General features: G+C 38.2%; 109 protein-coding genes, 3 tRNA genes, 1 pseudogene and 1 riboswitch (2 of these 114 only partly in view). Of the genes and pseudogenes, 43 read left to right on the forward strand and 70 right to left on the reverse strand.

Annotation, left to right across the window (positions count from 1 at the left end; genetic code table 11):
* The 4 genes in view from icmH to AC1EU2_RS08255 are tightly spaced (at most 43 nt apart) and all read left to right on the forward strand, a layout consistent with a single transcriptional unit that may run on beyond the window.
* Positions 1 to 749: the 3' portion of a type IVB secretion system protein IcmH/DotU gene (gene icmH / locus AC1EU2_RS08240; RefSeq protein WP_480297718.1), read on the forward strand. The gene continues 385 nt to the left of window position 1, outside the view; only the last 749 of its 1134 coding nucleotides appear in the window; its start codon lies off the left edge, out of view; its stop codon occupies positions 747 to 749.
* A 3-nt stretch (positions 750 to 752) separates the two neighbouring features.
* Positions 753 to 4229, forward strand: coding sequence for a type VI secretion system membrane subunit TssM (gene tssM, locus AC1EU2_RS08245; RefSeq protein WP_480297719.1), 3477 nt, complete (start codon positions 753 to 755; stop codon positions 4227 to 4229).
* Positions 4230 to 4234: 5 nt separating this feature from the next.
* The gene (locus AC1EU2_RS08250) at positions 4235 to 4828 is read left to right on the forward strand and encodes a protein kinase domain-containing protein (RefSeq protein ID WP_480297721.1); all 594 of its coding nucleotides are present in this window, start codon (positions 4235 to 4237) and stop codon (positions 4826 to 4828) included.
* Between the two features lie 43 nt (positions 4829 to 4871).
* Entirely contained in the window at positions 4872 to 6098 is a 1227-nt protein-coding gene (locus AC1EU2_RS08255; RefSeq protein WP_480297722.1) for a nucleoside recognition domain-containing protein, read from the forward strand.
* 47 nt (positions 6099 to 6145) lie between these two features.
* Here the strand turns inward: AC1EU2_RS08255 and AC1EU2_RS08260 are convergent.
* The 9 genes and pseudogenes from AC1EU2_RS08260 to AC1EU2_RS08300 form a co-directional block, all read right to left on the reverse strand.
* A pseudogene (locus tag AC1EU2_RS08260) lies at positions 6146 to 6250 on the reverse strand (DUF2897 family protein); the annotation flags it as partial.
* A gap of 54 nt (positions 6251 to 6304) precedes the next feature.
* Complete coding sequence (gene kdsB, locus AC1EU2_RS08265; RefSeq protein WP_129947497.1) at positions 6305 to 7042, reverse strand: 3-deoxy-manno-octulosonate cytidylyltransferase; 738 nt, start codon at positions 7040 to 7042, stop codon at positions 6305 to 6307.
* 113 nt (positions 7043 to 7155) lie between these two features.
* Positions 7156 to 7767, reverse strand: coding sequence for a carbonate dehydratase (gene can / locus AC1EU2_RS08270; protein WP_480297724.1), 612 nt, complete (start codon positions 7765 to 7767; stop codon positions 7156 to 7158).
* Positions 7768 to 7803: 36 nt separating this feature from the next.
* Entirely contained in the window at positions 7804 to 8505 is a 702-nt protein-coding gene (locus tag AC1EU2_RS08275) for a M15 family metallopeptidase (RefSeq protein WP_480297725.1), read from the reverse strand.
* The gene (gene dapE / locus AC1EU2_RS08280) at positions 8487 to 9629 is read right to left on the reverse strand and encodes a succinyl-diaminopimelate desuccinylase (protein WP_480297727.1); all 1143 of its coding nucleotides are present in this window, start codon (positions 9627 to 9629) and stop codon (positions 8487 to 8489) included. The genes AC1EU2_RS08275 and dapE overlap by 19 nt, the downstream gene beginning before the upstream one ends.
* On the reverse strand, positions 9626 to 9979 hold the full coding sequence (locus tag AC1EU2_RS08285; RefSeq protein WP_480297729.1) for an arsenate reductase: 354 nt from the start codon (positions 9977 to 9979) through the stop codon (positions 9626 to 9628). The genes dapE and AC1EU2_RS08285 overlap by 4 nt, the downstream gene beginning before the upstream one ends.
* Before the next feature lie 80 nt (positions 9980 to 10059).
* On the reverse strand, positions 10060 to 10569 hold the full coding sequence (crr, locus tag AC1EU2_RS08290) for a PTS glucose transporter subunit IIA (RefSeq protein ID WP_480297731.1): 510 nt from the start codon (positions 10567 to 10569) through the stop codon (positions 10060 to 10062).
* Between the two features lie 36 nt (positions 10570 to 10605).
* Entirely contained in the window at positions 10606 to 12291 is a 1686-nt protein-coding gene (ptsP, locus tag AC1EU2_RS08295) for a phosphoenolpyruvate--protein phosphotransferase (RefSeq protein WP_480297732.1), read from the reverse strand.
* Between the two features lie 12 nt (positions 12292 to 12303).
* A complete protein-coding gene (locus AC1EU2_RS08300; RefSeq protein WP_129947504.1) occupies positions 12304 to 12561 on the reverse strand; it encodes an HPr family phosphocarrier protein in 258 nt (85 codons plus the stop codon).
* Between the two features lie 214 nt (positions 12562 to 12775).
* Here AC1EU2_RS08300 and AC1EU2_RS08305 point away from each other — a divergent pair, with 214 nt between their 5' ends.
* Positions 12776 to 13462 (forward strand): DUF3334 family protein, encoded by a 687-nt coding sequence (locus tag AC1EU2_RS08305; RefSeq protein WP_480297734.1) that lies wholly within the window; start codon positions 12776 to 12778, stop codon positions 13460 to 13462.
* 45 nt (positions 13463 to 13507) lie between these two features.
* On the opposite strand, the gene AC1EU2_RS08310 is transcribed toward AC1EU2_RS08305, so the two are convergent.
* The 3 genes from AC1EU2_RS08310 to AC1EU2_RS08320 all read right to left on the reverse strand — a co-directional run bounded on the left by AC1EU2_RS08310 (position 13508) and on the right by AC1EU2_RS08320 (position 16411).
* Positions 13508 to 14839, reverse strand: a complete 1332-nt coding sequence (locus tag AC1EU2_RS08310) for an anti-phage deoxyguanosine triphosphatase (RefSeq protein WP_480297735.1) — start codon at positions 14837 to 14839, stop codon at positions 13508 to 13510.
* Between the two features lie 63 nt (positions 14840 to 14902).
* A complete protein-coding gene (locus AC1EU2_RS08315; RefSeq protein WP_480297736.1) occupies positions 14903 to 15316 on the reverse strand; it encodes a CBS domain-containing protein in 414 nt (137 codons plus the stop codon).
* Positions 15317 to 15616: 300 nt separating this feature from the next.
* Entirely contained in the window at positions 15617 to 16411 is a 795-nt protein-coding gene (locus AC1EU2_RS08320; protein ID WP_480297737.1) for a S1/P1 nuclease, read from the reverse strand.
* 183 nt (positions 16412 to 16594) lie between these two features.
* On the opposite strand from AC1EU2_RS08320, the gene AC1EU2_RS08325 reads away from it, so the two are divergent.
* The 8 genes from AC1EU2_RS08325 to AC1EU2_RS08360 all read left to right on the forward strand — a co-directional run bounded on the left by AC1EU2_RS08325 (position 16595) and on the right by AC1EU2_RS08360 (position 24484).
* On the forward strand, positions 16595 to 19759 hold the full coding sequence (locus tag AC1EU2_RS08325; RefSeq protein WP_480297738.1) for a TonB-dependent receptor: 3165 nt from the start codon (positions 16595 to 16597) through the stop codon (positions 19757 to 19759).
* 117 nt (positions 19760 to 19876) lie between these two features.
* Positions 19877 to 20227: a 50S ribosome-binding protein YggL gene (locus tag AC1EU2_RS08330; protein ID WP_480297740.1), complete on the forward strand. Its 351-nt coding sequence runs from the start codon at positions 19877 to 19879 to the stop codon at positions 20225 to 20227.
* A gap of 111 nt (positions 20228 to 20338) precedes the next feature.
* Positions 20339 to 20755, forward strand: coding sequence for a GFA family protein (locus AC1EU2_RS08335; protein ID WP_480297741.1), 417 nt, complete (start codon positions 20339 to 20341; stop codon positions 20753 to 20755).
* Between the two features lie 25 nt (positions 20756 to 20780).
* Complete coding sequence (locus AC1EU2_RS08340) at positions 20781 to 21227, forward strand: DUF4442 domain-containing protein (RefSeq protein WP_480297742.1); 447 nt, start codon at positions 20781 to 20783, stop codon at positions 21225 to 21227.
* A gap of 25 nt (positions 21228 to 21252) precedes the next feature.
* Complete coding sequence (locus tag AC1EU2_RS08345) at positions 21253 to 22248, forward strand: threonine ammonia-lyase (protein ID WP_480297743.1); 996 nt, start codon at positions 21253 to 21255, stop codon at positions 22246 to 22248.
* A gap of 58 nt (positions 22249 to 22306) precedes the next feature.
* On the forward strand, positions 22307 to 22642 hold the full coding sequence (locus AC1EU2_RS08350) for an outer membrane protein assembly factor BamB family protein (RefSeq protein WP_480297745.1): 336 nt from the start codon (positions 22307 to 22309) through the stop codon (positions 22640 to 22642).
* A 177-nt stretch (positions 22643 to 22819) separates the two neighbouring features.
* Positions 22820 to 23224, forward strand: a complete 405-nt coding sequence (locus AC1EU2_RS08355) for a LexA family protein (protein ID WP_480297746.1) — start codon at positions 22820 to 22822, stop codon at positions 23222 to 23224.
* Between the two features lie 3 nt (positions 23225 to 23227).
* The gene (locus AC1EU2_RS08360) at positions 23228 to 24484 is read left to right on the forward strand and encodes a Y-family DNA polymerase (RefSeq protein WP_480297747.1); all 1257 of its coding nucleotides are present in this window, start codon (positions 23228 to 23230) and stop codon (positions 24482 to 24484) included.
* A 115-nt stretch (positions 24485 to 24599) separates the two neighbouring features.
* Here the strand turns inward: AC1EU2_RS08360 and AC1EU2_RS08365 are convergent, their stop codons facing one another.
* Both AC1EU2_RS08365 and AC1EU2_RS08370 read right to left on the reverse strand, forming a co-directional pair.
* Positions 24600 to 25892: a tyrosine-type recombinase/integrase gene (locus tag AC1EU2_RS08365; protein WP_480298122.1), complete on the reverse strand. Its 1293-nt coding sequence runs from the start codon at positions 25890 to 25892 to the stop codon at positions 24600 to 24602.
* Between the two features lie 211 nt (positions 25893 to 26103).
* Positions 26104 to 26556: a hypothetical protein gene (locus AC1EU2_RS08370; RefSeq protein WP_480297748.1), complete on the reverse strand. Its 453-nt coding sequence runs from the start codon at positions 26554 to 26556 to the stop codon at positions 26104 to 26106.
* Between the two features lie 262 nt (positions 26557 to 26818).
* Between AC1EU2_RS08370 and ccoN the strand changes: the two genes are divergently transcribed.
* The 11 genes from ccoN (at position 26819) to ttcA (ending at position 36912) form a co-directional block, all read left to right on the forward strand.
* Entirely contained in the window at positions 26819 to 28246 is a 1428-nt protein-coding gene (ccoN, locus tag AC1EU2_RS08375; protein ID WP_480297749.1) for a cytochrome-c oxidase, cbb3-type subunit I, read from the forward strand.
* 12 nt (positions 28247 to 28258) lie between these two features.
* Entirely contained in the window at positions 28259 to 28864 is a 606-nt protein-coding gene (ccoO, locus tag AC1EU2_RS08380; RefSeq protein WP_480297751.1) for a cytochrome-c oxidase, cbb3-type subunit II, read from the forward strand.
* An 11-nt stretch (positions 28865 to 28875) separates the two neighbouring features.
* Positions 28876 to 29043 (forward strand): cbb3-type cytochrome oxidase subunit 3, encoded by a 168-nt coding sequence (locus tag AC1EU2_RS08385; protein ID WP_204999797.1) that lies wholly within the window; start codon positions 28876 to 28878, stop codon positions 29041 to 29043.
* Between the two features lie 5 nt (positions 29044 to 29048).
* Positions 29049 to 30026: a cytochrome-c oxidase, cbb3-type subunit III gene (gene ccoP, locus AC1EU2_RS08390; protein ID WP_480298123.1), complete on the forward strand. Its 978-nt coding sequence runs from the start codon at positions 29049 to 29051 to the stop codon at positions 30024 to 30026.
* Positions 30027 to 30181: 155 nt separating this feature from the next.
* Positions 30182 to 30673, forward strand: coding sequence for a FixH family protein (locus tag AC1EU2_RS08395; RefSeq protein ID WP_480297753.1), 492 nt, complete (start codon positions 30182 to 30184; stop codon positions 30671 to 30673).
* A gap of 21 nt (positions 30674 to 30694) precedes the next feature.
* A complete protein-coding gene (locus AC1EU2_RS08400) occupies positions 30695 to 33085 on the forward strand; it encodes a heavy metal translocating P-type ATPase (RefSeq protein WP_480297755.1) in 2391 nt (796 codons plus the stop codon).
* Positions 33082 to 33273, forward strand: a complete 192-nt coding sequence (gene ccoS / locus AC1EU2_RS08405; protein ID WP_480297757.1) for a cbb3-type cytochrome oxidase assembly protein CcoS — start codon at positions 33082 to 33084, stop codon at positions 33271 to 33273. The genes AC1EU2_RS08400 and ccoS overlap by 4 nt, the downstream gene beginning before the upstream one ends.
* Entirely contained in the window at positions 33266 to 33958 is a 693-nt protein-coding gene (locus AC1EU2_RS08410; protein WP_480297759.1) for a sulfite exporter TauE/SafE family protein, read from the forward strand. Before ccoS ends, AC1EU2_RS08410 begins: the two co-directional genes overlap by 8 nt.
* A gap of 105 nt (positions 33959 to 34063) precedes the next feature.
* Entirely contained in the window at positions 34064 to 34813 is a 750-nt protein-coding gene (etrA, locus tag AC1EU2_RS08415; protein WP_480297760.1) for an electron transport transcriptional regulator EtrA, read from the forward strand.
* Positions 34814 to 34951: 138 nt separating this feature from the next.
* Positions 34952 to 35881, forward strand: coding sequence for a universal stress protein UspE (gene uspE / locus AC1EU2_RS08420; protein ID WP_480297762.1), 930 nt, complete (start codon positions 34952 to 34954; stop codon positions 35879 to 35881).
* Between the two features lie 77 nt (positions 35882 to 35958).
* A complete protein-coding gene (ttcA, locus tag AC1EU2_RS08425) occupies positions 35959 to 36912 on the forward strand; it encodes a tRNA 2-thiocytidine(32) synthetase TtcA (RefSeq protein WP_480297763.1) in 954 nt (317 codons plus the stop codon).
* A gap of 55 nt (positions 36913 to 36967) precedes the next feature.
* On the opposite strand, the gene pdxH is transcribed toward ttcA, so the two are convergent.
* From pdxH to speA, 4 genes are read right to left on the reverse strand one after another with little or no spacing between them, the layout of a single operon-like run.
* Positions 36968 to 37603 carry a pyridoxamine 5'-phosphate oxidase gene (gene pdxH, locus AC1EU2_RS08430; protein WP_480297765.1) on the reverse strand — a complete coding sequence of 212 codons (636 nt, stop codon included), beginning with the start codon at positions 37601 to 37603 and terminating at the stop codon, positions 36968 to 36970.
* Between the two features lie 5 nt (positions 37604 to 37608).
* Complete coding sequence (gene speB / locus AC1EU2_RS08435; RefSeq protein WP_480297766.1) at positions 37609 to 38541, reverse strand: agmatinase; 933 nt, start codon at positions 38539 to 38541, stop codon at positions 37609 to 37611.
* A 42-nt stretch (positions 38542 to 38583) separates the two neighbouring features.
* Positions 38584 to 39474 (reverse strand): adenosylmethionine decarboxylase, encoded by an 891-nt coding sequence (locus tag AC1EU2_RS08440; RefSeq protein WP_480297768.1) that lies wholly within the window; start codon positions 39472 to 39474, stop codon positions 38584 to 38586.
* A gap of 36 nt (positions 39475 to 39510) precedes the next feature.
* The gene (gene speA, locus AC1EU2_RS08445) at positions 39511 to 41424 is read right to left on the reverse strand and encodes a biosynthetic arginine decarboxylase (RefSeq protein ID WP_480297769.1); all 1914 of its coding nucleotides are present in this window, start codon (positions 41422 to 41424) and stop codon (positions 39511 to 39513) included.
* Between the two features lie 291 nt (positions 41425 to 41715).
* Here speA and AC1EU2_RS08450 point away from each other — a divergent pair, with 291 nt between their 5' ends.
* Entirely contained in the window at positions 41716 to 42546 is an 831-nt protein-coding gene (locus AC1EU2_RS08450) for a CvfB family protein (protein ID WP_480298124.1), read from the forward strand.
* Positions 42547 to 42595: 49 nt separating this feature from the next.
* Here the strand turns inward: AC1EU2_RS08450 and AC1EU2_RS08455 are convergent, their stop codons facing one another.
* From AC1EU2_RS08455 to hrpA, 4 genes are all read right to left on the reverse strand, one after another.
* Positions 42596 to 43117 carry a hypothetical protein gene (locus tag AC1EU2_RS08455; protein ID WP_480297770.1) on the reverse strand — a complete coding sequence of 174 codons (522 nt, stop codon included), beginning with the start codon at positions 43115 to 43117 and terminating at the stop codon, positions 42596 to 42598.
* Between the two features lie 53 nt (positions 43118 to 43170).
* Positions 43171 to 44319, reverse strand: coding sequence for a tyrosine-type recombinase/integrase (locus AC1EU2_RS08460; RefSeq protein ID WP_480297771.1), 1149 nt, complete (start codon positions 44317 to 44319; stop codon positions 43171 to 43173).
* Positions 44309 to 44827, reverse strand: a complete 519-nt coding sequence (locus AC1EU2_RS08465) for a hypothetical protein (RefSeq protein WP_480297773.1) — start codon at positions 44825 to 44827, stop codon at positions 44309 to 44311. The genes AC1EU2_RS08460 and AC1EU2_RS08465 overlap by 11 nt, the downstream gene beginning before the upstream one ends.
* A 207-nt stretch (positions 44828 to 45034) precedes the next feature.
* Positions 45035 to 48868, reverse strand: a complete 3834-nt coding sequence (gene hrpA / locus AC1EU2_RS08470) for an ATP-dependent RNA helicase HrpA (RefSeq protein WP_480298125.1) — start codon at positions 48866 to 48868, stop codon at positions 45035 to 45037.
* A gap of 202 nt (positions 48869 to 49070) precedes the next feature.
* Here hrpA and AC1EU2_RS08475 point away from each other — a divergent pair, with 202 nt between their 5' ends.
* The gene (locus tag AC1EU2_RS08475; RefSeq protein ID WP_480297774.1) at positions 49071 to 50906 is read left to right on the forward strand and encodes an autotransporter assembly complex protein TamA; all 1836 of its coding nucleotides are present in this window, start codon (positions 49071 to 49073) and stop codon (positions 50904 to 50906) included.
* A complete protein-coding gene (locus AC1EU2_RS08480; RefSeq protein ID WP_480297775.1) occupies positions 50903 to 54697 on the forward strand; it encodes a translocation/assembly module TamB domain-containing protein in 3795 nt (1264 codons plus the stop codon). The genes AC1EU2_RS08475 and AC1EU2_RS08480 overlap by 4 nt, the downstream gene beginning before the upstream one ends.
* A 380-nt stretch (positions 54698 to 55077) precedes the next feature.
* On the opposite strand, the gene rplY is transcribed toward AC1EU2_RS08480, so the two are convergent.
* The gene (gene rplY, locus AC1EU2_RS08485) at positions 55078 to 55365 is read right to left on the reverse strand and encodes a 50S ribosomal protein L25 (protein ID WP_480297776.1); all 288 of its coding nucleotides are present in this window, start codon (positions 55363 to 55365) and stop codon (positions 55078 to 55080) included.
* Positions 55366 to 55569: 204 nt separating this feature from the next.
* On the opposite strand from rplY, the gene AC1EU2_RS08490 reads away from it, so the two are divergent.
* Complete coding sequence (locus AC1EU2_RS08490; RefSeq protein ID WP_480297777.1) at positions 55570 to 56022, forward strand: hypothetical protein; 453 nt, start codon at positions 55570 to 55572, stop codon at positions 56020 to 56022.
* A 39-nt stretch (positions 56023 to 56061) separates the two neighbouring features.
* Here AC1EU2_RS08490 and AC1EU2_RS08495 read toward each other — a convergent pair whose 3' ends face one another.
* Both AC1EU2_RS08495 and AC1EU2_RS08500 read right to left on the reverse strand, forming a co-directional pair.
* On the reverse strand, positions 56062 to 58152 hold the full coding sequence (locus tag AC1EU2_RS08495) for a prolyl oligopeptidase family serine peptidase (protein WP_480297778.1): 2091 nt from the start codon (positions 58150 to 58152) through the stop codon (positions 56062 to 56064).
* 130 nt (positions 58153 to 58282) lie between these two features.
* Positions 58283 to 60067 carry a DUF885 domain-containing protein gene (locus AC1EU2_RS08500; protein WP_480297779.1) on the reverse strand — a complete coding sequence of 595 codons (1785 nt, stop codon included), beginning with the start codon at positions 60065 to 60067 and terminating at the stop codon, positions 58283 to 58285.
* A gap of 150 nt (positions 60068 to 60217) precedes the next feature.
* Between AC1EU2_RS08500 and AC1EU2_RS08505 the strand changes: the two genes are divergently transcribed.
* Together AC1EU2_RS08505 and AC1EU2_RS08510 are read left to right on the forward strand one after the other, a co-directional pair.
* A complete protein-coding gene (locus AC1EU2_RS08505) occupies positions 60218 to 60553 on the forward strand; it encodes an MGMT family protein (protein WP_480297781.1) in 336 nt (111 codons plus the stop codon).
* A gap of 15 nt (positions 60554 to 60568) precedes the next feature.
* Positions 60569 to 61321 carry a DUF3108 domain-containing protein gene (locus tag AC1EU2_RS08510; protein WP_480297782.1) on the forward strand — a complete coding sequence of 251 codons (753 nt, stop codon included), beginning with the start codon at positions 60569 to 60571 and terminating at the stop codon, positions 61319 to 61321.
* Here AC1EU2_RS08510 and AC1EU2_RS08515 read toward each other — a convergent pair.
* On the reverse strand, positions 61259 to 62065 hold the full coding sequence (locus AC1EU2_RS08515; RefSeq protein ID WP_480297783.1) for a class II glutamine amidotransferase: 807 nt from the start codon (positions 62063 to 62065) through the stop codon (positions 61259 to 61261). The genes AC1EU2_RS08510 and AC1EU2_RS08515 overlap by 63 nt on opposite strands.
* A gap of 276 nt (positions 62066 to 62341) precedes the next feature.
* On the opposite strand from AC1EU2_RS08515, the gene fadE reads away from it, so the two are divergent.
* Positions 62342 to 64789, forward strand: a complete 2448-nt coding sequence (fadE, locus tag AC1EU2_RS08520; protein WP_480297784.1) for an acyl-CoA dehydrogenase FadE — start codon at positions 62342 to 62344, stop codon at positions 64787 to 64789.
* Positions 64790 to 64857: 68 nt separating this feature from the next.
* Here fadE and AC1EU2_RS08525 read toward each other — a convergent pair whose 3' ends face one another.
* The 30 genes from AC1EU2_RS08525 to AC1EU2_RS08670 form a co-directional block, all read right to left on the reverse strand.
* The gene (locus tag AC1EU2_RS08525; protein WP_480298126.1) at positions 64858 to 66633 is read right to left on the reverse strand and encodes an amidohydrolase family protein; all 1776 of its coding nucleotides are present in this window, start codon (positions 66631 to 66633) and stop codon (positions 64858 to 64860) included.
* The gene (locus AC1EU2_RS08530; RefSeq protein ID WP_480297785.1) at positions 66634 to 66834 is read right to left on the reverse strand and encodes a hypothetical protein; all 201 of its coding nucleotides are present in this window, start codon (positions 66832 to 66834) and stop codon (positions 66634 to 66636) included.
* 128 nt (positions 66835 to 66962) lie between these two features.
* The gene (locus AC1EU2_RS08535; protein WP_480297787.1) at positions 66963 to 67409 is read right to left on the reverse strand and encodes a hypothetical protein; all 447 of its coding nucleotides are present in this window, start codon (positions 67407 to 67409) and stop codon (positions 66963 to 66965) included.
* 47 nt (positions 67410 to 67456) lie between these two features.
* Positions 67457 to 67816: a DUF1304 domain-containing protein gene (locus tag AC1EU2_RS08540; protein WP_480297789.1), complete on the reverse strand. Its 360-nt coding sequence runs from the start codon at positions 67814 to 67816 to the stop codon at positions 67457 to 67459.
* A 98-nt stretch (positions 67817 to 67914) separates the two neighbouring features.
* Positions 67915 to 68280 (reverse strand): cupin domain-containing protein, encoded by a 366-nt coding sequence (locus tag AC1EU2_RS08545; RefSeq protein ID WP_480297790.1) that lies wholly within the window; start codon positions 68278 to 68280, stop codon positions 67915 to 67917.
* Positions 68281 to 68327: 47 nt separating this feature from the next.
* A complete protein-coding gene (locus AC1EU2_RS08550) occupies positions 68328 to 68906 on the reverse strand; it encodes a hypothetical protein (RefSeq protein ID WP_480297792.1) in 579 nt (192 codons plus the stop codon).
* A gap of 116 nt (positions 68907 to 69022) precedes the next feature.
* Positions 69023 to 69469, reverse strand: a complete 447-nt coding sequence (locus AC1EU2_RS08555; protein WP_480297794.1) for a GNAT family N-acetyltransferase — start codon at positions 69467 to 69469, stop codon at positions 69023 to 69025.
* 791 nt (positions 69470 to 70260) lie between these two features.
* Positions 70261 to 71157 carry a hypothetical protein gene (locus AC1EU2_RS08560; RefSeq protein WP_480297795.1) on the reverse strand — a complete coding sequence of 299 codons (897 nt, stop codon included), beginning with the start codon at positions 71155 to 71157 and terminating at the stop codon, positions 70261 to 70263.
* A 497-nt stretch (positions 71158 to 71654) separates the two neighbouring features.
* Positions 71655 to 72944: a LuxR C-terminal-related transcriptional regulator gene (locus AC1EU2_RS08565; RefSeq protein WP_480297797.1), complete on the reverse strand. Its 1290-nt coding sequence runs from the start codon at positions 72942 to 72944 to the stop codon at positions 71655 to 71657.
* Between the two features lie 337 nt (positions 72945 to 73281).
* Entirely contained in the window at positions 73282 to 73614 is a 333-nt protein-coding gene (locus tag AC1EU2_RS08570; RefSeq protein WP_480297798.1) for a hypothetical protein, read from the reverse strand.
* A 47-nt stretch (positions 73615 to 73661) separates the two neighbouring features.
* Positions 73662 to 74129, reverse strand: coding sequence for a GNAT family N-acetyltransferase (locus AC1EU2_RS08575; protein WP_480297800.1), 468 nt, complete (start codon positions 74127 to 74129; stop codon positions 73662 to 73664).
* A gap of 159 nt (positions 74130 to 74288) precedes the next feature.
* On the reverse strand, positions 74289 to 74567 hold the full coding sequence (locus AC1EU2_RS08580) for a hypothetical protein (protein WP_480297802.1): 279 nt from the start codon (positions 74565 to 74567) through the stop codon (positions 74289 to 74291).
* Positions 74568 to 74624: 57 nt separating this feature from the next.
* A complete protein-coding gene (locus AC1EU2_RS08585; RefSeq protein ID WP_480297803.1) occupies positions 74625 to 75041 on the reverse strand; it encodes a hypothetical protein in 417 nt (138 codons plus the stop codon).
* A 101-nt stretch (positions 75042 to 75142) separates the two neighbouring features.
* Positions 75143 to 75400 carry a hypothetical protein gene (locus AC1EU2_RS08590; RefSeq protein ID WP_480297804.1) on the reverse strand — a complete coding sequence of 86 codons (258 nt, stop codon included), beginning with the start codon at positions 75398 to 75400 and terminating at the stop codon, positions 75143 to 75145.
* Between the two features lie 86 nt (positions 75401 to 75486).
* Positions 75487 to 75657, reverse strand: a complete 171-nt coding sequence (locus tag AC1EU2_RS08595; protein WP_480297805.1) for a hypothetical protein — start codon at positions 75655 to 75657, stop codon at positions 75487 to 75489.
* A gap of 185 nt (positions 75658 to 75842) precedes the next feature.
* On the reverse strand, positions 75843 to 76502 hold the full coding sequence (locus AC1EU2_RS08600) for a hypothetical protein (protein WP_480297806.1): 660 nt from the start codon (positions 76500 to 76502) through the stop codon (positions 75843 to 75845).
* A 192-nt stretch (positions 76503 to 76694) separates the two neighbouring features.
* Complete coding sequence (locus AC1EU2_RS08605; protein ID WP_480297807.1) at positions 76695 to 76907, reverse strand: hypothetical protein; 213 nt, start codon at positions 76905 to 76907, stop codon at positions 76695 to 76697.
* Between the two features lie 75 nt (positions 76908 to 76982).
* Entirely contained in the window at positions 76983 to 77759 is a 777-nt protein-coding gene (locus tag AC1EU2_RS08610; RefSeq protein ID WP_480297808.1) for a nucleotidyltransferase domain-containing protein, read from the reverse strand.
* A gap of 74 nt (positions 77760 to 77833) precedes the next feature.
* A complete protein-coding gene (locus AC1EU2_RS08615) occupies positions 77834 to 78202 on the reverse strand; it encodes a VOC family protein (RefSeq protein ID WP_480297809.1) in 369 nt (122 codons plus the stop codon).
* Positions 78203 to 78277: 75 nt separating this feature from the next.
* The gene (locus AC1EU2_RS08620) at positions 78278 to 79408 is read right to left on the reverse strand and encodes an acyltransferase family protein (protein ID WP_480297810.1); all 1131 of its coding nucleotides are present in this window, start codon (positions 79406 to 79408) and stop codon (positions 78278 to 78280) included.
* Between the two features lie 121 nt (positions 79409 to 79529).
* On the reverse strand, positions 79530 to 79799 hold the full coding sequence (locus AC1EU2_RS08625; protein ID WP_480297811.1) for a hypothetical protein: 270 nt from the start codon (positions 79797 to 79799) through the stop codon (positions 79530 to 79532).
* A 120-nt stretch (positions 79800 to 79919) separates the two neighbouring features.
* Positions 79920 to 80486, reverse strand: coding sequence for a hypothetical protein (locus tag AC1EU2_RS08630; protein ID WP_480297812.1), 567 nt, complete (start codon positions 80484 to 80486; stop codon positions 79920 to 79922).
* Positions 80487 to 80610: 124 nt separating this feature from the next.
* The gene (locus AC1EU2_RS08635) at positions 80611 to 81093 is read right to left on the reverse strand and encodes a hypothetical protein (protein WP_480297813.1); all 483 of its coding nucleotides are present in this window, start codon (positions 81091 to 81093) and stop codon (positions 80611 to 80613) included.
* A 301-nt stretch (positions 81094 to 81394) separates the two neighbouring features.
* On the reverse strand, positions 81395 to 82522 hold the full coding sequence (rnd, locus tag AC1EU2_RS08640) for a ribonuclease D (protein ID WP_480297814.1): 1128 nt from the start codon (positions 82520 to 82522) through the stop codon (positions 81395 to 81397).
* Positions 82523 to 82532: 10 nt separating this feature from the next.
* Positions 82533 to 84215 carry a long-chain-fatty-acid--CoA ligase FadD gene (fadD, locus tag AC1EU2_RS08645; protein ID WP_480297816.1) on the reverse strand — a complete coding sequence of 561 codons (1683 nt, stop codon included), beginning with the start codon at positions 84213 to 84215 and terminating at the stop codon, positions 82533 to 82535.
* Between the two features lie 175 nt (positions 84216 to 84390).
* Positions 84391 to 85251 (reverse strand): alpha/beta fold hydrolase, encoded by an 861-nt coding sequence (locus AC1EU2_RS08650; protein ID WP_480297817.1) that lies wholly within the window; start codon positions 85249 to 85251, stop codon positions 84391 to 84393.
* Between the two features lie 37 nt (positions 85252 to 85288).
* The gene (locus AC1EU2_RS08655) at positions 85289 to 85939 is read right to left on the reverse strand and encodes a M50 family metallopeptidase (RefSeq protein ID WP_480297818.1); all 651 of its coding nucleotides are present in this window, start codon (positions 85937 to 85939) and stop codon (positions 85289 to 85291) included.
* Between the two features lie 14 nt (positions 85940 to 85953).
* On the reverse strand, positions 85954 to 86271 hold the full coding sequence (locus tag AC1EU2_RS08660) for a hypothetical protein (RefSeq protein ID WP_480297820.1): 318 nt from the start codon (positions 86269 to 86271) through the stop codon (positions 85954 to 85956).
* A gap of 112 nt (positions 86272 to 86383) precedes the next feature.
* Positions 86384 to 87079 carry a tRNA (adenosine(37)-N6)-threonylcarbamoyltransferase complex dimerization subunit type 1 TsaB gene (gene tsaB, locus AC1EU2_RS08665; RefSeq protein WP_480297822.1) on the reverse strand — a complete coding sequence of 232 codons (696 nt, stop codon included), beginning with the start codon at positions 87077 to 87079 and terminating at the stop codon, positions 86384 to 86386.
* Positions 87080 to 87148: 69 nt separating this feature from the next.
* Entirely contained in the window at positions 87149 to 89074 is a 1926-nt protein-coding gene (locus AC1EU2_RS08670; RefSeq protein ID WP_480297824.1) for an ATP-dependent DNA helicase, read from the reverse strand.
* Between the two features lie 413 nt (positions 89075 to 89487).
* Here AC1EU2_RS08670 and hisG point away from each other — a divergent pair, with 413 nt between their 5' ends.
* The 9 genes from hisG to AC1EU2_RS08715 are packed head-to-tail and all read left to right on the forward strand — an operon-like array spanning position 89488 to position 97979.
* Positions 89488 to 90378 (forward strand): ATP phosphoribosyltransferase, encoded by an 891-nt coding sequence (gene hisG, locus AC1EU2_RS08675; RefSeq protein WP_480297826.1) that lies wholly within the window; start codon positions 89488 to 89490, stop codon positions 90376 to 90378.
* Between the two features lie 3 nt (positions 90379 to 90381).
* On the forward strand, positions 90382 to 91683 hold the full coding sequence (gene hisD, locus AC1EU2_RS08680; protein ID WP_480297827.1) for a histidinol dehydrogenase: 1302 nt from the start codon (positions 90382 to 90384) through the stop codon (positions 91681 to 91683).
* Entirely contained in the window at positions 91683 to 92759 is a 1077-nt protein-coding gene (hisC, locus tag AC1EU2_RS08685) for a histidinol-phosphate transaminase (RefSeq protein WP_480297828.1), read from the forward strand. The genes hisD and hisC overlap by 1 nt, the downstream gene beginning before the upstream one ends.
* Positions 92759 to 93847 carry a bifunctional histidinol-phosphatase/imidazoleglycerol-phosphate dehydratase HisB gene (gene hisB, locus AC1EU2_RS08690; protein ID WP_480297830.1) on the forward strand — a complete coding sequence of 363 codons (1089 nt, stop codon included), beginning with the start codon at positions 92759 to 92761 and terminating at the stop codon, positions 93845 to 93847. The genes hisC and hisB overlap by 1 nt, the downstream gene beginning before the upstream one ends.
* Positions 93848 to 93849: 2 nt before the next feature.
* Positions 93850 to 94467, forward strand: a complete 618-nt coding sequence (gene hisH / locus AC1EU2_RS08695) for an imidazole glycerol phosphate synthase subunit HisH (RefSeq protein ID WP_480297832.1) — start codon at positions 93850 to 93852, stop codon at positions 94465 to 94467.
* 3 nt (positions 94468 to 94470) lie between these two features.
* Positions 94471 to 95208, forward strand: coding sequence for a 1-(5-phosphoribosyl)-5-[(5-phosphoribosylamino)methylideneamino]imidazole-4-carboxamide isomerase (gene hisA, locus AC1EU2_RS08700; RefSeq protein ID WP_480297833.1), 738 nt, complete (start codon positions 94471 to 94473; stop codon positions 95206 to 95208).
* Positions 95190 to 95963 (forward strand): imidazole glycerol phosphate synthase subunit HisF, encoded by a 774-nt coding sequence (hisF, locus tag AC1EU2_RS08705; protein ID WP_480297835.1) that lies wholly within the window; start codon positions 95190 to 95192, stop codon positions 95961 to 95963. Before hisA ends, hisF begins: the two co-directional genes overlap by 19 nt.
* A 1-nt stretch (position 95964) precedes the next feature.
* Positions 95965 to 96579, forward strand: a complete 615-nt coding sequence (hisIE, locus tag AC1EU2_RS08710; protein WP_480297836.1) for a bifunctional phosphoribosyl-AMP cyclohydrolase/phosphoribosyl-ATP diphosphatase HisIE — start codon at positions 95965 to 95967, stop codon at positions 96577 to 96579.
* Positions 96580 to 96605: 26 nt separating this feature from the next.
* Positions 96606 to 97979: a cytochrome P450 gene (locus AC1EU2_RS08715; RefSeq protein ID WP_480297838.1), complete on the forward strand. Its 1374-nt coding sequence runs from the start codon at positions 96606 to 96608 to the stop codon at positions 97977 to 97979.
* A gap of 93 nt (positions 97980 to 98072) precedes the next feature.
* Here AC1EU2_RS08715 and thiH read toward each other — a convergent pair whose 3' ends face one another.
* The 9 genes from thiH to AC1EU2_RS08760 all read right to left on the reverse strand — a co-directional run bounded on the left by thiH (position 98073) and on the right by AC1EU2_RS08760 (position 108139).
* On the reverse strand, positions 98073 to 99188 hold the full coding sequence (gene thiH / locus AC1EU2_RS08720) for a 2-iminoacetate synthase ThiH (RefSeq protein ID WP_480297840.1): 1116 nt from the start codon (positions 99186 to 99188) through the stop codon (positions 98073 to 98075).
* A 5-nt stretch (positions 99189 to 99193) separates the two neighbouring features.
* The gene (locus AC1EU2_RS08725; protein WP_480297841.1) at positions 99194 to 99967 is read right to left on the reverse strand and encodes a thiazole synthase; all 774 of its coding nucleotides are present in this window, start codon (positions 99965 to 99967) and stop codon (positions 99194 to 99196) included.
* A 1-nt stretch (position 99968) separates the two neighbouring features.
* Positions 99969 to 100181, reverse strand: coding sequence for a sulfur carrier protein ThiS (gene thiS, locus AC1EU2_RS08730; protein ID WP_480297843.1), 213 nt, complete (start codon positions 100179 to 100181; stop codon positions 99969 to 99971).
* Positions 100178 to 100948, reverse strand: a complete 771-nt coding sequence (locus AC1EU2_RS08735; RefSeq protein WP_480297844.1) for a HesA/MoeB/ThiF family protein — start codon at positions 100946 to 100948, stop codon at positions 100178 to 100180. The genes thiS and AC1EU2_RS08735 overlap by 4 nt, the downstream gene beginning before the upstream one ends.
* A complete protein-coding gene (locus tag AC1EU2_RS08740) occupies positions 100945 to 102546 on the reverse strand; it encodes a bifunctional hydroxymethylpyrimidine kinase/phosphomethylpyrimidine kinase (protein WP_480297845.1) in 1602 nt (533 codons plus the stop codon). Before AC1EU2_RS08740 ends, AC1EU2_RS08735 begins: the two co-directional genes overlap by 4 nt.
* Complete coding sequence (gene thiC, locus AC1EU2_RS08745) at positions 102521 to 104539, reverse strand: phosphomethylpyrimidine synthase ThiC (RefSeq protein ID WP_480297847.1); 2019 nt, start codon at positions 104537 to 104539, stop codon at positions 102521 to 102523. Before thiC ends, AC1EU2_RS08740 begins: the two co-directional genes overlap by 26 nt.
* Positions 104540 to 104676: 137 nt before the next feature.
* A riboswitch (TPP riboswitch) is annotated at positions 104677 to 104774 on the reverse strand.
* A gap of 120 nt (positions 104775 to 104894) precedes the next feature.
* Positions 104895 to 106139 (reverse strand): hypothetical protein, encoded by a 1245-nt coding sequence (locus tag AC1EU2_RS08750; protein ID WP_480297848.1) that lies wholly within the window; start codon positions 106137 to 106139, stop codon positions 104895 to 104897.
* A gap of 100 nt (positions 106140 to 106239) precedes the next feature.
* Positions 106240 to 107082: a helix-turn-helix domain-containing protein gene (locus AC1EU2_RS08755; RefSeq protein ID WP_480297849.1), complete on the reverse strand. Its 843-nt coding sequence runs from the start codon at positions 107080 to 107082 to the stop codon at positions 106240 to 106242.
* Between the two features lie 142 nt (positions 107083 to 107224).
* Positions 107225 to 108139: a GGDEF domain-containing protein gene (locus AC1EU2_RS08760; protein WP_480297850.1), complete on the reverse strand. Its 915-nt coding sequence runs from the start codon at positions 108137 to 108139 to the stop codon at positions 107225 to 107227.
* A gap of 311 nt (positions 108140 to 108450) precedes the next feature.
* Between AC1EU2_RS08760 and AC1EU2_RS08765 the strand changes: the two genes are divergently transcribed.
* Positions 108451 to 111213 carry a TonB-dependent receptor gene (locus AC1EU2_RS08765; RefSeq protein ID WP_480297851.1) on the forward strand — a complete coding sequence of 921 codons (2763 nt, stop codon included), beginning with the start codon at positions 108451 to 108453 and terminating at the stop codon, positions 111211 to 111213.
* A gap of 11 nt (positions 111214 to 111224) precedes the next feature.
* Positions 111225 to 113108: a phytase gene (locus AC1EU2_RS08770; protein WP_480297852.1), complete on the forward strand. Its 1884-nt coding sequence runs from the start codon at positions 111225 to 111227 to the stop codon at positions 113106 to 113108.
* A gap of 50 nt (positions 113109 to 113158) precedes the next feature.
* Here the strand turns inward: AC1EU2_RS08770 and AC1EU2_RS08775 are convergent, their stop codons facing one another.
* The 4 genes from AC1EU2_RS08775 to AC1EU2_RS08790 form a co-directional block, all read right to left on the reverse strand.
* The gene (locus AC1EU2_RS08775) at positions 113159 to 113641 is read right to left on the reverse strand and encodes an HvfA family oxazolone/thioamide-modified RiPP metallophore (RefSeq protein ID WP_480297854.1); all 483 of its coding nucleotides are present in this window, start codon (positions 113639 to 113641) and stop codon (positions 113159 to 113161) included.
* Positions 113642 to 113755: 114 nt separating this feature from the next.
* Positions 113756 to 113841 (reverse strand) — tRNA-Leu (locus tag AC1EU2_RS08780).
* Positions 113842 to 113887: 46 nt separating this feature from the next.
* Positions 113888 to 113961, reverse strand: a tRNA-Cys gene (locus tag AC1EU2_RS08785).
* A 9-nt stretch (positions 113962 to 113970) separates the two neighbouring features.
* Positions 113971 to 114046, reverse strand: a tRNA-Gly gene (locus AC1EU2_RS08790).
* A 257-nt stretch (positions 114047 to 114303) separates the two neighbouring features.
* Here AC1EU2_RS08790 and AC1EU2_RS08795 point away from each other — a divergent pair.
* Positions 114304 to 115158, forward strand: a complete 855-nt coding sequence (locus AC1EU2_RS08795) for an early set domain-containing protein (RefSeq protein ID WP_480297856.1) — start codon at positions 114304 to 114306, stop codon at positions 115156 to 115158.
* Positions 115159 to 115209: 51 nt separating this feature from the next.
* Here the strand turns inward: AC1EU2_RS08795 and AC1EU2_RS08800 are convergent, their stop codons facing one another.
* On the reverse strand, positions 115210 to 115343 hold the final stretch of the coding sequence (locus AC1EU2_RS08800; RefSeq protein WP_480298127.1) for an AsmA family protein. 1714 nt of this gene lie beyond the right edge of the window; 134 of the gene's 1848 nt are visible here — the last part of the coding sequence; the start codon falls outside the window, past its right edge — the gene reads right to left on this strand; the stop codon is at positions 115210 to 115212.

Here is a 115343-nt window from a genome sequence, read left to right on the forward strand (position 1 = left end):
AGAATCACTCTTTATTGAGCAAGTTGTTCTCTGAACGTAACGGTGGTGAAGTATTTTTTAAAATCCTTGATAAGGCTTGTCAGCAGCCCAATAAACTGGTGGATTTTATTGAACTTCAATATCTTATGTTAGTGCTTGGCTTCCAAGGTCGATATCGAGACCATGATGAAAGTCTACTGCATGAAATAAAATCGGATGTTTACAACATCGTCAGTGATTATCGTTTTGAAAGTAATTTACCTATCCCTAAAACCCCTGATTTACCAGAAAGCAAAACACCAATGCAAATGATCAGCTTGAAGAAGCTCGCAATTTTTATGGTGTTGTTCGTCGTGCTCGGCTACACAGCATCAGAATATATGTATTTTGATCGTAGCAGACAAGTTATCGATGAAGTACATGCTATAGAAATGTCAGGTATGAAAGTGGCTAATGGTGAGAATGCACGTTCAAATTCAAGTACTGATGTTATATCTGACGATTCAGCATTCTCGTTGGGTAAAGACACTGAAAATTTGATGAGAAATGTACACTGGGAAATTTTACTAGGCATATTTTCTAATTACTCAGATGCTTCCAGGCTAGTTAATTTATTAAAAAATGCAGGCTATAAAATTCACACTCGAGAAACAGAGAACGGTATTGAGATTGTCAGTAAGTCAGACCCTGACTTGTCTGAAGTAAGAAAACTAAAAAACGAAATCAATATTCAATACGGTTTAAATGCTACTGTGAGAAAGGCTAAGTAATCCATGTTAAAAAAACTGATCGTTGTCTTTATTGCCATCATTCTTGTTTCGATGTGTGCTGTGTCATGGCTATTCATCGAAAAAGAAAGCAGCATATATTGGCTGAATTACGTGACAACCTTGCTAGCTATTATTTGGCTTATTGCTACTTGCTACTGGTTTTATCGTTTAAATTCCACGAAAGCTGATTTAAAGAAAAAAGAAGAGGATTTACTGCACAAGCAAGATGTTAAAGCGATTAATCATGTTTTCCAACTTGCTGTGAAACAAATCAAAGGTAAAGGCACAACCAAAATTAAAAGCCTTTATGAAATGCCTTGGTACATCGTACTTGGTGGAGATAAAGATGCAAAAAGCTCATTATTGCAACAAAATGGCCTAGAGCCACTTTCTGATAAGGCTTATCAGGATGAGTATGGTAATCAGTTCTTGCGCTTTTGGTCGAACGATCACCTTGTTGCTATTGAAGTTTCTAGTCGAGTATTCGATAACGAACAGTTAGACAGTATTCTCTGGGACGCCATTGCACAGCAGGTTCTCAAGTACCGCCCACGACAAGGTATTAATGGTGTTCTTTCGATCATTGGTTGTGATCGCCTATTGACGAGCGATAGAAAACTTAGGCAAAAAATGAGCAGCACGATTCAAGAGGCTGTACTCAACTTAGGGCATACATTACGTCTTTCTATTCCTGTATACAGTGTATTTTCTAAAGCTGATACGATCGCTGATTTTGTTGAATTTTTTAATTATTACTCCGTAACTGATGTTGATAACCCTTTTGGTGTCACTTTTGATTGTGAGCAATCAAAGAGATTTGACTTGTATCAATTTGATATACAGGTTGATGTGATTTTAAGAGCACTCGCAGAGCAGCAACATCAATTACTCCGCAATATCAGTAAAGAACAAGCTGAGTCTGTTGTTGCCTTACCTTATCAATTAAGAATTTTCTTTAAATTTGCCAGTGAGTTATTAAGTGATATCGGGCGTGAGAACCGAGTAAGAGAGGCCGTTTGGATAAGAGGTTTTTACTTGTTGTCTTGTGGCCAAAAAGGACAAGAGTTTGACCTGCTTTCTCAAGCAGTTTCAGAGCGAATGGAATTTACAACCAATCATACGCTTGAAAAATTACCCGGGCGTAGAAACTTCTTCTGCTCAAAAATATTCAGTAGTGTGATACTGCCAGAAAAAGACATACTTGGTGTAAATGAATTAAGAAACAGTCTTTATATATTTGGAAGGGTTGCGCTATTCACCACGCTCGGCCTTGCTTTTATATCCTCAGCTGTTGGCTTGAAGAATAATTGGTCCAAAGATGAATCATGGCGTTCAGCTGCAATTTCAGAGCTTAGATTGTATGATCATGACATTCGCTCATACAAAAAATCTCCAGAGGACTTATCTTCTTTAATCGAAATAATCAATGAAATAAGAATGATTGCTGAGCAGGGGGTTTCTCCAGAACCTTGGTATAAAAAGGTGAGCTCAATGCAGGATTACACTGCAGATAAAATATACCTGTCGTATCAAGAGCAGTTAAAGAAATACTTGATGCCAATTTTAGAAAGGTTGGTGAGAAAAGATCTTGCGGCACAAGTGAACTTAGAAAAGCCAACTAAGACATTTGAAATTCTTCGCTACTATCAGATGTTATTTGATAAGACGAAATTGAATATCGATGAATTGCAGCCATTTTTATTGGATGAAATTCGTCAAGGTAAAGAATTATCCTCCCATGATATAGATGTATTATCAGTACTTATCGAAGATTTGTTTGCTAGCGAGTATGAAAGTTCTCTCGATGCTGATCATCAGTTAATTGCTAATGCAAGTAGTAGCTTAGAAGGGCTATCCCCTGAACGACTGATATACGATCAAATTAAAAATGAGCCAGGTAATACTAGCAACGTTGATATCAGACGACAGTTGGGTGAAAACTTTAATTCTTTCTTCAAGTTTTCTGACGATTTCCATGGTTATTTGATTCCAGAGATGTTTACAAAGCAAGGGTATGGGCAAATAGATATTTCGGCTAAATCTAAAATGCTGAGACGCCAATTGTCACAATTCGAATTAATTTTAAATGATCATAGCGGTGTATCGCTGGCTGAATTAAGTGATTTAAGTAAAAAAGTTCAAAAACTGTACTTTGCTGATTACATCGGTTATTGGAAAAACTTGCTTCAAAATATCCATGTAAAGCAATTAAACAGTACAGAAAAGCTCACTTTAGCATTGCACACCGCTCGTGAGCCTGTAACTAGCCCAATACTCGATGTTTTAAGTGCAGTGGTCGTGAACACAACATTGGCTGTAGAAGAACAACCAAACACAAAAGAAAACAAACGTATTGCGAGTCAACTTGGTCTGACAAAAGCGGCTAAGGTGCTTCGAAAAGCAGATCGAATTAATCGTGCTGTTGGAAGCAAATTATTAGATATTCAACCATCATTCGTGGTCAATAAAGCGTTTAAGGAATATGCAGATTTCATGGACTCGTCTGTAAATTCAAGGCAAGGCATGGCAGCTGCTGACGTTATCTCTGGCATTGATGCTTTGAATACTTATTTGGATGTTGCATTTTCTGGTCCTAGCCCTTCACAAAAAATGCACGAGTATTCACTTGCTCATGCTAATGGTAGCCAAGACCCAATATCTGATTTGGAACAGACGGCTTCTAAAGCGCCAAACCAAGTCAATATATGGATTAAGAGTTTAGCGCATCAAGCATGGAAACAGGTTCTGACTCATAGTGCGACTTATATTGACCAAAAATGGAATGATCAAGTCTTTCAACAATACAGCCAACGAATCAACAACCGCTTCCCATTTAACTTAAGCGGTCGTGCAGAAGTTTCTTTGGATGACTTTACTGAATTCTTCAAACCGGAAGGCATTGTTGATCAATTTGAGGATGAATATTTAAAACCATTCATCTATTGGGATAATAATAAGGTCAAATTAAAACAAATTGATGGGATTACGATACCAATTAATCGTTCTGCATTTATCGCAATGCAGAAAACAAGAGCGTTAAGCCGTTTGTTCTTCGGTGTGTCAGGTCAAGAGGCTTCTTTGAAGTTTAGTTTAAAAGCTAATTCTATGAGTACTGATGTGACTCGATTCCAGATCAGAGCAGATAATAATGTATTCAGTTATGAGCATGGTCCAAGGGTATTCACCGAGATTGATTGGCCGCAGGTGAATTTAAATGGTTACTTAAGTACCGATTTTTATCGTGGTAAAAATCAAGTTGAAACTAAATCTTACCAAGGTCAGTGGGCATTTTTCCGAGCACTATTTAAAGATAAGTCATTGGCGACATCAGCGAGAACTGTTCGCAAAGTGGTGTATAAGCTTAATGATCAATACATCACGCTTGACTATACATTGAGAAATTCTAATTCAACAATATCGAGCGATGTGTTTACCAACTTCTCTATGCCAAAACACATCTATAACTTACAAACTCGATGACAAATATGAGCTATGAGGTTAAGCGGCATCAATTGATAATTGATGCCTCTTCTAATGTTTGCGTTAAATACTTTGATGATAAAGTTTATCTAGAAACCGAGTTTGAGGCGCTAAGGGCGTGCAGGTGTGATTGGGTTCAAGAAGTCCTTGCATTTAACGTTGAACAAAAGTGGCTTCAACTTTCTTTTTATGAAAATTCAATTCCATTGAATAAATTTGATGCAGAGAAGCAAGCTATTTTTGTTCAGGTGTTGCCTCATTTAATCAGCGTTGTGCAACATTGCCATGACTGTGGTTGGATACATGGAGATCTAAAACCTTCTAATATCCTTTACCTCCCAATGCAGAAATCAATTAAACTGATCGACTTCGGCGCAAGTCAACGAATTGGTGTTTCCCGTAAGTCCCTCGATGAGTGGCAATGTACGCCACTTTTTGCTTCTGATGAAGTCTTAAATGGGATTGGGGTATGCAAGCCAAATGATGACTGGTATGCCATTGTTCGATTGATCAATCAGTTTTTAGACAGTAAACCTAAGTTTATTCTCGCTTTTAAAGCTAAGATGTATAAGTATCTGATTAAACGAAAAATGGTATAAAATTGCATTCTTTTCATTTTCTATCTAAGACGGGCCTTCAAAAATGCTAAATCGCGTCTGGTGGTATCTTTTTATTGTTTCATTCTTATCAATCATATACCGAATGTACTCAGGTGATGCTCATGTATTAACTGAATCAGTGAGGTACCTTTTCGATAATGCTAAATTAGCTGCGACAATTTCTATCGGATTAGTAGGTGTGTTAACCCTATGGATGGGGGTGATTCGAGTAGGGGAAAAAGCAGGCTTAATTCGTTTGATTGCAAAAATCACTGAACCATTGTTATCCCGTTTAATGCCGGAAATTCCAAAGGGACATCCAGCCTTTGGTAGTGTCACCATGAATTTAACCGCAAATGTACTTGGATTAGATAATGCAGCTACACCGCTCGGTTTAAAAGCAATGCAAGATCTACAGTCTATTAATCCAAATAAGACTGTTGCGAGTAATGCTCAGATTTTATTTTTGGTGCTCAATACTTCTTCAGTAACGTTAATCCCTGTTACTGTCTTTTTATACCGAGCCCAACAAGGTGCAGCGGAACCTGCGGACGTCTTCTTACCATTGTTACTTGCGACCAGTGCCTCGACGATAGGCGGATTAATTTGTGTTGCGATTGTTCAACGAATTTCATTATTCAATACAGTCTTACTGGGTTACAGCGCACTACTCATTGGTGGTTTAATTGCGCTGATTGCTTACCTGATGACATTAACTGCTGGCGAAGTCGGAACAGTATCAACGCTATTAGGCAATGGCATATTATTGAGTTTGATATTCAGTTTTGTGCTTGTTGCTGGCTATAGAGGTGTTGCGGTTTATGATGAGTTCGTAGAAGGTGCAAAAGACGGATTCAATCAAGCTGTCAGGCTTATTCCTTACCTCAGTGCAATGTTGATTGCCATTGGTTTGTTAAGAGGCTCTGGTGCAATGGATGTCTTGCTTAATTCTATCGAGTCAGCGGTTAAATACTTTGGCTTTGATACTCGTTTTGTTGACGCATTACCTACGGCAATAATGAAACCCTTCAGTGGATCTGGTGCGAGAGCACTTATGTTAGAAACCATGGAGCATGATGGCGTCGATTCATTTGCAGGTCGTCTTTCGGCGATCATCAATGGCAGTACAGAAACGACATTTTATGTCTTAGCCGTATATTTTGGCAGTGTAGGTATTAAGAATGGCCGTCATGCACTGAGCTGCGGCCTGTTTGCTGATTTTTGTGGAATCATTGCTGCAATTGGAATTTGCTATTGGTTCTATGGTTGATCGTCTTCTTCGGGTTTATCTAATTTTGATTTCGTAGTAGGTGGCTTAAATTGAGGTAATTTAAACTTTGCACTGTACTTTAATACTGCCAAGTTGCTTAAAATAACCCCGATCACCAAAATGATGATTAGCCATATTTCTAAAGTAGACATAAGCTTTCCTAGCAAGGGTTTAATCTTAGATTAAACCCTACATGAAACAATTTATTAATCAACAGATAAACGCTGTTCGCATTTCTTCACATCTTCTGGAGTATCGACTTCTTGAGAGTTAAATGCACTTATTGCAATTTTAATCTTATGACCATGCTCAAGTGCACGTAATTGCTCAAGACACTCTAGCTGCTCAAGTGTGCCATGAGGAAGTTTGGCAAACTCTTGAATAAATCTACTGGTATATGCGTACATACCGATATGTTTATACGCTGGGTAATCTTTTGTATCACGACCAAAAGGAATGCGTGCGCGTGAGAAATAAAGTGCATGATGGTCATTATCAAATACCACTTTTACTTGCATAGGGTCGTCAATATCACTGGCTTTAGTGATTTGGTAAGCAAGCGTAGCCATTTCAAATTCATTAGGGTGCTTCTCAAAGAGATTAATGAGTTGCTCAATTGATATTGGGTCGACTAATGGTTGATCACCTTGAAGGTTGATGATCACTTCATTGTCAGGTAATCCTAACGCTGAAATAGCTTCATTGATTCTGTCTGTGCCTGTTGCAGCATCAGGAGATGTCATCACAACGTTGCCACCAAAAGATTCGACAACGGATTTGATGCGTTGATCATCAGTTGCAACAAATATATTGCTAACACCTTTTGCAAGTGATGCTCGTTCGTATACATGCTGGATCATTGGCTTACCTGCTATTTGTGCTAGAGGTTTGCCTGGAAAACGTGTTGAGCCGTAACGTGCAGGGATAATCAATGTGTAACTCATCAAAAAACCTTAGAAAAAGAAATACAAGAAGTTCTATGAAGTGAATGATAACAGCTCCAAAGGAAGGAATTAAATGGAGCCGTTAAAATAATTGGAAATTTTGAATGGTTAGACTATTTTTTCCACATTGTTCGATCGACGGTTACATCGAGATCGTTCAATAAACCATTATCAATACCGTAAATCCAACCATGAATTGCGACATCTTGGCCACGCTTCCATGCTTGTTGAACAATAGTTGATGTTGCCACATTGCCGACTTGTTCAATAACGTTCAGTTCGCACAAACGATTAAACTTGTCTGCTTCGCTTAATTTCTCAAGTTCAGCGGAATGTTTGTTGTATGTAATTCGAATATGATCAAGCCAATGATCAATCAAACCAAATCGTTCACTGTCTGACATTGAAGCTTTTACACCACCACAGCCATAATGGCCCACAACCATAATGTGTTTTACTTTTAGTACTTCAACGGCATATTGAATCACTGAAAGACAGTTAATGTCTGTTTGAACGACTTGGTTAGCAATGTTTCTATGAACAAAAACTTCACCCGGCATAACATCAATGATTTGATTTGATGGAACACGGCTATCAGAGCAACCAATCCATAAATATTCAGGTGTTTGTTGTTTAGCGAGCTGCTCGAAGAAATCTGGTGTTTCTTCTGTAATACGCTTTGCCCACTCTCGGTTATTGTCAAAAAGAGGTTTTAGTAGTTTCATAGATTAGGGTACTTGCTTAACGTTATAGAAATTATATCAACTTCTCAAAGAGATGTGGTCTGCGGAGGCAACTCTATAAAAATACTCCGTCACAATGTCTTCTAGTTGGAGATCAACTTCATTAAAAAGTTCTATTTGTTGTTTAGTAATGATTCTACGTAATTCTTGTGTATCGAACAACGCCATATATTGTAAGGATTTAGGGGCAAAGCTTATGTGCCAGGGCTCAGGGCTCACGCCACTTTTGCCTTGCTGATACGGACGATAAAAACCGTATTTATTTGCAGTTTTGTCTAACCAGAGTGATAGCGCTTCACACGGTCCACCAACTTGGTACTCCTGCGGGATAAGCTGAATATCTTTTTTCGCTATAAAGCGTGGATCAAATACGTCAATATCAGTTCCCCAATGGTGACGAGATGTTCCCGGTAAAGCTGACCATGTTAAGATTGTACGAACAAGTTCTGCAGCAGATAAGGTCAATATATCAATGGGTTCTGAGGCCTTGTTAAGCACTTTTCGTTTGCCGCTTGCTTTGTTATTCCAAATTGCAGCTTGTGCTTCAAAACTTCGATAACTTGAACAGACAGCAATGGCTATACCGTCTTGTTCAGCATGTTTAACTAACCTACTAAAAGCTTTAGCTGTTTCAGGTTCAAACAAAAATCCATCAAGATCAGTTAAGTGACTTGAATCTAGACCATAAATGAAATGGTTGCTTACTGCTTGTGAGTGCATAGTAAGTTTTCCAATATTTGCTCATAGCAATGAGTAAGTATTACGAGATCATCCACGTTTACACATTCATTCACTTTATGAATCGTGGCGTTGACTGGGCCAAGTTCAATTACTTCTGCTCCAGTGGGTGCGATAAATCGACCATCTGAAGTACCACCGGAAGTTAACAGTTGCGTTTCGTAACCAGTAACATCAATTATCGCTTTTTTCGTGGCTTCAACTAAATCACCATGGTCAGTTAAAAATGGTAAACCATTAAATATCCAACTGATTTCATATTGTAATTCATGAGAATCGAGTATTTTCAGAACTCGCTCTATTAGCTGCTCAGCAGTGACTTCTGTTGAATATCGGAAGTTAAACATAATGTCTACACTTCCAGGAACCACGTTTGATGCACCAGTCCCGCCATTAATATTGGCAATTTGAAAGCTTGTTGGTGGAAAAAAATCGTTGCCGTTATCCCATTGCGCCTGTGAAAGCTCAGTAAGAGCTGGCGTAGCTTTATGAATAGGGTTTACTGCAAGGTGAGGGTAAGCAACGTGCCCTTGAATGCCTTTGACCGTGAGATTGCCAGTTAAGCTGCCACGGCGCCCATTTTTAACTACGTCACCCAATTTCGTTGTAGAAGACGGCTCGCCAACAAGTGCCCATGTGATCTTTTCATTACGAGCTTCGAGTGTATCGATAACGCGAGTCGTCCCATTAATGAAAGGGCCTTCCTCGTCACTGGTGATTAAGAACGCAATGGAGCCTTGATGGTCCGGGTGCTTTTCAATAAAGGCTTCTACTGCAATAAGCATTGCAGCCAAAGAGCCTTTCATGTCTGCTGCGCCTCGTCCATAAAGCATGTTGTCAATCATTGTTGGCTTAAATGGTGGTGTATCCCAATTTGAAACATCACCTGTTGGAACAACATCTGTATGGCCTGCAAAACAAAATACAGGCCCTTCTGTACCACGACGAGCCCACATGTTGGTTGTGTCTTCAAACACCATCGATTCGATGGTGAACCCAAGTTTTTCGAGACGAGTTGCCATCAGTTGCTGGCACCCCTCATCAAGCGGCGTTACTGACGGTCTTGAGATAAGTTCTTTGGTTAAGTTAACTACTTCATGTGTCATGAGTTAAATATCTCTTGGTATTGTTCTATCTTATAACCAACATGCACTTGATCGTTTAATACAAGAATAGGGCGCTTGATTAAAGTAGGGTATTCAAGCATTAAATTTATTGCTTTTGCTTCATCAATATCTGTTTTTTCAGCATCTGATAAATTTCTAAAGCTGGTACTGCGCTTGTTAAAAATGGTTTCCCACTTTTGTTTGCTTACCCAAAACAATAATTGTTCTTTTTCTAAAGGGGTTTCACGAAAATCGGAAAATTCAAAATTAACTTCATTTTGTTCTAACCATTTTTTTGCTTTGCGCACAGTATCGCAGTTTTTAATACCAAATAGGGTTGTATCAGACATTTCTATTATTCTTTTATGGAAGCAGAGATAAGCGATAATAGCATGATGAAATTAATTATTTCACCATGCTTGAGAGGACTTTATAACGTTACGTTGAATATAACGTCAGATTGAGCGATTACAGTGCCATCAAACTTTTTGATGATCTTAATGTCTTCCATGTTGGCGAGCACGACAGGTGTTAGAATACTGTCGACTTGGGTTTGAATAAAATTCAAATCAAAAGAGACGATTGGATCTCCTGCTTTAACTTTTTCGCCTTCCTCAGCAATGCGTTTAAAGCCATTACCTTGGAGTTCAACGGTACCAATTCCAAAATGGACAAAGAGTTCTAAACCATCTTCAGATTCAATACTGAATGCGTGGTTAGTTTCAAATATTTTCCCAATTACACCATCAACTGGTGCATAAAGTGTATCGCCGTTAGGTAAGATTGCGATACCGTCGCCAACAATTTTTTCTGCAAACACTACATCAGGCACCTGCTCAATGTCGACAATTTGACCAGAAACAGGTGCGTAAATATTGATACCTGGATCGGTAGTTTTTTGCTTTTTGAATAGCCCTGAGATTTTTTTGAGTAATCCCATAATGACCTCTACTTTTATAATTATTGTTATTTAGTCTTAAGAACTGAGTTCTGAAATACGTTTTGCTTGTAAGGCCTTTTGTGCAATGAGCTTAAACTCTGCAAGCTGACCATTACAAATAAGTGATTTAACTTCCAGTACATTTGAGATATTAACACTCAGCTCTTTTAATCCCAAGCCTAAGAGAATTGGAACCGCATTCAGATCACTTGCTAACTCTCCGCATAATGATACCTTTACGTCATGAAGCTTAGCTTGATCGATCGCAATTTTAATCAACTTTAACACCGAGGGGGAGAGTGAGGGATAAGTGCAAGTCAGTTCTAAATTACCTCTATCTGCCGCCATGATATATTGAGTTAAATCATTGGTTCCAATACTAACGAAATCTACTAAGGGCAGAAGTGAATCAATATTCAATATCGACGCAGGGGTCTCCAACATAATTCCTATTTTAGGCTGTTTATATTCAATACCTTGCTCTGAAAGCTCATTTTTACATGACTCTATGATGACTAAAATGTCCTCTAACTCTTCGACTTGGTTTACCATTGGAAACATTAATCGAACAGAACCGTGATTTGCAGATCTTAATGCGGCTTTCAATTGTGGCTTGAAATATTGCTGATGTTTTAAAGAAAATCGACAGCCACGAATGCCAAGCGCAGGGTTTTCTTCAGCGGCTTGACGATAAAATGCAACGTCTTTGTCAGCTCCGATATCGAGAGTTCTAATTGTGAGTGGAAGTCCTGATAATTGGTGCAACGCATCACAGTAATGTTGGAACTGAGTATTTTCACATGGATACTCTGTAGAATTGAGCAGCATGAACTCTGTTCGCAATAATCCAATGCCATCAGAGCCTAGATCTGACATTCGAGTAATTTCACTCAATGAACCAGCATTCGCATAAATGGTGATATCTTCGCCATCGACGGTTACAGCTTTTCTCTTTTTATAAGTTGCGAGTCGCTCTTGCTGTTTATGTTCTTCATCTGCAACCAGCTTGATCTCGTTTAAATCATCCCTTGACGGTGATTTATAAAGGAGACCGTTAATGGCATCAACAGCAATTTGTTGCCCATTATCAATACGTAACCCAGTGTAATCGCAATTCAAAAGTGCTGGAATTCCAGCGGCTCTTGCAAGAATTGCGGTGTGACTCGTTACCCCGCCAGTCTGTAATACAATTGCTTTGACATGTTCAAAAGGTAACATGGCAAATTCGGCTGGCGTGATGTCGTGGGCAAGAATAATACTTGGCTCGAAAATAAAACTCATATCCCAAGCTAGAGTGCCATTGATTGTGGCGATAAGCCGTTTAGACAAAGCCCTTATATCATTAGCTCTGCTCGAAATGCTTGGATCTGGAATCAATTCAACTTCAGTAGCTTGCTGCTCGAAAACGCGGCTTACAGCCATTGAAGCCGTGTATCTTCGATCTTTTACTTCATTAATGAGTGCTTCACTAAGTTCATCATCATTTAGTAATAGAATATCTGCTTCGATGAGGTGATAGTTTTCACTGTCTTCAGGTAACTTTATTTGTCCACCAACAAGTAGCTCTGTCAATTCTGAAATTGCAGCGCTAATTTTCTCTTGTTGCTCTTTAATATCTGCTAGATTGATGGTTCTAAAATCAACCGATGCGTCTTGCTCAATAACATGTACAGCCTGTCCAATGGCAATCCCGGTTGAAACTACTACACCTGAAACAGTCATCTAATTTCCCAATTAACTTAGTGTTGCTAATAGTTTTGATACACTTTCGACAGCTTCTTCAGCTCGTTCTCCAGTGGCAATAACCTTCACTTGAACGCCTTTGTATAAGCCTAGTGTTTGAAGTTTAAATAAACTTTTTGCACTAGCTTGCTTGCCATTGCATTCAACGATGACATCGCAGTCGTAGGTTTTAGCTGTCTTTACCAATAATGCAGCTGGTCGGGTATGAATTCCATGTTCAGCTGTAATGGTGATTTGTTTTTCGTACATTTTTTTCACTGAGGTACTTTCTGTTGTTATTATTATCCCACCAAAGGCGCTTATATTCCAAAATTATTAATTTATATCATTTTGGCAACTAACTGCTTAAAATCCAATCTAAAAATAGATTTTATACTTTGCTTTTTGTTAATTTTAAGCACACTATTAAGTAACTCCTTTGTAACTTAAATATAAAGGCCGTAATTACTTAAGAGTATATTTTATGGTTAGTAATAAAATAATTAAGTCTGATGATATTCTTCTAAAGCTCTGTAAATCTGTCTCTGGTGTGCTTTCTTCGGCAACAAATAGTCATATAACTCACTCTGACATGATACAAAGCATTACTAAAACCCGCTTGAAGCCTGATCTTGGTTGTTTCTCTATCTTTGATGGTGGATTCTCTGGGTTAGTCATTATTAATTTTTCTGCTGAGTCTGCGATGGATATATATCGTAGATACATGATCAGCATGGGTATTGATGAGTCTGAATTAGCCGTTCTTCATACCTCCGATGAAGTTGGAAATGTGATGGGCGAGCTAATGAATCAAATGCTTGGTGACTTTATTAATAAAGTGTCCAAGGAACTTCAGACATCGATAAAACAAAGCCAACCTAAAATGCTTAATGTTAATCGTGACCTAACCATTTCTATTGATGCTAACTTAGATGCACCTCAAGCTAGACGAGTTTCGTTCAAGACTGAAGAAAATCATGTGTTTTATCTTGAATTCGCTATGGATAAGACGACCTTCATACAGCTTGATGAGTTTGAAATGGATGAAGATATTGATCCTGAAAAGTTGATTGAAATTCATGGTATTGATTTGCCGCGTCAGCATCAGAAAAAGCCCGATGCTACGACAACATCTTCACACGACGATTTGTTAGACGAATTAGGTTTATAAGTAACCAACAAAGGCGAGAGTTTATTCCTCGCCTTTTCAATGAGCTTAGTGAGGACCGATTTCAATAATTGCACCAGATTTTGGGCTGAATAACTGTTGATATAAGCGTCCCGCAAAATCGTCCGTCATTCCTGAAATATAGTCAGATATTACTCGCATTCCACAACCATGCTTTTCTATGCAGGCTTTCCATTTTTCTTGTGTACTGTACGGTAACAGTCGCTCGGGATCAGAAGCAATTGCCTCAAATAATTCCATTACTATTTGTTGCCCCTTAAATTCGAGCATTTGAATTTCAGGACGTCTGATCACCCATTTATACACAAGCTGTTTTAAAGCGTTCAACATCTGATAGTAATCAGGCTGCATCACAGCATTGTGTTTCAGTAGTGGTTCACAGAAGTTATCGTCAATTTCGATATCAATACTTGTTACCAGACTATTAACCAAAGTACCTATCGCATTTTTTCTAACATGATGTTCAGTTGCAAAGAGTTTCTCTGACAAATTAAGAATCTCTGATTGTATCCATTGATTGTCTAGGTTCGATATGGTTTGTTTTACGCTTTCATTCCAATGCTCTGGTTTGACGATGCCCATAACGATAGCATCTTCTAAGTCATGTACGGCGTAAGCGATATCATCGGCCAGCTCCATTACGGAACAATCTAAAGATTTATACTGTGTTCTTCGGTGATGCTGCCCCTCAATTACTATTGGCGTTAGGAATCGTTCTCTATCTTCATGTGATAAAGGAGATAAAACCCAATCGAGCGTTGCTCTGTCGTGATGATAGATCCCTTTTACAACCGGCCAATCAATGGGTTTTAATTGACGGTAATTTATAACTTCTTCAAGGTGATATTGTTGGAATAAAGTATGATATGCGGCTGGGTATTTCAACACGCCTAGCAATGTACGCCTTGTAAGGTTCATTCCATAATCAGGTGTATAAGGCTCTAAACATGTGAGAATTCTAAATGTTTGCCCGTTTCCCTCAAATCCGCCGTAGTTACGCATCATGTAATTTAATGCGGTTTCACCACCATGACCGAATGGAGGGTGACCGATATCATGGGATAGACATAAAGCTTCCATTAAACTATCTGAGCAAAGCAAGTTACCTAAATCTGGGTATTTATCTTTTAATTGTGAAATGATACCTGTACCGATTTGTGAAACTTCAAGGGAGTGCGTAAGTCTTGTTCGGTAAAAGTCATTCATTCCAATCCCAAGTACTTGTGTTTTCGCTTGGAGTCTTCTGAATGCGGCAGAATGCAATATTCTTGCTCGATCCCTTTGGTAAGGTGTTCTGTGGTCTTTTCTACGTTTATTCTCTTCGGTGAAGCGCCGATGTTCCCAATAGTTCTGCGTCATAAATGTCCTTAAAGAGAAATTGCTCCTTAATGTTTCGTTACTAATAAGGAGCGATTAACAAAATCATACTTGCTGACAGTCATTATATGCTGTCATCAAAGCTGTTAAAACATGACTACGGGTAATGATACCAATCACCTGGCCATCTTCATTGATTACAGGGTAGTTCTTAGGTTTTGCACCCAGCATCATTTCGGCAAGATTTAATAGTGAAGTATTTGCATTAACAGTTAGTGTGTCATGTCTCATTACATCAGATACTCTAAGATTAGAATCGCAATGGTAGCTGGCATGTAATAATGGCTTTAATAATTCATGCTCTGACAGATAACCCACTGGTTTCTTATTTTCATCAAGTACTGGTGCGCTGATGAGGCTATAGTCTTTTAGTTTTAATATGGCTTCTGTGATTTCAGTTTCCGCATGAATCGTAGGGAAGGTTGGTTGCATGTAGTCTTGGACAATAAGTTCTTTCATTATTCTTCTCCTTTATTTTCTTTCCACAGTTTTAGTATGGTAGAAAACGAGAAACTTGAACAACGGTAAAAAGCGATTACTCAAATCGATTTTTACCATATAGAGAAATCGATATAAAATCACACACTCAATTTAGTTAAAACCTAGACTCAATTTTTGATAAAAGTAATGGCAGAGATTTAGTTAAATCATTCTCCTTAGGATTTCCGAGCCGTTTTTGATATCAACTTTCACTGCCACGGAATCCTTTGAAGATTTCATTTTATATTGATTAAACTATAATTCAATTGTCCGTTTACTCTATTCAGCTTCGAATATCTTATTTAATTTATCTGCGAGCCTAACCCCTGCTTGCTTCATTCTTAGCTCAACTTCATCTCTGTGTTTATAGATGTATCCATAACCTAACTGAGCGACATTGTTTTCGTCAATTTTATAATCGTAAATAGTGTCTCTTAGCTTGATGGATTCGTCTGCCCAATCAGAATAGGTGCCTCTAGCCCATTGCTGTTTTTCATGAACGGATATTGGCATGAATTCTACATATTCTTTGTAACTTAGCTGCTGATGCTCGATGATTAACGTATCCCAAACATGATGAAAGTTATACTTTTTCTCACCAAACCAGCTCACTTTGATAGTACCGCCGCCACGGTCGTGCTTATGGCTCACATGGAGTGGTTGATGTAAATCACCGACAAGATGAGTGATAAATGCCAATGCTTGCCAGCGTTTTTCATCGGACAAGGATTTATCTGCTAATTGCTTTTCAAATCGCTCTAGAGCTTCAAGGATATCGCCTTTTGGGTTTCTAGATATATTGTCCCACTGTCCTGGTTTTTCGGCATTTATGTAATGCCATGGATTTGCATGTCGCCAGTTCTCATCCGACTTTATTTCATCAGACCAAGTCGATAAACGGGCGAGTGGCACTCCTTTTGTGAGCTGTAACAACTGTGCCTTTGCCTGTGGGCTTAAATTCAGTTGCGCTATGTGCGCAACGATCCGATGTCCATTTCTCCCAAAAGCTTCAGCTTTATTCGTCATTGAACAAACGGTTGCGGTACAAATAAGTGCAAGAACAACTTTTTTCATTTTTATCATCCATTTATCACGTTATCCCTATCTTGATGGATGATGGTTACATAAATGTTACTTGTTTGACAAATTGTCACAAATTTGAAACTTTATGTTGGTTTAATTCTGGCGGTTTTATAAAGAATGATTTTAAGCATGGAAGTTTTTTAACGTCTTTAATCACAACTAAAGGAAAAAATGATGATTAATCATCGTCTATCACTACTATCTAGTGCATTGGTGATTGCATTAGGATTAAGCGCTCCAACTTTTGCTGATGACACGTCTTCAGCAGTAAAAGGCGAGATAGTTGGCCCTAAAGGAAATCCTGCAGCAGGGACAACGGTAACTCTCATTCACGAACCATCTGGTACAACAAAAACTGTAGCTGTAAATAATGCAGGTTTCTTTTCAGCGAAAGGTCTTCGCGTTGGAGGCCCATACACTATCAAAGTCAATTCCAGTAAATTTCAAAATCGCTTAATTAAAGACGTTTACTTGAAACTTGGTGAGCCTCTAGATCTTAATTTCAGTTTATCTAGTGACAACATTGAAACGATGCAAGTCACAGGTTCTCGTTTAACGGCTCAAGAGTTCGGGTATGTTAGCCCTGGTTCTAACTTTAATATTGCAGATATTGATACTGCTGCATCTGCTGATCGCGATATTAAAGATGTTATTCGAGTTGATCCACGCATTAATATTGAAGAAGCGAATGGTGAAGAAGCCATAATTTGTGCAGGTAGTAACCCAAGATACAGTAGTTTGACTGTAGATGGGGTCAGAATGAACGATAGCTTTGGTCTGAATAGTAACGGCTATCCTACCGTTAGAATGCCATTTTCATTTAGTTCTTTAGACCAAATTCAAGTAGAAATTGCGCCATTTAATGTTCAAGCCGGCGGCTTTACAGGTTGTAATATTAATGCCGTAACAAAATCTGGAACCAATGAAATTCACGGAAGTGTGTTCTTTGACTATTCAAGCGATTCACTTCGTGGCGATAAGTTAAAGGGTGAACATGAAGATACAGGCGACTACTCAGAGAAACGTTATGGCTTTGATATTGGCTTGCCAATCATTGAAGACAAATTATTTTTATTTGCAGATTATGAAAAGTTGGAAGGCGCACAAATACTCCAGTATGACGCTCTTGGCAATCAAATATCACAAGCTGAGCTAGATCGCGCTATTCAAATTGCGCAAAATGTTTATGGTTATGACGCTGGTGGTACACCAGGTTCTATGCCAGTTGACGATGAAAAAATTCTTGTCAAACTTGACTGGAATATTAACGAAAATCATCGTGCATCATTAATTTATAATTACAATGATGGTTTTAAAATCTCACAATCTGACAATCGCAATAATACTGTTACGTTATCGAATCACTTCTACGAAGTTGGGGCAAAACTCAATTCGATTGTAGGGTCTCTGTATTCAGATTGGAGTGATAATTTTTCGACTGAGCTTCGTCTTGGTCAAATAAAGTTAGATAACCGTCAACGTTCACTGGATGCTGCTAGTGGTTTTGGTGAAATCCAAATTGAGCGAGTCAATGGTGCAAGCATCTATATCGGTCCAGATGATTCTAGACAGTCGAATGACTTAAACTGGGAAAGCCAAACACTTAAGCTAACAGGTACCTACACCTTAGATAATCATACAATCACAGGTGGATATGAATATGAAAACTTGAGTGTTTTCAATTTATTCATGCAACATACTATTGGTGAATATCGCTTTAATGGACTAGATGACTTTGAAGCTGGGCTTGCGGACGATATCTATTACAATAACTCAGCGGGAACTAATAACCCGAATGATGCTGCAGCAAACTTTGAATATGCAACTCATGCTGCCTACATTCAGGATGAATACACCTTTGATGATGTCGACTTAACCTTATTATTTGGTTTACGTTATGATTGGTATACCAGCTCTGATAAGCCGCGTTACAACAAAGTGTTCCATGATAGTTATGGTTTCCGTAATGACGAAACTTTAGATGGTAAAGACTTATTGCAACCTCGTTTAGGGTTTAACTGGCGCATTCAAGATAACTTAGAGCTTCGCGGTGGTGTAGGCCTATATTCTGGCGGTAATCCAAATGTATGGATTTCTAATTCATATTCGAATGATGGTATTACCAATATTGATACATACCGTAGAGATTTTCAGCTGTTAAACCCTGATGGAACACCTATCGCTGATTTGTTTAGTGGAGAAGGTCGTCCAATTTATGATCCTTTGCAAGATCAAGTAGACGAAGTAGCAAGAAATAACCCGAGTTTGGGTAATGAGCCGTCAGTAAACGCTATAGCTTCTGATTTTGAAATTCCATCAGAATGGAAGTATAACCTAGGCTTTACCTATACCACTGAGAATGAGTATATCATTCAAGGTGATGTCTTATATTCTCAGAAACAGGACAGCGCAATTATTCATGCTGCGTCATGGGATTCTGCTAGTCGAGCAGAATTATTTGATGGACGTGCCGTTTATGATTATGCAACCGTTGGTCAAGACGCTGGTGGAGACGTTAAGCGTAACTTCCGTAAGAGTGACTTTGTGTTAACTAATGCAAAAGAAGATGGCAAATCAACGACCATTTCTTTTGCTGTTAAGAAAGAGTATGACTTTGGTTTAGACGCATCGTTTGGCTACGCCTTCAATAGATCTGAAGATGTATCACCAATGACGAGTGCTGTGTCGTATTCCAACTTTAATAACTTCGCAACTATTGATGCACAAGATCCAGGTTTAGCGACATCAAATTATGAAACGCCACATCGTTTTACGTTGAACTTACGCTATTCAGTAGAATTTGTTGATGGTTATGAAACAGGCTTTACGCTGTTTGGTTCTCGTACTAAAGGACGTCCACTATCTTATACATTTGATGGGTTAAGTGTTGGAGCGACTGAGTATAGAAGTCGTAGACACCTGCTTTATATCCCGACGGTGGATGATCCGAATGTCATTTACGGAGCAGACTTTAATCAAGACGCATTTAATGAGTTTGTTGAAGATAATGACCTTACTCGAGGAAAAATCGTAGATCGTAACTCTGATAATTCATCTTGGCACACTCGCTTTGACTTCAGGATTGATCAGGAGCTACCTGGATTCCATGAAGATCATCAAACAAATGCTTATCTTGTGATTAAAAACCTAGGTAATTTAATTAATGATGATTGGGGAGTGAAGAGAATTGGTAACTTTACAGCTCAAAATGTGGTTTCTGCATCGATTGAAGATGGTAAATATGTTTTTGATAAGTTTATACCAGATAATGTTTCGCAATCTAATCACTTAGCTCAATCACTATGGGAAATTCGTGTTGGTGTTAACTATAAGTTCTAATTACTTGTAGATTAATCAAAAAATAAAGGTCTTGAGTTAGTTCAAGACCTTTTTTCATTCCATATCAAGTCAAACTTTTGTATAGTACCGAACTAAATAATACTGCTAGGAAATAGTATGAAAGCGATTAAAGAGAATGCTAAGCGTAATCGTCGTCAGCGTAAAAAACTTTATCTTGATGAATTTACAGTTAATGGTATTTATGCCCAGCTAACTGTAAATGCTGATGTCGAAGTTCAAGAGCAATTCGTTGAAGAGTTAACAGATTTTGTTGATAACAATGATATGTATGGGACTGGAACGTATGGTGTTGGAAGTAATGCTGAGTTCTGGATTTTCCATAATGAACGTTATCAATCACCTTCTGAAGAGCAACAACAAGCGTTGAATGCTTTTTTAGAAAAACACAACACAGTAGAAGCCATTGATAACTATAAAAGTATTAATGTGAACTACCCAGAGTTGTAATTCTTTGATGTACAAGGACGTATATCTTCTTTCATTTATTCCCATCTTCATTGCTTTACTCTACTAATTGTTTTATTAATAGATAATCATTAGCATTAATTAGGTCATAAGATGGAGTTTCCTGTATCTGGAACCTGCCAATGTGGACAGGTCAAAATTACACTACTAAATTCACCTAAAAAAGTTATTGCCTGCCACTGCAAAGAATGCCAAAAATTATCTTCAAGCCCATATAGCGTAACTGCTCTCTTCGATAAATCTGACTTGAAAATTGAAGGTCAACTTTCAACTTGGAATAGAGTTGCAGATAGCGGTAGCGATAATACGGCAAAATTTTGTCCCAGTTGCGGCAATAGAGTCTATCACTTCAATCCCCGTCAACCTGAATCTATTAAATTGAAACTCAAACCTGTCGGAATTGAAAACACTTCAATATTTAAGCCACAAGCTCATGTTTGGACTAAGGAAAAGCAAGCTTGGTTTGTTTTACCTGATGACGTGCCATCTTATAGTGAAATGCCAGCCTAATTAATTCAAAGCAGGGGAGCGTGATATGAATTATTCTTCAAAGACGGCTAAGTTGTTACTGAATCTTTACCCACCGTATTTGGGCGCAGGTGTACGCATTGATTATATTTGTGCGGACTGGACCGAAATGGAAGTTTCAATGAAGCTGCGTTGGTTTAATAAAAATGCAGTTGGAACTCACTTTGGTGGCAATCTCTACTCGATGATTGATCCTCACTATATGCTGCTATTGATGAAGTTACTTGGCGAAGACTATTACGTTTGGGACCAATCTTCATCAATACGTTTTGTTAAGGCTACTAAAAAACGAGTTAAGGCACATATTCATGTTTCTCCTGATCGGTTGCTGGAAATTCAACACCATACGGCTACTGGAGAGAAGTACTTAGCGGAGTTTAGGCTAGATATTCTTGATGACGATAATGAGCAAATTGCCGAAGTTGAAAAAGTTATTTATATAAAGAAAAAATAACAGCACTATAAATGATAGGGCGCTTATGGAAGAGTTAAAACAACGAGAAATTTCGATTAAAGCAGTAATGCAAGCAAGACTAATAACGTCGAATTATTTAACACCAACAAGACTCGAACACCATCATGAATTAACTAATGTCCTCGGGTTCGATGTGTTTCTAAAATATGAAAATCACAATTTAACCAACAGTTTTAAAATTCGTGGCGGGATTAATATTCTGCATCATGTGAAAAAAGCTGGATACCGAGGTGTTGTAACGTTTTCAACGGGCAACCACGGTCTTTCCGTTGCCACTTCTGCTCGCTTTTTTGGTCTTAAAGCTAAGATTGTGGTTCCTTTTGGTAGTAACCAATCCAAAATTTCAAAAATAAAAGCAACTGGAGCAGAATTGATTGAATTTGGCTCCAATTTTGATGAAGCCGCTTCTCTTGTTAATGATATTGCAGAAACGGAACATTTTTACTTTGTTCATCCAGCCAATGAACCAGAGTTGATTAATGGTGTCGCAACTGAGTTTCTAGAAGTTATTGAGCAACAACCCGATATCGATACTGTGATCTTACCAATAGGTGGAGGCAGTGAACTTGCTGCTGCAGTTACCGTTCTTAAGTCCATAAATCCAAAAATTGAGATTATCGCCGTTCAAGCTGAAGCTTCCTCTGCAGCCTATCAATCCTGGAAGTGTGGTCGAATCCTTTCAAATAAAAACCAAACCTTTGCTGGTGGATTTGCTACTGGCACAGCATATACGACTACGTTTGATATCTATAAAAATGCATTAACTGATTTTGTATTATTAACTGAAGACGAGCTATGGCGCAGTATAGGCTTAGTTCACCACTACACATCTAATCTAGTTGAAGGTGCAGGCGCATCATGTTTAATGGCAGCTTACAAAATAAAAGAACAGCTGCGACATAAGAAGGTTATGATTCAAATTAGCGGTGCAAATGCCTGTAGCAATGAATTAAAAAAGAGTCTTCATTACAGTACATTGGAAACAGGTTGTTTTGAATAATCAGATAATTTTCTTTTTATCACATAGTCAATCGATTGAGTTTAACTAGGAATAGAACATGGACAAGTTATTTTTAGGAATTAATAATCATGTGCTTTGCTTGAATAAGGCTAATGGCGAGGTTATTTGGAAAACTAAACTCAAAGGCTCAGGTATAACCAATGTTCATTATGAAGAAAAGCGTATTTATGCCTATTCAGGTGGACATTTGTTTTGCTTAGAAGCAATTGATGGAAAAATGGTGTGGACAAATTCATTGAAAGGAATGGGTTATAGTGCTTGTATTATTGCAACCGAGAACCAAAGCTCATCGAACGTAGCAAGCCAGATTGAAACTCAGCAAGCCATTGCTGCGAGTGTTGCAGCAGCTGGTGCAGTTGCTGCTTCTATCTAACTATCTTCTAAGTAGTACTTAAAACTCGTCACTTCTACAAAAAAAACAGAGCTGTTTCGCCTTTTTATCATTCAGAATAGCTCTGCTCGTTCAATAAATGCACATTTTCCGAGTGTATTTACTAATTTTGTTTCATTTTGCTATTATACTGTATAAATAAACAGTATGACGGGGTTTATGAAAATTATTCCTATAGCAGCACAGGCTGGGATCACGGGTTTTGAATCGCCAGCAGCTGAATATACGCAGCTACCACTCAGCCTTGATGAGCTTTTGATTGAGCACCCTAATGCGACATTTATTGGCAGAGCGTCAGGTAATAGCATGCGCGATGTGGGCATTTTTGATAACGATATTTTAATTGTGGACAGGCATGTGCAGTCGCAACATTTAGATGTCATTGTTGCGAATTTGAATGGTGAATTTATTTGTAAAGTTTTCGACAAACAGAACCAAAAATTACTTTCAGCTAACGGGTGTTATCAAGCCGTTACCATTACACATTTCGATGATTTTTCATTTGAAGGTGTTGTAGTGAAATCGATTCGTTGTTTTCGTCCAGCGGCACTATTACAGAGTTAACTTATGTATGCGTTATGTGATATCAATAGTTTCTACGCCAGTGCGCACGCGGTGTTTAGGCCTGACATTAGAAAAGACGGAATCATTGTTCTCAGCAATAATGATGGCTGTATTGTTGCCGCTAACCGTAAAGCAAAAGAGCTTGGTATAAAGAAGTTTGGACCTTATTTTCAAGTAAAGAAACAGTGTGAGCAATTAGGTTTACACGTTTTTTCGTCTAATTATGAACTGTACAGTGACTTGTCATCTAAGTTCATGCAAACAGTAGGGCGGTTCGCTCCGATTCAACATATTTACTCTATCGATGAGACCTTTTTAGATCTTCACCATTGCTTCCCAGCAATTCGTGATATTTCAGCTTATGGAGATTTAATCCGGAAAACAGTATGGAAAGAATGTCGTTTGCCAATTTGTGTTGGCATAGGTACAACGCTAACACTGGCAAAGCTAGCGAATCACACGGCAAAGTGTCATCGCCATTATAAAGGTGTGTGTGTGATCGATAATGAAACAGATAGACTAAACATACTTAAAGCGACTGCAGTCAATGACGTCTGGGGTATTGGAAAAAAAATAGGCCGTCGCCTTGAATCGATGAATATTAAAACGGCTTATCAATTAGCAAAAATGCCTCCGAGGTGTGCAAGAAAAAATTTTAACATCGAAATAGAAAGAACCGTTAGAGAGCTAAATGGACACATTTGCAAAACTTGGGATCAAGTTCAGGCAGATAAAAAGCAAATATTTAGTACCCGAAGTTTAGGTCGCAGAATTACTTGTCGTGATGAGTTACAACAAGCTTTAGCTAAACACGCAAATATTGCAGCACGTAAAGCTCGAAGCCAGAATAGTGGCTGCCAAAGCTTACTCGTATTCGCAGGAAGTTCACCGCACGACGATAGACCGCAACAATTTAAAACAATAATGAAGTTTGCGAGACCGACGAATTGTTCAACTGAACTAACTAAAGCAACAACTCGAGCTATCGACAAGTTATTCTGCACAGGCGTTCGCTATTACAAAATTGGAGTGGGTATGTTGGATTTATCTGATTTGAGTCATGAGCAATATGATTTATTTAATCAGAGTCAGAACAATTCAGAGTTAATGAAAGTATACGATGATCTCAATGACCGTTTTGGACCAGATACTATTTATTTAACCGCACAAGGCCAGAATCAACGATGGGCAATGCGCAGAGAAATGTTATCGCCACAGTACACGACAAATTGGAAGCACATTCCAATTATAAGGTGTTGATATGAGACACTCTGTAGTTGCGTACAATGTATATTATGTTAAATAGGGTTTAAAGCTAAACTGTGTGGTATTGTTATTTCTCAAACATCACGCCCAATACCACACTTTTAAGGGCTTAGAGTTTGGAGTTAATACTGAGATGATCGAGAGGTTTATTTTGTGCTGATTGGTATCTTTCAACGTCCGTTGTATGCAGATATAAGGATGTTGTATCAATACTTTCATGACCCGCATCTTTTTGCACATGGGATAATGGTCGCATATGTATATTAATGTCATGGCTAATGCCGGTGTGACGAATATTATGTGCGGTGAGTTTAGATATGTCATTTGCATCAGATTCAAAACCATCTTTTTTCATTTCTTCAGCTGCGTGTAGAATAATGAATTGAACGTCATCACGAATCTGACGAATACCCAAGTTTGCATTTAAAACTCCGACATCTCGTCCACGTCCAGCAGCTTTATGTCTTATGAATAGTGGATCTAATTCATCAGAACTGGGTAATGGTGATAACCCTAAATGACCACGGTATTCTTTAAAAGCTTGTAAAAGATTTTTAGATACCGTGACGGTTCTTGATTTACCACCTTTACTGTTTGGTATATGAAACAGCCAAATGCCAGTTTGACGATTCTGCTTAAACTGACTCATTACTGGTGAATATCCAGGTCTAGCTGATACATCTGAAATTCGTAAATAGCAGGAATAAATTAAATTAATGAGAAATTTATGGCGTGCGTACGCCGCTGAATCTTTTTTAGCAAGGCTGTTTACCGTAGAATTTACGTAGGACCACTGTAATTCAGTGAATATTGGCAGAATTTCATTCGCAGTATCGTTACGGAATGTTTGTTTATTAGCAAAACGACTGTGCTTCAGCCAAACTTGCGCAGTATTACGTTCACAAAACTCTTCACTAAGCAAATAAGTATAAAAAGAAGACAAAATAGCAATCTTTGTTTTTAATGCATTCTCGCTGAGCTTATAGGCTTGTTGTGTTCCATTGACCAATTTAGCGATAAACGGTCTCCAGTTTGCGTTAGGTGTTCGGTCTATCTCTGAACCTTTGAACTGAGCAACATTGTAATTTCCAATTAATTTTACAGGTGGCTGTTTGCAATACTCGACATAACGGGACATATCTTTGCGTTTCAAATCTGCTGGAGACATGGCTGCTACATCAAAACACCAATGTAAAAACGTAGTAAGCTCACTTCGATAAGCTTTATAGTTATTTTCTTGATCTTTATGTTCATATAACCAATCTGAGGCATGCTCTAGCACTAATCCAGCATCCGTAACTCTATCTAGGCTAATTTGCGTAATGTACTGGTTGTTGTAACTATTACCTTCTAATAAAAATTCAGGTTTATCAAACAGCGGTAAAACAGGAGGAAGTTGCAAAGTATTCATTTGAGAAAGCCAATTTAATGCAGATGCCGATAATGGTATTTATCGGCATTAATCTAAGAAAAATAAAATCTATACTTGTAAGATATATTGAACAATCATTCATTGTTATCAATGAATGTCATTTACACAAATTATGTGATCAATTACACAATTATTTTAACTGATGTAAAATTGACCATTTACACTAAGATAATTGTATTATTTAGCCATTATCGGCAAGAAAATCATAAAACACTGTAGATGTCTGACCATTTAACTCATAAGTAACAAATAATCGCCAAACCATATAGCCACTAGCACAGCTTCCTAGAATGGTATTTGCTGAAAAAGTATTACTATTCAGTATATTGACCGTTACTGGGATAATACCCATAAACATGTCCCTACCCTCAACTCGAGCTGATTTTATTGTAATATTTTTGTTTGATTTAAGACTTATGGTTAAATCTTGCTCGCTTGGAACTGTTTTTGGGCTGATCAATAGTACTATTTCTGCCCCATTAGCTTCTTTTAAGCATGAACTGACCAAAAAGTTACATAAAGACCTATCAATTTGGTCAGGATTAGCATTTTTTTGTTTTTGGTCACCACAAGAACAGACTAATAACACTGTGATAAGTATAGCTATTTTTCGTAAAGTAGATGCGTAACACACAGTAACTTACCTTTTTTTAATAATGGGTCACATTCTGCGCTCAAATATGATCCAGATCAATTTAACTCTGCCCTACCTAGTATCTTTTTAATAGTGTCTAAAGTAAAATATTACTCGTTTGCTGATGTATTAAATGTTGTGCAAGCTTCTCAGCGGCACTTACTGGTTAATTTTTAACAAAAAGTAATCATTAGTGTCATTTAACAGGTAAAGCATGGCTTTACTAAAACTATAAGTAAAAGTAATAAGCAGTGGAAGCATTATGATGAACCATTCCCAGCCTCAAGGCGCTGATTACAATTACACCGTAGTCCGCCAATTTGCCCTTACAACCGTGTTGTGGGGAATAGTTGGTATGGCAGTAGGTGTTTTAATTGCGGCTCAGTTAATCTGGCCGGCACTAAACTTCGAAACTCCTTGGTTAACGTTTAGCCGTTTACGGCCTTTACATACCAATGCAGTTATTTTTGCGTTTGGTGCTTCAGCTCTATTTGCTACATCGTATTATGTAGTTCAACGTACCTGTCAAACTCGTTTGTTCGCACCTAAATTGGCTGCGTTTACATTCTGGGGTTGGCAAGCAATCATTCTTTCTGCGGCAATTACCCTGCCCCTAGGTTTTACTAGTGGTAAAGAGTATGCAGAATTAGAATGGCCAATTGATATCGCAATCGCCGTAGTGTGGGTGTCTTATGCGATAGTGTTTTTTGGTACCATTGTAAAACGAACCACCTCTCACATTTATGTAGCGAACTGGTTCTTTGGTGCTTTCATTATTGCCGTTGCCGTTTTGCACATTGTGAACTCTATGGCTGTACCAGTAAGTATGTTTAAATCATACTCGTTATACGGCGGTGCTGTAGACGCAATGGTTCAGTGGTGGTATGGACATAACGCTGTAGGTTTCCTATTAACAGCAGGTTTCCTAGGTATGATGTACTACTTCGTACCTAAACAAGCCGGTCGTCCTGTCTATTCATATCGTTTATCGATTGTTCACTTCTGGGCATTGATCGCTCTTTATATTTGGGCTGGTCCTCATCACCTTCATTACACAGCGTTACCTGACTGGACTCAGTCTTTAGGTATGGTGATGTCATTGATCTTATTTGCTCCATCTTGGGGTGGTATGATCAACGGTATTATGACGTTGTCAGGTGCATGGCATAAATTACGTACTGACCCAATTCTGCGATTCCTAATTGTTTCATTGTCTTTCTATGGTATGTCTACCTTCGAAGGCCCAATGATGGCAATTAAGACTGTTAATGCTCTATCTCATTATACCGATTGGACGGTTGGTCACGTTCACTCAGGTGCACTTGGATGGGTTGCTATGGTTTCTATTGGTGCTCTGTACCACATGATTCCTAAGCTATTTAATCAAGGTCGCATGTACAGCGTTAAATTAATCAATACTCACTTCTGGTTGGCAACAATTGGTACTGTTCTTTATATCGTATCAATGTGGATTTCAGGTGTGATGCAAGGTCTAATGTGGCGTGCAGTTAACTCTGACGGAACGTTAACATACAGTTTCGTTGAGAGTATTGAAGCATCGTACCCATTCTACTTTGTTCGTTTCTTAGGTGGTGTATTCTTCTTAGTTGGTATGTTCTTAATGGCATACAACGTGATTAAGACTGTTAAAGCCCCTGAAGGCTCTTTGCCTAAACCAGCTGAAGCATAAGGAGTAGAAACGATGAAATTTAATCACGAATTTATTGAAAAGAACGTCGGCCTACTCGCTATCTTTATTGTAATTGCAATTAGTTTTGGTGGTTTAGTACAAATCACCCCACTAATTTTTCAAAAAGATACAACTGAGCCCGTAGAAGGATTAAAGCCTTTTACAGCACTCCAGCTTGAAGGTCGCGATATTTATATCCGTGAAGGTTGTCATAACTGCCACAGCCAGATGATTCGTCCTTTACGTGCAGAAACTGAGCGTTATGGTCACTACTCTGTTGCTGGTGAATCTGTATGGAACCACCCTTTCCAGTGGGGTTCAAAGCGTACAGGTCCTGATCTAGCTCGTGTAGGTGGTCGTTACAGTGACAAATGGCATGAAGTTCATTTGTTAGACCCTCGCGCAGTGGTACCACAATCAAATATGCCAGCATTCCCTTGGCTTGCTGAGAATAAGATTGACGGTGATTTAACGGCTGACAAGATGGAAATTTTCCGTAATTTCGGTGTTCCATATACAGACGCTGAAATTGCCGGTGCAAAAGCTGCTGTTGAAGGTAAAACTGAAATGCAGGCACTGATCGCTTATCTACAGTCGTTGGGGCACGCCCTCAAATAAGGAGGCAATATATGGATTACGGCACATTACAGGGAATACTTACAATCATTGTGATGCTCGTCTTTGTCGGTATATTTGCTTGGGCTTATAGCTCTCGTCAAAAAGATAATTTTGATGAAGCAGCTAACCTTGTTTTTTCTGATGAAGAAAAAGATAAGGACTCAGGAGAGCAAAAATAATGTTAATGAGTAGCTTCTGGAGTATATGGATTACAGTAATTTCATTATTTGTAATCGCAGGATGTTTTGTCCTATTACGTTGGTGCTCCAAAAACACAACGGGTGTTGAAGAAGGTGAGTCTATGGGCCACTCTTTCGACGGCATCGAAGAGATGAATAACCCACTACCAAAATGGTGGAGTTATATGTTTTACATCACCATCGTATTTGGTTTAGCGTATTTGGCGCTTTATCCAGGACTTGGTAACTTCAAAGGTCAATTAGGTTGGAGCAGTTCTAACCAAAGCATTGGCCATGTGAAAGGTGTTAGCGCAAAAGAAGATTCAAAAGCCGCAGTAAAAGCAGCTGAAGAACAAGGCCTTTATGTGCAGTATGACCAGGAAGTAAAAAAGGCTAACGAAAAATATGGCCCTATCTTCGCTGCTTACTTAAACACTCCACTTGAAGAGTTAGTAAAAGATAAAGATGCTCTAAATGTTGGTAAGCGTTTGTTCATTCAAAACTGTGCTCAATGCCATGGCTCTGATGCACGTGGTAGTAAAGGCTTCCCTAACCTAGCAGATAATTCTTGGCTGTATGGTGGTGACTTAGCGACTATCAAAACGTCAATCATGAATGGACGTAATGGTATGATGCCTCCTAAAGGTGGTTTACCAATTGCGGACAGCGAATTACCAGGCTTAGCTGAATATTTGTTTGAATTATCTGGCCGTAAGTTTGACGCTAAACTTGCTGCTGAAGGTAAAGCATCATTTATGAAAGGTTGCTTCGCATGTCACGGCATGGACGGCACAGGTAATAAATTTATGGGTGCACCAAACTTAGCAGATAAAGCTTGGTTATATGGTGGTTCACGTAAATCTATTATCGACAGTATTAAACACGGTCGTAGTGGTGCTATGCCAGCATGGAAAGATGTTCTTGGTGAAGAAAAAGTTCACGTAATTACTGCTTACGTTTACAGCTTATCTCATCAAAAATAATCAAGACTGATTAAAAAAAGGCCTCGGTGGTAATCGAGGCCTTTTTTTTAATGATTCAGGTTATCAAAGATTGTAGAATCGATATCGAACTTTTTACTGAATTTTGAAAGACAGAGTTCATTAAAGAGTTTGTTGTAATTAATTAGGAAGTTCTCATGCAAAAAACGATGGAAAAGGTTCAGCCTTGGTATAAGCAATTTTGGCCATGGTTCCTTATTATTCTCCCTCTAATTGTCGTTGCTGCCAGTATTGCAACATTAATCATCGCAATAAAATATTCCGATAACCTCGTTGCTGATGACTATTACAAAAAAGGCAAAGGCATTAATCTGGACAAGCACCGCGAGCAAAAAGCACGAGCTATGGGACTCCAGTTTTCAATAACCGTTGAAGGTAATCAAGTGCTAATCAAACAGCATGGTGGTGAGCCTTACAAAGCAGCATTAAATGTTGAGTTTTATCATCCAACCATTCAAGAACGTGATTATAAAGAACTTGCTGTTGCAGACGGTAATTCAAATTATCGCATCACCTTCCCAAAACAAGTTAGAGGTGATTGGCAAATTCGCCTAGAAAGCTTTGATCATACCTGGAGATTGCAAAAGCGTTTCACATTAGACGATGGCGTAGAACGTTGGTTAAATTAATCTAGTTTCGGAAAAGCGTCTATGAACAAAGAGCGTTGTTTTCATTGTAGTGAGCCTGTTCCATCAGGCTCACAGTTTATTACCATCATCAATGATGAGCCTCAAAAAATGTGTTGCCCTGGTTGCCAAGCGGTTTCACAAGCTATCATGGATGCAGGTCTAAAAAATTATTATAAATTTAGAACCGAGCCAGGTGCCAAGCAATCTGATATCGTTCCAGAACAATTAAACACTTTTAGTGCTTATGATCTTGAGGAAGTACAGCAGGACTTTGTTTACAAGGATTCTGACGTATCAAATGTGTCACTATCCATAGACGGCATTACTTGTGCAGCTTGTGCTTGGTTGATAGAGCACAAGTTAAAACAGGCACAAGGCATTATTTCTATCAATGTTAACTCCACAACTCAGCGCGCCCTACTTGCTTGGGACGATAATCAAATCAAGCTAAGCCAAATTTTGGCAGTCATTGCCTCAATTGGCTATGTTGCAGCGCCTTATCAAGCCGACGAGGAAGAAGCTAAAGCTAAACGGAATAGTGGTCAATTTTTATTACGCTTAGGTCTTGCAGGCTTTTCTACAATGCAAGTGATGATGTTTGCATTGGCGCTTTACACCGGTTACTTCACCGATTTAGACAGCGAATTTAGAGATTACTTTCGCTGGGTGAGTATGATTTTTGCCGCACCTGTGGCTCTATATTCAGCACAGCCATTTTATTTCAGTGCGATACGCGCCCTTCTCTCGAAAAACATTAATATGGATGTGCCAGTATCAATTGCGATTGGAGGTGCGTTCATATCTAGCTGTGTGGCCACGTATAACGGAACTGGGGAAGTTTATTTTGAATCGGTTTCCATGTTTACCTTCTTCTTGTTACTTGGTCGGTACTTTGAACAGAAAGCAAAACAAAAGGCCTCTGTTAACTCAAGTAACTTGCACAAGCTTGTACCGTTAACAGCACATTTAATTGATGGTGAAAACATACAAGAAGTCGCTGCCAAACAATTAAAATTAGGCGATATAATATTAGTGAAACCAGGTGATCTTGTTTCTGCTGATGGTATTGTTCTTGATGGTATATCGAGTATTAATGAGTCCATGCTTACTGGTGAAAACTTACCGGTAAATAAAACAGCAGGCGAGAAAGTATTTGCTGGAACCATTAATGTTGATCAACCACTTAAAATTGAAGTGACAGCAGTAGGCAAAGATCAATTTGTTGCTGAAATCATTAGGCTTCAAGAGGCAGCTTCTAACAACCGCCCTGCAATTTCTTACTTAGTTGATAAATTATCAAGATATTTCTCGACCGCAGTACTGACATTAAGCTTACTCACTTATTTAGCTTGGCATTTCTTTATTTCACCAGAAGATGCATTTTGGGTGACATTATCTGTACTCGTAGCTACCTGCCCTTGTGCATTAGCATTAGCTACGCCGACTGCAGTAACTTGTGCGATCTCGACATTTACTAAGATGGGTATCATTACCCGAAAATCAGGGGTTTTTGAATTATTACCACAGCTAAATACGGTCATATTTGATAAAACAGGCACTCTTACTTACGGCGAATTAAAGATAGCTAATGTCAAAACTTTTGGTAATGAAACTGAAAATGAAGTTTTAGCCATTAGTGCTGCGCTTGAAAAAGAATCATTGCATCCTATCGCTCAAGTATTTTCACCTTATAAAGTGGAGTCTACAGTTGCTGAATCAATCGAGCATGTGGTTGGACAAGGCATTCGCGGAATAATAAATGGCAACAATTACTGCATCGGCAATGAGGTGCTGACAAATTCTCAAGTTAAATCTGATTACAATCAATATATCTGGTTAACTAAGAACGAGATAATAATTGCAGAAATAACTCTACAAGATAAGTTACGCTCAGACGCTGAAAGTACAGTAAGAGAGTCGAATGTTTTAGGTCTTAGAACCTGTATCGCAAGTGGTGATAATTCTGGTCAAGTAAGAAAAGTTGCAGAAGATGTTTCAGTGGATGAATCACACGCAGGCTTATCTCCACAGCAAAAACTTCAACTCGTACAAGCCTTTCAGAATAAAGGTAATAAGGTTGCTATGTTCGGTGATGGAATAAATGATGCGCCGGTTCTTGCTGGTGCTGATTTGAGTATTGCAATGGGCAGTGGTACCGCTATTGCTAAAAACAGTGCAGATCTCATCCTATTGGGTGATAAATTACACCGCTTTATTCAAGCTATTTCGATTGCGAAAAAAACGACAAGAATTATTAAGCAAAACCTGATGTGGGCGTTAGGTTATAACGTTATTGTTCTGCCCTTGGCTATGTCTGGTAATATTGCACCCTACGTCGCAGCGATTGGTATGTCTGCAAGTTCATTAATCGTGGTTTCAAACAGCTTAAGATTATTAAAGGACCCTTCATGAGCATAATCTATGTTTTAATTCCTATTGCTATGCTCTTTGTAGCTATTGCCGTTGTTGTTTTTTTCTGGGCAGTAAAGTCCGAGCAGTTTGATGATTTGAATCGTCAGGGGTCATCTATTTTATTTGAAGATGATATTGATGAGACTCCATCACAGCCGCAACAGCAAAAAGAAAAAGTTGATGACTGATTACGGCTTCTTAGGTGCGTTTATTGTTGGCCTAATGGGCGCAGGGCATTGTGTTGGTATGTGTGGTGGTTTAGTCGCATCATTTGCTTCACAACAATCAGCGATCAAAATTGGTGAAAACCTACTCCTAAAACAGCTTAAATTGCAGTTTTCCTACAATTTTGGGCGTATTGTCAGTTATTCAATTGCAGGTGCCTTATTAGGCGGTTCAGCTGCAACGCTTTCTCACCTTTTCAATGTTGATGATTATTTAGTCTGGTTACGCGTGTTCGCTGGTGTCATGATGATCGTTACTGGATTATATATTGCACAGTTATGGTTTGGTTTAACGAAAATAGAATTTATTGGAAAATACTTGTGGTCGAAAATAAGCCCTACCGCATCAAAGTTTTTACCGATACAAACACCTAAAAAAGCCATTATTGCAGGCATGATATGGGGCTGGTTACCTTGTGGGTTAGTTTATTCAACGCTTACATGGTCGGTTGCATCAGGATCTGCTGTATCAGGTGCTTTAATCATGTTTTGCTTTGGATTAGGAACATTCCCTGCGATGTTATCTACGGGACTGGCAGCAAAAACACTAGCAACTTGGATACAAAAAAAATCAGTTAGGTTAATGAGTGGTATCTTCATCATTTTGTTTGGAATTCAGACATTATTTGTTGCATATAATCAAATATAAGCGTTAGTTAATTGTTATAAACACTTGATGATTTCGACACTTGCAGGCATCATATGCTCATTTTGACACTGTACCTAAAATTAGCTTTCAGATTGTGAGAATGAAATGCCACTTGATATAAAAAAACCTAAAAAAAGCAGTTCTGGCTGTACGATTCATTGTCATGATTGCAGCATGAGTACATTATGTATACCTGTTGCTTTAAACAGTAATGAGCTTGACCAATTAGACGATATCATTGAACGAAAAAAGCCGATTCAAAAAGGCGAATTGATATTTAAGTCTGGCGATGAACTAAAATCTTTATTTGCGATTCGATCAGGTACGATTAAAAGTTATACCATTACAGAACAGGGTGAAGAACAAATCACGGGCTTTCACCTTGCTGGTGATGTCGTTGGCTTTGATGGGATCAGTTCAAGCTCTCACCAAAGTTTTGCTCAAGCCCTCGAAACTTCTATGGTTTGTGAGATCCCATTTACAACTCTTGATGACCTTTCCGCTACAATGCCAAAGCTACGTCAGCAGATCATGCGCTTGATGAGCAGTGAAATCATGAATGATCAAGATATGATTCTATTGTTGAGTAAGAAAAGCGCTGAAGAGCGTTTAGCTGCGTTTATCAGTAATCTTGCGACTCGCTTTGGTAATCGTGGTTTCTCACCAAAAGAGTTCCGTCTGACTATGACACGTACTGATATAGGCAATTATCTTGGATTGACCGTTGAAACTATTAGTCGTATTTTAGGTCGTTTTCAAAAGTCTGAACTTATTGAAGTTAATGGTAAATATATTACTATCAAAAGCTTCGATGAGCTCAAAGAACTAGCTGGAACGGCTAGAATTGGCCGATAAAATAACCTTATCTTTGATTTAAGACAAGAACACTTCTTTTTAATTCCTTTTCGTTACTCTCATAATGATTAGTTTGTTTGAAGGCAAGCTAATCTATGTTATTTTTTAAGTATCTTAAATTATTAATGAGGGTATCTTATGAAGGAATATAAGAAGTTATTAGTTGTTTTAGATCCTACTGCGGAACATCAAGTTTCACTAAAAAGATCAATTGAGCTCGCACATAAACACTCATCAAAAATTACTGTTTTTCTCTCTATTTTTGACTTCTCTTATGAAATGACTTCGATACTTTCTTCTGAAGAACGTGAAGCCATGCGTCAAGGCGTTATCGATCAAAGAAAAGCGTGGATAAACGATCTCATTGAGCCATATAAATCCGAAGGTTTAGATATTTCTTCATGTGTGGTGTGGCACAATCGCCCTTTTGAAAGCATCATCGAACATGCTATCGAAAATGACTGCGATCTCATTATCAAAGGTACTCACGAACACGACAAATTGAAATCTGTCATTTTCACACCTACGGATTGGCATTTAATAAGAAAAGCTCCTCAGCCCGTTCTTTTGGTCAAAGAACACGAATGGCCTGTAAGCGGAAAGCTTTTATGTGCGGTAAATACAGGTGATGAAGACGAAGCTCACCAATCTCTGAACAATGAAATTATTTTATATGGTCAGTATTTAGCATCTAAATTCAATGCTGAATTACATCTTGTAAATGCTTATCCAGGGACACCAGTAAATATTTCAATAGAACTGCCCGACTTTGATGCATTTAGCTATAACGAGTCAATGCGAACACAACATGAAAAGCAGCTGTCAGAAATCGCATCAAGTCACAATATTTCGAGCGAATTTTGTCATGCGCGAGAAGGATTACCTGAAGATGTAATTCCTGAATTAGCTCAAGAATTAGATGCTGAATTAGTGATACTAGGAACTGTGGGGAGAACGGGAATATCAGCCGCTCTTATTGGAAATACTGCGGAACATGTCATTGATAACATCAATTGTGACCTCTTAACATTAAAACCTGAAGGATATAAATCACCTTTAGAAAGTTAAAGCCTGTTTTCCTCTTTACCCGCTGTAGCTTTATTGGAATAATACGCGCCTAAAGTTAGCTGAAGGCGCGTTTTTTTATGTTGGTAGACATACAAGAAGTAACAAAAGAAGCAAAAAAACAACAAACTCGAATGAATAAGTTACAGAAACGACTTCGTCGTGAAGTCGGTAGTGCGATTGCTGACTACAACATGATTGAAGATGGTGATCGAGTGATGTGTTGCCTATCTGGTGGTAAAGACAGTTATGCCATGTTAGACATTCTTTTAAACCTTCAGCAAAGAGCTCCGATTAGCTTTGAAATACTCGCCGTAAATTTAGATCAGAAACAACCAGGCTTTCCTGAAGATGTATTACCAAATTACCTAGATTCTTTGGGCATTGCTTACCATATACTTGAAAAAGACACTTACTCAATTGTGAGAGAGAAAATTCCAGAAGGTCAAAAGACTTGTTCGTTATGCTCTCGTTTGCGTAGAGGAACCCTATATGGTTTTGCTCAACATATCGGTGCAACTAAAATTGCACTGGGCCATCATAGAGATGACATAATTGAAACCATGTTTCTGAATATGTTTTATGGCGGAAAAATGAAAGCCATGCCACCTAAGCTTTTATCAGATGATGGTGCAAACGTTGTAATTCGCCCATTAGCATATTGCCGTGAAAAAGATATTGCTGAGTATGCAACATTAAAGCAATTTCCGATTATCCCTTGTAACCTATGTGGTTCACAAGAAAACCTGAAACGTCAAGAAGTTAAAGATATGCTAACGCTGTGGGATAAACAGCAACCAGGTCGAATCGAAACCATATTTACAGCGATGCAAAACACTGCGCCATCACAAGGTGTCGACCGCAATCAATTCGACTTTTTATCGTTAAAGCAGAACCCTGATGCAAATACAAAAAGTGGTTTTGTTGCTGATGCCGATTTACCAGCTTTTGATTTTGTTGATGTGAGTAATAACGGACACATTAATTTAGATGAAACACAGAGAATTGATGTTGTTAATACATTCACACCATGAGTGATGCTTAAAAAGAAAAGTCCTTTTTAACAAAGGACTTTTTTGTAAAGGATTCTTAAGGTGCTAGCCTATCAATGCTCCAATCATCATGATCTTTTGTGTATAAAAATCTGTCATGCAATCGATGCTCTCCACCTTGCCAGAATTCGATTGATTCAGGTTTTACAATATATCCACCCCAAAATTTTGGTAACGGTACATCTCCATCAGCGAACTTTTGCTTCATTTCCTTGAACTTTATTTCTAAAGCCTGTCGTGCTGTTAGCTTATGCGACTGCTTAGAAACCCATGCTGCAATCTGACTTTCTTTAGGACGAGTAACAAAATACTTCAGTACATCAGCAGTGGAAAGTTTCGTTGCTTGGCCGGTTATCGCAACTTGTCGTTCGATATTATGCCAAGGAAATAGCAAATTGACCTTGTTATTGCCTTCTAAATGTTGTGCTTTACGGCTTTCTAAGTTGGTAAAAAATACAAACCCGTTTTTGTCAAAACGTTTGAGCAAAACAATGCGTTGATAAGGTTGACCATTTTCATCTACTGTTGCTACAACCATTGCAGTAGGATCAAGCAATTGTAGTTCTTTAGCTTGGGTCATCCACTTTTCAAATAAAGCAAAAGGCTCATTTGGCAGATCTGAACTGCGCAACCCGCCTTTTAGATACTCACGACGAACCTCAGATAAATCCATACAGCTTATTCCTTAATTAAATCTTTACCTAATGCCCATACATGAAGCATGTCTAAACCAAGTGTAGCACCTGCTAATGCTGTAATTTCTGATGAGTCATATGCTGGAGCTACTTCAACTACGTCCATACCGACAATATTGAGCCCTTTTAAGCCTCTCACGATTTTTAGTGCTTTATCACTGCTTAAACCGCCACATACAGGTGTACCTGTACCTGGTGCGAAAGCTGGATCAATACAATCTATATCAAACGTAAGATATACAGGAAGATCACCCACTCGAGCTTTTATTTGGCTTACGATATCGTCAACACTTAAGTCGTTAGCTGTGCCAGCATCAATGACTTTGAATTTATGGTTTTTGTAATTGTATTCGGTCCGAATGCCAACTTGAACTGAGTGTGCAGGGTCAATAATGCCTTCATTTGGTGCATGATAAAACATCGTTCCATGATCATACTTACTGCCTTGATCATAGGTATCAGTATGCGCATCAAAGTGTATGAGAGCCATTTTTCCATGCTTCTTAAAATGGGCTCTTAAAAGCGGTAACGTAACGAAATGATCACCACCAAAGCTTAATAGCGCTTTATCAGACTCGACGATTTGTGTAGCAAAATCTTCAACTCTTTGTGTAAAGTCTTGAGCATCGCCACAATCAAAAACAAGATCTCCGGCATCAACGATGGATATATGGCGACTTAAATTAAATTGCCACGGCCAACGTTTTGCTTCCCAAGCTAAATTAGTTGATGCATTACGTATTGCGCCTGGCCCCATTCTTCCGCCTGACCGCCCTGTCGTAGCCATATCGAATGGTAAGCCTAACACTACAACATCTGCATCACTTTCTAGTGGTCTGAAATTAAGTGGTTGACGCAAATAACCGAATGCATTTGAGTACAACGAGTAATCTGGTTTATCTGCTAAGGTTGTCATTGTTGCTCCTAAATCTCTTTAATTGCGTAAATAAAAGAAATTCTATTTTTCTGTTGCTTGATAATGAAGATATTTTACATCAATTCCATTCTCAGAAGTTATTTCCGTAATGGAATGTTTACCAAGATTAAAATTAGTGTGAGGTAAAAAGGAATTGAAAAATATACAATCCCAGAATTTGGGATGTAGATTGACTAATAGTTTCTGAACGATCTGCTGATATCTCTCAGTATCAGACAAATTTGTTTCAAGGGTTATGAATGAATTCGGTACTTGAGGTGTGACATGAATAGTAAAATACTCATCCCCTTTTATCCCATTTGCAGAGTAACCGAAGGGGGAAAATAAATAGTCATCAATTAGGTAGTCATGAAACAACACGTCAATTTCAAGTAGCTCTCTGATGTATTTTTTATCGACGTTAGTCTCTGTTAAATTACAAATAGTCTTTGTATCAATGTCATACATTAATAACTCAAAACATTTGAATTGTTTGTTAGGGTTATGAACGAATAAATGGTGACAATGAGAATCTACTGTCTGAATACGATAAGAAGATCCACCTAACTGTTGTTGTAATACTTTAATATCTTGCTGAAATGTCGTTTTTTGAAGCTCGGGGCTAATTTCATTCTTCCTTTGATAAATCAAAGAATCAAACGCATCTTCACCGAGTTCATCAACAAGCGCTTGAATAGAATTAATTAAGACAGTACGGCCACATGTAATCATCAATGCTTCTTTATCCCAAACGAACAAACTAGATTCACTTAAGATATATGCGTCACATTGATCATTACTTATCACAGATATGATTTCTGCGTTAGCTCGATTAACAACAAGCTGCCAAAAATCAAACCCCAGCGTTCTTAAAGAAACGCTAGGCTCAGATACAGTAAGTTTTAATTTTTTTTCTGTTCCTTCAAAAAACATGTAGCTCTGAGCCTTTTCAAAAAGGAGTCTCCTCCTTTATCTAAAATCTTCCAAATATGTGTAACCTTGAAGACCTGCTTCTAGTTCTCCTAGAATACTTTCTCGTTCACTTTCTGATATGTGCTTGGTAACCAGATCTTCATAGGTCTGCATAAAACCTAATGCGTCAAGATTAACGTACCTGAGGACATCAGCTACAGTGTCGCCAGGTAAAACTGACTCAATGAAGCTATTACCATCATCATCAACGCGAACAACCGCTGAATGGCTATCACCGAATAGATTATGAATATCCCCGAGAATTTCTTGATAAGCTCCAACTAAGAAGAAACCAATCAAGTAAGGACTATCAGCATTCCAAGCAGGAACAGGCAGTGTCGTTTCAATGCCTTGTCCATCTACATATTGGTCAACGATACCATCAGAGTCACAAGTAATATCAAGCATTACTGCACGACGTTTCGCTGGTTTATCGAGACCAGAAAGTGGTAATACGGGGAATACTTGATCAATACCCCAAGCATCAGGCAAAGACTGAAACAATGAGAAGTTCACAAAGAATTTATCAGCAAGCTTTTCATTCAGCTCATCAATAATTGGACGGTGATAGCGATTTTTACTGTTTAACAGCCCTTGAATATCGTGGCAGATGCGTAAATTAGTCTGTTCTGCCCATGCTCTTTCTGTTAATGATAATTGCCCTAATGCAAATAATGAATGGGCTTCTGCAAGATCGCTTTGCGTGTCATGATAGATTTCAATCATCGCACGCTGATTAGCACGGCCTTTCAATTCTTCCCAAGATTGCCACATGTTCTGCAGCAGTACTGGTGCATTTTCTTCTGGAGGTTGTATATTTTCAGCTTGATAAGCCTCTGTACCAATAACATCTGTAATTAAAACGGCATGATGCGCAGTAAGATGACGGCCAGACTCAGAGATGATTCTCGGCATTGGTTGGTCATATTCATGACAAATATCCATCAGTACATGCACAATATTATTGGCGTATTCGGTGAGACCATAGTTCATCGAATTGTTACTCTGGCTTCTTGTACCATCGTAATCTACTGCTAGGCCACCGCCAACATCAAAACAGTCAATATTTGCTCCGAGTTTACGAAGCTCACAATAAAATCGAGCAGCTTCACTAACTCCTTGACGAATATCACGAATATTGGCTATCTGAGAACCAAGATGAAAATGCAAAAGCTGTAAGCAGTCAAGCATATCTGCTTGCTTAAGCTGCTCAATAACTGTAAGTACTTGAGCAGCAGACAAACCGAATTTTGATTTTTCACCACCACTGGCTTGCCATTTACCTTTTCCTTGAAACGCAAGTCGAGCTCGTAAGCCTAATCTTGGTGTTACACCTAAATCTTTAGCTTCTTTTAACACCATCTCAAGTTCAGACATTTTTTCTAAAACGATATAAACTTTATGTCCGAGTTTTTCACCAATTAATGCTAAACGGATGTATTCGTTATCTTTATATCCATTACATACAATAACAGAGCTGGCCTTTTGCGCCATGGCAAGCACAGCCATTAGTTCTGGTTTACTACCGGCTTCTAAGCCGAGCTGTGGTACTTCTTTTTGTTGCTGGCTCGCAAGGATTTCTTCAACAACCGTTTTCTGTTGATTAACTTTAATTGGATAAACCAATAAGTAATCGTTTTCATACTCGTATTTAGTGATCGCATTATTAAATGCGCTACACAGGCTGTGAACACGATGATGTAAAATCTGTGGGAAACGAATTAGTACAGGCAACGAAATGCCAGCAGCAACCATATCTTGGGCCAGTTTATTAAGTCCAATTGTATCATCAGGTCGTGTCGGATCAGGTGCGACATTTACTTCACCTTTATCATCAACACCATAGAAACCCTGACTCCAATGCGCAACATTGTAGCCATCTCTTGCATCATCAATAGACCAATTGTTCATATTGTATGAGTCCAACTATTTATTACTTACAACCGCTTGAAATACAAACAGCACCATGAATTTCAGCCACACTACCTAAATAGAATGATAAAAATGCGCAATTAGACACCGAAGATCAAAGGTTTGCAACTAAAGAATAATGATTACAAACATTAATGAAAAAATGCATGACTGGTGATTGAATAACGCTCAATAAAGCATGTAAATATGCTTAAACAAAGCGATTATAAAATGAATTTATATCAAAAAACACTTATAATCCTGCAGTTCGAATATAGAATTGAGAAAATGATGATAGAGCTTGGTAAATATTCCACATTGGAAGTCGTTAAACTGGTCGATTTCGGTGCTTACTTAAACGCTGGCGATTTTGGTCAAGTTTTGCTGCCGAAAAAATATGTTCCTGAAGACATTGATGTTGGAGACGAGCTAAAAGTTTTCTTATATCTTGATTCAAAAGATTTGTTGATAGCAACAACTCAAAGACCCCGCTCACAAGTTGGTCAATTTTCTTATCTAAAAGCAATTGCAACAAATAAGATTGGTGCATTTTTAGATTGGGGCTTAGACAAAGATTTATTACTGCCATTTGCAGAGCAAAATAAACGTGTTGAGGAAGGACGATCTTACGTTGTTTATACTTATATTAATCACATTGATGAGCGAATTGTTGCATCAATGAAGATAGATAAGTTCTTGGATCAAACTCAGCCAAACTATGGAGAAGGACAAGAAGTTAAGTTGCTTATCGCAGGCAAATCGGACCTAGGTTACAAAGCCATTATAGAAGATCAGCATTGGGGCCTCGTTTTCTACAATGATATCTTCCAAGATATCAAAATAGGGAAAAAGGTTACTGGCTATGTTAAGCGTGTTCGAGAGGACGGTAAAATTGATTTAACCCTCCAAAAAGCGGACAGCCAAAGTTTTGATAAACACACGAACTCTGTGCTTATCAAAATCAAACAAGCAGGTGGTTTTTTACCATTAGGTGATAAAAGCGATCCTGAGCTCATCTACAAAGAGTTTGGGTTTAGCAAAAAAATCTATAAGAAAGCCATAGGCAGTTTGTTCAAAGCGAAGATCATAACGATCGAAAAAGATGGAATTCATTTAATTTAAATATTTAAATGCTAACAAATAGCCTGTGAATACAGGCTATTACAGAATACTAAGCTTTAATACATTGAAGCAAAGCTATGTAAGGCGGCATGTTATTGTGAGGGGCGTTATTTCCTTCTGCTTCTGTCCGTCGTTTTTGGTTGAAGCGGATACCAACATCATCACCTTGGCCTGTAGCAAACTCAGGATCTTTGCCTCTATCTTCATAATACCAATCACTATAAACGTGAGTATGTCTTGGTAATTCTTGTTTTGTTAATTTATGCTTTTCTTCGCCGCCAATATTACCTAATTCATAAGCAGATAAACCTGCACGTTGGTCATTAAGCGAAATGGTGAAACGCCCTTTTCCTGGTTCAAATACATCCCAACCATTTGGGCAATTTTGTAAATTAAAGAAAGCAACGGTATTTGTAGGGATAATTTTTCCACTTGAATTTAACTTATCTTCAAGTGAGTTGAGTTGCTGTTTTAGGGTTAAATTAATTTCAGACTGTTGTAAATGCTTTTGATAACTGAATATACCAACCGCAACGGTTAACAGAAAAATGACACCAGAAATGTACTTCATATAACATCCATTTATTATTTTGATAAACAAACCATAACAGATTTGCTAAGTGTTTATCTATCCCAACGTGATTTAATCATTGCACCATCTTCAGCTAAAATATCGCGACCGTATCGATAAACCATTTCTATGCTGCTCCATCGACCAGATTGTTGAGCGGCAATATGAGAATGACCTTTTGCTAATAAATCTTGGCAAGCACCAACACGTGCAGAATGCCCTGACCAGCGTTCAATATTATGAACAATAAATGGATCGGATTGCTTAATATCAACTAACGCCTTTTGAAATATTTTATCTATTGAATAACCAGAAAGCGGTTTTTGTTGGTCATACTCATTTAAATTGTTATGCCATTTTACTTTATTTGATTTTAAAATAGGACGGAAAATGACACCTGACATTGGGCTATTTAATTTATTTATATAATTTTTCAATATGTTAATACATTCTCTGCTTAACATGACTTTATCAGCTAGGCCGCTATGATTTGTTTTTGTAAATGGAATCGTTAGAATTGCACGTCCATCATTACTGAAACTCAAATCTGAAAATTTAATTCGAGCTAATTCAGACTCCCTGAGTAATGTTTCATATGAAAAACAAAGCAATGCTAAATTTCTTAAATCAGCCAATTTTTCACTCCCAGACCAGAGCTCTATAACTTTGTCTAAATGGGCTTCTTTAAATGCTGCGACTTGTGAAATTACTTCCCCTGTACGTGATTTTTGCTTTTTAATTCCTTTTAACAATTGGCGAATACGAAAACTTTTAGTAGGTGACGGTAGCCCTGCCGCTTCGTGGACTGAATTTACTGACCAAATAAAAATTTGTAACGAATTTGCCTTTAATGTTTTACTTTTATTAATCAAAAATTTTTCAAAGGTGATGACAGAAGATGGTAAAAATCGTTCTGAATTGACTGAACACCATTCGACAAATTTATTCCAATTGAACTGAATGCTCTTTTTAGAGTTCTCAGAATAAAAATATTCATTCTCAAGTGACGAGGTAAATTCACTGAGCAACAGAGTAACAATAGTTTGAATTTTTTCATTATTTTCTTGAGTAGGAGAATCACTTAGGATGGAATGTAATTCTGCCTTTAACCCATCGCTTGGATGTTGAAGTTGATTATAATACGATAAATTATCAGAATTGGTTGGTAAGAGTGTATTTTCATTTAACGATTCAATTTTCATCGCTACAACCTAAATATGATTTATGATCATGAAATGTATCAACTAAAAATTCAATTGTTGCGCTAGAACTTTCGAGTTTCTCGCTATTTTTAATTTCTTCAAGTTGCTCATATATGTATTTTGGTATTTCAATACGGACTTGTTTATTTCTTTTTTTTATCTGCCTTAGTTCGAAACGCACCGATCTCCAACCTACTTCTGTGAATATACGATTTAAATTTTCATTTATCTGATTAAGTGTTTCGATATCTGTTTCACCAAATGAAGATTTAGATTCCAGAGATTTTAAAAGTAAGCTGGTTTCTGAGATATAGCTGTTTGCAATTTTATCACTAAGGTTCGCATTGTAATTTTCACTTTTTAAGACAACATTGTTTCTACGTACTTTTTTTAGAAGGTATGAAGTAATAATCGGAAGTTCATCTGGTGAAAGTAATAGCAATGGACGACCACGCTTTTTATTTCCATCAACATATTCCCAATGAGGTGTTTTATAATTCAAATTCATTACAGCCAAACTTCCAATTTAATATTAAGTAGCACCACTACCATAAAGGCATCTTTAATTATTGATATTTATTAAAAATGAGCTTTATAGATATAGGTTGATATAATTAGCATTATATCAATTTATATTTGGGTGATTCCAACACAAATTGAATTATTTCGGCTATGTTTTAGGCAAAAAAAGGCTCCATTTAGGAGCCTTATTGAGTTACTTGGTTAAACCAAGTTTAACTAAAATTCGTTTTTCTGATATTGGGTATTTTGTACCTAAAATCTGCGCAAAACAAGAAACTCGATATTCTTCAATCATCCATTTTGCTTCTTGTAATTCCTCAGGAATTAAAGCAAGTTTTGGCACTTTAGCAAGTTGGGCTTCAAGCGCTTGTTCTACTTTGTTGATTGAATGCATCTGCAAGCGATCTCGAGTAGGATCAACCGGCAATTTATCTAGACGATTTTCAATGGCTTTTAAATAGCGATTCAGATCAGGTAATCGCTGCCAGCCACTTGCTTCAACAAAGCCTTTGAAAATTAAACGATCAAGGTGAGCTTGAATATCACTCATTGCGAAGGCGATATCTAAACTGATTTTTCCTCTGATTCGTTTTTTAATTTTTTGATGAAGCGTTAAGATTTGTTCTGCTTGCAATGCGATTTTTTCAGCCGTTGTATTTAGCTCTGCCCTTACCCAATCTCGAGCAGAATTAAAGTCGTCTTCATTCCTTACATTGAGTTGTTTTTCATCTAACAACTGCTGAACTGCTGCATTGATGATATCTTCAATCAGAATATTCACTTGACCAAACGGATTAAAGTACATCGAAAGTTTGGCTTTATTTGGCAACTTCTGCTGTAAGTGCTTAACTGGAGATGGAATATTTAATAGTAGTAACCTACGTAAACCAACTCGATTCGCCTGATTTGCTTGGTTTTCATTATCAAATAATTTTATTGCCACAGAATCTTTATTATCAACTAACGCCGGAAATGCTTTTACTTCAAAGTTTCCACGCTTTTGCTGAAATTGTTTTGGTAAATCACCAAAATCCCAAGATTCTATATTTTCTTTTTCAATACCTGAATCAGCCACTTTTCGAATGGCTTGTTTCACCTTCCCTTGGAGTTTATTCTGTAATGAAATCAAATCTCGACTTTGCTCAATTAGCTTACCGTTATGATCTTCAATTTTAAAATTTGCGATTAAATGGGGCGTTAGCTGACTGGTTTCAAAATCGTCTGCAAAAACTTTTACGCCACTCATTCTAAGTAATTGCTTACAGAGGGAAGAAAGTATATCCGTTTCAAAAGGCTTCATTGCTTGAACACATGCTTGGGCATAGTCTGGCGCTGGAACAAAATTTCGGCGCAGTGTTTTTGGCAATGACTTAATGAGTGCAATACACTTTTCCATTCTTAAACCTGGAACTAACCAATCAAAATCACGATCTTCAATTTGATTAAGCAATGCGACAGGGATATGGATTGAAACACCATCATCTTCATTCCCAGGTTCAAATTGATAACTGATTGGTAAGGTCAAATTATCTTGAATCCAGTTATCTGGAAAATCTAAGGTTGATACATGATCCGCATCGCGCTTATATAGCATTTCTGGGTCAAAGTGTAAAAGTTTTGGGCTCTTAGATTTTTCAATATTCCACCATTTATATAACGTGGCTGAACTATAAATATTGTTCGGAATTAATGGCTCATAAAAATCTACAAGTACTTGTTCATCAACAAGAATATCTCGTCTTCTTGATTTGTGCTCCAACTGTTCAATTTGTTCCAGTTGTTGTTGATTGTGAACAAAGAAAGGCTCTTTCGTTCTCAGTTCACCATCAGCCAAAGCACTTCGAATAAAGATTTCTCTTGCTTCAACAGGTTTTATCTTTCCAAACTGAATTTTGCGTTTGTGTACGGTAGTTAAACCATAAAGTACCTGATTTTCAAAAGCGACAACGCTACCCTGCTTCGCTTCGAAATGTGGCTCGTTATAATTCCGTTTAATCAAATGACCAGCTAAAGATTCAATCCAGTCTGGATTTATCTTTGCGCAAGTTCTTGCAAATAAACGTGACGTTTCAGTTAACTCAGCGGCCATGATCCATTTCGGCCCTTTTTTAGCTAAAGGAGAACCTGGAAAAACAAAGAATTTACGATTTCTTGCACCAAGATATTCATTATTTTCAGACTTAAAACCAACATGACTCAACAGTCCAGAAAGTATCGATTGGTGAAGTGAATCATAATCTGCTTCTGTTTTACCTTCGTTTAGCTTCCACTTTAAATCATGAACCGCTTGGCGGAGTTGAGCATAAAGGTCTTGCCATTCGCGTATGCGTAAATATGCAAGATATTCTGATTTACACTTTTTTCTAAACTGGCTGGATGAGTATTCTTTTTGGAGTTCTTGTATATGAGTCCAAAGGTTCAGCCAAGCAACAAAATCAGACTCTTTATCAATATATTTACTATGAGCTTCATCGGCAGCTTGTTGTTTTTCAAGTGGCCTTTCTCTCGGATCTTGAATTGACAGCCCAGCTGCGATCACCATAACTTGCTGTAGGCAGCCAACTTTTTTGGCTTCGATCACCATTCTCGCCAAACGAGGATCGACAGGTAATTGTGCTAATTCACGACCAAGTTGTGTGAGTTTCAATTGCCCTTTGTTTTTTGAAACAGCAGTGAGTTCTTCTAGCAGTAAAAAGCCATCTTTAATATGGCGTTCATCAGGTGGCTGAATAAACGGAAATCCACCAATATCACCCAATCCAATTGATAGCATCTTCAAGATTACAGATGCTAAATTTGTGCGTAATATTTCAGGATCAGTAAATTCAGGCCGATTTAAAAAGTCTTGTTCATCATATAAGCGAATACAGATACCAGGGCCTACACGACCACAACGGCCTTGTCTTTGATTAGCACTGGCTTGAGAGATTGGCTCAATTGGTAACCGTTGTACTTTTGTACGATAACTATAGCGACTGATACGAGCAGTACCCGGGTCGATGACATATCGAATACCCGGTACAGTCAAAGAAGTTTCTGCAACGTTGGTAGCTAAAACAATTCGTCTACCAACATGACTTTTAAATACTTTGGATTGTTCACCGTAAGAAAGCCTTGCATACAAAGGCAAAATTTCAGTATCCCGATACTTTTGCTTATTCAGTTGTTCAGCAGTGTCACGAATTTCTCGCTCACCATTCATGAAGATTAAAATATCCCCCAGTCCTTCAGACATAAGCTCTTCAACAGCTGCAAAAATACCTTCAGTTAAATCTAAATCTTGTCCACTCTCACGGACTAAAGGGTTATAGCGGGTTTCAACTGGAAAGGTTCTGCCTGAAACTTCTATAACTGGTGCATTACTAAAATGCTTTGAAAAACGCTCTACATCGATGGTTGCCGAAGTTATGATGACTTTTAAGTCTCTGCGTTTTTTAAGGATTTCTTTGAGATAGCCTAATATAAAATCAATGTTTAAGCTTCGCTCATGTGCCTCATCAATGATTAACGTATCATATTGGTTTAGGAATTTATCTGACGATAATTCCGCAAGTAAAATACCATCGGTCATCAATTTAACGTAACTGGTGTCTTTTATTGAATCTGAAAAGCGAACTTTAAATCCGACAGCCTCACCTAACGGTGTATTTATTTCTTCAGCAATTCGGGTCGCAACAGAGCGCGCAGCTAGACGTCTTGGCTGAGTGTGACCAATTAATCCTCTGCTACCGAGCCCCAAATCGAGACAAATTTTAGGTAACTGTGTCGTTTTACCTGAACCGGTTTCACCAGCGATAATGACAACTTGATTGTTGGCAATAGCTTCAGCTATATCGTCACGCTTTTGAGATACGGGTAATGCATCCGGATAAGAGATTTGTGGGCGCTTCTCACGTCGTTCATCGGCTTTTTCTTTCGCTAATTGTGCGGCCTCAGCAAGTTGATTAAGTTCCTGCTGTTTTTTATCAGAGTCAGGTTGCTTCTTTATACGAAACAAACGGCGTCTGATTTTTGCCGTATCAAGCATAAAACCTTGGTTAAGATACTGATGAGAAAGAAAGTCTGTTGCCGAACTCAAAATGAAAACCTAACTGCAAAAATAAAGTAGCTGATATTATCAATATTTCAGCAAAATATCAGGCAAAAATGGTTCTTTTGCTTGCAGGGTGAACGATTCCTTACCACAATGTGTCTTATGTAGGGTAAAGGCTATAAAAGTAAGACAGAGATTGAAGAAAATTCTTTATTTATCATTATTTTTTTTGCTTTTTACGCCATCGTTTTGGGCGCATGCAATTTCTAATGATTTAATTCATGTAAAAATATCAGGTGTCGACACTAAACTTCGACAAAATATTATTGCTCATCTAGGACAATTACCTAAGTCTAAATCTCAGCGACGAGCGTTTATTTTTAACGCAAAAACAAACATAAATGATGCTTTAGAAAGTGTTGGTTATTATCAATCATCATTGGGTGTCAACTTAACCCGCACGAGTCATTCAGCTTGGGTTTATGAAATCAGTATCGTATTGAACGATCCTATCATAGTTAAAGATGTTGATATAAAGGTCGATGGTTCACTTGCAACAGAAGCGGCTTATGCAAAATGGTTTTCGACGATACCAATACAACTTGGGGATCGATTAAATCATGGTCTTTATGAAACCACAAAGTCTCAGCTTATTGGTTTGGCTTTAGAAAATGGATATTTTAATGCTTCGTATGATCAGTCGCAAATTCAAATAAATCGCATTACAAAGTCAGCATCAATAGTTCTACATTTCAAATCGGGGGATCGTTTTAAGTTTGGTCAAGTAGACTTTGTAGGAAGTGATTTAGATAAAACCTTGCTACATGAATTAGTGCCATTTGAACATGAGAGCTATTATTCAACTGATAAGATTTCAGAATTCAGTTCCATACTAAGCCAAACAGGGTATTTTCGCTCTATCAAAGTCTTACCTAAGCTCAATGAAAGTAAGAATGAGGTTGTACCGATAAAAGTAGAAACTCAAAATCGTGCTCCCCACTCCATTGAAGTTGGTTTGGGCGCAGACTTTGGCAGCTCGAGTGAGCGTGAACTTGATCCAAGAGTACGTATCACATGGCATACCCCTCAGATAAATAGGCATGGTCACTCACAACAAACTTCGCTGGAATGGTCCCGTGAAAGGCCAAAATTACGCACGACGTATACGATCCCTTTAACTCACCCAATAAATGACCAATTAAAAATTCAGGTTGGGCTTATTAGAGATAAGTATGGCGTTACACAAGAATTTGATGCCAAAGATGGCGATTTTAGAACATCAGGAAAGCTTGAGTCAGAGCAATTTTTATATGGTGCGGCAAGGCAACAAATTTTTAAAAACAAGTGGATTATGAGTTATTCGGTTAAATCGTTAAAAGAAGTATATACCCAAGAAGATATTGAATACTCACCATTATATTATTTATTAGGGCTATCATTTTCGAGAACAATAAGAAGTGATGATTCGCTTGACCCAAAATCGGGTTTTCGTCAAGACTACAATTTTGAGTATGCCGATAAATACCTTGGTTCAGTAATAAGATTAGCCAAGCTTGAGGCTAGTTATAAATGGATTGTTACACCAATGGAGCGACATAGATTCGTATCGAGACTCGACTTAGGTGTTAACATTGCTAAAAGTGATCAGCTTGCTTTAATCCCACCTTCCTTGAGATATTTTGCAGGCGGTGATCAAAGTATTCGTGGGTATGGTTTTCAAGAGCTTGGCCCTTATCGTGATTACACTATTGACGGGCAGAAATACCGACAAGTGATAGGTGGCCGATATTTAGCGGTAGCAAGTATTGAATATCAATATTATCTTACACCAAAATGGCGTGTTGCGACATTTGTTGATGCTGGTAATGCTTATGACTTAAGTCAGTTTAAACCGTTAGTATCAACAGGACTGGGTTTACATTGGATTTCACCTGTTGGGCCTATCAGGCTCGATTTCGGTGTTGGCGTGAATAACGATGAAACCTCTACTACTCCATGGCGAATTCACTTAACTATGGGGTCAGAACTATGACACTGACACTCAAAAGTGCATTAAGATTTTTAATTTATTTCCCTGTCGTTATTTTGGTGATGCTGGCTTTAGCTGTTGGAACACCAGTAGGCAGTAGATTCACGATATTCATAGTGCAGGCACTTATCCCAAGTGTTTCTATTGATTATGACAGTGGCACGTTAAATAAGAGCATTAAACTGAAGCGTTTTGCTTTAGATACCGACACGGTTAAAGTCGTTGCAAAACAAGTAAATTTAGATTGGAATCCAATTTGTTACTTGAATAATCAACTCTGTATTAATGACTTAAAAGCAGAAATGGTCCATGTTGACGTAAAAGTATTGAATACTGATGAACCGTCAGAAGAAGCCAATATCGCTTCGTCTAATGATGGTTTCCCTTTACCTTTTACTCTATCTAACCGCAACTCACACCTGAAGAATGTGGCTATCAGCGTGGGAAAACAACTTTACAAAGCTGATAAGTTACAATTTCAAGGCAATTGGGATAGGCAAGGTTTAAATATTGCCGAGCTTACAACTGTTGGCTTTACAATGTCTGGCGTATGGCAAAAAGAACTGCGGACCAAGTCGAGTAAAAGTCGTACACCTAAGCAACGTCAAAATTTGCCTACGGTGAATTTACCTTTTCCAATTTTTATTAAAAAAGCTGCTTTAGTTGATAGCAACCTTGAATTAGATAGCATGCCTTTTGCCTTTAAACGGATCGACTTAAAGAGAGGTAATTGGATAGGTACAAAACTCGAACTTCAAAGCTTTAATTTGATTCATGCCGGTATTCGCAGTCAAATCTCTGGTTCACTTGATTTTAAGAAGCACTACCCTACTGATTTACAGGGATCATTAAGTGTTTTAGAACCATTAAAGACACTTCAATCACCACTGAGTTCATTGCACTCTTTATCTCAAGTTAAACAACAAGGTGTGAACTTCTCGGTCAAAGACGACTTTGCAAACCTTTTAATACTTGGTGAGGCAAAAGGCCAAATTAATACGCATTTTACAGCAAAGCTGAATCTCATTGATTTAGGTACACCCAGCAAAGTGGCTATCAAAGATTTGACGGGAAAATGGTTAATACCTCAAGGAAAAATATCAGCAAATAATTTTTCGATGAAGATTGACGGAACAACTGAGTCAGCAAAATTCGAAGTTAATGGCCTTATCGACTCTCCTTACATTCCTCAGTTAATGATAAAAGGCAATGCCAGTATTGATAATAGCGGGGTTTCTGACGTTAATCTTAAAGCTAACTCTCCATCGGGGAATGTAGTGCTCATTGGAGATCTGAAGTGGAATGATGGAATTGAATGGAATTTGAATAGCGAGTTTAAATCACTAAAAGTTAAACAATTTGGCGACAAATATACACAAGAATTACCTTCGATCGTGCTCAACGGCACATTAGCGACTAATGCTGCGTTCAAACAAAAAGCATGGCACCTTAACATTAATCATTCTGACTTAACGGGTAAATTGAAGGGGCTGCCTTTAAAAGTTAATGGCAAAATCAACGTCGATTCAAATTATAGAGTTGATGCCGACAATTTCATAGCGAAAGCACTCGGCTCTGAAATGTACTTAACTAAAAATCAACAGACAAATAAGCTTAGCGGCAGATTATTGTCTGAAAACCTTGGCACATTCATACCAAAACTACGTGGGACATTAAGCTCTGTATTCACAGTTAATAATACCAATGCATCTCCAGTTTTATGGCACAAAAGCGAAATAAAAAACCTCAATTATGGTAATGATGTAAAGAGCATCGATGTTCAAATAAGTGGTCGTGTTAATCCGAAAGCAATGGCTTTAGCTGGTACAACAGTAAAGGCGAAGTCGTTAAGCGTATATGGTGTGTCAATTCGAAATTTATTCCTTGGCCTTGATGGAGATTTGAATTCGTTAAAAGCGGTACTTAAAACTAAGGGTAAAGCAAACGTCAATACAGAGTTCTATACAAAACTGAATAAAGAAAACTTGCATATCACTATTCCATCGCTGGCAATTAACAATAAGTCATCAACTTGGGAGCTTAATAAAACGATTGATTTCAACTTTAACATCGAGAGCAAACTAGGGCTTCTTACTGAATTTTGCTTAAATAATAATAATGACTATTTCTGTTCCAAAGGTAATGCACAACTTGGCAAGAATGGATTATTAAGTCTTCAATATAAAGGTTCTGCAGATGAAGTATTTCATGCATTTCTACCAAAACATCTGTCTATAAGTGGAATACTTAACGCACAGGCAAATGTTCAATGGACCAATTTCACTAAACCTATTGCAAAGCTCGATGTATCACTTCCTGCAGGGCAAGTGGTACTATATCCACATAGAAAAGTACCAAGAGTATTTCCATATCAAAGTGTTAGCTTTAACGCAAAACTTGATACTCAATGGCTAACAATAAAAAGCAAACTACAGGCAGACAGTTATGCGCACTGGCTTGCTAACTTTGCAGTTTCAGTTAAGCCAGAACGTACCTTAAAAGGTTACGTTAATTTGTCGAGTATTCAATTAACGCCTCTCGCAGAGTTCTTCCCTATATTTTCTACATTGGAGGGACAGGTCAACTCAAACATAGAGCTTAGTGGCAACCTGCATAAACCAATAATAAATGGTGCTATTAAGTTAACTAAAGGCGAAATTGCGTTTATTAAAAATCCCACGAATTTTCATGACATTTTAATCAATTTAACGCTGAAAAATGACAGAGCTATGATTGATGCAAATTGGAGTATGAACAAAGGTAAAGCTAGCCTTTCTGGTAATTTGGAGTGGCCTAACGGGGTCTTATTGGGCGACCTCAATATTGCAGGTAAAAATCTTACAGCAATAGAGCCACCACTTGCTATTCTGACCGTATCTCCAAAAATAAACATAAAATTAAAAGACAAAAGTATAAAAGTAGCTGGAGATATTGACGTTACAGGCGGTGATATAACAATAACCCCATTACCAAAACAAGGCGTTCCATTGTCACAAGATGTAGTCTTTACTGACAACAAGAGCATAGAAAAAACACAATCTCCAATTAGTCTTTCAAGTAACCTGAATATAAACGTCAGTAATAGTCTAAAGATTAGTGGTTCAGGATTAACTGGTAATCTCGGAGGCCAATTATCACTTCGCCAAGAGACAGGCTCTCAGCCACTCATGTTTGGTAATATTAAAGTACAAAATGGTAATTATCGTTTCTTGGGGCAAACACTGAACATTCAAAAAGGTGGCTTAGAATTTGTTGGCCCATTGAATAACCCTTCATTGGATATTGAAGCAGTTAAAGATATATCTGATCAGGATGTTACCGTCGGCGTTAAGGTTACTGGAACAGTAAACAGCCCTAAAATCACATTGTTCTCAAACCCTACTCTAGAACAAGCTGAAATTGTGTCTTATTTACTTCAAGGGCGAGGTTTTGATAGTGCAAACGGTGAGGAGCAACAAAACAATAATAATGCGTTATTGTTAAGCGCTGCTTTGACTTTGGGTGCACAGGCAGGTGATAACAACCCATTGGCTGCTGTTGGGGATACAGCAGAAAGCTTGGCTCAAAAGCTAGGTGTTTCTAATGTTCAATTGAACGCAAATGACGATGGAAAGATAGCAATCAGTGGCTATATAGGTGATCGATTGCTTTTAAAATATGGTTATGGTGTCTTCGACCCAGGTTATGAGCTTACTGTAAGATATTATTTATTATCAAAGCTCTACTTAGAAACAGTCTCTAGTGCACTTGGCCAGTCGCTGGATATTTATTATCGGTTTGATATAGGAAATTAATTTCTTTCGAATTCTGTTAATTTAATTAGATATTAAGAATATCGAAACATTTTATTCTCGTTAAATGCGTATTGCATGAAGCAAAAATTAAGACAAAAGTATAAGAAAAAATCAATCAATGGTAAAAGGCTAGAGGCCGTTCCCAATTAACGATTTCGATTTGCTGTTGTAGATTTTTTGTTTATTCAAGACGACGAATGTGAGGTGTAATTGTTCTACATAAGCATTCGGCAACTACAGAAGAAACGAAAAATATACACAGCCCTACTGGTTACGCCTAAAGTTGGCAGTAACAAATCGAAATGACTAATTGGGAACGGCCTCTAACAACAAATACAAAAAAAGCGCCAAAAGGCGCTTTTACAAATTAGCTATATTAATTAAGCAAATTTGAAGTCAACGTGTTCAATTTGTGGCTTGAACGAGTGACGTTGCATAGCTTGAACACGAACTTTAACGTCTTTACCATCTAAATTTATAGTTAGGTCGCTAGAGTAGAAATCATCGTTCTCTTGGATATTGATGATATCTTTATGTGCGAAAACGATTGAAACTGCATCATGGCCTTTGCCATAGATAACTGCAGGAACTTTACCTTCGTGACGTAGGCGGCGGCTCGAACCTTTCCCTAAATCAGAACGGGTTTGTGCAACTAGTGTGTAAGACATATTTTTCTCACTTTTATCTTCAAATTAAAATTAAGAGCAGTACCTCGACCAGTCCTGCTCCATGAAAGCTGGCGGATTATAGCATAGACCTATGACTAATCAATCAACATAATTCAACTGCTTATATAGTTAACATAATTTAACTATAAAAATTAGCACTACGTTATATGATTGATGAAGTTTTAAATAAATCTAGGGGGCTTAATGAGTAGTTTAAAAATACCAGAACGACAGCTAGAAGCTCAAAATTCTCTTGTAAATCATTTAAGGTTTGGTGAAAACTTAACTGATGGAACAATAATATCATTTTGTAATAGAGATTTTAAAATTAGTTACACAGATGGAAATAAAACTAAAGGTGATGTAGCTGTCTGGGCTGCGAAAAAAAAGAGTTATGGTCTTTTTGATCGGTTTAAAAGTTTGATGATGTCAGCATTCGGGTTTGATAGAAAAGAAGACTATGTAAATAATATGTTTGAGTGTGAGGCAGTAAATCTTATCCTTTATCAATATAATTGGCATCAAACAAATGGTAATGCAGAGGATGCAAAACTCTTGGCTAATAACTTAAAAGAGTTTTTTGAAGGCGCTTATTGGCATAAAATTGCAACTCGCTCCGCAGAAATGGATAGGCAATTAATGGAGAGATTATCGTAATAGAAGAAAATAAATTCCTTCTATTACGATTTCAATGGCTTATTTTAACTGCTGCATCAAATAAGCGTAAGTCAAAGCACGCAGCTTAGCAGCTTGAGTATTATCCGCAGCCCCAGCATGACCACCCTCGATATTCTCATAATAAAGAACATCAATACCCATACCTTCCATCTTAGCTACCATTTTACGTGCATGACCAGGATGAACTCGGTCATCTCGCGTAGAAGTAGTAAAAAAGACTTTAGGGTAATGAGCACCTTTTGTCAGGTTATGATAAGGAGAATAAGTCTTGATGTAATCCCACTCATCTGCATTATCAGGGTTACCGTACTCACCCATCCAACTCGCACCTGCTAAAAGCTTATTAAAGCGCTTCATATCTAATAGCGGAACTTGGCACACAACGGCATTATAAAGATCAGGGCGACGTGTAAATGCAGCACCCATTAATAAGCCACCATTACTGCCACCTTGAATACCAAGATGCTTGCTTGAGGTGATTTTACGAGCAATCAAATCTTCAGCAATTGCTTCAAAGTCTTCGTATGCTTTGTGGCGGTTTTTCTTTAGCGCCGCTTGATGCCACGCAGGGCCATACTCACCACCACCACGAATGTTAGAAAGTACATAGACACCGCCCTGCTCCAACCAGTTTTTACCAATCATCGCAGAGTAAGATGGACGTAATGAAACTTCAAAGCCACCATACCCATAAAGTAACGTTGGGTTTTTACTGTTTAATTTAGTGTCTTTTGCCATAACAACAAAGTATGGAACCTTAGTGCCATCTTTTGAAGTCGCAAAATACTGCTTAGTTGTAAATTTATCAGCTGCAAATTGCTGAGGCATCGCTTTTACTTTCTTAATTGAAAGTGTTTTGCCGTTTACACGATATAATGACGAAGGTTCAAGAAAACTCGTATAAGTTACGAAGAAATCATTCTCATCTTGTTTTACATCAAATATGCTAATTGCACCGTTTTCTTTAAATGGAACAGTATCTTTGCTCCACTTACCTGATTTTTGTGTGTAGCGAACTAATTTACTCTTAACGTTATCTAACCAATTAACGAAAATTGCACTTTTAGTAAAGCTTACTGAAGAGATTGAAGCTGTTTTAGTCGGCGCTACAAACAACTCATACTTAGGTTTTTGCCCAATTAAAGCATTAACGGGTGTAGATACGACAGAACCTTGAGTAAATGATTTTCCATTTAGGGTTAAATCACTTTTCAGCTCAATGAATACCTTGCCGTTAAAATACCCTTTAATTTCTGCGTCTTCTGGTAGAGGGATATTGGATAACTTACCATTTTGGTAAACTTGGTATTGAGATGTGTAAAATGTCTTAAATTCACCCACTAATCTTAAAGGTGTTTTATCGTCATACATTGAGTATGCGGCAACAGCTACTGATTTTTTATCACCGGCAAAGATCTCTTTCGCCTCTGACAACGGTTCGCCACGTTTCCAAATTTTCACAACACGTGGATAACCTGAATCGGTCATACTTTTACCGTCACCGAAATCAGTACCGACAAAAACAGTATCTTTGTCTATCCAACTTAAATCAGATTTAGCTTCTGGTAGAAAGAAAGGCTTTTCAGATTTAGGTACAAAGTCTTTAGTTGATAAATCAAACTCACGAATTTCAACTGCGTCAGCACCACCACGTGATAAAGATACAAAACAGCGAACATTTTCTGGGTACTGACAATTCATGCCTTTATATACCCACTTAACGTCCTCTTTTTTACCTAAGGCATCAATATCTAAAACTGTTTCCCATTTTGGGTTAGTTTTTAGATATTCTTCCATGGTTGTACGTCGATAAATACCACGAACATGATTCTCATCTTTCCAAAAGTTATAGAGGTAATCACCTCTTCGGCTTGCGTATGGTATTCGTTCTTTCGAGTTATAAATGTCTAATCCGTTTTCAACAAGTTTATCGAACTTAGGATAAGCTTCTATTTCCTTTAAAGACGCTTTATTGTGCTCTTTAACCCATTTCATGGCTTTAGCACCTTCAACATTCTCAAGCCACATATACTTATCGTGGTCAGTATGTGCAAATGTAGAAGTAGCTAACACTGATAGCGCCATAAATGGAAAAACCTTTTTATTCATTATGATTTCCCTTTTCTAATTATCTTGGACATTGTAACGAATGAAAAAACATTGAGAAATAAATCAATTAACAAAATTAATTACCAAATGTAACAAAAGCGCCCTAAGGCGCCTTTACAATATTTACCGCTTATTTTTTCAAATCATTCAACATCAATTGACGAATGTATTTAACGGGTGCGCTCCCATAACTCAAGAACTTTTCATGGAAAGCTTTTAAGTCGAAATCTTTACCTAAGCGTTTTTTATATTCTTCTCTAAAATCATAAATTTCACGATAACCTGAATAATAACTCGTTAACTGAACCTGACTTAATGTAGCACGACGCCATTTACCTTCAGCTTCAGTTTTTTGTTGGAATGCTTCATTCATCATGAGATCAAGTGCTTGCGCCTTAGTCATGCCATTAACTTGAATACTGTAATCAAGGATTGTGTTACAAATAACACGTAAGTTCCATTTGTAATACATTAGCCACATTTCAGGTTCGAAGTTGGCATAGCCTTCTTCTAACATCATACGCTCTGTGTAAACAGCCCACCCTTCTACCATTGCTCCATTACCAAACAAACTCTTTACTAAGCTTGGTGATTCATTTGAGTAGACCAATTGAGTGTAATGACCTGGAATCGCTTCATGAATGTTTAAAATTTGAAGAATCCAGTGGTTATATTCACGAAGATAACTTTCAGCTTGAGCATCAGTCATGCCATCTAATGGCGTGACATTATAATAAGTATTGCCTTGTTTATCATAAGGCCCAGGTGCACTGATTGATGCGCCTGCAAAACCACGCATATAGGCAGGGGTTTCACGAACAACGAGTGGTTTGCTAGGATCAAGCGTGACCAATTGTTTATCATTAACAAACTTCACAAGCTCAGGAATTTGCGCTTTAACTTCTTCAACAAAGTTCTCACGCTTTACGTGCTTAGACGATAGTTTGTCAATTAACTGTTTGATTGCTATTTTTTCATTTGCAGGCTTAGCTGTTTTAAAATATTTTGGCCAAAGTTTATCGGTGATTTTAGCCATTTCAGCTTGAACACGATCTTTGTCCGCAACCGCTTTTTGATATAATTGCTTTGCAGTCATTCCAGACTGAATATCTAAAGCGAATTTTTCTTCATATAATTTTTCGCCGATACGAAAGCTCTTAGCACCATTCTTTTTAAGCTTAACTTCAAGCTTTTCAAGCCAAGAAATATAACCGTTTATGGCCTGCTTAGATGCATTGAAGCGTTCAATAAATAATGCTTTTTCATCAGTCGACAAACCAGAATCTTTGGCTTTAGCTAATAAATCGTCAGAAAATACTGAAAATGCACCTTTATTCTGTTGGATCGCCAGCTGTGTGTGTTCAAGGGTTGGATTGTTAATATTTGCTTCTGCTGCTTTGTAAAAAGCAGGAACATTTGCCATACGGCCTAACACTGATTTTAATCGCTCATCAAGTGGAGCAAAGTTTTCATTGGTTAATTGAGCGAACCCGCCTGCTACATTATATTGAGACGGGTTCCATTGCCATGATTTACCACGGTTGATGTCCCACTCAATACTGTTTAATAAATTTTCGATTAAGCGATAGTCGATTAATTGATTAGCTTGTAAAGATTCAGTGTTAAATGAGCTAAGTTTAAGACGCTGTGCTTTTACGAATGCTAAGCTTTTTACTCTTGAAGCTGCATCCGGAACGGTAAGCTCTGAATCATATTTGTGAAAACCACTGTAAAGAGCCCATGTTGGATACTGCTGCCAAAGGCTGTTAATAAACTCACTCGAAAAGTCAGCAAACTTATGCATTGAATCTTGTTTAACGACATTGACAGTTTTCGGAGTATTTGAAGGATTACTACATGCAGATAAACCACCTATTGCAACAACAATAAGCGTAGATAAAATGGTCTTTTTCATCATTATTCCCAATTTATAATTATTTATTTCTTTTGCACAATCATACTTCAGATATACCGCATTAAGTAAGTAGAGTTGATACAAAATATTTCTTTGTTCTTTAATAAAGATTAGGCATAGTGTCCTTTACATAACGTATGGCTACAAAATATGACATCAAATGAAAAAATACTCTTTGTGGTAAATTTGATCCCAGAAGGTAATGTATTTACTTATGGGAAGGTTGCTGACTTAGCAGGGTTACCTGGTCGTTCAAGAATGGTTTCAAAGGCACTTAAACAAGCTCCAAGGTCTATGCTTATTCCATGGCACAGAGTTATAAATAGCCAAGGTAAAATTTCTATCCCAAAAGACACCAAAGGTTACCGAGAACAAATTGAACTATTGAGGGTAGAAGGAATCGAAATCAATAACGGTAAAATTAAGCTCGCAGACTACGAGTGGCGCCCCGACTTGGCCACATTAGTCATGGATATTCCATTTTAAAGGACTGATATCAAAATGATAAAACAAACATTAAAAACGATACTTATCACGTCTTTTTTAACATTCCCTTTATTTACTCGTGCAGAAACTGCTGAAACATTTTCTCCACTTACGCCGCAGCGTGCAGAATATAAAGTGTATTATGGTGATATTGAATTAGGAAAAGCACGCTACAACCTTCAGCCAACGGGGAAGAATGAATACCGATATACATTTGAAAGTGCGCTAGCATTGCTCGTTTTATCCGACAACAGAGAAGTATCGAGTGAGTTTTCTGTTGAGAATAATACGATTAAGCCTCTTCGTTATTTTCATGATAGAAAAGGCACAGGAAGTGACTATCAGGAGCAGTTAGTTTTTCTCGATCAACAAAAGAAAATATATAGCCGCTATAAAGGTGATAAAAAAGAATTTGAGTATCACCCAGAACTGTATGATTCGTTATCTATCCAGCTTCAATTACGTTTAGATGTTGCTAATCATAAAAAATCTTATAAATACGAGCTAATCAAGAGTAATAAAAAAGATGATTACACCTTTAAAATAGATGGCGAGGAAGTCATTGAAATAAATGGAATCAAATACGATACCGTAAAGCTCGAAGTTGTGAGAAAAAAGAAAAAGCGCCAAACATATATATGGATGGCGCCAAAACTTGCTTATCTGCCAGTTAAACTTTCACATTTGAAGAAAGGAAAGAAACAATTAGAGATTTACATTAACAGCTACAGTTTCTCCGGTAGCGACAAGTTCCCCGAGCTTAAATAACTTCCAGTCCCCAGGCTTTAAAATGTGCCACTCCTCATTGGTAGTTAATGGACGAGTGGCAATAACGGTAACAATATCGTTTGGTGTTGTTTCTTTTTGAAAATCGATCGTTACGTCAGTATCTTTAAGTGTTGCTTTACCAAAAGGCGCTCTTCGAGTGATATAGCAAAGGTTATTGCCACAAAACGACATCAAATGCAGTCCATCACTGATGATCATATTAAAGACCCCCAGTTTTCTTACTTCATCAGCCAATGTGGCGATATATTTATATACAGCTAAGTAATCCTCAGGCTCTTTTTCACCAAATTTATTAACCACTTGTTCAAGTATCCAGCAAAACGCTAATTCGCTGTCGGTTTCTCCGACAGGAAATGTACGCTTAACATCAAGGACATCATGGTAATCACTTAATTGACCATTATGGGCATAGCACCAATTTCTGCCCCACAACACACGGTTAAATGGATGTGTATTCTCTAAGGAGTTTTCGCCACGATTAGCTTGACGAATATGACTGATCACAGCTTCGCTTTTAATTGGGTAGGTTTTTATGACCTGTGCAATATGAGATTCACTACTTGGGCTTACGTCTTTGAATATTCGATTACCTTTACCCTCATAAAAAGCAATTCCCCAACCATCAACATGAGGGCCAGTATTCCCACCTCGTTCGATAAGGCCTGTAAAACTAAATACAATATCTGTTGGTACATTGGCACTCATGGCCAAGAGTTCGCACATTTAAACAACTCAAATTGAAATATGAAATTAGGTTAATTTTAGCTTTTGTTTGACGCATATTCTAGATTAACCATTTCATTACACATTCTTTTTTGAACTAAAGCTGAAATTAAAACGCATTTTTTAAACAGATGTTTGAAAAAGCTTGTATTAATTTTAGGTTAAGTATAACGTTAAAATGAGACAGAGGTCTGACCACGAGCTATACTTTGATCTAAGTCGCAACCATGATTTTGCGATATGTGATCTAGCTTGTATCAAATAAGGAGAATTACGGTGACGACTCTACTTTGGATATGTGCATTATTAGTAGTAATTGCTGCGGGTGCATATTTACGATTTTCACTTTTAACCACGACCATAGCTGCTGCGGTGATTTGTGCTGCGGCTTCGTACTTTCATGTTGGAAGCCCATTGCCTTTCGCAATTTTCGTAATCATAGCATTACCTTTCAACGTAAAATCATTCAGAAGACAGTTCATTTCAAAACCATTTTTGAAGCTTTACAAAAGCATCATGCCTGAAATGTCTTCAACTGAAAGAGAAGCAATTGAAGCAGGAACAACTTGGTGGGAAGCTGATTTATTCTCAGGTGCGCCTTCGTGGAAAAAGCTTCATAACATTCCGGTTGCACGACTTACAAATGAAGAGCAAGCATTTTTAGACGGCCCTGTTGAAGAAGTATGTGGCATGCTCAATGAACATCAAGTCTCACATGAGTTAGCCGACTTACCTCAAGAAATCTGGCAATATTTAAAAGATAATGGCTTCTTTGCCATGATCATCAAGAAAAAATTTGGTGGTCTAGAATACTCTGCTTACGCCCAATCTAGAGTGTTACAAAAATTAGCTGGTGTGAGTAGTGAACTTGCATCAACTGTTGGTGTACCAAACTCATTAGGTCCTGGTGAACTTCTCCAGCATTATGGTACACCTGAGCAACAAGATCATTATTTACCGCGTTTGGCCAAAGGCCTTGAAGTGCCATGTTTTGCTTTAACAAGCCCTGAAGCTGGTAGTGACGCAGGCTCGATTCCTGACTACGGTGTTGTCTGTAAAGGTCAATGGCAAGGTGAAGAAGTATTAGGTATGAAGTTAACGTGGAACAAGCGTTACATCACACTCGCACCAGTTGCCACCGTATTAGGCTTAGCATTTAAACTCAGAGATCCTGAACATTTACTGGGTAACCAAGAAGAACTCGGTATCACCTGTGCCCTCATTCCTACAGATGTAGAAGGTGTAATTACTGGTCGTCGTCATTTCCCACTTAACTGTATGTTCCAAAATGGACCAACTCAAGGTGACGAAGTCTTTGTTCCTATTGATTTCATCATTGGTGGCAAAGAAATGGCAGGTCAAGGTTGGCGCATGCTTGTAGAGTGCCTTTCTGTTGGTCGCGGTATTACATTGCCTTCAAACGCTGCAGGCGGTATCAAAACAGCTGCCGTTGCTACTGGTGCTTATGCACGAATTCGTCGTCAATTCAAATTACCCATTGGTAAACTTGAAGGAATCGAAGAACCAATGGCACGTATTGGTGGTAATGCTTACTTAATGGATGGTGTTAATTCGCTAACCACTACAGGCATTGACTTAGGTGAAAAGCCTTCTGTAATTTCTGCAATAGTTAAATATCACCTTACTGACCGTATGCAGAGGTGTGTCATTGACGCAATGGATATACATGGCGGTAAAGGCATTTGCTTAGGCCCAAACAACTATTTAGGCCGCGGATATCAAGCTGCTCCAATTGCGATTACCGTTGAAGGTGCGAACATCTTAACGAGATCTATGATCATTTATGGTCAAGGTGCGATACGTTGCCATCCTTATGTATTACCAGAAATGGAAGCAGCATTTAATCCGAATCCCAAAGAGTCATTACGTAAGTTTGATAATGCTGTATTTGGTCATATTGGTTTTGCAATTAGTAACTTCGTGCGAAGTTTTTGGTTAGGTCTAACCGGTTCACGATTTTCTAATACCCCGTATTCAGATAAAACTAAAAAGTACTATCAACAAATGAATCGTTTTAGTGCAAACTTAGCCCTACTCTCTGATTTAGCTATGGGTACTTTAGGCGGTGAACTTAAAAGAAAAGAGCGAGTTTCTGCTCGACTGGGTGACCTATTAAGCCAAATGTATCTCGTGTCTGGTGTGTTAAAGCGTTATAACGATGAAGGACGATTAACCGAAGATTTACCATTAGTCCAGTGGGCTTGTGAAGATGCACTTCATAAATTGCAAACTTCACTTGACGAGTTACTCGATAACTTCCCAATGGGTCTAGGGCCTGTTCTTAGGCTCGTCATTTTCCCATTTGGTCGCCCAGTGACAAAACCGAGTGATGTGTTAGATCACAAAGTAGCAAAAATCATGCAAACACCTTGTGCATCAAGAGATCGCCTTGCAAAAGGTCAGTATTTAACACCAACTCAATATAATATTGCAGGCATACAAGAGCAAACATTCGTTGACCTTATTGCCTGTGAGCCAATTCATAAGCGAATTTGTGAAATGGCAGGTGAGAAAATTCCTTTCATGTGGCTAGATAAAGTTGCTGAAAAAGGTGTTGAACTTGACTGTATTACTGCAGAAGAGGTTGAGCTTATGAAGCGTGCTGAACTTGGACGTTTAAAATCAATCAATGTAGATGATTTTGATCCAGAAGAGTTAACAGCAATGGTTAAGTCAGCTAATCAAGCTAATTACGCAGCGTAATTAAACTATTATCTCGCCCATACACCTGTGTACGGGCGAGATAATCTAATGCGTAAAGTACTAAACATTTAATACTCGTTTTTATCTATAAGATTAATATAAATTTGCTCATCAACACCCTTCCTTTCCCCAATAGTTTTATCATCTAAATTAATTGTGTAATCATAACTCCCAGTGTTTTTAATGATTGTGAGCTTACTTCCTTTCGAAATCTTGATGGTTTTTGTCCACCACGCTTCGGGGTTAGATAATGGAAATCGATTCAAGGTTTTGCGTGACAACATAGAGGCCGAAGCCCCACCAAACGGTTGACCTGAAAAAGCCAACTCAATAACTCTACTCTCTTCTGTATCATTGATAATGACTAAGCTGACCTCATCAAGCTTTCTCAATGAGTCATAAACTTGGTTCAAATGCTGGGGTACAGAGACTAAGAACTGTCGTTTCCATGTTTTCCCAAAACGTTCTAATTTGATTAACTTTTGTGTTGTATTTGTGAGTTTTTGAGATAATTCAGCAGAAGTATCGCCAACAAGGTTTCCTTGTTTCACGACCCACTTCCCATTTGACATTACATGGTAAACATTCCGTTTATTCGAACCATAAATGAGTAATGGAACTGCATTTTCATTTGTAATCCAGGGAGACAAGCCAAGTTCATTTTTGGTTAGAAGAACAATGTCAGCTTCTTTCCCTTTCGTTAATGAACCTGTTTTATTTTCTATTCCAAGTGTTTTAGCCCCGCCAAGTGTTGCTGCATACAAAATTCTCCAATGGTTTAAATTAGCGTGAATATAATCGGCTTTTAAATAATGAAGTTTTTGAATGTTCCAAGTAGCACGCATAGCTTCAAAAAAATTTATGCCATCATTGCTCGCAGCTCCATCGGTTCCTAAACCCACTTCGATGTCATTATTAAAATAATCGATAACTGGCGCTATTCCAGAAGATAAATACATATTGGAACCAGGTGTATGAGCAACTGCGGCATTTTTATTTTTAAAAGTTTCGATATCAGATGCATTTAGCCAAACGCTGTGTATCGATAGATAAGGCTTATTTAGATCAAGTGCGCCTAGGTAATCGAGTAAAGGAATTTGTGAGAAGTAATTTTCATAGTTATTTAAAACTTCAAGTTGTTTAATGTCACTTTGTGTTAATGTATCCTTAGAAAGTTCAAGCACCTGTTTTGCCAATCGTTTTATGGTCATAAGATTATTAACATCACTTGGCGGACTTGCTTCTAGTAAAGATTGAATCATTGCCCTATCGCTTGATGACAAGTTTTCTCCATACATTTTTAGATAATTTACAAGCCCGCTATAAACATCCCTCTGTTCTTGAATATTTTCCATTGTGTGTTCAGAGATACCTAGATCAAGATCTTCAGCCAATGTAATTCCATCTTTAATTGCCGGCAAAGGGAAGAATGAAATCGGTCCTTGTCCCATCCATACTTCGAGTGGTTGACACTGCTTTTGTAACTGAGGAATGGCCTTTAACTTTGCGTCATAAGGCATAAAAGCGGATGGGTTCCACCAAATTAGAACACCATCCATATTAGAACTGATTAATGCTTCACAGGTTCCAGATAATGCCTCTGAGAAAAAATTAGCTGATGCAAAATCTGCGACAGTTGTAATACCAGAGAGTTGCGCTTGCTTTGCCGCAACATAAACTGCATCGAACATGCTTTGCTTATCAAAGTAAAACGCATAATCGTATATTTCTAACCAGTGTTGCAGATTATCTGTTGGAGAAAAACTCTTTGCAACATGCTGCCATAAATGGGTATGAGTATTAATGAAGCCCGGTAGAGCGATTAAATTATCCCCTTCTATAATTTAAGATGCACTTGTAGAGTCCGGTATCGATTTATTGATGTAAATAATTTTTCCATTTTTAATGCCTATAAACCCAGATTCAATGAGTTCATTATTTTCTACATCGAGATAGTCAACATGAGTAATGAGCACATCATAATTTGTAGCATTAACATCAAACGGTATAACTAAAAATAAGAAAGCTATTAGATTTTTAGACATAGAATCACCTCCATGTGATTCATTCTATTGACGTAAAAATATTTATTTAACTATAAATGCATAGCGGTTATTTGAAAGGTACAAATAAAAAAACCTCAACAAAGTGAGGTTCCATATATTGAGATAATCTACTTGATCAGTTTGTCGATAGCTTCTGTATTAATGTATTTCTCGAGATTAGACATCCCTTCTGCTACTTGAGGGTGTGAAAACATTTCTTTACCTGCAACTTGTCCTAAGACGTTAAAGCCCGCCTCTATCGTTGCATTACCTTCATATTTTAATGCTTCTTTTGTTTCCTTTAAACAGGATACAGTTAACAAACGAGTCATCAGTTCGCCCATTTTTTTATTCGAGTTTTCAAGAATCTCAGGTGTTACATTTACTAAGTCCTTAACGGCTGGATGCTTAGCTGCAGCAGAAAACATCCATCGAACAAGGTTGTTGCGATCTTCAACTGAAGTTGATGTTACAAGACACCTTGATAATTGTTCCGTAAATGGCCCTGCACTCGCCTCTTTTGACAGCAAAAAAGTTGAAGAAATGAGTAATGGAATGATCATTAATTTTTTCATTTTTATTCCCTTTAATGTGCTTCAATTAAAATCTTTTGAAATGTTTATTAAGCAAGCACAGCAATTAATGCGAGTAAAGCTGGTAAACCTTGTACCAACAAAATTGATTTTTTAACGGTAATACTCCCGTAAACTGCAGCAGTAATTACGCAGCATAGAAAAAAGATCTGTACTTGCAGACCGATATTCGATTGTGGGTGAAAAAGCCCCCAAAATAATCCTGCTGACAAGAATCCATTATATAAACCTTGGTTAGCAGCCATTACTTTTGTGTTTTCGGCTTCTTCTTTTGTGATGCCGAATACTTTTAAGGTTCTTTTTCTGGTCCAGAGAAACATCTCAAGGACTAAAATATACGCATGCTCAATCGCTACAAGCAAAACTAAAACAAATGGTAAATATTGCATTTTATCTCGATATAATTGTATTCATCAAAATGATAACACTTCAGAGGAAACTCTTACTCTGCTTCTTAGGTGTAACCTCTTAAATATTGAGGGGATAGTCATATCCAAACATCATTCTCTGCGGTAAGCGTGCTATCAGAATCACCTGTATTGACGATACCTTTAGGCTCAATAAGTAAGATTTTACACAAGTTTTCGGCAATAGGCTTGTGCTCTACACCTTTGGGGATAACAAACATTTCACCTTCATTCAGCGTTACTCTACCATCTTTAAATTCAATGATTAAAGTGCCATCGATGACCACGAATGTTTCATCCGTATCATCGTGAGCATGCCAAACAAATTCGCCCTCAACTTTTGCTAATTTAAATTGATAATCATTCATTTCAGCAATGACTTTTGGTGACCAAGTTTCCGTAAAAAGGCCATATTTTTCATTAAAATTTACAGGTTCATACTTCATTATTCTTATTCTCTTGCTGAGTGGGAAGTTAATTACTGTAATTGGTATTACATATGGTCAATCCCATTAGCAATGCCAGCAAGCGCAAACACAGAGCCTATTGCAACAACACCGACGGCGTCGATTGCAAGAGTAGCTGGCGTTGCAATGATTTTTCCAAGCTTTCTAATATGAGCTTCAGGAATACTGACCTGTAAGCGATGGTCACCCTCCAATTTTTGAAATGGAAAGTCTCCCTTTACTTCATAACGCTGCCCGGATATTGAAAAGTTACGCTCAAGAGTGCCACTTTTACTTTTTATAAAACCCAAGGGTACTAACTTGTCATTATCCTCATGATTAAATGACGCTAGGTTTAGGTTACCCGAAATATTATTCGAGGCATCGAGCTCAAACTCTGTAAATGTTGGCACAAGATTGATGTTGCGACTGGTTAACAAGGTTTTTTCAAGTAATGGCTGCGCTTCAATAATATAACTGTATTTTTTCCCTTCGATCAGCAATAAATTTTTCTCTTTAATAAAGTAGTAACCTACGACGTTCTCGACATAAGTCAGTTTCTTCCAGAGCGAACTCGTGCAACCAATCATAAAAACAGTTACGAATAAAAGCGCCAAATGTTTCATATATTCATCCATGCAGAAATAACGCCTCGTTAACAGGCTAATTAAGTTTATTGGTGTTCTGGAGCAGCTAAAAACATCAATACCAATATTTATCCATCAAAATAGCTATAGCGAATTTAATTAACGACAAAACTATAAGAAAAATAATCATTTTCTTTTATAAATCCGATTTTCTCATACAGGGATTGGGCTGAGAAATTGTTTTTTTCTGTATTTAAGTCCACTCGAATAGCGCCTATGCTTTTCGCTAACTTTACTGAACTGCCGATCAAACGGTTGGCGATACCTTGCTTTCGATATATTGGTGAGACGAACAAATCGTTCAGCACGATTATCCTCCCTAGTGATACTGAAGAAAACGAATGATAATTTAATACAAAACCTGCGGGTTGTTGATTTGGGTCATAAGAAATAAAAACGGTTGCTTCATCGTTTTTTAAGCGTTCGTGTAGGTATTCTCGATATACGTCAGGTGCTGATGGCTGCTTATAAAAAACCATATATTGATCAAAAAGCATAACCAAGTCATCTAACTCGGTTGTCGTGATTTTTTTTATATTCATAAACGCTCGCTTAGTGATTTTTTGAAGCAAAAAATTGACGATCTGAGCAACTTACGACGACTTCTAAGTACTTTTTAAATACTCCTTGCTTTCACGAAGCCAAGATGAACACGACCACCTTCTATTCGGTCAATAAAAAATAACCAAATTAAAGATAACCTTTTTATCATTGTATTATCCATACTTATTTTTTCCATAAGGTACTCCATTACACAGACATAATAAAAAACCTTTCAAAAGGCGGTATAGCCACCAAAGCCATATCGGGAATATTAAGGAGTATCCAACGAATAAGCTATCAAACAGTAAGGCTACAGTGAAAAGATAGGCACCTATAATGGTCGTGCGCTTGATGAATTCGAAATGATTCCTGAAGTATGAATCACTGCTCTTCCTATAAAAGATCAACCATGAAATGCCTCCAAGCAGCACAATAGGAAATACCAGTCCTGCTAGCATTAACCCGTATCCAACTAACGGTAATTTTGTATTTAACTGTTTATGTGGTGTTGCAACCGATCTTCCTTTCATTGCGAGCATAGTTTGACCTTATCAAATCAATCTTTAAGTAATGTATGTTTTGACGTATGCAGTACAAATATATCGATAATGAAAATGCTACAGAGGTGGAATTAAAACTTCATCACCCAAATGGGTGGCTGGAGGCTGATAAGAAGTAAGTTGGCGGCGAAAAATTAAGATTTAAAAGAGTACTTACAAAGAACATCTTATAGCCAACCTTTACTCCAGTTGGCTTTTAATAAAGAACAACGCAAATGAGTGGGGTTTATCTACAAATTATCATCGCAACGTTCTACTTGACTATCGCCAACGTGCTTTAAATTGACACAATGACGACGCAAATCACCAGGCGTGATAAACATCTCTTGACCTTCAATAAGCGTATGGATGGCTTTTTTAGAGTCAGAAATCTGCGTTAGGCTCTGTGAGAAAAGTGCAACAGATTGGATGGTTTCGGCAAGTAAAGGCGTTTCTGGTTCTGTTCTGGGTGATTTAAGAACTTCAGTTAAGTCGCTAATAAGTAGATCTACGTCCACCTCTTCTTCCTGAGAAGTCATAAGTTGTACCGGTAATTCGCTTTGTTGAAGAAAAGCATGACAATCCATCAATAAACCTTGTTTAACCGTAGCTTGTAAAAGATCAGCATTAACAAAGTTTAAAGCAAATTCACTTCCAGAGCGTGTATAAACGGCAGAAACAAACTGAGAGCAAGTCATTCTGTCAGTACCATGAGATAAAGTGACATCAATTTGTTTACTAATGGCATTTAAAATTCGACTCACCAGTTTTTGAGTAACCCAATTCATTGTTAGCTTTTTATGTAGTAACAATAACCCTGCTAAGATTAATCCAGGTTTATCATAGGGTAACTTTGCATCTATCAAGGATTCAGCGGTTTGCATTAACGGGGTAAAATCATGGGCTGAAGCGAGTCGCATTACACTGACCGAGCGTCCGTCTTTAGTTTCATAAAATCGGTGTTTAGCTAAACCAGATAAACCTTCATCGGCTAAAACTCCATTTTCACAAATAAGTGCGGCATGGGTATATTCAGAATCACTCAAGTGCATGATTAACCAATTTAACTTATGCTCTGGGTCACCTTTGAAAAGCATTATATCGCCAGAGTTAAATTCATTAATTGATTGTGTTGATTGGCTTGTCATTATAATTATATCCTTTTCTTGTTTAGGGTCTGTTGATCTTTCAGGATTAAATTTTGTGCTATTTTAGCGTTTATCTGTTCAAGGCGTGAGCAGTGAAGCTTAGTCATCTAAGTGAGCTGGTCACAACACAGGACAGTGAACGCTAAAAAGCATCGAAAAAAGAGAAAGCGAAAATTGGTTGCTCTTTCAAAATAAAAAGTACTGCGTTATCGCTTGTTTATTTGGAAACGAAGTAACGACAGTTTTATATGTCGGTAATAACCAAACCGCACAAGCGCTGCCTTGCATAAAATAACCAATTTATCGCTGCAAAAACAATCACGAAAGATCAACAGACCCTCGTAGCGCTTCGTAATATGAAGCATGTAACATCTGTCGTCATTCACCTATTTGGGTGAAATTAAACTGAGCAGGACGTTTCAATAAGAGAGTTACTTAGAATTTGTCACGATAAAAATGACAAATATCTAAGAAGCTAAGGTGAGGCTGAATAATTCTTATAGTTGTTTAGGAAGTATTGATAAGTCATGTAACACAGCAGTAAATTGAGAAATGGAGTCTCCAGGGAGCATCGCAAGTAATCGCTTATATTCAGCAGCGTTAAAAGCGGGAAGCGTATCAACAACTCGCTTAAGCTCACCCTGTTGATCTGTTGCGACTAAACTTACAATCCAAACCAAATGATTCAATAATGAGCTTTCAATATAGTCAGTACTACGCTGACAATATGAAATACACGATGTGTAATCCTTTAGAGCAAAGTGCACCAATGCTTTTGCTGACATCATCACGCCTTGCCAATGCAGTGCGGGATACACTTCTAACGCACGATCGATCGTTTCAAGCGCTAGCGTATGCTGACCATTTAATGCGTACATTTGTGCAAGAAAACGTAAGGCCATGTAGTTTGCTTGATTAAGGGCCACAGCCGCTTTTGAATGTTCAATAGATTCTGAAACATTTCGATTAATAAAGTGATTCACAGCCATCGAAAGATGAGACCAGCAACACGTCTTTTTCAAACTTAAAGCCGTTTTGGCGTGCAAGGTAATTTTGGTCATTGTCGAAGACGTATTAGTCGTTTTTGGTGCTTCTATCAAGTTTCTATATTCAATTAAACTACTGAGCGCTTGAACAACTGCAATATCTGGTAAAACTGTTCTTGCTTGTTGTATGTGCAGTAAGCTGGCCACTCTTTTTTGTGGGGAATCGTGTAGTAAAGCCCCTACTCCATGATAAAAGTGTAAATACCCTTGTTCATCGTTTGATGGTTGATAATGCTTGATACAATGATGAATAATTAAATGAGTAAGCTCAATGGCTGTTGCCAGTTGAGTTAGTTCTTTCAAAATGCTTTCAGATGTTTGCCACAATAAAGACTGATGTTCTGAATGATACAAGCTTAAATGGTATTTCCCTGCTTTGTATTTGACATTTAAAATGTAATCGACATTTGCTTGATCACTGAGCTCAAAAAAATCAAAATCCAGCAATCGCTTTTCGAGATCGTCCTTAAGTAGATCTGTTTCATGGTTGAAACTCTTAACGGAAAGCTTGAGCAGGCGCATACCGTCATAATGTTGTTGGCGTGCTTTATATAAACTGATCGCTTCAGCGCGATTGCTTGCCCCCAAAATCAAAAAAGATGCTGAAACATGAGTCTTTATGGTATTAACAGAAAGGTTTAATAGCTCAGCAATGTCTTTATTCGTTAGGCCTTTAGAGATCAATAATAAAATCTCATCTTGTCTGGATGTTAATTGTGGCCCTATTTGCTGCTGACTCATGTCAATGATCCCTCAAAGTTGTTCTTATTATTTATTCACGATCTATTACCAAGCAGTAATAGACTGTGAGAGCCATATTTGAACAACCTGAAAAAGTAAAATTCTTACTTTTTCAATCACTAGGCCAGTAAAAGTCACCTTAACAGGAATAAGAAGGATATTCATTAACAATAGCTCTTGTTCTGTTGAAGTTTTTGACGTTCAAGAAAGTGAAACTGAGGAATGTTAAAGCACAATGAATGCGCTATGTTAGATAATGATTGTATCGGGCTTATACAAACTTGCGCATCTAAAGTAACAACAAGCCCATACCATATGTAACTAACAGAATAATAGGTTAACTGTTATGAACATTGGAAGATGAATTTTTCGGCATTCTAATAAAATGTCCACACTGGTTGCAACGATGACCAGATACTAAAAAGTGTCGATACCATTTATCAGACAAATATTCATCAAACTCAATCCGAGCGGTGCCTTTACAACCTGCTTGGTTGCAAATCATCGGTATCTTCAAAAAAAGGGCCACAGCGATAGTCGTCAGAAAAGCCCCTACTAAAAACCCAACAAACATAGGAAACTCCAATTTCTGAACCATTAAATAAATAGAACCTCCGAAAACACTTATAGTGATGAAGGTAGTCAGAAGTCTGTGAAGCCATTTATACATGTTTCTCTCCTTGAATGTTATACCCTCCTGTGAACAGTCATCGATTGTTAAGCATTAAGCTCAGCACACATAACCGTTACTTGTATGCCTTTTGAGTCAACCTGATGTAAATGTCTAAAACCAAATTTGGTGTATAAGCCACCCGATAAGTTTTCAGTCTGTAAATACAACTTTGTTATATTCGCTTTTTGAGCTCTTTTTAAAACCTCTGTAACAAGACCTGAACCAATACTCCTTCCGCGGTATGCTTTATGAACATAAACGCCGCCAATCCAAAATTCATACTCAGGAAACGAATCCATCTCTCTTATTTTCAGTTCTGCAGCACCAACTAATTCATTTTTAATGTGGCAAAGCACAAGCATTGGTGGCGTTTCAGTATTGATTGCTGTAACGACATTATCTTGTACAAACTCTAAAGAGTGTCGCCCTGTATCTTTACACCATTCATCAAAATACCACTTTGCCACAATAGGTGCTGCAGACGGGTGATCAGCGAGTAATGAAAATTCCATGTTCACCTCATATATGTACTACGTAAAATATTATCATTTGAATTACTGTGTCCGCAACGTTCATAACGCTCAGTTAACAGGGGTTTGAAAATTAATAAATCGAAACGATAAATAGATCGTTAACACACTATTTTCAATGTCGTAGTCAATTACTAGCGATTACCTAAATGCTTCTAAATACCAAAAAATGGCGATTGCAATAAAGTACCCAAGACACACCCAGACATTAGGCTTTATGATTATTTCACCAAACTTTTTTGTTCTTGGTGAAAGCTTTTCAGCCGCAAAATCTAGAAATGCAATAAAGAACAAACTCATAATTGCATAGAGGTAAAAATAAATGACACCACTACCTGCCTGCCAGTTGTTGACTGTACCGATTGCAGAAACAGCATCTTGAAATCCCTTGTAATAACCAAATTGCCCTGTAAAAACCATGATATATGTGCAGAGTAAGGCAATTGCTATTAGACGGTTTAATACCAATGTTTCTACCTATGTTCTTGATGGTAAAAAGTAACTTCTCGCATAACTGAAATAGAGTAACACGATAATCCCACCATTGAACATGTATGACACGTCGCTCAACAATTGAGCAGGTTTACTTAAAAGCCATAATTCATCCATGAAATATGTTGGAATAGCAACAAGCACACTGAATAAATATACGTGTCTAGCCCACGGTTTAAACAAAAGTAAACCAACGAGACAGACTAATGTAAGTGCGATAGCAACTATGATCAGAGTGATCCCAATAAAATCATCTGATTGACTGAGTGATTCCTCAACATCAGATAGTTGAAAATTTAAAGTTTCTACAATTTCACTGGGGAAAAAACTATCATATAAGCCAGGCGCAAAGGCTAATAAATAATCTGTAATGAAGAGTAGACGTAACGTTAATTTATTCATAGTAATAATAACGCCCAATTAACAGGCAAAAGATATATTGTAATTCATGATGAACGAGCAAACACGAAAAGGTTTGCATCTTTGTCCAAGTGTTTTATTAATTATTGCTTACTGCTTTGCGCAATACGCTTTTTTAGCTCATTAACTTGCTTTATACATTGCTGCTTCTTAACACCTGACATCTCTGCACATTTTTGCCCAGATGAACTCGCATTTGATGATGCGTCAATAATTGCGGCCACTCCCAGACATATTGGTGCTGCGCCACGACATTGTGCGACTTTCTCATAAATAGGATTTGTACTACAGCCGATAATGGATAAACTCGCAGCGATTAGAACAGTAACTTTCAAATTCATATTGATGTATCTTCATAAATAAAATAGCCGTAAAGAAAACTACTGGCTCTACCTACTTTAACGGCTCTAGATTATTAATTAGGTGATTAATTGTTGTGCTGCTTCTTTTTTGGAATTAAGTGCAACCAAAACAGCAGTTCGAAAGCGACACCCAAAATAATAAATGTAACTGTACCCGTCGCATTACCAGCCACATGGCAAACAATAGCAGTAAATACGAGTGCTAAAAGCAATAATATTCTGTGTAAAAACTTCAAGTACAAATTTCCTTTTCATAATATTCATAAATCAACGTACTTAGGCATGCACAACGTATAGTTTTACCTTACAAAAAGCAAAGTATACAAACTTAACAGCTTCATTCTCTCGTTAAAATATTACGTGTTGAACTACCTTCATATTTCAAATGTATAAGGAAGTAATCACCGTTTGCATATTCGTCTTAATGAGTCTGAGTCGAAACAAAATTAACACCTTCAAAGAAAAGCTTTTTATTGACTCGTTTCTTCGTATCGATGTATTGAAACGATAACTCTAAATTAAATTTAGTGTCAGGACTCGGCGTCTTTGTATTAAATACAAGTAAATACTCAACCCACCCTTGTTTCAGGCATTTTTTTTGTTGATATCTTTGCCTATCTTTCACAATGTGCATTGAATTTAATTCTAAAGTGATCCAGCGAGAATAATGAAAATCACATGATGGAATAGGCTCTCGCCACCTCACCTGCTTAACGTCTAAATTATTATTGAGTATTGATTTAAAAGGCAGAAAGCCAATTCTATCTTTCTCTCCTTTTACACTAACACTAATTTGAAAAGGAGATTCTCCGACTGACCCAATATTTGAGCCATATTGCTCAACTGGAATAAAAGCTAACTCAAAACGTCCGTCTGTTCTAACTGAGTTATGAGGATTTACTTTAATTTCAAATTCGCCAAACTCAAATACATTTGAAACGACCCGATCATAATAGGTATAGGTCTTATCAGTATCAAAAGTTGGCTTATGTGTTAAAGATGCAACGCTACTCTTGTGATAGCTCACATTTGCACAACTGGATAAGAGAGTACAACTTAATAATAGTAAAAAAAGTTTCATTTATATTTACACAAAAAGTCGATTCGCTTATTTATTTGAATACTAGCAAAAAAAACCAAAATACTGATAGTAAAAGTTAAGAAGTTATTCGCAATAAACGGATCCATTTTTGCCTCTGTTTATTAAAATTATTATGCAAGAGTTCGATGACTCATGGCTTACTACTTGAGTAAATATTGATTGAATGATCTGTTAACTGTTATCTCGACTGAATAAACGTTTTAAGTTTGGTAGAACGAAATACATTATAGGGATAAAGATAACCGAGAACAGCAACAAATCCATCACAAAGTTGGCATTATTCAAATAGGCAATGTTGCTTTTTAGTAGATTCTTTATAACCGTTGCGATAATTGCGACAATCGCTATCTGCACAAACGAGAATGATTTCCTACTTCTTGCCATTTTAATTACCTTTTTAATTTATACATTAAGCTAGCAGCCAAACAAGGCGCATTAAGTATTCTTTCTATGTGCCTGTTAGCTCAAGCTGTCACGGAATAAGGAATTTAATAATTCTATGTGTGTTTGATTTGACTCAGTCAATCCTTGATAGCTTTCCAAACGTTCGAGTTCACTTTCGATAAACGCATTGAGCTCTGGAACAGCTGGCGCAAGTTCTTTTTCTAAGCTCCTCTTCTTTCTCTCCAGTAAATCAGATATTGTCAAATCTAAATTCGAATCAGAAGGTATGAGAGAGCGAAGCTTGTCGAATTCTATCGGTGCAGGTTCTTGACACTTTTCTAACCACATGATTGAAAGTAGAGGACGCAAGACATAAAAGTACTTCTTCAGAGGTACGATTTCAGTTTTCAGATAACCACGGTAATTGGTCTTCGCCATGCTTCTGTAGTGATAAATGCCCTTCTCTATAGAATAAATATCACCCATAAGCTCTCGGGCTTTTTCAGCGAACACCTTGTCATCAACGTAAACAATGGGAGACTGTAACCACTCAACAAAAGCTGGGTTCGATTTCCCAAAAAGCTGCAGAGCCTTTCTAATATCCCAGCCATTTATATCGATTTCATCAACGATCTCGTATTCAATAACATAACGCTTATGGTCAAGGTCAACGGATAAATACCAATCCTTCGGATGAGAATAGATAAACCTTACATCATAATCGCTATTTGGAGATTCAAAGCCCCACGCTCTACTGCCTGACTCAATAGCATAAAGCACTTTGACATTGTGTTCTTCTTCCGCATTTCTGATTCTTTTTAGAATTTCTTGTTTTATATTTTCTTCGACCATAACTGTCCTGAAACTGGGGCCCACTTGTGTAAAGCATCACATAAAGTGTTTACTGATACCGAGCTGAAAAGCGTCTAGATCTTGAATTTATTTGGATGAGGCCAAACTTCTTGCTCGGGTTTGTCGAATTGCATTAACTCAATTAAATTCCGACCATCGAGAATAAAGGCTACCGTTACACCTTCTGTAGGGCTATTTGGTTCCAAAACAATATTTTTACCTGCAATTGCCTCTGCTAAATTATCAACAACAAAAGCGACATGAGGAACTTTTTTGATAACCTCCGGAAGATCATTATCTTTATCAAACTTCATCCATTCTATTGCATAGGGAGAGTCGAAATAACCTGCTGCATGAAGCTTTAACGCTTCGTTGTAGTCTTCAACAGGTAAATCCTCAGATGTAGGAATACCGATGTGATGAAATCTAAGATCTTGCACCATACTTCTCCTACCAATAAAGCGACTTACTCAAATTTTATCTCGCTGAAATAGCGTACTTGAATATACAAGGTATCGCTAACGAGTACCATTCTCCCGACTGTGCTTACGAAGTTTTAGACCGAACATATAACGTGACACATTAAATGGTTTTATCATTAGATAAATAATGGTGACGCAAACGCACAAAGAGGACAATAGCAGGCTTATAGATTTCAACGCTATCCCAGCATTCCATTGCACGATATAAAAGGCGAACCCGACAATAACAGTCTGATGCAGAATATAGAACGGATAAATCAACTCATTTGCTGAACGCAGCCATTGAGGTGATTCCTTGCAAAAGGCACTCGCATAACCAACTAAGGTTAATAATCCAGACCATGACACCAAAGTACAAACCAACCACCATATCTGCCACCTGATCTCTAATGAAACGTAATCACTGATATCGGGTTTAAAATAATACGCATAAAACAACACAGAGCTAACGATAAAGATGATTAAGTTTGTTCTTCGGTACCGAGCGATAGAATGCCATATGTTAGCGCTTTTAATAAAACACATTCCGGCAACGAAAAAACAAAGATAGAACACAGAAACTGACAGATTCTCTATGCCATTGCTTTGTGATGGCAAAAAATACTTTAAGCTCAGCCTGATCAAAATGAGGCCAAACACTAAAGAGAATAACCCATATTTTGAATCAACCAGCTTTTCAAGAAACTGAATTAACACATTACCCGCATTACTCAATAATGCTTTATTGATTGGAATAGCCAGCACCATAAAAACAATAAGAAACTCGATAAACCATAGATGGTTGGCATTAAACGACAATGCTAATTGCTGGTACGCATCTACCAAGTTTGTATAATCACTTATGTTTTCATAATACCCTTGTGGCGGCACTATGACTATCATACCGATAAGCAAGGGCATCAGTAATCTGTGAAATTTACTCTTTAGAAATTCTGTTACTTTCACTTTTTGAAGTAATAAGAAACTAGCTGCACCTGCGACAAAGAATAACGATTGGAGACGCAGCTGTTCAAAGTAAACCATAATGTCATCAAGCAACTTACTCGAATCAGCATTCATGACATGCCAACCATCACCATTAAACGGCATAAACACATGGTGCATGAAAACAGCGAAGATTAACCCCACTCTTAACCAATCTAATTCTGAATATCTATAACCTTCCATTAATGCTGTACCGTCCTTTGGTATGTAACGCCCAATTAACAGGCGTAAGATGTTTGCGTATTTACTTTCGACAAGGAAGCAAAGCCAAACGGCTTAGCTCTTGTTTAAGTACTCGGTATATTTATTTTTTTTCAGTAAACCCTTTTTCTTCCATACAGGAACTAGCAGCCAACAATTTACGCATTGAATCACCATCGGTATCAATCATTGCTGCACGATATGTTCTTTGATGATCGCAGGCTTTCAATGCTGCTTTTAATTTAGCTTGCTCTTGAATAGGGCTACCATCTTTTTGAACCCATCCATTAGACGATTCATATTTATTTGCAGCGCAACCACTTAATGCAACTAAAGATACAGATAAAATTAAACTCAACGTACTACTTTTCATTACTTCTATTCTCGTTGGTGGATTGTAAATATAACGCCCAGTTAACGGGCAAATGTGGTTGGCTAAAATCCGAAGCGCAGCGTAGGAACCAACCAGTATTCACCCTTGTTGAAGCGCATGCTACGCATGATTTTGATTGATAAATAACCGCTTGTGAATACTCGAAGGTTTATGCTTAGCAATTCTTAAAACCTTTTCCATTTCTCGTGATGCTTCAATTTCAAACTTTATAATTGAAAGAAACTCATTCCACTCTGCAACTGTACCTTTAGAACTGCCCCATGCAACCATAAAGTCGAACTCTAACCCATGACGAATAAGGCGAGCAGGTATTTCAGGTTTTGCCATGTTACCCATAAAAATCCCGTATCTTAGATATGGGTGTAAAGATTTATGATCATGAGCTTTCTTACTGTATGTTATTGAATCGTGGGTGTTAATACTTTTGTATTTTGTCTCGATTACAACTCTCGGAACCCATTTATTTTTATCTACCCATTCATATACCAATATATCTGTTTTGTATTTTTTATTATTTTGATTGCTTATATCGTTATCAGTATATTCAAATATTTCGAATGAATACATAAGGCTTTGTTCGGTATCTACTGCAATTGAAGGGTTTTCATCTTTCAATTGATTATGTAAGCGTTCACAAATTTTTCTAGCCCAGTTAGCTTCAGACATACTATTCTCGATATTTATTAATAATGGCCTAACGCCCATTCAAAATGGCAAATGCTGGTTGGCTATAACCCGAAGTGCAGTGAAGAGCCAAACAGTTTGCAGTCCCGTTAAATTGCTTGTATGCCTATTTATCAAAGCTAATTACTGGTTCAAAAAAAGAACCTTTATAAGGCTTACAGCTACAGTTTTTATTAAATGCATTAAATACTTCGACTGTAATAGGAATTATTTTATCAAACCTGGCTAAACAGTAGTCACAATGCTCATTTGAGCCAGCTTTTTTTAGAATGGCATTTTTCACGAGCCCCGATGTATACATTTTTATATAGTTATCATCCCATGCTTTATCGCAAGTAGCTTTGTTGTAGATATGTCTTATTGTCGCAAAGATCTCTTTAGAACCACTTTCATCAACATTAAATTCAAACTCAATCGTTGCATGATCTAACTTTGATTGATGTCTTAAGTGACACAACACCAACTCATATCGTATTTCAGGGATACAACTACATTCATTTAATCCAGTCATAAAATATGTATCCAACTCTCTTGATTGGATTTTATTTGAGGTTTTTTTTGAAAATAGCTTTTTAATATGAGAAAACATGTACTCATCCTAGGAACAATAGGCATAACACCCTATTTCGAGAGAAAAAATAACGTTTTGGCGCATCTATTTCCCTTCCATTTATACAGAAGAATATACCAAAACAAGTATGCGAAGTCTTTATGTCCAAGCATTTACAGCATGATTAATTCGTACTGAATATATAAAAGTGGGATTAACTTCTGCTTTATAACGTAAAGCATGAACATAGTCATTAATGTATGTTTTTACGCTGGGATTTTTGTCTGAATCTACTTTAGTAGCACACATAAAAAAGCCTGATATTAATCAGGCTTGTTCATTAAAGTTCTAACGTAGAGAGTGTGGATAAGGCTAACGATCCTCTCCAACCGATCAGTAATTTAGGATTGTTGTCTTTACTGTCGCTCCAGTACCAATTCAAAAAGTCATGAATGTATTTTTTTGAAGCAAATATCTCAATGGGCACTTCGTTGTTTTCAGCAATGGCGACTAACTTTGCTTTAACCGCTTTAAAGCTTTGTTTGTAATCTGGCCTAAATGCAATCACATCAATTTTTGGCGGTAAGTTTTCTAAATCGGCATGTTGCAGATTAGACAGGATGGCCTTTGAGAACTTACGTTTTTCGTGCTCATTTAACTCTTTTACACGCGAAAGTTGCGCAAACGCAGTTGGTTTCGCCTTGGCCAAGGCAATTAAAGCATGATCTTTTATGATAAACCCTACCGCAATATCTTTTTTAACGGCGGTTTTTAAGCGCCATTTTGCGATAGGTTTTAAGTAAGCCAGTTGAGTTTGACTGAGCTGAAAACCATTTTTCACTTTTAAGTAGGCATTATCATAGTCAATGGCATCTAACCTGCCCTGACACATATTTGCGCTTTCTTCTAAAGCCCAATCCCAGCGCCCTAGTTCTTCGAGCTTTTGTTTGAGCATTGGAAACAAATGATAAAGATAAAATACATCATTAGCCGCATAGGTGAGCTGCTTATCCGATAACGGGCGTTTTATCCAATCCGTTCTCGATTCACCTTTATCTAATTCAATGCCCAATAGTTGATGAACAAGGTTAGCATAACCAAGGCCATGTCCCATCTTGGCAAAGCCTGCACCTATTTGAGAGTCAAAATACGGTGTTGGCATTACCTCACCATAATGCGCAAAGACCTCAAGGTCTTCGCTGGCAGAATGTAATACTTTGAGAATGCTTTCGTTTTTAAGCAAACCCCAAAATTCAGTTAAGTTAATACCTGAAACAGGGTCGATTAATGCAAGCACATCCCCATTGTATACTTGAATTAAACCCAACTGAGCATAGTAGGTACGAGTTCTAACAAACTCAGTATCTAAAGCAATCATATTACTTTGCTTTAATTGCTCTACCAGCTGGTTAAGCGATTCTTGTGTATCTATAAAAGTTACTACTGGAAACTTTTTATCAAACATCATTTAGTGATACTTATCCATTCGTTTTCTTTAGGTCTTCGTCCCGTAATTCACGGCGAAGTATTTTACCAACGTTAGTCTTAGGTAATTCATCACGGAATTCAACAAATTTAGGCACTTTATAACCCGTGAGGTGCACGCGACAATGCTTAATGATATCTTTTTCAGTCAGTTTTTTGCTTTTTGACACCACAAACACTTTAACCGCTTCACCACTTGCCTCATATGGCACGCCAATAGCCGCAACCTCTACAACTTTTGGATGTAAGGCAACAACATCTTCAATTTCATTCGGGAACACATTAAAACCAGAAACCAAAATCATGTCTTTTTTGCGATCAACAATATAAAACAGACCTTGTTCATCCATATAGCCGATGTCACCCGTTGAGAGCCAACCGTTTTCATCGATAACAGTTTTGGTTTCTTCTTCATTGCCCCAGTAGCCTTGCATCACTTGTGGGCCTTTAATAAATAGCTCACCCGTTTCGCCTTGAGGTAATATAAGGCCGCTATCGTCACGGACTTGTATATCAGTGCCCGGTGCAGGTAAACCAATCGAGCCATTATACCCTTCAGAGTTGTATGCATTACACGAAACCAATGGTGACGCCTCGGTAAGGCCATAGCCCTCTAACAATCGAGTTGTTGTGATCTCTTGCCATTTATCCGCAACTGCACGCTGTACAGCCATGCCACCGCCGATCGACAATTTTAACTTGTCAAAATTAAGGTTGGCGAATTCAGGATTATTCACAAGTGCATTAAATAACGTATTCACGCCTGTTAATACTGAAAAGTCATACTTTGACAGTTCAGATATAAATCCAGGAATATCTCTTGGGTTGGTAATTAATAAGTTCTTTGCACCTTTGTGCAGAAATAACATGCAGTTCACGGTCAATGCAAAGATGTGATACAGCGGCAAAGCTGTAACAACAAGCTCTTTGCCATTATCAAGGATCGGTGAATAAGCGCCACTGGCTTGCAATACATTCGAAACCACATTTTTGTGGCTCAACATTGCGCCCTTAGAAAGACCCGTCGTACCACCGGTATATTGCAAGAAGGCTAAATCATCTTCTTTTAATTCTGGCTTAACGTACTGTAGGCGTCGACCTTTAGATAAGGCTTTACGATATGAAAGCGCATGTGGAAGATGATAAGCGGGCACCATCTTCTTAATATACTTAATGACAAAATTAACAACGGTACGTTTTGGTGTACTTAATAAGTCACCTAAGCTCGAAATAATGACATTCTCGACAGGTGTTTCATCAATGACTTTTTGCAAGGTATTCGCAAAATTAGAAACGACAACGATCGCTTTGGCACCTGAGTCATTGAGTTGATGCTTCAGCTCTCGAGGTGTGTATAACGGGTTAACATTGACCACGACCATTCCGGCACGTAACACACCAAAAAGTGCAATGGGATACTGCAAAACGTTTGGCATCATTAAGGCAACTCTGTCGCCCTTTTTTAACCCCAATTCATTTTGAAGGTAAGCAGCAAAAGCTCGACTGCGTTCTTCAAGCTTTCTGTAAGTAACTGTTGCTCCCATGTTCATAAAAGCAGGTTGGTCAGCGAATTTGCTTACCGATTCTTCAAACATCTCAACTAATGAAGAATACTTACCATGTTCGATGTCTGCTGGTACACCCTCAGGAAGGTTATTTAGCCAAAGTTGTTCCACTATGTTCTCCCGATGCTAATAATAGCGACTAAGCAAATTTGCTTATAAAAAAGTAAATACGCATCTTATTTCTAGTATGTTCTAATAAATGAATCATACCAACTTACCGAATATCATACGTGCGTTTGAATTTGAGCTGCTCATAATCACATATCTAGAGCAAAAATCCTAGTCATCACTGGTCAATGAAAGAACGAATGGCATCCGCAACGGGTTTAGGGTTGTCCATATGGATGTGATGTCCGCCCTCAATGACTTCACTCACAAGTGAACTGAATTTCGTTTGGAATAAATTCAGTTGTAGTTGCGCTTTACTTCGACTACCAAAAATAACTAAAACAGGCACTTCAACATGATCGATTAATGACTCTACCTGCTGAAAACTAAAACGCCAAGCTGATGTTAGTTTAAGCTTGGGATCTGTACGCCAAACAACACCGTTTGATGTTGGTTTTAAGTTACGTGCCACTATTAACTTTGAATTAGCATAGTTTAGATCAGTTACTTTCTCTCTCACTTTAGCGACAGTATCTATCGAAGAGTATGTTTTAAGTGTTATATCTAAATTTGCCTGAGCTTTATGGTCGATCAAACTTTGGTGTAATCGATGTTTCGCATTAGATTCCATCTCAAACAGTGGCATTAGGATATCAAGCATGATCAACTTTTCGACATTCTGAGGCATAACACTCGTGTATATCAAAGAAATGATGCCGCCAAAGGAATGCGCTAATAGGTTCACTTTATCAATATCGTATTCATGTTTTAAATGTTCGATAACTTGCTCAAGATCAAACACATAGTCGGTTAAGTGAAGCGGATACCCCGTTTGGCGATGATGTGACAAACCATGCCCCGGAAAATCAATAGCAATGATTCTGTAGTCATTAAGAAATTCAACGAGAGGCACAAAACTGTTCGAGTTATCTAACCACCCGTGTGTAGCCAGAAGAATAGGCTTACCCGACTCACCCCATTCTTGTGCAGCCAATGTTATATGTGGAAGCTTTATTTCGAGTTCTTTTCCTTTGAACATTTATAGCACCAAAAATTAATAATGAGTAAGTGAAGGGTTATCGAACTTTAAATGCGCGATACAGTGCCAAACAACCAATAATACACCAACAAACCGTCCAGACTTGTGCAGGTAACCATGTCATTTTAGCGAGATTGGCTGCATCCCCTACATGCCCTCTCCCTATCAACATAACAGCACTGAATAAACCGTTGATGATAACCGTCATGCCGATAAATTGGGTCAAATATTTCAGCCAGCTTGAGGAAGCAAATTTTAGCGGTAAAACAAAGAGTGAGGCGATCACCAATAAAATGAGCACCGTCAATACATCCCTTACCCACAACACTAAACATAAGGCAATAAGAAAAGTAATTGCGCCAGAAATAAATTTAGCGAACTTAGAGGTTGTTGTTGCAGCCAACTGATAAAGAAGCAAACCAAAGCCTGAAGCCCCTGCATAACCAGAAAATGCGATCAAAATTGGCCATCCACCATAGCTGTAACAATAACCAGCACCGTTAGCCAGTAATTGAATTTTACTGATACTGCCGCCCGTTATTAATGTTGCTAAGCCATGACTAATTTCATGAAAAAAGGTCTCGACCCAACTAAAAGGAATGCTGACGATAGGAATTTGAATGACAATGGCACTCAAGATAAAAAAGAACCAAAAATGAAGTTTGTATTGTTGAGCTTTATTTTGCATAGGTGTGCAGAGTTCTAAGCGTAGGTATCAATACCTATATTCTGCCTGATATTTTCTCTTTCTACTGCAAATTGTGTAAGTAAATATTGAGATATGGCTTTATTGCTGATTGGATTTGTTGTTTCTATATGAACTCGACTGTGTCGCCATTGCTCTATTGTTATCTGTGTATGTGGCTGACGCTGATGTTCAACTAACTCGCCGCTAATAGCTTGAGGTGAGTCACTACCGTTATCAACTTTAGACTGAGAATTATTAACAGGAACAACGCCAGTTGAGGTCGAGGTTGTTTGACCGATGGAGTTATACGACAAATTTGAGTCGATGTTCATTTACCTGTCCATAAATGTAGCTTAAACAAAGAATAGTTAACGACTTGTTAAATTTCAATATCTATTTCAGTCTCATAGCACTCCCGTTTTCACGGGAGCAACGCTTAGGAGCTTACTCTCGTCCTGGTAATTTTTTCCAAGTAACTTCGTCACGCACATAAACCGGCGCTAAATCATCAACTGGAGTAAATTTACCTTCAGACCATGCACTTTGACCTAACTTGAGCATAGATTCAGCTGTAGGGAACTTTGCCATAACTTCGATGTGTGTATTGTTGACGTTCGACAGTAACTCTGGATACGTGTCAATGCCCGTACCACATGCCACAAAACGTTCAGCATCGTTATGAATCAAAGTTACATTTTCAGGGCGAGATACTTTTTCATTCTCCACAGCCACTACCACATTATTATTGGCCGTGTACTCAGCCCAATAGACTTCGTTCATTCTTGCATCAATGGCACAAAGGATATGCTCAGCGCCTAAGTCAGCGGCTTGCTGCGCCATAGAGTCCAGAGTAGAAACACCGTACACAGGAAGGTTTTGACCTAATGCTAAGCCTTGAGCCATACTCGTGCATATACGGATGCCCGTGAAGCTACCAGGGCCTCGACCATAGACAATTCCGTCAAGATCAGAAAGCGCAATGCCAGCTTCAGTAACCAGTTTTTCTACTAATGGTAAAAGTCTTTGGCTGTGCTCTCTTGGAGCATCCACGGCTTCAGAATAGATTTTTTCACCAACTTGTACGGCTACAGAACAAAGCTCAGTACAAGTATCGATTGCAAGTAATGTTTTATGAGTCATTAACGTTAAAACTTATTCAAACTGGTTAAATATAGAAGTTCGACATTATAACGAGAATTTACCAAGTTCTTATAGCCTTTCTAAAAAATCTTTCGCTTTTGTAAAACTACGAGTTCGATGTAGATCGGGAATTGACGCTAAGAAATACTGCCCATACGCTTTATTAACCAGCCTCTCATCAAATATTGTGATAAGCCCTGAATCATTTTCATGGCGGATTAATCGGCCAACACCTTGCTTTAGCTTTTGAATTGCAGTTGGAAGGATATTGTTCGAGAATGAATCGCCACCTTGCTGTGAAATATATTCACTCTTTGATTCTACAAAAAAGTCGTCAGGGGATGGAAACGGTAGCTTATCGAAAATGATATTACTGAGTTGATTGCCTTTGATGTCGATACCTTCCCAAAAACTGTAGGTACCGACCAAAACAGCATCGCCTAATATGCGATATTTTTTCAGCAATGCTTGTCTACCAGTTTGACCTTGTACTAACACGGGGTAATGGAGGCTTCTGGTTAATGCAGCACCGATAGTACGTACGGCTTTATGGCTAGTGCATAAGATAAAAGATTTTCCTTCATTAGCCTTGATCAGCTTTTCACAAAGTTTATGAAATGCATGCAGCCGTGTTTCTTCATCTTGTGACAATATCACTCTTGGAATATACAGCATTGCTTGTCGTTGATAATCAAACGGACTATCAATGACATAGCTGTTGGCTTTGTGTAGTCCCAATGGTTTAGTAAAATAATTAAGTTTGCCATTGATGGATAGCGTTGCAGAGGTAAAAATCGTTGCGGTTTTGTCATTGATATACTTTGCTAATTCGTGTTTTACGTCATGCAAAATGGTATCAAATTCAAAGCGCCCATTTTCGAACCTCAAATATTGAACAAATCGAACGTCGGACGTCGTAGCTAATGATTCTACCTTCTCTTTAAGTTCATTAAATTCAACTATGTAAGCATCAAATTGTTGATTACGCCCAACCAGAACATTTCCGTGATTGATGATATCAGTGCAGGCATTGATCATGTCCCAAAAGCAACTTGCGCTATCTCGTTGAGACAGCAAATGATTCATGGTCAATTTTGAAATATTGTGATGGCTTAACCACTGTTTAAAATAATCTAAAGCAACGTAGAGCGACTCAATTGCTTTCAAAAAAGGCGGACTGTCGCCAATTTCTGCTTTAAACAACTTAACGATCTGTTCAATACTTCTGCGTATTAAGCTTTCTGAAATTACAGAACCACCTAATTGCCCAAGCACATCAGCTAAAGAATGCGCTTCATCAAATACCAGAACATCAGCGTCAATTTTGTATTCATCATCGCCTTCTCTCGCCAGAAAATTCTCATTAAAAACAAGATGGTGGTTGATGACTAATATGTCTGACTCGCTTGCTCTGAGTTTTGCTTTACGACTGTAACATTGTGCATAAAAGTCGCATTTTTTACCTGTGCAATCGCCTTGCCTTGTTCTAACCAAATTCAAACTGGGTGAAGACTCATTTACACCATTTATGTGGTTTAAGTCGCCGTCTTTAGTAATTTCTGCCCATTGCTGAACTTTCAGTAAATCACTAAGTACGGACTCAGAAAGAGTGCTTGCCGTGTTCAATTCACTTTCTAAATTGCGGATGCATAGGTAATTACTCAGCCCTTTTAAAATAGCAATCCGTGCAGCTGGATGGGTTAAGCTGACAATGAACGGCACATCTTTATCAAATAACTGTTGTTGAAGGTTTTTTGTTGCAGTTGAAATGATGACTTTTTGCTTCTTTATTAGTGCTGGCGCTAAGTAAGCAAAGCTTTTTCCGATACCTGTACCCGCCTCTACCACAACAGTACTATTTGCCTTTATGGTTTCAGCAACCGCTAAAGCCATTTGCTGTTGTCCCTCGCGGAACCGATACTGTTTTAATGATTTATCTAACCGACCACCCTCTATAAAAAAGTGTTCGACTTGATTGATATATCGGTTAGACAAGCGATATTCCTGCACGTGTAATATTTTCTTAAACAAATTATTGCATAATGCAAAAGCTGAACGAAACATAAATATTTTTTCAAAGCTATTGCATTTAATAAAGAAAATGGCTAGTTTTAAAAAACACGCTAAAAAGCACATTTTTTAGACACAAAATTTATAACAAATTATAGACAGAGATATTACTCATGAATTTATTATCGAAGGCAACTAAACAACATCATCATCACCATATGAGATAGCCTTCGGTTGATCTCCGCCGAAGGACATTTTCCTTCCGGTGGACTGATAGAAGTTTTAACTAAAGCCCCTGAAGGAATTCAGGGGCTTTTTAGTTTCTGATTTAATCCGTTACCAAAAGCTATCTAGGCTTAAAAAACAGTAAATTGAATTTTTATTAGGACACCAAACCAATGACAAGATTAAGAATTGCACTTCAAAAATCAGGCCGACTAGCTACTGAGTCACTAAAACTGCTTAAAACATGCGGTATTCGTTTAAATATTAATGAGCAGCGATTAATTGCACATTCCGATAATCTTCCAATAGATATCTTGCGAGTTCGTGACGATGACATTCCGGGTTTGGTCATGGATGGCGTTGTGGATTTAGGCATTGTTGGCGAAAATGTGCTGGTTGAAGAACAGTATGAGCGTGAATTCGTCAATAAATCTGCAAGTTATGAAAAGATACGAGTCCTCGACTTCGGTCAATGCCGCTTATCATTGGCTGTGACATCAGAGTTTGACTACCAAGGCATTGAGTCATTAAATCAACTCCGCATTGCAACGTCCTACCCTAACCTGTTACGCAAATTTATGACGGGCAAAGGCTATGAATTTGAAGATTGTAAGCTTAAAGGATCCGTTGAAGTAGCACCGAGAGCTGGACTTGCAGATGCAATATGCGATTTAGTCTCAACAGGAGCAACATTAGAAGCCAACGGCCTCATCGAAAAAGACGTTATCTTTCGTTCAAAAGCCTGCGTAATACAATCATCCAGCAATATTGACCAAACCAAGCAAGAATTAATCGATAAAATCATGTCTCGTATCAATGGCGTAATACAAGCGAAAGAGAGCAAATACATTATGCTCCATGCGCCAAAAGATAACTTACAAAACATTATCGACCTACTTCCTGGAGCCGAAAACCCAACCATAATGTCTTTGACTAATAGAGAAGATATGGTTGCGGTTCACGCAGTTAGCAGTGAAGATATTTTTTGGGACACCATGGAAGAATTAAAGCAACTTGGTGCCAGCTCAATTCTTATCCTACCAATTGAAAAGATGATGGGGTAAGTGATGGAACAAGTCGTTTGGTCTCAACTCAGTGCAGAACAAAAAAGCACTGTACTTCAACGTTCTAAACTTGTGAATGATGAGACACTAAAAACCAATGTAGATAACATCATTCAACAAGTGAGAAGTAATGGTGATTCAACATTATTTGAATTAACCAAAAAGTACGATGGTGTAGACATTACTGGGCTCAAGGTTGATACATCAGTAATTGCGACGGCTGCAGAGCAACTCTCTCAAGAATTGAAGCAAGCGATTGACGTTGCTTTTAAAAATATCAACACATTTCACCGTGCGCAGTTGTCCCAAACTGAGGTAATTGAGACAAGCCCAGGCATAAGGTGTGAGCTAAGAACTGAAGCCATTCAATCGGTAGGACTCTATATACCAGGTGGAACCGCCCCTCTCATTTCAACTACTTTAATGCTGGCTATCCCTGCCATGATTGCTGGATGTGAACGTAAAGTGTTAGTTTCACCTCCGCCAATCAATCCTGCAATTTTATACATTGCTGATTTATGTGGTGTTGATGAGATCTACCAAGTTGGCGGTGCTCAAGCTGTTGCTGCACTGGCTTATGGCACAGAGTCAATTAAACCTGTTGATAAAATCTTCGGCCCGGGTAATCGTTTTGTGACGCAGGCAAAAAATCACATCGCAGCCGATAATTCGACGACTTGCACGATTGATATGCCTGCGGGGCCATCTGAAGTTTTGGTTATTGCAGACGACCAAGCTAATCCAAGTTTTATTGCTTCAGACCTTTTATCACAAGCCGAACATGGAGTTGACTCTCAGGTAATTCTTGTTACCACATCAGATCGTTTAGCGACTGAAGTTGAAGATGAAATTACCCAATACCTGACGCAACTTTCTCGAAATGAAACGGCTATTGAAGCACTGAAAAATAGCAGAACGATCATTGTCGACTCGCTGAAACAAGCTGTTGAGGTGTCAAATAATTATGCGCCGGAACATTTGATCATCCAAACCGAAAATGCACAGCAACTGGTGAGCGATATTCGCTGTGCAGGTTCAGTATTTGTTAGTGCGTATTCTCCAGAGTCCGTTGGTGACTATGCCAGTGGCACTAATCACGTATTGCCGACGTACGGTTACTCAAAATCAGTTTCGAGCTTGTCTTTAGCTGATTTCCAACGACGCTTCACCGTACAAACACTGAGCAAGGACGGTTTTATGAATCTCAGTGATACCGTTATTGCGCTTGCCACTGAAGAACAACTGGATGCACACGCTCTAGCGATAGAAGTTCGTAAGCAAGCGATTCTAAAGGAGAGAGCATAATGCCAATGGAAAGTTCAATAGAATCGCTGTTAAGGGAAGATTTGTCTGATCTGAAACCTTATCAAAGTGCACGCAGAATTGGTGGTAAGGGAAAAATCTTTATCAATGCGAATGAATCACCATTTACCAATGTTGACCTTGGTGCTGTGAACTTCGACACGATTAATCGTTATCCAGAGCAACAACCAGAGCGATTGATTGAAGTCTATGCTAACTATGCAGGTGTTGATGCTGAAAACGTTATTTGCACTCGTGGCGCTGATGAAGCAATAGAGTTACTAATTAGAACATTCTGCAATGTAGGCAAAGACAGCATAAGCTATTTTGCGCCTAGTTACGGTATGTATCAGATATCAGCAACAACTTGTGGGGTCAGTACTGTTCAAGTTCCGTTTAATGATGATTACACGCTGCCTTCTGACTGGTGTAATGCAGAGAAAAGCAAGCTAACTTTCATTTGCAATCCAAATAACCCTACAGGAACCATTATTACACCCTATGACATTAGGGCTGTGCTTGACAGAACACCTTATGGCTTAGTTGTTGTTGATGAAGCGTACATCGATTTTTCAATTGAAAATACGGTAACAGACTTAGTTAAAGATTATCCGAATCTGGTGGTATTGCGGACGTTATCGAAAGCTTTTGCTTTAGCAGGCTTGAGGTGTGGCTTTTTAATCGCATCACCACAAGTCACGCAACAAGTATTGAAGGTGTTGGCACCATATCCTGTTTCTGTTCCTGTAGAACAAATTGCGACGCAAGCATTGTCTTCAATGGGTATCGCACTCATGCAGCAACAAAGGCAGCTTATCGAACAAAATAAACAACTGTTATTAGATGCGCTAAAAGGTATAGCAAAAAAGATTTTACCTAGTGCCAGCAATTTTGTTTATGCCGAATTTGATGATGCAGGTGCCGTTTGGAATGAGTTAGTTAACCAAGAAATTATTGCTCGCCGATATGTCGTTGAAAAACTAAAAAATGGAATACGATTTACGATAGGTTCCACAACAGAAAACTCCGCTCTCATCAGTTTATTTAACAATATAAAACAACGTAAGGATGAACAGTAATGCCTCAATATTTACCTACATCAAAAACAAAAATACTGTTCATCGATCGTGACGGAACATTGGTTAAAGAACCTGAGATAGATAAGCAGTTGGATAGCATTTCAAAATTAGAGTTTGAACCTGATGTTATCCCTGCACTTGTTGAATTACAAAGTTATGGCTATCAATTGGTGATGGTAAGCAATCAAGATGGGCTTGGTACGGATTCGTTTCCTCAAGCCGATTTTGATGCCCCGCATAATTTGATGATGAATATATTTGAAAGCCAAAGTATCGATTTTAAAGATGTTCTTATATGCCCTCATTTTGACGAGGATAATTGCAGCTGCCGTAAACCTAAACTTGGCCTAGTTAAACATTTATTGACTAAGGGTTGCATCGATTTTGAAACGTCTGCAGTTATTGGTGATCGGGTGACTGATGTTGAACTTGCAAATGCTATGGGAATTAAGGCCATCAAGTACGACCGAGAAAGCATGAATTGGTGTGAAATCGTAAAACTCTTAACTACAACTAACCGTAAAGCTAGAGTTGAACGCAATACGAGCGAAACACAAATAAGCGTAGCTATCGATTTAGATTCTACAAATAAAAGCACAATACAAACTGGGATTGGCTTCTACGACCACATGCTTGATCAGATTGCGACCCACGGTGGTTTTGAACTTAATCTAATGGTTAATGGCGATCTCCATATCGATGACCACCACAGTGTTGAAGATACCGCAATTAGCCTCGGTCAAGCGCTACGTAAAGCACTTGGGAATAAAAGAGGAATCAATCGTTTTGGCTTTTCTCTGCCAATGGATGAATCACGTGGTGAATGCCTGATTGATTTATCAGGTCGTGCTTATTGTAAGTACCAGGCTGAACTCGGCCGCGAAAAAGTGGGAGAAATGGCTACTGAAATGGTACCTCATTTCTTCCGCTCCTTTGCAGACGGACTGGCTTGCACCCTTCATATTAGTGCTGAAGGTGAGAATGAACATCATGTTGTTGAGGCATTATTTAAATCATTGGGTCGTGCGTTAAGACAAGCAATCAAAGTTGAAGGTACAGAGTTGCCGTCTAGTAAGGGAACCTTGTGACTATGACAAACAAACGCATGGAGAATGCTACGGTTATTATTGATACCGGCGTATGCAATCTAACGTCAGTGTATCAAGCGCTTATTCGAGTTACTGACAATGTCATCGTTGCCAGTGACGCAGAAACCATTAGTAACAGTGCACGAGTGTTATTACCTGGTGTGGGTGCTGCCCCAGCTGGAATGAAATCCTTAAACGATCTTGATTTTATCAACGTGATACAAAACCTTCAGCAACCCGTTTTAGGCATTTGTTTGGGCATGCAGCTGTTAGCAAGATCATCAACTGAAGGTGGCGTTGTTACAGATTGTTTGAACGTGATTCCAACAGACATTATTGAATTAGAGTGTCATGAACTATCACTCCCTCACATGGGTTGGAATAAACTGATTGATTTTGAACAACATCAAATTTTTGCAGGGCTGGATGCTAAGAGCTTTGCCTATTTTGTTCATAGCTTTTGTGCGCCAGTCAGTAAATTTACCATTGCTACTTGTGATTATGGACAGCATTTCAGCGCAGGAATTGCTCACAATAATTTTATTGGACTGCAATTTCACCCAGAAAAAAGCAGTTCTATTGGTTCCAAAATACTCTCTAACTTCTGTGCAATGAGGTAAAAAATGATAATTCCAGCAGTCGATCTCATTGATGGCAAAGTCGTAAGGTTATTTCAGGGTGATTATGCTCAACAAACCGATTTTGATGTTGAGCCACTTACACAACTTCTTAGCTACCAACAACAAGGTGCAAAGTGGCTCCATATTGTCGATTTGACGGGTGCAAAATCCCCCGATAAACGACAACTGACACTAATAAAACATTTAGCCTCTGAGCTTAACGCCTCCGTTCAAGTGGGTGGCGGAATACGAACTAAACAACAAGTCAAAGAACTCCTTGATGCAGGTGTATCTCGTGTGGTTATTGGATCATTAGCGGTTAAGCAGCCACAACTTGTGTCTGAATGGTTTAAAGAGTTTGGCAATGAACATATCTGTTTAGCATTAGACATCAACATTGACAAAAATGGAAATAAAGTGGTGGCGGTTTCTGGTTGGCAGCAAGCGTCAGAATACACTATTGAACAACTGATTCATCAATATCAAATTGTTGGTCTAAAACACGCTTTGGTGACGGACATCAGTTGTGACGGTACGTTATCAGGCTCAAATGTTAACTTGTATCAAGAACTCCACCAGCAATTTCCTGACATTCATTGGCAAGCCTCTGGCGGAATTGGAAACCTTTCAGATGTATCAGCAGTTAAACAAAGCGGTGCGAACAGTTTGATCATCGGTAAGGCGCTTTTGATCAATGAGTTTACTGTCGAGGAGGCGATTTCATGTTGGCAAAACGCATAATACCTTGCTTAGACGTTAGAGACGGAAAAGTGGTTAAAGGTGTTCAATTTAAAAACCACGAAATCGTCGGTGAAATCGTTGATCTTGCAAAATTTTACTCTGACGAAGGTGCCGATGAATTAGTATTTTATGACATTACGGCCAGTGCTCACGGTTATGGTGTCGATAAAGATTGGATCAAAAGCATTGCCGAACAAATAGATATTCCGTTTTGTGTAGCTGGTGGCATTAAATCTATCGATCAAGCCCGTGACGTATTAAAGCATGGAGCAGACAAAGTGTCGGTTAACTCCCCTGCACTTTCTGATCCTAGCCTCATCCAACGATTACAGGATGAGTTTGGAAAACAATGCATTGTTGTTGGTGTCGACTCGTACTTTGATGCTGATACAAACAACTACAAGGTTAAACAATTTACTGGGGATGAGATCACATCGTCGTTCACCCAGTGGAATACATTAGATTGGGTAGAAGAAGTACAACAGCTTGGCTGTGGCGAAATTGTGCTAAATGCGATTAATCAAGATGGCGTTAGAAACGGCTATGATTTAAAACAACTTACTAAAGTGAGAGATGTTTGTAACGTACCATTAATCGCCTCAGGCGGAGCTGGCTCGATTCAGCACTTTATTGATGTATTTAAAGACGTAAACGTAGACGGAGCGCTCGCAGCTAGTGTATTTCACAAGCGTGTTATTTCGATTGAGCAGCTCAAAAACGAATTAGATTTTAATGATATTTGTATAAGGCCATAAGATGAAAAAGTTAAATGATGAACAAATATGCAGCATTGATTGGCACAAGTTAAACGGTTTAGTTCCAGCCATTGTTCAAGACTTCCACTCTGGCCAAGTTTTAATGCTTGGTTATATGAATGAACAAGCCATTATTAAGACTCAAGTTGAAGAAAAGGTAACATTCTATAGTCGTAGTAAAAATCGACTTTGGACTAAAGGCGAGTCGTCTGAAAATTACCTTCATTTAAAGTCCATAGCAGTTGATTGCGATAATGATGCACTGTTAATCCAAGCTGTTCCCGATGGCCCAACGTGCCACTTAAACACAACAAGTTGTTGGGATGAAAAAGAGGTAGACCCTTTTCTACTCAATTTAATAAAGCTGATTGAAAAAAGAAAGCAAAAAGGTCCATCGTCAAGTTATACCCGCTCCCTTTTTGAGTCAGGTACTAAACGAATTGCGCAAAAGGTTGGAGAAGAAGGTGTCGAAACGGCTTTAGCTGCTGCAACTGAAGATAAACAAGAATTAATCAACGAAGCTTCTGACCTATTATTTCATTTGCTAGTATTGCTCGAAGATCAGGAGTTGTCATTTAAACAAGTCATTAACCGTTTAGATGAAAGGCATAATTAGAATATTTTTATTATCTGGAGGAATTAATGCTGTCTCTTAAGGATTTGCCTATGCCACCTGCGAGTGGCCTGCTTGGACATGTTAGCCTCCTTAATAAACCTGATATTCACAAAAAGCTTGTAAGTTGGTCTAAAAACTATGGTGATCTCTACAGAATAAAACTCGGTCTTAACGATGCACTAGTTGTGTGCGACCGCGCTAGTATTCAAGACATTCTAAAAAAGAGGCCAACTATTTTCAGGCGTTCTAGTTTGATTGAAGATAGATTCGAAGAAGCTGGGATTAATGGCGTGTTTTCTTCTGAAGGAGATAACTGGGTTCAAAACCGACAACTTTCAGAAGCCATTTTTGTTCCTAACCATATACAAAATTTTACGCCAATTTTAATGAAAATCACTCAGCGTCTTCATAAGCGTTTTTTGCACCTCGCTTCTACTGACTCTGACGTGGATTTATTGAAAGAATTTAAACGATATACCGTCGATATAACAACAAACCTAGCATTTGGAGAAGATTTAAATACGTTAAACTTATCAGAGAGTAAGCTTGAACAGAGTTTAGAGTTGATTTTCCCGATGATAAACCAAAGATGCCTTTCTCCCATACCATTGTGGCGTTATATGAAGATGCCCGCAGATAGACGATTCGATTCAGCAATTAATTACATTAAAGAACAAGTTCAAAAATTCATTCAGCATCAAAAAGGGCTTCTTATTCAGAACCCGTCATTGAGCCAACTACCACAAAACATGTTGCAAATGATGCTGATAGCACAACAAAAAAATCAAGATCTTACCGATGAGATGATCATTGCGAATGCTGTTACCATGTTACTCGCAGGTGAAGACACTACAGCAAATACCCTTACGTGGATGGTCCATCAAATTTCGGATAGGCCACTGGTTAAACAAAAAATTCTGAATGAGTTAACTGAAATTGATTTTAAAACCACGCCTGAAATTCTAAAGCAACGATTTACATACGTTACAGCAATTGCACTTGAAGCCATGAGACAAAAACCTGTAGCACCGCTGCTATATATTGAGACAAAAAAGAATACCGTCGTGCAAGATGTCACCGTAAAAGCAGGTACGCTTCTCATATTAGCGCTAAACGCATGTTCAAATGATAAAAATACTTTTGAACGACCTTTTGAATTTGAACCTGAACGATGGCTTGGGAGCCATTCAAACTCAACCAATGAAATTTTGCCATTTGGTGGAGGAAGTAGAATGTGTCCCGGACGTTCGTTAGCGATGACAGAAATTAAACTCGCATTCTCTACCTTAATGAAAGACTTTGATGTAATCCCTCTTCAATCAAGTGCCTCAGTCGAAGAACATTTTGCATTTACACTCTCACCAAAAACATTCATGTGTAAAATTGTTTTTAATCACTAGAGCATATTGAGGTAGAAATAGTTGAATTACGGATATTGATTGTCTAATCAGGATAATTCAACTCACATTAAGAATACGGAAGCTCTGGTAAGGTTAGTTAATCCATTCGGACTCCCAATCTTTAAACACTGGAGTTAATCCTTTGCTTTTAATTGCAGCTACAACTTCATAGACACTTCGTTCATCACCTATTTCAAATTGGTTCAGTTCTTCATTAGGATGCAAATAGCCTCCTGGTTCCGTTGAGCTACCTGCACTTGTTTGAGTAATTCCTAAAGAAATAATATTGTCCCGGAAATCAGGTGTCTCACGTGTAGACAAACTGATGTCTAATTGAGGATTGAACAACCTAAATGCACTGATTAACTGAACAAGACCAATATCCGTTAATTCAACTTTCGGGTTAACGCCGCCAACACAAGGGCGCAACCTAGGCAAAGAAACACTATATCGACTTCGCCAGTATTTATGTTCTAGATAATATAAATGGTGACCCATTAACAGTGCATCAAGACGCCAATCATCGAGTCCTAATAAAACACCTAAACCAATTTTATCTACATGAGCTCTGCCAAGACGATCCGGCGTTTCTAGCCGATATTGGAAGTCGGACTTATGCCCTCGAGTATGATGTTGGCGATAGGTTTCAGGATGATAAGTTTCTTGATAAACCATCACCGCATCCATTCCCTGTTTTGATAGATCCTTATATTCATCCTCTTTCAAGGGTTGAACTTCAAATGCGATATAACTGAAATATTGCTTTATGATTGGAATAATTTCATTGAAGTAATTAATACCAACTTTTGTTTCATGCTCACCAGAGACAATCAAAATAGAATCGTAACCCTGCGCTTTAATGATTTCACATTCTTGACGAATTTCATCATGAGATAAAATTTTTCTTTTAATTTTATTACTCATGGTAAAACCACAATAGTCGCATTCATTAGCACATAAATTTGATACATACATTGGTAAGTACATGCCAATATTAGAACCAAACCTTTTGCGTGTATTGCTAACAGAAGCTTGAGCCATCTGTTCAATATATGGTTCTGCTGCAGGCGACAATAAAGCTAAGAGATTATCAAGGTTTCGTTCTGGCTGATTAAGCGCCCTTTCGACATCTTTATCCGTTGCCGAATAAATTTTCAATGACAATTTATCCCGAGGGATATTTTTAAACACATCAGTAAAAGTATTCATAAGGCTTAAAGAGAAGTTGAGTTTAAAAAGCCAGTGAGAGGACTGGTGTTATTTGCAGTGCTAGAAATTGTACCTAACCCTGCGACATATGCATCACGTCCCGCTTTAACGGCTGCTTTAAAGCATTTAGCCATTGTCACAGGATCACGACTACTCGCTATGGCTGTATTAACGAGTACTGCATCCGCACCAAGTTCCATAGCTCTTGCTGCATGTGAAGGCGCACCTATCCCTGCATCTACGACAACAGGCACTTGAGCTTGTTCAATGATGATTTTAAGGAAGTCATCAGTCACTAAGCCTTGATTACTGCCAATTGGTGACCCTAAAGGCATGACCGCTGCACAGCCAACCTCTTGTAAACGACAACACAACACAGGATCCGCATGAACATACGGCATAACCACATATCCTTGTTGGCAGAGTTCTTTTGCAGCTTCAAGCGTTTCAATTGGATCAGGCATTAAATAACGTTGATCAGGATGAATCTCTAATTTTATCCAATTCGTACCAAATAACTCTCTAGACAGTCCTGCTGCAAAGATGGCTTCTTTAGCATTCCGTGCACCTGAGGTATTAGGCAATATTTTTATACCTGAATGTCGTAACGGCTCCAATAGATCATCTGTACCACTTTTAATATCAATTCTTTTCATGGCAATAGTAGCCATTTCAGAACCTGATTGAACCAATGACTCTAGCATTAACTTGCTTGAACTGAATTTACCTGTGCCTGTAAACAATCTAGATTCAAACTCATCATTCGAAATTTTTAACACCTTAACCTCCAGCTACTGCTTTGAATACTTCGATTTGATCATGTTCCTGACATGTAATGTCAGTCCATTTTGAGCGAGGAAGTATTCGTTCATTTACAACGACAGCAATAGCATTCACATTTTTAATTTTCGCTACGTCTAACACCAGAAATGCTTGAATAGTAAGATTTGACTCTATTGAGATATCTTCGCCATTAAACTTAATGTTAATCATGCGACGTTCTCCTTGATTGTGTGTTGACCCGTGGTAGCACAAACCGAGCAGCTGGGGTCCTGCTCCAGCAAAGCAGTCCGCCACTGGAAAGTCTCTCCATCGAATAACCACAGTTTTCCGAAAACTTGTTTTTCACCGAGCATGACTTTTAAACCGGTTAAGGCCTGCATTGATGCCAACGTACCAACCATGGGGCCTAAAATCCCAACACTTCTGCAACTATCATTAATTTCAACTTGCTCTGGGTACAAGCAGTTATAGCAGCCAGACTCTAATGGATAATAAGCAAACAATTGACCATTGAAGTTAGCTGCCGCAGCACTGATAAGAGGGAGTGAATTATTAACACAAAACCGATTGATATGATGCCTGCTTTCAAAGTTATCACAGCAATCAAACACAACTGTTTGATTCACAAAATCCAGCTGTAATGCATCAGTAAACATTTCAGCTCTTACATTTATGTGGATGTTCGAATATTGCTGCTGCAGTTTAATAAAGGCCACTGTAGCTTTATTTTTTCCAATATCGTTTTCTGAAAATAGAAGCTGTCTTGGTAAATTGCTACTTTCAACTTTATCTCCGTCCACCAGCACGATCTCACCAACACCCGCCGCTGCAAGGTAATGAGCGACAAGCGTACCTAAGCCACCAATACCTATGATTATCGCTTGGCTTGTTTTCAAGTTTATTTGACCTTGTTCGCCAACACTCGGTAATAGTATTTGCCGTGAATAACGCATGAATTCTTTATCGCTAATATTCATACTGCTTCCTGCCTTGACGATTTCTCCCACAGACGGGTTAGCTCTGTAAATGCGCGTTGTGGTTTGTCAGCTTGGGTTACTGCTCTTACTACAGCAACACCATGCACACCCGTTTTTTTGATGATATGAAAGCGCTCTGCATTGATTCCACCGATCGCAATTAAAGGGATGTGACAGGATAGTATGCTCACTTGCCTTTCAACTTTACTTATACCTTGTGGAAGAGAAGGCATATCTTTTGTGGGTGTTGGATAGATATGACCAATGGCGATATAAGAAGGCTTTAATTGATGAGCAAGTAACGCTTCAAAAACACCATGACTCGATAATCCCAACGCTAAGCCAGATGACTTGATTAAATTCAGGTCAGCGCGATATACGTCCTCTTGTCCTAAGTGAATTCCGAATGCTTTAAGTTTTATAGCAAGTTGCCAATGATCATTAACGAAAACTTGCGCTTTATGCTTGTTACCAAGCTCAACAGCCTTTGCTATTTGTTGTTCCAGCCAATCCAATCCATTCTTTTCAACAAGCTTTTCTTTGATTCTGAGCTGAATGGTTTTACATCCGACTGATAATAGTGATGCAATCATATCTACACTATCTACAACAGGGTAAACGCCAATATCCCCATCGATAGCTTTAAAAGGCTTCATTTTATCGTCGATATGTACTTTTGAAGCTTCACATCGAATAACTGGAAACTGTGAAAAGTCAGTTGGCCAACCTGTTTTCGCTATCGGTCCAGCGCCCTCTCCAATTTGATAACTGCACTCGATACCTTTTTGTACATATGCCTTAGCTTGCAATACAGCATCTTGAAGTGGATAACCATGTGCAAGGAACGCCGCAATCGCAGAGGAAAGCGAACAGCCTGTGCCGTGGGTGTTATTAGACTCAACTCTATTGTTAATAAAATGAATGATCTCATTTTGGTGCACTTCACTACAATGATTCACATTACGACAAATAAGAATGTCTTCCGCTTGCGAATCGCTATTTGGTATATCGCCCCCTTTCGCTAATACACTGCAATCAAGTTGTTCTGCCAAATAGCGAGCTCTATCGACTACCGACGCATTATTGAGATGCGATGTTAGCTGATGCAATTCAGAATAATTTGGTGTTAATAGGGTTATCACCCCCTTCAATGGGCTAAAATCAATACGTGTATTGTCGCTTAAGTTGTCACCGCAAGAAGCAACTAAAACAGGGTCAAGTATTAAGTGAACGTGGCGGTTAACCTCTTTAATATTTTTTAACCAATAACTAAGTAATTCGATTTGCTGTTGATCTACTAACAAACCAATTTTAATTGCTTTTGGTGATAAATCCGTAGCTAGCGTATCTAACTGTTGCCTTAGCATGCTTTGAGTAACAGGCTCAACCAAATCAACGGCAACACTACTTTGTGCAGTAACCCCTGTAATGACAGTACAAGCATGACAAGACAAGTCATTTATTGTTTGTAAATCAGCTTGTATTCCTGCTCCACCACCAGAGTCTGAAGCAGCAATGCTCCAGACAATCGGGCGATTAGAACAAGTACTAAGCTCTAAATCTTCAGGCATATCAAGCGCTCTCTTTCTTAGCGTCATCAACTACATGATAGATTTCTGAGCCTGTAGCTTTGAATTCGTTTGATTTTTGTGTCATTCCTTCGTTAATCTCTTTCGATAGCTTTTCATAATCCGTATGACTATTAATTTCTATGCCTTTAGCTTCTAATACAGCGGCATAATCACGGACATCCTGAGTAATCTTCATCGAACAGAATTTTGGACCGCACATTGAGCAGAAGTGTGCGACTTTGGCTGACTCCTGAGGCAAGCTGTCATCATGATATTCACGAGAGGTATAAGGATCTAAACCTAGATTAAACTGATCTTCCCATCTGAATTCAAAACGAGCTTTTGAAAGTGCATTATCACGAATTTGTGCGGCTGGATGACCTTTTGCAACATCAGCAGCGTGAGCCGCAATCTTATAAGCTATTAAACCTTGTTTTACATCTTCTTTATTTGGTAAACCTAAGTGTTCTTTAGGTGTCACATAACAAAGCATTGCGACACCAAACCAGCCAATCATTGCTGCACCAATACCAGATGTGAAATGGTCATAACCCGGTGCGATATCGGTTGTCTGTGGGCCTAATGTGTAGAATGGAGCCTCATCACAGATCTCAAGTTGCTTTTCTACGTTCTCTTTGATCATATGCATTGGAATATGACCGGGACCTTCAATCATGACTTGAACATCGTACTCCCACGCAACTTTAGTGAGCTCTCCGAGTGTTTCTAGTTCTGCAAATTGTGCTTCATCATTAGCGTCAGCAATTGAGCCGGGGCGCATACCGTCACCCAGAGATAGTGCTACGTCGTATTGTGCACAAATTTCACAAATTTCTTTGAAGTGCGTATATAAAAAGCTTTCTTTATGATGACTCAAACACCACTTCGCCATTATCGAACCACCCCGAGACACGATGCCCGTCACTCGCTTGGCTGTCATTGGAACATAACGAAGTAATACACCAGCGTGAATGGTGAAGTAATCGACACCTTGTTCTGCCTGTTCAATTAACGTGTCACGATACATTTCCCACGTTAAGTCTTCAGCTACACCGTTTACTTTTTCTAAAGCTTGATAGATAGGAACGGTTCCGATTGGTACGGGTGAGTTTCTGATCAGCCATTCACGAGTTTCATGGATATATCGACCTGTAGACAAATCCATTACGTTGTCAGCCCCCCAGCGAATAGACCAAACCAGTTTTTCAACTTCTTCTTCAATCGAAGAAGTAACAGCAGAGTTTCCGATATTAGCGTTAACTTTCACTAAAAAGTTACGCCCAATGATCATCGGCTCTGATTCTGGATGATTGATATTGTTAGGAATGATTGCACGGCCTCGTGCCACTTCTTCACGGACGAATTCTGGAGTAATTGCTTCACCAATTCTGGCACCGAAACTATTTCCTGGAGTACGTTTTGCAATTTCTGAATTCGCAAATTCGGCTCTCGCCATATTTTCACGAATTGAAATGTATTCCATCTCTGGAGTCACAATACCCTGTCTTGCATAATAGAGTTGAGTTACTCGTTTACCAGCTTTAGCTCTTCTAGGTTTTGGTAAAGCTTCAAAACGTAAATGATCTAAACCATCATCAATCAGTCTTTGTTGTGTGAAGTTTGAGCTCACATTATCAAGTTCTTCGGTATCCTCTCTTTCTAAAATCCAATTACGACGGTGTTTTGGCAGACCATCTCTCACATTAATTTCTGAATGTGGATCGGAATAAGGGCCTGTACAGTCATAAACATTTATTGGTGGGTTTGGTTCAGTAATAGGCTCATCTGCAGACCCTCCAAGGATGGTATCTGTTTGTGCAATTTTCCGCATACCAACCTGAATATCTTTTCGGCTTCCTTCAACGTACGTCTTTTCTGAGTTTGGAAACTGCTCTGGTTTCAAATGATAAATAAATTCACTTGCTTGATCACGGCGCTCTCTGCGAGTGATTTTTTTAGAATTACTGTTTTCAAAATGGCCTTCACTATGAAGGCTTTCGTTCCGTGTATTGGTGTGCATAAGCAATCTCACAATCTATTAAATTAAGAAGTTGCTTGTCTGACGCCCAGTGAGGATGATTAACTGAATGGGTAAAAGCTGGCATTAGTCCTTCTTCCGTCACAGAAGAATAGATCAATTTTATAGGTATTGAGATTCCAGATTTCACTTTTGTTTCCTTCGCAGGTCTTAACCCGACAGGTTCAACGGATCCCGTGTTAACGATCTCAGCCTAATGGCACTCCGACAAGTAAAAAACTTCACAGTAGTTGTGAAGCCTTTTTAGTATAGACATATTGAATTTTTTGACACAAGCCAAATTTAACGTACAAAGCAAGAAAACTTGATGACGTTCATAGAATTGAAAGCTAAATACTTATTTTCGGCTAGCTTTTGACCAGTCGTACATATTGTATATGTGCAATGAAGGGTCGTGCTTGTGTGGAGTACGGAGTAGTGATCTGAATGTTTGGTCAAAATCCGGTAAAATATTGGTCCTTATCCAAGCTTTAAACGCTGAATTAAATTTTACATCGGTGTAACAATTACAGCCTTTTTCTACTTCATTTTTCCATTTATGTGCTTTGATCGCTTTACGCAATTCACCCGTTTTGTCAGTGATATAACAAAAAGTCAGTGCAAGTGAATACAACTCACCAATTCGCACTAAATCGTAAGCACCTGTTTCTCTTCCCTCTTTCAACTTTAAAGTAAAATAGTTTGGGCATCCGCATTCGTTGTGCACATACTCACTATCAGGATGAATGGCATCAACCGTATCGATTAATTTAACAGGGGCTTCAAGGGAAGACACGACGAGGTTACCTGGGTGAATATCTCTCATGAGAACACCTTGAAAATATAGCTCCATCAAGTCCTTACATAGTCCTTCACATTGATGTAATTCAATGACTTTCCCTTGATGAATAATATCTCTCCTAACTTCCAGTCCTGAATGTTTCGCTAACGTTATACCCTCATTGATAATGATACTAGGTACAATATGAGCATAACGACTGACAGCACGAGCTGTTTTATGTGACGAAGTGATTCTATGAGTAGAAAAAGAGCCTTTATCTCTGCGTCTTTGAAGTTCAATAAAATGACCATCATTATTCGAAATATAGGAACTACCACCGCCTTTGGGTTTATCATCAGCACTGTATGCAACACACTCTGTAGTAAACCATTCTTTTCGTCTTCTCAATGGTGCAAATTGATGTTGAGGATCGAAATACCATGTATGACCGAATTCATCTTTGAGAGTTTGAAGCCCGAACTTATTTGAAATCAAAGTTCTTGTTATAGGTGGCGCTTCAGGTACATCACCAAAAAGCGTTTCATAAAAACTAGTAAAATTTTCGCATTCATCAAACAGAGTCTGAAAAGCACTGAGGATTTCCTTGCTATTTCCTTCAAACGGCGCACTGATTGAACCAAAAAAGCGAGAGACTGAATTAGGCCTTTTATTAGAACCGTTACAGCACACTGTATATTTATCCAGCACTCCGGTAGAAAGTGTCAATTTGCATACGTCACCCTTGGTACTTGTTAACTTTTGCCTATTCTCAACAATGTATGCATACCAACTTTCGACATCTGAATGATTAGAAACAGCCATAGCTCTGCCATATCAGCAATATGCATTTAGTCTATCCATTAAGAGGTTTATAATTGAATATTTTAATAAAAATTAATGAGAGGTTAATTCATTATTTAGCTTAGTTAAGCCATAAATAATATCGACTGGGAAGAGAACCTGTCCAGCGCTTAAAAGCACGCCTAAAATTACTGATATCTTGTTCGTTCAACTCCTTCGCTGTTTTGCTTGGATCGTGAACAGCCAACAGAATCAGAGACTTAATTAAGTTCACTTCATCCTGTAATTGACCAAAGCTAGTGTCATACTCATTTAGTCTGCGCTTTAACGTCGCCACACTCATACCTAAATTATTGGCCAGTTGTGGTAATTTTAGCGTTTCATTAAATAAGTAACTTCTCACCTTGCGCGGTAACCCAATCTGTTTCGAACCGCCCTGCACCTTTTGGATAGCTGAATTTTTTGCAAGCTTATAGTCGAACTCATCATTGCTGCGCCACTGAGATGTAATTGCGCAAGTAGAAACACACATTATCGGGGCATCAAATATGACATTCGAATTTAAATACTTTAGATATTGCGATGTATTTGTAGGTTTAGGAAAAGGGAAGGAAAATTTAATATCAATATTTTTGAAAAGAAAACCCAAAGAAGAAGCAAAAACTTCTAGGATGAATCTATTGGTACTTTCAAAAGAAAAGTCCATTGTTATCAAAAGATGTTTCTCATCGCTTATATTGAAGTTAATTAATTGAATCCAAGGTTGTGATAGGCGTAAATAACGGTAAAAATTTGAATACTTTGCATTCAAACAATTTGCTTTATTAAGCAAGTTTGAGTGCGTGTCAGCTAAATCTGCATATAACATCTGTCCCAATAAGAACGCTAAATCATTGCCTTTCCATTGACAGTTAGCATTATCAAACAAGCGTTTAAGTTGATGCGGGGACAACGTAAAGTCCAAACGTTGTATGTCCTTGATAAAAATCCCTGTGCCCGTTAAAAGTATCTTAGTACTCAACTTACGCTGGCAAAACAAACTCACTATTAATGTCACTATTCGCCTGCAATATAAGCCTTTATCATTTAAACAAATAAAGGTCATATTAAATAGCCTCGTTAGTAGCTAACTTAACCTCTGAATCTGATCTAAGCCTTTGGCTCAGTTCTATCAATAAGGCTTCAGAAATCGAAGTTTCTTCAGAATGAAAACCACTCACAAACATATTTACTTCGGTTGGCAGCAGATAACTGAATTTACAATTGATGTCTGTTTGATTTATTGATTGTGCGATACTACGTGCTAGAGACTCAACAAGCTGATCATTCCCATCGTTAACCAATACGACAAAACAGTCGCCAGCAAATCGACAAACTAAATCACATCCCCTCAACTGATAGCACAAAATATTGGCAACTTTTTTAAGACATTTGTCGGCTTTTCTAAACCCAAAGCGACTGTTGTATTCACTAAAGTTCTCAATATCAAACGATACTAGCCCATAGCTTTTCTTACTTTTATTGAGACGTGTTAAGTGTGTTTCAAAACCTCTTGTGTCATTCAGCAGAGTCAATGGATCGGTTAAATGGTGCTGCCTGATATATTGTTCTCTTGTTTGTAATTGACGATTGACTACCTTTTGTTCATTTCGCCAGTGCCATAACCCATAGGTGAGAAAAGCTAAGCCTAATGGCATGGGTATCTTTTCAATCAAATTGGTAAAAATGGTAGAGCTGGTTCTTATAAAGATTTCATCCAATACGTCAAGGAAACAACCAAACGCATACACGCTTAAGCCAATCACTAGCATATTAGTAACAAAACCTTTTGGTCTTGCCGAGCGAATAACAAATATCCAGCTGGTCGCTAAGGCAAAGAGACAAAACTCGCCGATAATATCGATAAAATCGATGTCGTTCGTATATTTCAAAGGTAAATGCAATAGCATTATTGATAAAGGGACAAGCGTTATCACCAACAGGCTGATAATTAAGTAAGGAGTTGAGTTTTTAAATTTCATTGTTCTATTTCTAATACCAAACATCAATGACTGTAAAATAATGCATTTTTATTAAGCTTTTGTGACTAGGTCATTTGATATCAATAGGTCAAATTAGCTCAATAAATCGATATTTAATTTTCAAATATCACCAAAAACCTCTGTTTATTAGGTGTTTTAAGCACTAGCGCTGATTCAAATCAGTTCATCATCTAAAAATACTAGCGTGTATCTGCGTGAATAAACATCAATTAAATGTTTTCGTCACAAATCTGACATTTATCTCTCTTAATGTTTGCCCTGACTTTTGACCCCACAGGAAAAATAGAACAATGAAAAAACCATTTAAATTGTCTGCAATATGTCTTGCTCTTTGCAGTATCGGAATATCTGCACAAGCCATTGCTGTAGGCAAATTTGAAGGAAGTGTGAGAGCTGAGCAAAGTAAGCAGCCTCTATCAGGTGCCATTGTAACCATTAAAGAGCTTAACCAAAGCCAAACTGCAGGCCGTGATGGTCGCTTCTTTTTTAATGGCCTAAAAGCGGGCAATTACACCGTTTCAATTTCATATTTAGGTGCCCCAACACAAACAAGAAAAATTACCGTCACCGATGATCAAACTTCAGATCTTATTGTTGAGCTAGCAGGTAATGAAATAGAGCGAATTACTGTAACAGGCCATGCGGGGTCATTAAGTAAATCTTTAAACAGACAGCGCAGTGCGGACAACCTTGTCAGCGTTATCAGTGCTGATGTATTAGGTAACTTTCCTGACAGTAACGTCAGTGAAGCACTACAACGTGTTCCGGGTGTGTCTATTGAGCGTGACCAAGGTGAAGGAAGATTCGTCCGTATACGAGGGTTAGCGCCAGATTTTAACTCTGTATCAATGAATGGGACACGACTACCTGCTCCAGAAGATAACCGGCGCGCTGTCGCTCTTGATGTTATTCCTTCTGACCTAGTTCAATCTGTTGAAGTCAGTAAAACGATAACCGCTGACATGGATGCAGATTCACTCGGTGGCGCTGTTGAAGTGAAAAGTCTATCGGCTTTTGACCGCGATGAATTATTTTTCAATCTTTCAGGTGAAGCCAGTTATAACGGATTGACAGAACAAACAAGTCCGAAGTTCGCAGCAAGTTACAGTGATACGTTTAATGAAAAATTTGGTGTTGCGGTTGCAGCAAGTTGGTATAACCGTAAATTTGGAAGTGAAAACGTAGAAGTTGATGGAGGCTGGGACCTTAATGATGAGAAACTTGAAGAAGTTGAAGCACGTAACTATGACATTACCCGAGAACGAATTGGTTTAGGTGTCAATTTAGATTACCGCCCGACTGAAGATCATGATCTGTTTTTACGTTCTTTATACAGCAAATACGATGATGATGAACTGAGAAATGCATCGGGTGTTGAATGGGAAGATGCAACAGACATGCAAACACTTTCTCCAGCTGAAGTTAAACGTTCATTAAAAGCAAGAACTGAAGAACAAGACATAACCTCATTTGTGCTGGGTGGACAATCAAGATTAACCAAATGGACTGTCGACTATCAAGCTTCATATTCTCGAGCTACCGCAGCTAAACCTTTACATATTGGTGGTGCTGAATTCGAAGCTGAATTTGATGAATTGGGCTTTCGTGATACGCAAAAGCCGATTATTCTCGCAAATGAAAATTACTATGATGCTTCCGAGTATGAGTTAAAAGAAATTGAAATTGCAGACACACGTTCAACAGACACCGTAAAGGGTGGAAAAGTTGATTTTACGCGTTCATTTGAACTTGGAAATAACAGTGCTGAATTAAAATTAGGTGCAAAGGCCAGCACGAGAGAAAAAACAAACCGTGAAGATGTTTGGATTTTTGAAGATTTTGAGGACTTCGGTGTATCTGAGGAGCTTCTATCTTTAAGTGCATACAGTAATTCTACGGTGAATTATGGATTGAGCGAATTTGGCCCTTCGATTTCAACAGGTTCTATTTGGGACTTAGTAAACTCGATGGATTCGAGTGAGTTTGCTGATGACATTGAATCTAAGATTGGTGATTTTGATATTAGTGAAGATCTCACGGCAGCTTACATCATGGGCACAATTGATTTTGAACAACTCAAAGTCATCGCTGGCGTCAGATACGAAAACGTAAACTGGGACTCCCAAGGATACAAATTCAATGAAGATGAAGAGTTTATTGCAAGTACCTCTTCGCGTTCAGAAGACCATCTGCTTCCTTCTATTCATGTTCGTTATGAGTTCAGTGAAAATACAATTTTTAGAGCATCTTGGACGAATACAATCACTCGCCCAACTTTCGATCAAATTGCACCTGGTTTCTTGTTAGAAATTGACGAGGAAGAGAATGATGAGACTGGTGAAGTTGAGATCATTCGTGAAGCAGAGTTTGGTAACCCTGAATTGAAATCTCTTGAATCGATGAATGTCGATATCAGCTTAGAGCACTATTTCGATGGTATTGGGTTATTGAGCGTTGGTGGCTTTTACAAAGACATCGAGAACTTCATTTATGAAGCCGACTTAGCAGGTCGCAGTGAATACGTTAATTATAAAAAAGCACTGACTTTCGTAAATGGCAACGATGCTGATTTGTACGGTTTTGAATTAGCTTATGTGCAAGAATTTAACTTCTTACCTGAGCCATTCAATGATCTTCTAATCAATACAAATATCACCTACACAGACTCTAATGCCGAAATCCAATGGTTTGATGATGGGGAATTACTTGCACGAGATATTCCATTGCCAAGTCAGTCTGACTTATCAGCAAACTTCTCAATTGGATATGAAAATGCTTACACAAGCGTTTGGCTTTCAGCTGCATATAAATCAGAATATCTTCAGGAGGTTACTGAAATTGACGATGAAAAATATGACATGTACGAAGATGATCACTTACAGTGGGACTTCGTTGCTAAAGCCCATATTACAGAAGCGATGACTGTATACTTTAAAGCGATCAACATCACTGATGAGCCATTTTATAGCTATGCAGGTAGTCGTCGATTCAACAATCAATACGAAGAGTACGGCCGAACATTCCAACTAGGCATTCAAGTCGTTAACTTTTAAGGTATAAAGTGATGAATAATAATACAAATAACATCTTCAAATATGGTTTATTAGCAACTCTTGTCTCAGCTACGTTAGGGATCTCAGCATGTAAAGATGATGCTTCACCATCAGTACAGCCTGAAGCTCAATCTAACCCTGTATTTACCACTGGTAAGGAAAACGCTGTCAAAGCCTTGGTTGGCCTAAAAGGAAGTCAAGGTGTTCGATTCAATAATGGCTGGTTACTTGCGAGCGAAAAGTCTGGCTTAGTTTCTTGGAATGGTGAGTCAGAGGAAGGCAATACTTTAGCTAAAGGGGAATACAAATACCTTCAAGCTTCTAATGATATTGCAATAACCTTCGACACTCGCACAGATAGAGTTCAGCCGTTTTCAGTTGAAAACAACAGCCTAACCAAACTTGCCCTTATGCCTGAGCTTAATTATGAAATTAACTGGGTTTGTTTACAGCCAAGACAACAGGATGGATTAACCTATGTTTGGCTGGGAGGTGAATCAGGCAATGCACAGCAATGGGTATTAGGCCATAAAGGCAATTGGAATCCTAGGTTTGTTCGTAGTATCTCAGTACCTATGGGGACGTTGAACTGCTCATTAGATTCATCGACAGATACGCTATACATAGTTGAACAACAAGCTGGAGTTTGGGCAATAGATGCCCACCCACAAGCTGTTAAAGAAACAGAGCTTGTGGTTTCAAAGCCACACAATGTATTAACTTCAGTTTTTGCTGATAGTGGGCATGTTTTCTATCAAGATGAAACTGGACGAGTTTTTTCTGATGGCAATAAAGTGGCTATTAATAAAGGCGATGAAGTTGAAGGGCTAACCGTTTTTACTGGCAATCAAAAACTATCGGTTCTGAGCTTCGATGATGAACATGACCAATACCTGCTGTCAGATTGGAGCATGAAACTGCAAACAACAGCTAAATCAGAGAAAATCCGCGAAATTCCAGCATGGGTTGAGAGTGCAAGCTCTGATCGTGCAGGAGATACTATGGATGACCCAGCAATTTGGGTTAATACAAAATCACCTGCCGACAGCTTGATTTTAGGGGCACATAAACGCTGGGGATTGTTAGTCTTTGATATGCAAGGTAACCAAGTACAGTCTATTGGTACCGGACGCATTAATAATATTGATATCAGACAAAACGTACCGATTAATGGTGAAACGAAAAGCATCGCAATAGCAAGCTTACGAGACGGCGATAAACTTGCGGTGTATGAAATAGCTAAAAATGGCCATGTGACTCAAACAGCAATTTTGGATACACATTTAAATGACATTTATGGCATGTGTCTATATCAAGATGGTTCACAGCTCTATGCTTTTGCTAATGAAAAATCTGGTAAAACCATACAATACCGTGTCAATTTGGATACACAAACTTCGATCACTAAAGTACGTGAGTTGTCTGCGCCATCGCAAGTAGAAGGCTGTGTTGCCAATGACAAAACAGGTGAGTTATTTGTTGGTGAAGAGGACCAAGGAATTTGGAAGTATGATGCCAGCGCTCAAGCTTCATCAAAAGGTGAAATGATCATCAAAATCGGGGGCCCATTAGTCGACGACGTCGAAGGTTTAGATTTGTATCACGGGAAAAACAAATCTTATCTTGTTGTGTCAAGCCAAGGTAATGATTCATATATCCTTTATGACTCTGAAGCTCCATATCAATTTGTCACTCAATTTAGAATTGGAACTAATTTTGACCGAGGAATTGATGGCAGCTCAGAAACCGATGGCTTAGCCGTTACTTCAATGCCTGTTGGTGATGGCCCTTGGTCTCAAGGTATGTTAGTGGTACAAGATGGAAGAAATCGCATGCCAGATGCAAACCAAGATTTTAAGTGGATCCCTTGGAGCAGTATCTTTAATAACGATTAAACGCCATAAATATATATCATCGCCCTATCGGCTAGGGCGATGACTTTCAATCACTTTTTGCTTCCACATTTGCCTTCGCCGCATTTTCCTTCATGAGCTTTGCGGTTTTCTCCGCACCGACCTTCACCACATTTCCCTTCTTGAGACATTTTGCCACCACATTTTCCTTCATGGGCTTTTTTGCCTCCACATTTTCCTTCTTTACTTCCTTTTTGATCAGCACCGCATTTGCCTTCGCCACATTTTCCTTGGTTTGCTTTACGCTTCGTACCGCAACGTCCTTCACCGCATTTGCCTTCTTGCGACATTTTGCCACCGCATTTTCCATCATGCGCTTTTTTCCCACCACATTTACCTTGGCCGCATTTCCCGTCTTTTGCTTTATCGGAGCCGCCAGAAGACTGGTTATCAGCAATTTGATAACCTTGATGAAGCTGATTAAAACTAAATTGATTGGAATTTGCTAAAGCTACAGGGGCTAAAATAACGGTACCAATAGCGACAGCTATGGCTTTCTTGTTTAATTTACTCATTAAGACCTCTTACCGGAAGAACCGAACAGACCAAGGTGTTGAATAGTTAAATTAAAACAGTATACGAAAAAAGTCGCATTTAAATTGTTATATGGAAGTATTTTTAGAAATAAATGGTACCCGAGGCCAGACTTGAACTGGCACGCCTATTAAGCGAGGGATTTTAAATCCCTTGTGTCTACCGATTCCACCACTCGGGCAATTTGAGTGAAAATAAAAGCAATAGTACACTTTTATTTTAAAATGTGGAGGCGCGACCCGGAGTTGAACCGAGATAGACGGATTTGCAATCCGCAGCATAGCCATTCTGCCATCGCGCCCTAGAAGATTGGAGCGACATATCGGGTTCGAACCGATGACCTATACCTTGGCAAGGTATCGCTCTACCAACTGAGCTAATGTCGCATTTAAACTTCACTTGTAATCAATAAGCGTTTGACTTCTTGTTGACTACGGGAACGCATTCTACGGATTTAGCAAAAGGAGTCAATGCTTGAATAAAAGAATTAGTTCTAAGTGCGCAATTTGTAGTCTCAGAACAATCTTTGCACTTTAAATTGCTTTAAATGTCATCAAATCTAATATATATGTATTCCTTATAGCAAACAAAAATGTTTGATTTAATATAAAAGCTCAGTATTTCAAATAAATGTGGTATTAAGATGCAAGCTTTAGGTACAACAACGCCGCAATCAGTTCCTAGATTTAACAATTTAGATGTTCAGGTACAGCTATTAAAAACTGGAGACAAACAGTACCAAGTTCAAGAAATAAAAAAACCGTTAGAAACTGAAGAAACAGATGGACTCGCTGAATACTTCACCAATTTGTTTATCAAGAAAGGTGCGATACTCGACCTTACATCAGATGAATCTAGAACCTTAACTGGAATTGATAGCAAAGAAGGTAAATACAAATTAGTACCCCTTGATGAAACTTTAGGAGCGGATTGGTACAAGTTAATTGATACTGAACAGGGGGATACCGCAGCCGCCACAACGTCTAGAATTAAGGCGTTTCAAGATGAGGGCGGGCATAAGAGTAACCTATTATTGGTTGAGGCAAACAAAGACACTCCGACTGTGGTTGAAACAGGCTCCCCTACCAGTGGTACATTTCCAGAATTTCCAACACATCACCTTGCAAGCCGCTCGCCAGTTGATTTTTACTGTGACACATACTTTAGAACGGATATCAAAAATTGGGAAGCGACTCAAGATTGCATGCTAAAAAAAGTTGACGATGAAGTTGACGGAAAGTATTCGTTCGAAATATTACTACAAGAAGGGCAAGAGATTGAGTTTAAAATTGGTGATAAAGATTGGAGCAAGTACAAGTTGGGCGTAAAAGGCGAAAATAGATTGACAACAAATGGTCCGCAACGTTTAGAACAAACAGGACATTCAGAAAACCTCAAATTCAAAGCCGACAAAGCCGGAATATACACGTTCAACGTTATTAACTATGTTAACGCTACTGGTCCATTAGCAAAAGTGGAAGTAAAAGCACCTGCTTGAACTAATACGTATTTCCACCTCAACTAAGTGAGTTGAGGTGGAACTTATGCCTTAAAAACCAAACTTTTTAAACAGCTTGTCTTTTATCTTATCTTTCAATTTCTCTTTTTCTTGATCGATTTTTTCATCAAGTAATGCTTTAGTATCAATTGAAAATTTTGGGTTTGTCATTTCACCTGAGATAC

Source organism: Parashewanella sp. 2304DJ23-3 (assembly GCF_056591695.1).

What these genes read in the sequence shown, in the direction of transcription:
- tssM (WP_480297719.1), top strand. Translation starts at nt 753, where the DNA reads ATGTTAAAAAAACTGATCGTTGTCTTTATTGCCATCATTCTTGTTTCG.
- AC1EU2_RS08250 (WP_480297721.1), top strand. Translation starts at nt 4,235, where the DNA reads ATGAGCTATGAGGTTAAGCGGCATCAATTGATAATTGATGCCTCTTCT.
- AC1EU2_RS08255 (WP_480297722.1), top strand. Translation starts at nt 4,872, where the DNA reads ATGCTAAATCGCGTCTGGTGGTATCTTTTTATTGTTTCATTCTTATCA.
- kdsB (WP_129947497.1), bottom strand. Translation starts at nt 7,042, where the DNA reads ATGAGTTACACATTGATTATCCCTGCACGTTACGGCTCAACACGTTTT.
- can (WP_480297724.1), bottom strand. Translation starts at nt 7,767, where the DNA reads ATGAAACTACTAAAACCTCTTTTTGACAATAACCGAGAGTGGGCAAAG.
- AC1EU2_RS08275 (WP_480297725.1), bottom strand. Translation starts at nt 8,505, where the DNA reads ATGCACTCACAAGCAGTAAGCAACCATTTCATTTATGGTCTAGATTCA.
- dapE (WP_480297727.1), bottom strand. Translation starts at nt 9,629, where the DNA reads ATGACACATGAAGTAGTTAACTTAACCAAAGAACTTATCTCAAGACCG.
- AC1EU2_RS08285 (WP_480297729.1), bottom strand. Translation starts at nt 9,979, where the DNA reads ATGTCTGATACAACCCTATTTGGTATTAAAAACTGCGATACTGTGCGC.
- crr (WP_480297731.1), bottom strand. Translation starts at nt 10,569, where the DNA reads ATGGGATTACTCAAAAAAATCTCAGGGCTATTCAAAAAGCAAAAAACT.
- ptsP (WP_480297732.1), bottom strand. Translation starts at nt 12,291, where the DNA reads ATGACTGTTTCAGGTGTAGTAGTTTCAACCGGGATTGCCATTGGACAG.
- AC1EU2_RS08300 (WP_129947504.1), bottom strand. Translation starts at nt 12,561, where the DNA reads ATGTACGAAAAACAAATCACCATTACAGCTGAACATGGAATTCATACC.
- AC1EU2_RS08305 (WP_480297734.1), top strand. Translation starts at nt 12,776, where the DNA reads ATGGTTAGTAATAAAATAATTAAGTCTGATGATATTCTTCTAAAGCTC.
- AC1EU2_RS08310 (WP_480297735.1), bottom strand. Translation starts at nt 14,839, where the DNA reads ATGACGCAGAACTATTGGGAACATCGGCGCTTCACCGAAGAGAATAAA.
- AC1EU2_RS08315 (WP_480297736.1), bottom strand. Translation starts at nt 15,316, where the DNA reads ATGAAAGAACTTATTGTCCAAGACTACATGCAACCAACCTTCCCTACG.
- AC1EU2_RS08320 (WP_480297737.1), bottom strand. Translation starts at nt 16,411, where the DNA reads ATGAAAAAAGTTGTTCTTGCACTTATTTGTACCGCAACCGTTTGTTCA.
- AC1EU2_RS08325 (WP_480297738.1), top strand. Translation starts at nt 16,595, where the DNA reads ATGATTAATCATCGTCTATCACTACTATCTAGTGCATTGGTGATTGCA.
- AC1EU2_RS08330 (WP_480297740.1), top strand. Translation starts at nt 19,877, where the DNA reads ATGAAAGCGATTAAAGAGAATGCTAAGCGTAATCGTCGTCAGCGTAAA.
- AC1EU2_RS08335 (WP_480297741.1), top strand. Translation starts at nt 20,339, where the DNA reads ATGGAGTTTCCTGTATCTGGAACCTGCCAATGTGGACAGGTCAAAATT.
- AC1EU2_RS08340 (WP_480297742.1), top strand. Translation starts at nt 20,781, where the DNA reads ATGAATTATTCTTCAAAGACGGCTAAGTTGTTACTGAATCTTTACCCA.
- AC1EU2_RS08345 (WP_480297743.1), top strand. Translation starts at nt 21,253, where the DNA reads ATGGAAGAGTTAAAACAACGAGAAATTTCGATTAAAGCAGTAATGCAA.
- AC1EU2_RS08350 (WP_480297745.1), top strand. Translation starts at nt 22,307, where the DNA reads ATGGACAAGTTATTTTTAGGAATTAATAATCATGTGCTTTGCTTGAAT.
- AC1EU2_RS08355 (WP_480297746.1), top strand. Translation starts at nt 22,820, where the DNA reads ATGAAAATTATTCCTATAGCAGCACAGGCTGGGATCACGGGTTTTGAA.
- AC1EU2_RS08360 (WP_480297747.1), top strand. Translation starts at nt 23,228, where the DNA reads ATGTATGCGTTATGTGATATCAATAGTTTCTACGCCAGTGCGCACGCG.
- ccoN (WP_480297749.1), top strand. Translation starts at nt 26,819, where the DNA reads ATGATGAACCATTCCCAGCCTCAAGGCGCTGATTACAATTACACCGTA.
- ccoO (WP_480297751.1), top strand. Translation starts at nt 28,259, where the DNA reads ATGAAATTTAATCACGAATTTATTGAAAAGAACGTCGGCCTACTCGCT.
- AC1EU2_RS08385 (WP_204999797.1), top strand. Translation starts at nt 28,876, where the DNA reads ATGGATTACGGCACATTACAGGGAATACTTACAATCATTGTGATGCTC.
- ccoP (WP_480298123.1), top strand. Translation starts at nt 29,049, where the DNA reads ATGAGTAGCTTCTGGAGTATATGGATTACAGTAATTTCATTATTTGTA.
- AC1EU2_RS08395 (WP_480297753.1), top strand. Translation starts at nt 30,182, where the DNA reads ATGCAAAAAACGATGGAAAAGGTTCAGCCTTGGTATAAGCAATTTTGG.
- AC1EU2_RS08400 (WP_480297755.1), top strand. Translation starts at nt 30,695, where the DNA reads ATGAACAAAGAGCGTTGTTTTCATTGTAGTGAGCCTGTTCCATCAGGC.
- ccoS (WP_480297757.1), top strand. Translation starts at nt 33,082, where the DNA reads ATGAGCATAATCTATGTTTTAATTCCTATTGCTATGCTCTTTGTAGCT.
- AC1EU2_RS08410 (WP_480297759.1), top strand. Translation starts at nt 33,266, where the DNA reads ATGACTGATTACGGCTTCTTAGGTGCGTTTATTGTTGGCCTAATGGGC.
- etrA (WP_480297760.1), top strand. Translation starts at nt 34,064, where the DNA reads ATGCCACTTGATATAAAAAAACCTAAAAAAAGCAGTTCTGGCTGTACG.
- uspE (WP_480297762.1), top strand. Translation starts at nt 34,952, where the DNA reads ATGAAGGAATATAAGAAGTTATTAGTTGTTTTAGATCCTACTGCGGAA.
- ttcA (WP_480297763.1), top strand. Translation starts at nt 35,959, where the DNA reads ATGTTGGTAGACATACAAGAAGTAACAAAAGAAGCAAAAAAACAACAA.
- pdxH (WP_480297765.1), bottom strand. Translation starts at nt 37,603, where the DNA reads ATGGATTTATCTGAGGTTCGTCGTGAGTATCTAAAAGGCGGGTTGCGC.
- speB (WP_480297766.1), bottom strand. Translation starts at nt 38,541, where the DNA reads ATGACAACCTTAGCAGATAAACCAGATTACTCGTTGTACTCAAATGCA.
- AC1EU2_RS08440 (WP_480297768.1), bottom strand. Translation starts at nt 39,474, where the DNA reads ATGTTTTTTGAAGGAACAGAAAAAAAATTAAAACTTACTGTATCTGAG.
- speA (WP_480297769.1), bottom strand. Translation starts at nt 41,424, where the DNA reads ATGAACAATTGGTCTATTGATGATGCAAGAGATGGCTACAATGTTGCG.
- AC1EU2_RS08450 (WP_480298124.1), top strand. Translation starts at nt 41,716, where the DNA reads ATGATAGAGCTTGGTAAATATTCCACATTGGAAGTCGTTAAACTGGTC.
- AC1EU2_RS08455 (WP_480297770.1), bottom strand. Translation starts at nt 43,117, where the DNA reads ATGAAGTACATTTCTGGTGTCATTTTTCTGTTAACCGTTGCGGTTGGT.
- AC1EU2_RS08460 (WP_480297771.1), bottom strand. Translation starts at nt 44,319, where the DNA reads ATGAAAATTGAATCGTTAAATGAAAATACACTCTTACCAACCAATTCT.
- AC1EU2_RS08465 (WP_480297773.1), bottom strand. Translation starts at nt 44,827, where the DNA reads ATGAATTTGAATTATAAAACACCTCATTGGGAATATGTTGATGGAAAT.
- hrpA (WP_480298125.1), bottom strand. Translation starts at nt 48,868, where the DNA reads ATGCTTGATACGGCAAAAATCAGACGCCGTTTGTTTCGTATAAAGAAG.
- AC1EU2_RS08480 (WP_480297775.1), top strand. Translation starts at nt 50,903, where the DNA reads ATGACACTGACACTCAAAAGTGCATTAAGATTTTTAATTTATTTCCCT.
- rplY (WP_480297776.1), bottom strand. Translation starts at nt 55,365, where the DNA reads ATGTCTTACACACTAGTTGCACAAACCCGTTCTGATTTAGGGAAAGGT.
- AC1EU2_RS08490 (WP_480297777.1), top strand. Translation starts at nt 55,570, where the DNA reads ATGAGTAGTTTAAAAATACCAGAACGACAGCTAGAAGCTCAAAATTCT.
- AC1EU2_RS08495 (WP_480297778.1), bottom strand. Translation starts at nt 58,152, where the DNA reads ATGAATAAAAAGGTTTTTCCATTTATGGCGCTATCAGTGTTAGCTACT.
- AC1EU2_RS08500 (WP_480297779.1), bottom strand. Translation starts at nt 60,067, where the DNA reads ATGAAAAAGACCATTTTATCTACGCTTATTGTTGTTGCAATAGGTGGT.
- AC1EU2_RS08505 (WP_480297781.1), top strand. Translation starts at nt 60,218, where the DNA reads ATGACATCAAATGAAAAAATACTCTTTGTGGTAAATTTGATCCCAGAA.
- AC1EU2_RS08510 (WP_480297782.1), top strand. Translation starts at nt 60,569, where the DNA reads ATGATAAAACAAACATTAAAAACGATACTTATCACGTCTTTTTTAACA.
- AC1EU2_RS08515 (WP_480297783.1), bottom strand. Translation starts at nt 62,065, where the DNA reads ATGTGCGAACTCTTGGCCATGAGTGCCAATGTACCAACAGATATTGTA.
- AC1EU2_RS08530 (WP_480297785.1), bottom strand. Translation starts at nt 66,834, where the DNA reads ATGTCTAAAAATCTAATAGCTTTCTTATTTTTAGTTATACCGTTTGAT.
- AC1EU2_RS08535 (WP_480297787.1), bottom strand. Translation starts at nt 67,409, where the DNA reads ATGAAAAAATTAATGATCATTCCATTACTCATTTCTTCAACTTTTTTG.
- AC1EU2_RS08540 (WP_480297789.1), bottom strand. Translation starts at nt 67,816, where the DNA reads ATGCAATATTTACCATTTGTTTTAGTTTTGCTTGTAGCGATTGAGCAT.
- AC1EU2_RS08545 (WP_480297790.1), bottom strand. Translation starts at nt 68,280, where the DNA reads ATGAAGTATGAACCTGTAAATTTTAATGAAAAATATGGCCTTTTTACG.
- AC1EU2_RS08550 (WP_480297792.1), bottom strand. Translation starts at nt 68,906, where the DNA reads ATGAAACATTTGGCGCTTTTATTCGTAACTGTTTTTATGATTGGTTGC.
- AC1EU2_RS08555 (WP_480297794.1), bottom strand. Translation starts at nt 69,469, where the DNA reads ATGAATATAAAAAAAATCACGACAACCGAGTTAGATGACTTGGTTATG.
- AC1EU2_RS08560 (WP_480297795.1), bottom strand. Translation starts at nt 71,157, where the DNA reads ATGACAAGCCAATCAACACAATCAATTAATGAATTTAACTCTGGCGAT.
- AC1EU2_RS08565 (WP_480297797.1), bottom strand. Translation starts at nt 72,944, where the DNA reads ATGAGTCAGCAGCAAATAGGGCCACAATTAACATCCAGACAAGATGAG.
- AC1EU2_RS08570 (WP_480297798.1), bottom strand. Translation starts at nt 73,614, where the DNA reads ATGTATAAATGGCTTCACAGACTTCTGACTACCTTCATCACTATAAGT.
- AC1EU2_RS08575 (WP_480297800.1), bottom strand. Translation starts at nt 74,129, where the DNA reads ATGGAATTTTCATTACTCGCTGATCACCCGTCTGCAGCACCTATTGTG.
- AC1EU2_RS08580 (WP_480297802.1), bottom strand. Translation starts at nt 74,567, where the DNA reads ATGGTTTTTACAGGGCAATTTGGTTATTACAAGGGATTTCAAGATGCT.
- AC1EU2_RS08585 (WP_480297803.1), bottom strand. Translation starts at nt 75,041, where the DNA reads ATGAATAAATTAACGTTACGTCTACTCTTCATTACAGATTATTTATTA.
- AC1EU2_RS08590 (WP_480297804.1), bottom strand. Translation starts at nt 75,400, where the DNA reads ATGAATTTGAAAGTTACTGTTCTAATCGCTGCGAGTTTATCCATTATC.
- AC1EU2_RS08600 (WP_480297806.1), bottom strand. Translation starts at nt 76,502, where the DNA reads ATGAAACTTTTTTTACTATTATTAAGTTGTACTCTCTTATCCAGTTGT.
- AC1EU2_RS08605 (WP_480297807.1), bottom strand. Translation starts at nt 76,907, where the DNA reads ATGGCAAGAAGTAGGAAATCATTCTCGTTTGTGCAGATAGCGATTGTC.
- AC1EU2_RS08610 (WP_480297808.1), bottom strand. Translation starts at nt 77,759, where the DNA reads ATGGTCGAAGAAAATATAAAACAAGAAATTCTAAAAAGAATCAGAAAT.
- AC1EU2_RS08615 (WP_480297809.1), bottom strand. Translation starts at nt 78,202, where the DNA reads ATGGTGCAAGATCTTAGATTTCATCACATCGGTATTCCTACATCTGAG.
- AC1EU2_RS08620 (WP_480297810.1), bottom strand. Translation starts at nt 79,408, where the DNA reads ATGGAAGGTTATAGATATTCAGAATTAGATTGGTTAAGAGTGGGGTTA.
- AC1EU2_RS08625 (WP_480297811.1), bottom strand. Translation starts at nt 79,799, where the DNA reads ATGAAAAGTAGTACGTTGAGTTTAATTTTATCTGTATCTTTAGTTGCA.
- AC1EU2_RS08630 (WP_480297812.1), bottom strand. Translation starts at nt 80,486, where the DNA reads ATGTCTGAAGCTAACTGGGCTAGAAAAATTTGTGAACGCTTACATAAT.
- AC1EU2_RS08635 (WP_480297813.1), bottom strand. Translation starts at nt 81,093, where the DNA reads ATGTTTTCTCATATTAAAAAGCTATTTTCAAAAAAAACCTCAAATAAA.
- rnd (WP_480297814.1), bottom strand. Translation starts at nt 82,522, where the DNA reads ATGATGTTTGATAAAAAGTTTCCAGTAGTAACTTTTATAGATACACAA.
- AC1EU2_RS08650 (WP_480297817.1), bottom strand. Translation starts at nt 85,251, where the DNA reads ATGTTCAAAGGAAAAGAACTCGAAATAAAGCTTCCACATATAACATTG.
- AC1EU2_RS08655 (WP_480297818.1), bottom strand. Translation starts at nt 85,939, where the DNA reads ATGCAAAATAAAGCTCAACAATACAAACTTCATTTTTGGTTCTTTTTT.
- AC1EU2_RS08660 (WP_480297820.1), bottom strand. Translation starts at nt 86,271, where the DNA reads ATGAACATCGACTCAAATTTGTCGTATAACTCCATCGGTCAAACAACC.
- tsaB (WP_480297822.1), bottom strand. Translation starts at nt 87,079, where the DNA reads ATGACTCATAAAACATTACTTGCAATCGATACTTGTACTGAGCTTTGT.
- hisG (WP_480297826.1), top strand. Translation starts at nt 89,488, where the DNA reads ATGACAAGATTAAGAATTGCACTTCAAAAATCAGGCCGACTAGCTACT.
- hisD (WP_480297827.1), top strand. Translation starts at nt 90,382, where the DNA reads ATGGAACAAGTCGTTTGGTCTCAACTCAGTGCAGAACAAAAAAGCACT.
- hisC (WP_480297828.1), top strand. Translation starts at nt 91,683, where the DNA reads ATGCCAATGGAAAGTTCAATAGAATCGCTGTTAAGGGAAGATTTGTCT.
- hisB (WP_480297830.1), top strand. Translation starts at nt 92,759, where the DNA reads ATGCCTCAATATTTACCTACATCAAAAACAAAAATACTGTTCATCGAT.
- hisH (WP_480297832.1), top strand. Translation starts at nt 93,850, where the DNA reads ATGACAAACAAACGCATGGAGAATGCTACGGTTATTATTGATACCGGC.
- hisA (WP_480297833.1), top strand. Translation starts at nt 94,471, where the DNA reads ATGATAATTCCAGCAGTCGATCTCATTGATGGCAAAGTCGTAAGGTTA.
- hisF (WP_480297835.1), top strand. Translation starts at nt 95,190, where the DNA reads ATGTTGGCAAAACGCATAATACCTTGCTTAGACGTTAGAGACGGAAAA.
- hisIE (WP_480297836.1), top strand. Translation starts at nt 95,965, where the DNA reads ATGAAAAAGTTAAATGATGAACAAATATGCAGCATTGATTGGCACAAG.
- AC1EU2_RS08715 (WP_480297838.1), top strand. Translation starts at nt 96,606, where the DNA reads ATGCTGTCTCTTAAGGATTTGCCTATGCCACCTGCGAGTGGCCTGCTT.
- thiH (WP_480297840.1), bottom strand. Translation starts at nt 99,188, where the DNA reads ATGAATACTTTTACTGATGTGTTTAAAAATATCCCTCGGGATAAATTG.
- thiS (WP_480297843.1), bottom strand. Translation starts at nt 100,181, where the DNA reads ATGATTAACATTAAGTTTAATGGCGAAGATATCTCAATAGAGTCAAAT.
- AC1EU2_RS08735 (WP_480297844.1), bottom strand. Translation starts at nt 100,948, where the DNA reads ATGAATATTAGCGATAAAGAATTCATGCGTTATTCACGGCAAATACTA.
- AC1EU2_RS08740 (WP_480297845.1), bottom strand. Translation starts at nt 102,546, where the DNA reads ATGACGCTAAGAAAGAGAGCGCTTGATATGCCTGAAGATTTAGAGCTT.
- thiC (WP_480297847.1), bottom strand. Translation starts at nt 104,539, where the DNA reads ATGCACACCAATACACGGAACGAAAGCCTTCATAGTGAAGGCCATTTT.
- AC1EU2_RS08750 (WP_480297848.1), bottom strand. Translation starts at nt 106,139, where the DNA reads ATGGCTGTTTCTAATCATTCAGATGTCGAAAGTTGGTATGCATACATT.
- AC1EU2_RS08760 (WP_480297850.1), bottom strand. Translation starts at nt 108,139, where the DNA reads ATGAAATTTAAAAACTCAACTCCTTACTTAATTATCAGCCTGTTGGTG.
- AC1EU2_RS08765 (WP_480297851.1), top strand. Translation starts at nt 108,451, where the DNA reads ATGAAAAAACCATTTAAATTGTCTGCAATATGTCTTGCTCTTTGCAGT.
- AC1EU2_RS08770 (WP_480297852.1), top strand. Translation starts at nt 111,225, where the DNA reads ATGAATAATAATACAAATAACATCTTCAAATATGGTTTATTAGCAACT.
- AC1EU2_RS08775 (WP_480297854.1), bottom strand. Translation starts at nt 113,641, where the DNA reads ATGAGTAAATTAAACAAGAAAGCCATAGCTGTCGCTATTGGTACCGTT.
- AC1EU2_RS08795 (WP_480297856.1), top strand. Translation starts at nt 114,304, where the DNA reads ATGCAAGCTTTAGGTACAACAACGCCGCAATCAGTTCCTAGATTTAAC.